Source organism: Bradyrhizobium sp. USDA 326 (genome assembly GCF_049739485.1).
GTDB lineage: Bacteria > Pseudomonadota > Alphaproteobacteria > Rhizobiales > Xanthobacteraceae > Bradyrhizobium.
Window position 1 is genome coordinate 5,585,584 of record NZ_JBMGQA010000001.1, and the last position, 113,345, is coordinate 5,698,928.

The 113,345-nt window shown below is 64.8% G+C and carries 106 protein-coding genes and 1 pseudogene (1 of these 107 running past the window's edge); 55 read left to right on the top strand and 52 right to left on the bottom strand.

The genetic code is table 11. From position 1 onward, the window contains the following. Positions 1-366 carry the 3' portion of a metallophosphoesterase family protein gene (locus ABIG06_RS26175; protein WP_124158471.1) on the top strand. The gene continues 105 nt to the left of window position 1, outside the view, so 366 of the gene's 471 nt are visible here — the last part of the coding sequence; its start codon lies off the left edge, out of view; it ends in the stop codon at positions 364-366. Positions 367-405: 39 nt separating this feature from the next. Here the strand turns inward: ABIG06_RS26175 and ABIG06_RS26180 are convergent, their stop codons facing one another. Beyond that, positions 406-588, bottom strand: coding sequence for a hypothetical protein (locus ABIG06_RS26180; RefSeq protein WP_124158472.1), 183 nt, complete (start codon positions 586-588; stop codon positions 406-408). Positions 589-1,435: 847 nt separating this feature from the next. Here ABIG06_RS26180 and ABIG06_RS26185 point away from each other — a divergent pair. The 5 genes from ABIG06_RS26185 to ABIG06_RS26205 all read left to right on the top strand — a co-directional run bounded on the left by ABIG06_RS26185 (position 1,436) and on the right by ABIG06_RS26205 (position 4,427). Further along, positions 1,436-2,062 carry a DUF2243 domain-containing protein gene (locus tag ABIG06_RS26185; protein WP_370139143.1) on the top strand — a complete coding sequence of 209 codons (627 nt, stop codon included), beginning with the start codon at positions 1,436-1,438 and terminating at the stop codon, positions 2,060-2,062. Next, on the top strand, positions 2,034-2,198 hold the full coding sequence (locus ABIG06_RS26190; protein ID WP_199751315.1) for a hypothetical protein: 165 nt from the start codon (positions 2,034-2,036) through the stop codon (positions 2,196-2,198). The genes ABIG06_RS26185 and ABIG06_RS26190 overlap by 29 nt, the downstream gene beginning before the upstream one ends. A 14-nt stretch (positions 2,199-2,212) precedes the next feature. Continuing rightward, the gene (locus ABIG06_RS26195; protein ID WP_370139144.1) at positions 2,213-2,998 is read left to right on the top strand and encodes a succinate dehydrogenase iron-sulfur subunit; all 786 of its coding nucleotides are present in this window, start codon (positions 2,213-2,215) and stop codon (positions 2,996-2,998) included. A gap of 80 nt (positions 2,999-3,078) precedes the next feature. Further along, positions 3,079-3,516 (top strand): NUDIX hydrolase, encoded by a 438-nt coding sequence (locus tag ABIG06_RS26200; protein ID WP_370139145.1) that lies wholly within the window; start codon positions 3,079-3,081, stop codon positions 3,514-3,516. A gap of 50 nt (positions 3,517-3,566) precedes the next feature. Further along, on the top strand, positions 3,567-4,427 hold the full coding sequence (locus ABIG06_RS26205) for an SIR2 family NAD-dependent protein deacylase (RefSeq protein WP_370139146.1): 861 nt from the start codon (positions 3,567-3,569) through the stop codon (positions 4,425-4,427). A gap of 41 nt (positions 4,428-4,468) precedes the next feature. On the opposite strand, the gene ABIG06_RS26210 is transcribed toward ABIG06_RS26205, so the two are convergent. From ABIG06_RS26210 to ABIG06_RS26225, 4 genes are all read right to left on the bottom strand, one after another. Continuing rightward, on the bottom strand, positions 4,469-5,446 hold the full coding sequence (locus tag ABIG06_RS26210) for a patatin-like phospholipase family protein (RefSeq protein ID WP_370139147.1): 978 nt from the start codon (positions 5,444-5,446) through the stop codon (positions 4,469-4,471). Positions 5,447-5,515: 69 nt separating this feature from the next. Then, on the bottom strand, positions 5,516-5,752 hold the full coding sequence (locus tag ABIG06_RS26215; RefSeq protein WP_370139148.1) for a DUF3551 domain-containing protein: 237 nt from the start codon (positions 5,750-5,752) through the stop codon (positions 5,516-5,518). A 201-nt stretch (positions 5,753-5,953) separates the two neighbouring features. Next, a complete protein-coding gene (gene glgX / locus ABIG06_RS26220; protein WP_124158479.1) occupies positions 5,954-8,191 on the bottom strand; it encodes a glycogen debranching protein GlgX in 2,238 nt (745 codons plus the stop codon). 20 nt (positions 8,192-8,211) lie between these two features. After that, positions 8,212-8,487, bottom strand: coding sequence for a DUF3606 domain-containing protein (locus ABIG06_RS26225; protein WP_124158480.1), 276 nt, complete (start codon positions 8,485-8,487; stop codon positions 8,212-8,214). A 184-nt stretch (positions 8,488-8,671) separates the two neighbouring features. Here ABIG06_RS26225 and treZ point away from each other — a divergent pair, with 184 nt between their 5' ends. Then, entirely contained in the window at positions 8,672-10,501 is a 1,830-nt protein-coding gene (gene treZ / locus ABIG06_RS26230; RefSeq protein ID WP_370139149.1) for a malto-oligosyltrehalose trehalohydrolase, read from the top strand. 27 nt (positions 10,502-10,528) lie between these two features. Here treZ and ABIG06_RS26235 read toward each other — a convergent pair whose 3' ends face one another. Both ABIG06_RS26235 and ABIG06_RS26240 read right to left on the bottom strand, forming a co-directional pair. Continuing rightward, positions 10,529-11,947 (bottom strand): cytosine permease, encoded by a 1,419-nt coding sequence (locus tag ABIG06_RS26235; protein WP_370139150.1) that lies wholly within the window; start codon positions 11,945-11,947, stop codon positions 10,529-10,531. 264 nt (positions 11,948-12,211) lie between these two features. Then, a complete protein-coding gene (locus tag ABIG06_RS26240; protein WP_370139151.1) occupies positions 12,212-12,706 on the bottom strand; it encodes a MarR family winged helix-turn-helix transcriptional regulator in 495 nt (164 codons plus the stop codon). 183 nt (positions 12,707-12,889) lie between these two features. Here ABIG06_RS26240 and ABIG06_RS26245 point away from each other — a divergent pair, with 183 nt between their 5' ends. The 10 genes from ABIG06_RS26245 to ABIG06_RS26290 all read left to right on the top strand — a co-directional run bounded on the left by ABIG06_RS26245 (position 12,890) and on the right by ABIG06_RS26290 (position 23,807). Continuing rightward, entirely contained in the window at positions 12,890-14,167 is a 1,278-nt protein-coding gene (locus ABIG06_RS26245) for an amidohydrolase/deacetylase family metallohydrolase (RefSeq protein WP_370139152.1), read from the top strand. Positions 14,168-14,172: 5 nt separating this feature from the next. Further along, positions 14,173-16,566, top strand: coding sequence for a xanthine dehydrogenase family protein molybdopterin-binding subunit (locus ABIG06_RS26250; protein ID WP_370139153.1), 2,394 nt, complete (start codon positions 14,173-14,175; stop codon positions 16,564-16,566). Further along, positions 16,563-17,399, top strand: coding sequence for an FAD binding domain-containing protein (locus tag ABIG06_RS26255; RefSeq protein WP_370139154.1), 837 nt, complete (start codon positions 16,563-16,565; stop codon positions 17,397-17,399). Before ABIG06_RS26250 ends, ABIG06_RS26255 begins: the two co-directional genes overlap by 4 nt. Further along, positions 17,396-18,583 carry a xanthine dehydrogenase family Fe-S subunit gene (locus ABIG06_RS26260; RefSeq protein WP_370139155.1) on the top strand — a complete coding sequence of 396 codons (1,188 nt, stop codon included), beginning with the start codon at positions 17,396-17,398 and terminating at the stop codon, positions 18,581-18,583. Before ABIG06_RS26255 ends, ABIG06_RS26260 begins: the two co-directional genes overlap by 4 nt. Before the next feature lie 74 nt (positions 18,584-18,657). Beyond that, positions 18,658-19,812, top strand: coding sequence for an ABC transporter substrate-binding protein (locus ABIG06_RS26265; protein WP_370139156.1), 1,155 nt, complete (start codon positions 18,658-18,660; stop codon positions 19,810-19,812). A gap of 281 nt (positions 19,813-20,093) precedes the next feature. Then, positions 20,094-20,966, top strand: a complete 873-nt coding sequence (locus ABIG06_RS26270; protein ID WP_370139157.1) for a branched-chain amino acid ABC transporter permease — start codon at positions 20,094-20,096, stop codon at positions 20,964-20,966. Further along, positions 20,963-22,003 carry a branched-chain amino acid ABC transporter permease gene (locus ABIG06_RS26275; protein ID WP_370139158.1) on the top strand — a complete coding sequence of 347 codons (1,041 nt, stop codon included), beginning with the start codon at positions 20,963-20,965 and terminating at the stop codon, positions 22,001-22,003. Before ABIG06_RS26270 ends, ABIG06_RS26275 begins: the two co-directional genes overlap by 4 nt. Continuing rightward, a complete protein-coding gene (locus ABIG06_RS26280; protein WP_370139159.1) occupies positions 22,003-22,785 on the top strand; it encodes an ABC transporter ATP-binding protein in 783 nt (260 codons plus the stop codon). Before ABIG06_RS26275 ends, ABIG06_RS26280 begins: the two co-directional genes overlap by 1 nt. After that, complete coding sequence (locus ABIG06_RS26285) at positions 22,778-23,482, top strand: ABC transporter ATP-binding protein (protein ID WP_370139160.1); 705 nt, start codon at positions 22,778-22,780, stop codon at positions 23,480-23,482. The genes ABIG06_RS26280 and ABIG06_RS26285 overlap by 8 nt, the downstream gene beginning before the upstream one ends. Then, positions 23,475-23,807, top strand: a complete 333-nt coding sequence (locus tag ABIG06_RS26290; protein ID WP_370139161.1) for a Rieske (2Fe-2S) protein — start codon at positions 23,475-23,477, stop codon at positions 23,805-23,807. Before ABIG06_RS26285 ends, ABIG06_RS26290 begins: the two co-directional genes overlap by 8 nt. A gap of 123 nt (positions 23,808-23,930) precedes the next feature. Here ABIG06_RS26290 and ABIG06_RS26295 read toward each other — a convergent pair whose 3' ends face one another. Continuing rightward, entirely contained in the window at positions 23,931-24,791 is an 861-nt protein-coding gene (locus tag ABIG06_RS26295) for an alpha/beta hydrolase (protein WP_370139162.1), read from the bottom strand. Positions 24,792-25,120: 329 nt separating this feature from the next. Between ABIG06_RS26295 and ABIG06_RS26300 the strand changes: the two genes are divergently transcribed. After that, positions 25,121-25,351 (top strand): hypothetical protein, encoded by a 231-nt coding sequence (locus tag ABIG06_RS26300; protein ID WP_424578414.1) that lies wholly within the window; start codon positions 25,121-25,123, stop codon positions 25,349-25,351. A 294-nt stretch (positions 25,352-25,645) separates the two neighbouring features. Here the strand turns inward: ABIG06_RS26300 and ABIG06_RS26305 are convergent, their stop codons facing one another. After that, on the bottom strand, positions 25,646-25,891 hold the full coding sequence (locus ABIG06_RS26305; protein ID WP_124158493.1) for a hypothetical protein: 246 nt from the start codon (positions 25,889-25,891) through the stop codon (positions 25,646-25,648). Between the two features lie 485 nt (positions 25,892-26,376). On the opposite strand from ABIG06_RS26305, the gene ABIG06_RS26310 reads away from it, so the two are divergent. From ABIG06_RS26310 to ABIG06_RS26335, 6 genes and pseudogenes are all read left to right on the top strand, one after another. Beyond that, positions 26,377-27,054 carry a response regulator transcription factor gene (locus tag ABIG06_RS26310; protein WP_124158495.1) on the top strand — a complete coding sequence of 226 codons (678 nt, stop codon included), beginning with the start codon at positions 26,377-26,379 and terminating at the stop codon, positions 27,052-27,054. A gap of 17 nt (positions 27,055-27,071) precedes the next feature. Next, entirely contained in the window at positions 27,072-28,496 is a 1,425-nt protein-coding gene (locus tag ABIG06_RS26315; protein WP_370139164.1) for a sensor histidine kinase, read from the top strand. A 147-nt stretch (positions 28,497-28,643) separates the two neighbouring features. Further along, positions 28,644-29,678, top strand: a complete 1,035-nt coding sequence (rpoH, locus tag ABIG06_RS26320; protein ID WP_370140908.1) for an RNA polymerase sigma factor RpoH — start codon at positions 28,644-28,646, stop codon at positions 29,676-29,678. A gap of 64 nt (positions 29,679-29,742) precedes the next feature. Beyond that, positions 29,743-32,926, top strand: a pseudogene (locus ABIG06_RS26325) (efflux RND transporter permease subunit). Beyond that, the gene (locus ABIG06_RS26330; protein ID WP_370139166.1) at positions 32,923-34,209 is read left to right on the top strand and encodes an efflux RND transporter periplasmic adaptor subunit; all 1,287 of its coding nucleotides are present in this window, start codon (positions 32,923-32,925) and stop codon (positions 34,207-34,209) included. Before ABIG06_RS26325 ends, ABIG06_RS26330 begins: the two are co-directional and overlap by 4 nt. Further along, complete coding sequence (locus ABIG06_RS26335; protein WP_370139167.1) at positions 34,206-34,916, top strand: hypothetical protein; 711 nt, start codon at positions 34,206-34,208, stop codon at positions 34,914-34,916. Before ABIG06_RS26330 ends, ABIG06_RS26335 begins: the two co-directional genes overlap by 4 nt. 321 nt (positions 34,917-35,237) lie before the next feature. Here the strand turns inward: ABIG06_RS26335 and ABIG06_RS26340 are convergent, their stop codons facing one another. Continuing rightward, positions 35,238-35,471, bottom strand: coding sequence for a hypothetical protein (locus tag ABIG06_RS26340; RefSeq protein WP_370139168.1), 234 nt, complete (start codon positions 35,469-35,471; stop codon positions 35,238-35,240). Between the two features lie 233 nt (positions 35,472-35,704). Continuing rightward, complete coding sequence (locus tag ABIG06_RS26345) at positions 35,705-35,947, bottom strand: hypothetical protein (RefSeq protein WP_370139169.1); 243 nt, start codon at positions 35,945-35,947, stop codon at positions 35,705-35,707. 423 nt (positions 35,948-36,370) lie between these two features. Here ABIG06_RS26345 and ABIG06_RS26350 point away from each other — a divergent pair, with 423 nt between their 5' ends. The 12 genes from ABIG06_RS26350 to cydB all read left to right on the top strand — a co-directional run bounded on the left by ABIG06_RS26350 (position 36,371) and on the right by cydB (position 47,353). Next, complete coding sequence (locus ABIG06_RS26350; protein ID WP_370139170.1) at positions 36,371-37,423, top strand: catalase family peroxidase; 1,053 nt, start codon at positions 36,371-36,373, stop codon at positions 37,421-37,423. Then, entirely contained in the window at positions 37,420-37,983 is a 564-nt protein-coding gene (locus ABIG06_RS26355; protein ID WP_370139171.1) for a cytochrome b, read from the top strand. The genes ABIG06_RS26350 and ABIG06_RS26355 overlap by 4 nt, the downstream gene beginning before the upstream one ends. A 110-nt stretch (positions 37,984-38,093) precedes the next feature. Further along, a complete protein-coding gene (locus ABIG06_RS26360) occupies positions 38,094-38,594 on the top strand; it encodes a Dps family protein (RefSeq protein ID WP_370140909.1) in 501 nt (166 codons plus the stop codon). Between the two features lie 32 nt (positions 38,595-38,626). Then, positions 38,627-39,253 carry a histidine kinase dimerization/phosphoacceptor domain -containing protein gene (locus ABIG06_RS26365; RefSeq protein ID WP_424578415.1) on the top strand — a complete coding sequence of 209 codons (627 nt, stop codon included), beginning with the start codon at positions 38,627-38,629 and terminating at the stop codon, positions 39,251-39,253. Positions 39,254-39,436: 183 nt separating this feature from the next. Beyond that, positions 39,437-39,835, top strand: coding sequence for an HdeD family acid-resistance protein (locus ABIG06_RS26370; RefSeq protein WP_370139173.1), 399 nt, complete (start codon positions 39,437-39,439; stop codon positions 39,833-39,835). After that, positions 39,832-40,668, top strand: coding sequence for a formate dehydrogenase accessory sulfurtransferase FdhD (fdhD, locus tag ABIG06_RS26375; RefSeq protein ID WP_370139174.1), 837 nt, complete (start codon positions 39,832-39,834; stop codon positions 40,666-40,668). Before ABIG06_RS26370 ends, fdhD begins: the two co-directional genes overlap by 4 nt. Before the next feature lie 22 nt (positions 40,669-40,690). Further along, on the top strand, positions 40,691-41,365 hold the full coding sequence (locus ABIG06_RS26380; RefSeq protein WP_370139175.1) for a YoaK family protein: 675 nt from the start codon (positions 40,691-40,693) through the stop codon (positions 41,363-41,365). Between the two features lie 143 nt (positions 41,366-41,508). Continuing rightward, positions 41,509-42,912: a class II fumarate hydratase gene (gene fumC / locus ABIG06_RS26385; protein WP_370139176.1), complete on the top strand. Its 1,404-nt coding sequence runs from the start codon at positions 41,509-41,511 to the stop codon at positions 42,910-42,912. Between the two features lie 45 nt (positions 42,913-42,957). Continuing rightward, a complete protein-coding gene (locus tag ABIG06_RS26390; protein ID WP_370139177.1) occupies positions 42,958-43,362 on the top strand; it encodes a hypothetical protein in 405 nt (134 codons plus the stop codon). A 51-nt stretch (positions 43,363-43,413) separates the two neighbouring features. After that, positions 43,414-44,952 (top strand): malate dehydrogenase (quinone), encoded by a 1,539-nt coding sequence (gene mqo / locus ABIG06_RS26395; protein ID WP_370139178.1) that lies wholly within the window; start codon positions 43,414-43,416, stop codon positions 44,950-44,952. Between the two features lie 14 nt (positions 44,953-44,966). Beyond that, the gene (locus ABIG06_RS26400) at positions 44,967-46,364 is read left to right on the top strand and encodes a cytochrome ubiquinol oxidase subunit I (protein WP_370139179.1); all 1,398 of its coding nucleotides are present in this window, start codon (positions 44,967-44,969) and stop codon (positions 46,362-46,364) included. A gap of 2 nt (positions 46,365-46,366) precedes the next feature. Next, on the top strand, positions 46,367-47,353 hold the full coding sequence (gene cydB / locus ABIG06_RS26405) for a cytochrome d ubiquinol oxidase subunit II (RefSeq protein WP_370139180.1): 987 nt from the start codon (positions 46,367-46,369) through the stop codon (positions 47,351-47,353). A gap of 100 nt (positions 47,354-47,453) precedes the next feature. Here cydB and ABIG06_RS26410 read toward each other — a convergent pair whose 3' ends face one another. Beyond that, complete coding sequence (locus tag ABIG06_RS26410; RefSeq protein ID WP_370139182.1) at positions 47,454-48,701, bottom strand: oxalate decarboxylase family bicupin; 1,248 nt, start codon at positions 48,699-48,701, stop codon at positions 47,454-47,456. A 250-nt stretch (positions 48,702-48,951) separates the two neighbouring features. On the opposite strand from ABIG06_RS26410, the gene ABIG06_RS26415 reads away from it, so the two are divergent. Further along, positions 48,952-51,243: an FdhF/YdeP family oxidoreductase gene (locus ABIG06_RS26415; RefSeq protein ID WP_370139183.1), complete on the top strand. Its 2,292-nt coding sequence runs from the start codon at positions 48,952-48,954 to the stop codon at positions 51,241-51,243. A gap of 11 nt (positions 51,244-51,254) precedes the next feature. Here the strand turns inward: ABIG06_RS26415 and ABIG06_RS26420 are convergent, their stop codons facing one another. Genes ABIG06_RS26420 through ABIG06_RS26440 form a run of 5 tightly spaced genes read right to left on the bottom strand, consistent with a single transcriptional unit; the run spans position 51,255 to position 58,048 of the window. Next, positions 51,255-52,736: a sensor histidine kinase gene (locus tag ABIG06_RS26420; protein WP_370139184.1), complete on the bottom strand. Its 1,482-nt coding sequence runs from the start codon at positions 52,734-52,736 to the stop codon at positions 51,255-51,257. Between the two features lie 57 nt (positions 52,737-52,793). Then, positions 52,794-53,252: a thioesterase family protein gene (locus ABIG06_RS26425; RefSeq protein ID WP_370139185.1), complete on the bottom strand. Its 459-nt coding sequence runs from the start codon at positions 53,250-53,252 to the stop codon at positions 52,794-52,796. Then, positions 53,239-56,382, bottom strand: coding sequence for an efflux RND transporter permease subunit (locus ABIG06_RS26430; RefSeq protein WP_424578416.1), 3,144 nt, complete (start codon positions 56,380-56,382; stop codon positions 53,239-53,241). Before ABIG06_RS26430 ends, ABIG06_RS26425 begins: the two co-directional genes overlap by 14 nt. Continuing rightward, on the bottom strand, positions 56,379-57,551 hold the full coding sequence (locus tag ABIG06_RS26435) for an efflux RND transporter periplasmic adaptor subunit (protein WP_370139187.1): 1,173 nt from the start codon (positions 57,549-57,551) through the stop codon (positions 56,379-56,381). Before ABIG06_RS26435 ends, ABIG06_RS26430 begins: the two co-directional genes overlap by 4 nt. Positions 57,552-57,571: 20 nt before the next feature. Then, the gene (locus tag ABIG06_RS26440; RefSeq protein WP_424578417.1) at positions 57,572-58,048 is read right to left on the bottom strand and encodes a hypothetical protein; all 477 of its coding nucleotides are present in this window, start codon (positions 58,046-58,048) and stop codon (positions 57,572-57,574) included. A gap of 781 nt (positions 58,049-58,829) precedes the next feature. Here ABIG06_RS26440 and ABIG06_RS26445 point away from each other — a divergent pair. The 9 genes from ABIG06_RS26445 (at position 58,830) to ABIG06_RS26485 (ending at position 66,831) form a co-directional block, all read left to right on the top strand. Next, the gene (locus ABIG06_RS26445; RefSeq protein WP_124158520.1) at positions 58,830-59,615 is read left to right on the top strand and encodes an alpha/beta hydrolase; all 786 of its coding nucleotides are present in this window, start codon (positions 58,830-58,832) and stop codon (positions 59,613-59,615) included. Positions 59,616-59,788: 173 nt separating this feature from the next. Continuing rightward, positions 59,789-61,435 (top strand): malonate decarboxylase subunit alpha, encoded by a 1,647-nt coding sequence (mdcA, locus tag ABIG06_RS26450; protein ID WP_124158521.1) that lies wholly within the window; start codon positions 59,789-59,791, stop codon positions 61,433-61,435. 9 nt (positions 61,436-61,444) lie between these two features. Beyond that, the gene (mdcC, locus tag ABIG06_RS26455; RefSeq protein WP_124158522.1) at positions 61,445-61,762 is read left to right on the top strand and encodes a malonate decarboxylase acyl carrier protein; all 318 of its coding nucleotides are present in this window, start codon (positions 61,445-61,447) and stop codon (positions 61,760-61,762) included. After that, positions 61,759-62,697, top strand: coding sequence for a biotin-independent malonate decarboxylase subunit beta (locus tag ABIG06_RS26460; protein ID WP_370139190.1), 939 nt, complete (start codon positions 61,759-61,761; stop codon positions 62,695-62,697). The genes mdcC and ABIG06_RS26460 overlap by 4 nt, the downstream gene beginning before the upstream one ends. Then, the gene (gene mdcE / locus ABIG06_RS26465) at positions 62,684-63,406 is read left to right on the top strand and encodes a biotin-independent malonate decarboxylase subunit gamma (RefSeq protein ID WP_124158523.1); all 723 of its coding nucleotides are present in this window, start codon (positions 62,684-62,686) and stop codon (positions 63,404-63,406) included. Before ABIG06_RS26460 ends, mdcE begins: the two co-directional genes overlap by 14 nt. Further along, the gene (mdcG, locus tag ABIG06_RS26470; RefSeq protein ID WP_370140910.1) at positions 63,381-64,061 is read left to right on the top strand and encodes a malonate decarboxylase holo-[acyl-carrier-protein] synthase; all 681 of its coding nucleotides are present in this window, start codon (positions 63,381-63,383) and stop codon (positions 64,059-64,061) included. Before mdcE ends, mdcG begins: the two co-directional genes overlap by 26 nt. Further along, positions 64,058-64,939: a triphosphoribosyl-dephospho-CoA synthase MdcB gene (gene mdcB / locus ABIG06_RS26475; protein WP_124158525.1), complete on the top strand. Its 882-nt coding sequence runs from the start codon at positions 64,058-64,060 to the stop codon at positions 64,937-64,939. The genes mdcG and mdcB overlap by 4 nt, the downstream gene beginning before the upstream one ends. Next, positions 64,936-65,886 (top strand): AEC family transporter, encoded by a 951-nt coding sequence (locus ABIG06_RS26480; RefSeq protein WP_370140911.1) that lies wholly within the window; start codon positions 64,936-64,938, stop codon positions 65,884-65,886. Before mdcB ends, ABIG06_RS26480 begins: the two co-directional genes overlap by 4 nt. A 9-nt stretch (positions 65,887-65,895) precedes the next feature. Beyond that, positions 65,896-66,831, top strand: coding sequence for an acyltransferase domain-containing protein (locus ABIG06_RS26485; RefSeq protein ID WP_370139191.1), 936 nt, complete (start codon positions 65,896-65,898; stop codon positions 66,829-66,831). Between the two features lie 348 nt (positions 66,832-67,179). Here the strand turns inward: ABIG06_RS26485 and ABIG06_RS26490 are convergent, their stop codons facing one another. From ABIG06_RS26490 to ABIG06_RS26515, 6 genes are all read right to left on the bottom strand, one after another. After that, on the bottom strand, positions 67,180-68,478 hold the full coding sequence (locus tag ABIG06_RS26490) for a biotin/lipoyl-binding protein (RefSeq protein ID WP_370139192.1): 1,299 nt from the start codon (positions 68,476-68,478) through the stop codon (positions 67,180-67,182). Positions 68,479-68,489: 11 nt separating this feature from the next. Beyond that, positions 68,490-68,693 carry a DUF1656 domain-containing protein gene (locus tag ABIG06_RS26495; RefSeq protein WP_370139193.1) on the bottom strand — a complete coding sequence of 68 codons (204 nt, stop codon included), beginning with the start codon at positions 68,691-68,693 and terminating at the stop codon, positions 68,490-68,492. After that, positions 68,690-70,558: an FUSC family protein gene (locus ABIG06_RS26500; RefSeq protein ID WP_370139194.1), complete on the bottom strand. Its 1,869-nt coding sequence runs from the start codon at positions 70,556-70,558 to the stop codon at positions 68,690-68,692. The genes ABIG06_RS26495 and ABIG06_RS26500 overlap by 4 nt, the downstream gene beginning before the upstream one ends. 174 nt (positions 70,559-70,732) lie before the next feature. Then, entirely contained in the window at positions 70,733-71,110 is a 378-nt protein-coding gene (locus ABIG06_RS26505) for a response regulator transcription factor (RefSeq protein WP_124158529.1), read from the bottom strand. 106 nt (positions 71,111-71,216) lie between these two features. Continuing rightward, positions 71,217-71,888, bottom strand: a complete 672-nt coding sequence (locus ABIG06_RS26510) for a response regulator transcription factor (protein WP_370139195.1) — start codon at positions 71,886-71,888, stop codon at positions 71,217-71,219. Then, on the bottom strand, positions 71,885-73,516 hold the full coding sequence (locus tag ABIG06_RS26515) for an ATP-binding protein (protein WP_370139196.1): 1,632 nt from the start codon (positions 73,514-73,516) through the stop codon (positions 71,885-71,887). Before ABIG06_RS26515 ends, ABIG06_RS26510 begins: the two co-directional genes overlap by 4 nt. Positions 73,517-74,217: 701 nt before the next feature. Here ABIG06_RS26515 and ABIG06_RS26520 point away from each other — a divergent pair. Next, positions 74,218-75,072, top strand: coding sequence for a helix-turn-helix domain-containing protein (locus ABIG06_RS26520; protein WP_370139197.1), 855 nt, complete (start codon positions 74,218-74,220; stop codon positions 75,070-75,072). Beyond that, positions 75,069-75,323, top strand: a complete 255-nt coding sequence (locus ABIG06_RS26525; protein WP_370139198.1) for a hypothetical protein — start codon at positions 75,069-75,071, stop codon at positions 75,321-75,323. Before ABIG06_RS26520 ends, ABIG06_RS26525 begins: the two co-directional genes overlap by 4 nt. A 128-nt stretch (positions 75,324-75,451) precedes the next feature. Here ABIG06_RS26525 and ABIG06_RS26530 read toward each other — a convergent pair whose 3' ends face one another. Continuing rightward, positions 75,452-76,819 carry an amidase gene (locus tag ABIG06_RS26530; RefSeq protein WP_370139199.1) on the bottom strand — a complete coding sequence of 456 codons (1,368 nt, stop codon included), beginning with the start codon at positions 76,817-76,819 and terminating at the stop codon, positions 75,452-75,454. Continuing rightward, positions 76,800-77,996, bottom strand: a complete 1,197-nt coding sequence (locus ABIG06_RS26535; protein WP_370139200.1) for an MFS transporter — start codon at positions 77,994-77,996, stop codon at positions 76,800-76,802. Before ABIG06_RS26535 ends, ABIG06_RS26530 begins: the two co-directional genes overlap by 20 nt. 26 nt (positions 77,997-78,022) lie before the next feature. Between ABIG06_RS26535 and ABIG06_RS26540 the strand changes: the two genes are divergently transcribed. Next, positions 78,023-78,358 carry a hydroxyisourate hydrolase gene (locus ABIG06_RS26540; RefSeq protein WP_370140912.1) on the top strand — a complete coding sequence of 112 codons (336 nt, stop codon included), beginning with the start codon at positions 78,023-78,025 and terminating at the stop codon, positions 78,356-78,358. Here the strand turns inward: ABIG06_RS26540 and ABIG06_RS26545 are convergent, their stop codons facing one another. From ABIG06_RS26545 to ABIG06_RS26560, 4 genes are read right to left on the bottom strand one after another with little or no spacing between them, the layout of a single operon-like run. Further along, a complete protein-coding gene (locus tag ABIG06_RS26545) occupies positions 78,359-79,174 on the bottom strand; it encodes an ABC transporter permease (protein ID WP_370139201.1) in 816 nt (271 codons plus the stop codon). It lies immediately after the preceding gene. Then, entirely contained in the window at positions 79,174-80,037 is an 864-nt protein-coding gene (locus ABIG06_RS26550) for an ABC transporter permease (protein WP_370139202.1), read from the bottom strand. The genes ABIG06_RS26545 and ABIG06_RS26550 overlap by 1 nt, the downstream gene beginning before the upstream one ends. 2 nt (positions 80,038-80,039) lie before the next feature. Continuing rightward, positions 80,040-81,086 carry an ABC transporter substrate-binding protein gene (locus ABIG06_RS26555; protein WP_370139203.1) on the bottom strand — a complete coding sequence of 349 codons (1,047 nt, stop codon included), beginning with the start codon at positions 81,084-81,086 and terminating at the stop codon, positions 80,040-80,042. Positions 81,087-81,116: 30 nt separating this feature from the next. Continuing rightward, a complete protein-coding gene (locus tag ABIG06_RS26560) occupies positions 81,117-82,211 on the bottom strand; it encodes an ABC transporter ATP-binding protein (RefSeq protein WP_370139204.1) in 1,095 nt (364 codons plus the stop codon). Between the two features lie 88 nt (positions 82,212-82,299). On the opposite strand from ABIG06_RS26560, the gene ABIG06_RS26565 reads away from it, so the two are divergent. Next, entirely contained in the window at positions 82,300-83,688 is a 1,389-nt protein-coding gene (locus tag ABIG06_RS26565; protein WP_370139205.1) for an amidase, read from the top strand. Here the strand turns inward: ABIG06_RS26565 and ABIG06_RS26570 are convergent, their stop codons facing one another. Together ABIG06_RS26570 and ABIG06_RS26575 are read right to left on the bottom strand one after the other, a co-directional pair. Then, positions 83,689-84,438 carry an aspartate/glutamate racemase family protein gene (locus ABIG06_RS26570; RefSeq protein ID WP_424578418.1) on the bottom strand — a complete coding sequence of 250 codons (750 nt, stop codon included), beginning with the start codon at positions 84,436-84,438 and terminating at the stop codon, positions 83,689-83,691. Between the two features lie 3 nt (positions 84,439-84,441). Further along, a complete protein-coding gene (locus ABIG06_RS26575; protein ID WP_370139206.1) occupies positions 84,442-85,167 on the bottom strand; it encodes a GntR family transcriptional regulator in 726 nt (241 codons plus the stop codon). Positions 85,168-85,348: 181 nt separating this feature from the next. On the opposite strand from ABIG06_RS26575, the gene ABIG06_RS26580 reads away from it, so the two are divergent. From ABIG06_RS26580 to hydA, 5 genes are read left to right on the top strand one after another with little or no spacing between them, the layout of a single operon-like run. Next, entirely contained in the window at positions 85,349-86,353 is a 1,005-nt protein-coding gene (locus tag ABIG06_RS26580; protein WP_370139207.1) for an ABC transporter substrate-binding protein, read from the top strand. After that, the gene (locus ABIG06_RS26585; protein WP_135170818.1) at positions 86,337-87,188 is read left to right on the top strand and encodes an ABC transporter permease; all 852 of its coding nucleotides are present in this window, start codon (positions 86,337-86,339) and stop codon (positions 87,186-87,188) included. Before ABIG06_RS26580 ends, ABIG06_RS26585 begins: the two co-directional genes overlap by 17 nt. Continuing rightward, positions 87,188-87,964: an ABC transporter ATP-binding protein gene (locus ABIG06_RS26590; protein ID WP_370139208.1), complete on the top strand. Its 777-nt coding sequence runs from the start codon at positions 87,188-87,190 to the stop codon at positions 87,962-87,964. Before ABIG06_RS26585 ends, ABIG06_RS26590 begins: the two co-directional genes overlap by 1 nt. A 9-nt stretch (positions 87,965-87,973) precedes the next feature. Beyond that, positions 87,974-88,705: a maleate cis-trans isomerase family protein gene (locus ABIG06_RS26595; RefSeq protein ID WP_370139209.1), complete on the top strand. Its 732-nt coding sequence runs from the start codon at positions 87,974-87,976 to the stop codon at positions 88,703-88,705. Next, positions 88,666-90,126: a dihydropyrimidinase gene (hydA, locus tag ABIG06_RS26600; RefSeq protein ID WP_370139210.1), complete on the top strand. Its 1,461-nt coding sequence runs from the start codon at positions 88,666-88,668 to the stop codon at positions 90,124-90,126. Before ABIG06_RS26595 ends, hydA begins: the two co-directional genes overlap by 40 nt. Before the next feature lie 11 nt (positions 90,127-90,137). Here hydA and ABIG06_RS26605 read toward each other — a convergent pair whose 3' ends face one another. From ABIG06_RS26605 to ABIG06_RS26705, 21 genes are all read right to left on the bottom strand, one after another. After that, the gene (locus ABIG06_RS26605) at positions 90,138-90,764 is read right to left on the bottom strand and encodes an FMN-dependent NADH-azoreductase (protein ID WP_370139211.1); all 627 of its coding nucleotides are present in this window, start codon (positions 90,762-90,764) and stop codon (positions 90,138-90,140) included. Positions 90,765-90,767: 3 nt separating this feature from the next. Beyond that, positions 90,768-92,342, bottom strand: a complete 1,575-nt coding sequence (locus ABIG06_RS26610; RefSeq protein WP_370139212.1) for an isochorismatase family protein — start codon at positions 92,340-92,342, stop codon at positions 90,768-90,770. A gap of 18 nt (positions 92,343-92,360) precedes the next feature. Next, positions 92,361-93,209 carry an MBL fold metallo-hydrolase gene (locus ABIG06_RS26615; RefSeq protein WP_370139213.1) on the bottom strand — a complete coding sequence of 283 codons (849 nt, stop codon included), beginning with the start codon at positions 93,207-93,209 and terminating at the stop codon, positions 92,361-92,363. 30 nt (positions 93,210-93,239) lie between these two features. Beyond that, a complete protein-coding gene (locus ABIG06_RS26620) occupies positions 93,240-94,124 on the bottom strand; it encodes an amidohydrolase family protein (RefSeq protein ID WP_370139214.1) in 885 nt (294 codons plus the stop codon). Continuing rightward, entirely contained in the window at positions 94,121-95,239 is a 1,119-nt protein-coding gene (locus ABIG06_RS26625; RefSeq protein WP_370139215.1) for a vWA domain-containing protein, read from the bottom strand. The genes ABIG06_RS26620 and ABIG06_RS26625 overlap by 4 nt, the downstream gene beginning before the upstream one ends. Next, the gene (locus ABIG06_RS26630) at positions 95,236-96,117 is read right to left on the bottom strand and encodes an AAA family ATPase (RefSeq protein WP_370139216.1); all 882 of its coding nucleotides are present in this window, start codon (positions 96,115-96,117) and stop codon (positions 95,236-95,238) included. Before ABIG06_RS26630 ends, ABIG06_RS26625 begins: the two co-directional genes overlap by 4 nt. A gap of 11 nt (positions 96,118-96,128) precedes the next feature. Beyond that, positions 96,129-97,151 carry a xanthine dehydrogenase family protein molybdopterin-binding subunit gene (locus tag ABIG06_RS26635; RefSeq protein WP_370139217.1) on the bottom strand — a complete coding sequence of 341 codons (1,023 nt, stop codon included), beginning with the start codon at positions 97,149-97,151 and terminating at the stop codon, positions 96,129-96,131. Further along, positions 97,152-98,744, bottom strand: coding sequence for a xanthine dehydrogenase family protein molybdopterin-binding subunit (locus tag ABIG06_RS26640; RefSeq protein ID WP_370139218.1), 1,593 nt, complete (start codon positions 98,742-98,744; stop codon positions 97,152-97,154). Between the two features lie 9 nt (positions 98,745-98,753). Continuing rightward, a complete protein-coding gene (locus tag ABIG06_RS26645) occupies positions 98,754-99,230 on the bottom strand; it encodes a (2Fe-2S)-binding protein (RefSeq protein WP_124158554.1) in 477 nt (158 codons plus the stop codon). A gap of 6 nt (positions 99,231-99,236) precedes the next feature. After that, positions 99,237-100,055 carry an FAD binding domain-containing protein gene (locus ABIG06_RS26650; protein ID WP_370139219.1) on the bottom strand — a complete coding sequence of 273 codons (819 nt, stop codon included), beginning with the start codon at positions 100,053-100,055 and terminating at the stop codon, positions 99,237-99,239. A 1-nt stretch (position 100,056) separates the two neighbouring features. Next, the gene (locus ABIG06_RS26655) at positions 100,057-100,500 is read right to left on the bottom strand and encodes an SRPBCC family protein (protein WP_124158556.1); all 444 of its coding nucleotides are present in this window, start codon (positions 100,498-100,500) and stop codon (positions 100,057-100,059) included. Between the two features lie 2 nt (positions 100,501-100,502). Further along, on the bottom strand, positions 100,503-100,940 hold the full coding sequence (locus ABIG06_RS26660; protein ID WP_061882131.1) for an SRPBCC family protein: 438 nt from the start codon (positions 100,938-100,940) through the stop codon (positions 100,503-100,505). Between the two features lie 10 nt (positions 100,941-100,950). After that, positions 100,951-103,869, bottom strand: a complete 2,919-nt coding sequence (locus ABIG06_RS26665; protein WP_370139220.1) for a flotillin family protein — start codon at positions 103,867-103,869, stop codon at positions 100,951-100,953. A gap of 27 nt (positions 103,870-103,896) precedes the next feature. Further along, the gene (locus ABIG06_RS26670; protein WP_124158558.1) at positions 103,897-104,730 is read right to left on the bottom strand and encodes a phosphoenolpyruvate hydrolase family protein; all 834 of its coding nucleotides are present in this window, start codon (positions 104,728-104,730) and stop codon (positions 103,897-103,899) included. A 3-nt stretch (positions 104,731-104,733) separates the two neighbouring features. Next, positions 104,734-106,947: an ABC transporter permease gene (locus tag ABIG06_RS26675; protein ID WP_370139221.1), complete on the bottom strand. Its 2,214-nt coding sequence runs from the start codon at positions 106,945-106,947 to the stop codon at positions 104,734-104,736. Beyond that, the gene (locus tag ABIG06_RS26680; protein WP_370139222.1) at positions 106,940-107,722 is read right to left on the bottom strand and encodes an ABC transporter ATP-binding protein; all 783 of its coding nucleotides are present in this window, start codon (positions 107,720-107,722) and stop codon (positions 106,940-106,942) included. Before ABIG06_RS26680 ends, ABIG06_RS26675 begins: the two co-directional genes overlap by 8 nt. Continuing rightward, positions 107,715-108,797 (bottom strand): branched-chain amino acid ABC transporter permease, encoded by a 1,083-nt coding sequence (locus ABIG06_RS26685; RefSeq protein ID WP_370139223.1) that lies wholly within the window; start codon positions 108,795-108,797, stop codon positions 107,715-107,717. The genes ABIG06_RS26680 and ABIG06_RS26685 overlap by 8 nt, the downstream gene beginning before the upstream one ends. A 1-nt stretch (position 108,798) precedes the next feature. Further along, positions 108,799-109,809 carry a branched-chain amino acid ABC transporter permease gene (locus tag ABIG06_RS26690; RefSeq protein ID WP_370139224.1) on the bottom strand — a complete coding sequence of 337 codons (1,011 nt, stop codon included), beginning with the start codon at positions 109,807-109,809 and terminating at the stop codon, positions 108,799-108,801. Positions 109,810-110,265: 456 nt separating this feature from the next. Then, a complete protein-coding gene (locus ABIG06_RS26695) occupies positions 110,266-111,093 on the bottom strand; it encodes a helix-turn-helix transcriptional regulator (protein WP_124158563.1) in 828 nt (275 codons plus the stop codon). A 126-nt stretch (positions 111,094-111,219) separates the two neighbouring features. Next, entirely contained in the window at positions 111,220-112,470 is a 1,251-nt protein-coding gene (locus ABIG06_RS26700) for an ABC transporter substrate-binding protein (RefSeq protein ID WP_124158564.1), read from the bottom strand. A 268-nt stretch (positions 112,471-112,738) separates the two neighbouring features. Then, a complete protein-coding gene (locus ABIG06_RS26705; protein ID WP_370139225.1) occupies positions 112,739-113,299 on the bottom strand; it encodes a hypothetical protein in 561 nt (186 codons plus the stop codon). Between the last annotated feature and the right edge of the window lie 46 nt (positions 113,300-113,345).

Here is a 113,345-nt window from a genome sequence, read left to right on the forward strand (position 1 = left end):
GGCGCCCAGGCTGTCATGGACGGACTTTGCCGGATCGCGCCGGTCACCGCGATCAGAGGAAACGTCGATCGCGGTGCTTGGGCTGAACGTTTTCCTGAAACTCGAACGCTGCGCCTTGCTGGCCGCGGCTTCTACGTCCTGCACGATTTAAAGGAACTGGCGGTCAATCCTGCGGAGCTCGGGGTTGACGTCGTGGTCTCCGGCCATTCCCACCGCGTGCGGATCGAGACCGCCGGAGGCGTGCTCTATTTGAATCCGGGAAGTGCGGGGAAGCGACGCTTCAAGCTGCCGATTACGCTGGTGACGCTCGAGCTCAATCCGGGCGGGCCGCTACGGCCCGTCATTCATCATCTCGACAGGGTTTGACGCGAGAGACACAGGCGCTGCCATAATTGTGGCTGCTGCCTAATGCGTATTTGATTTGTGCCAACGCTCCAGGTCCAGCGGCGGCCGTTTCGGATCGATCTGGTCCGCCTCGGGATTGCCTTGCCAGGGCTCATTCGTTTGCCGGTGAGTAGGCATGTCCGTCTGCTGGCGCGGATCGTCGAGTGGTGTCTCTCGAGGATCGTTCTCGGTGGCCTTTGGCATGTGTTTTCCTGGCGAGTTCGCACGATGATCTATGGCGGCGCTCGGCCTTCTGATCAACCCGGGCAGCGGCAGCTCGTTCCCCGTGGCCGTTGCATGGGCTCGCGCCGCGGCAATCGGCGCGGGAACGACCGCGGCGCCTGCTCATTTCTCATGTCGAAGACCGACAGAGGAGCGAGAAATGTCAAGAATGCCTTCCGTACCCGAAGAGCAGCGGAGCAATAAAGGACCTGGTTCGGATCCGGCGACAGAGGTGGAAGAACGAGTGCCGGGCCGCGAGAATTTCGACACCCAGGGACGTCACGGCAACATCAAGCAGAACACGACCAACCAGGGCTATCAGCAGGATCGATGATGCTTCGGCAGAACAGATGCGACAGGAGAGGGGCAATGCGCGTGCCGAACCTCGTGCTGGTTGTCATGCTGGCAAGTGTTTCCATCGGACCCGCATCGGGACACGGAGGCGGTGGAGCTTCGGGCGGCGGTGCCGGAGGAAGCACAGGTGCCGCTCCCGTCGGAGGCAGCGGCGGCCCTTCGTCGCTTCTTGGAACCAATGCGGCCGGAACCGCGCAATCCGGCGGTGGATCCGGCCCGCGGGGATCGATCACCGTGGGACGGCCCGGCAATCCGGCGGGGGGCACCAACATAGGACGTATTGACGGCACGGTCACCCCAGGTCCCTCCTTGCCGGGCGACGATCAGATCCGGTCAGAGAGTTCTCAGGATTCCGAGGCCGATCGAAAGATCAAGAGCATCTGCAAGGGATGCTAGCGGATGATCAGGACGCCGGCTCGTCCGGCGTCCAGTCGAGATCCTCGCGCCTCGACAGCATAATCCATGTTTAGTCCCGGTGAATTGGCGCGCCGACCGAAAGCTCGATCTGAGCGGGATGGATCACCACAGGAACGCCTGCGTGCGGGATGGCTTGTACTGGCGTCAGAAGTGCCGAGCCGCGCACGAGTTCGCCGAAATGCAAGACGGGCAAGACAAATTCCCGACGTCCACAGGCGTTATTCTCGGGCTTGGCCTGGGCGCCTTCTTCGACGGCATCGTCTTTCACCAGCTGCTGCAGTGGCATCATATGTTGAGCGGCTGGTATCCGCTCAACTCCATCGAGAACATCAGGCTCAACACGACCTGGGACGGCATCTTCCACAGCGCCGCCTACGTTCTCGTGCTCGCCGGGCTTTATCTGCTGTGGCAGCGGGCGCACAGGAGCGAGTTACGGTGGTCTCGCTGGCATTGTCTCGGTACGATCCTGATCGGATGGGGCATCTTCAATCTGCTCGAAGGCGTGGTCGATCACCAGATCCTCGGATTGCATCAGGTGAATGAGACGGTGCCTGACGCCCAGCGCATCTACTGGGATATCGGATTCCTGCTGTGGGGGGCTGCGATGATCGTCATGGGCGCGGCCATGGTGCGAGCGGGCGTGCGGGAGGGAGTGCATGCGCAAGGCAACCTACAGGCTCGTTAGAAGCACGCCGCCGGCTCTGGTCTATGTGGCCTTTGTGTTGCTGCTCGTGCTCGCGGTGGCGCCGGCGTTTCGCGTCGTCCTCTTCGGCCTCTCCCTGGATGATCTCCTGCAGTTGCGCTGCTTTGGGCCAGCTTGACGGAGGAGGCGATCATGGTCGAGTTCAGGCTGCCGAGAAACTCCCGCATCGAGCAGGGAACGGTCTGGCCAAAGCCGGCCGGCAAGGCCTTGCGCGAATTTCAGATCTATCGCTGGAATCCCGACGATGGCCGCAATCCCAGGCTCGACACCTACTTCGTCGATCAAACCGATTGCGGGCCGATGGTGCTGGACGGCCTGATCTGGATCAAGAACAACATCGACGCGACCCTGACGTTCAGGCGGTCCTGCCGGGAGGGCGTTTGCGGATCCTGCTCGATGAATATCGCCGGCCAGAACACCCTGGCCTGCACCAAATCCATGAACGAGGATGTTCCGGAAGGCGAGCCGCTCCGCGTGCTTCCCTTGCCGCATCAGCCGGTGGTGAAGGATCTGGTGCCGGACCTGACGAACTTCTATGCGCAACTTGCGCTCATCGAGCCATGGCTCCAGACCACATCGCCCACGCCGCAGAAGGAGTGGCGGCAAAGCCATGAGGATCGGGCAAAGCTTGACGGGCTCTATGAATGTATCCTCTGCGCCTGCTGCTCGACGTCGTGCCCGAGCTATTGGTGGAATTCCGAGCGTTTCCTGGGCCCGGCAGCTTTGATCCAGGCGGCACGCTGGATCAACGACGGCCGGGACGAAGCGACGGGCGAACGCCTCGACATGCTCGAGGATCCCTTCAGGATCTATCGCTGCCACACCATCCTGAATTGCGCGAAAGCTTGCCCCAAAGGTCTCAATCCCGGAGAAGCCATTTCAGCCCTGCGGCTCAAGATGGTCGAACGCAAGTTCTGATCGCGGTCGGGGTACCAATTCGCAGAAAAGGAACCATGGCTGCGGCGTTCGCTTATCAACCGCCAGTTTGGAGGCGTTTGATGGGAAAGAAACAGTTTGCCGCTTTGCCGTTTCGTCTGGACAAGTCCGAACTGCGGGTGATGCTGATCACGACCCGGCGCAAGCGCAGGTGGAGCGTCCCAAAGGGGTCGCCGATGCGCAACAAGGAGCCGCACCTGACGGCTGCGCTCGAGGCCTATGAGGAGGCGGGCCTGGTCGGCGTCGTGGCGACGCGCGCGGTGGGCAGCTTCAAGCATCGCAAGCGAAAGGGCGATCGCAAGCGGACCATGAACGTCGACGTCTTCCCCCTGAAGGTCAATGGGCGGGAGCGCTGGTGGCCCGAGAAGGGAGAGCGGGAGGCCATCTGGGTCTCGCCGAAGGCGGCGGCGCGTCTGGTGCACAAGGCGCAGCTCCGGCGCCTGATCGCCCGCTTCGCGGCGCGAACGGAGTGGAGCGTGTCATCGCCGCTGAGCGCGTGAGCGGTGGCCGTGCTTTAGGAACCCTCCGCCCGCGCAGTCATTCAAGCCGGATGGACCAACGAACGACAGGGCTGATAGCCGAGCAGCGACCGCCTCACGAAATCCTGGCAACGGCGATCGAGCGACGCCGCGCGATCCTGTTCGTCGGCGCCGGCGTCTCGGTGACCGTCGGCTTGCCGTCCTGGCAGTCTCTGATCGAGCATCTGTTGGACGACCTCGGTTTCGAACGCAATGTCATCGACGGAATGCACGGCGGCTATCAGATGCTCGCGGAGTATTACCGGCTCAAGCGCGGCGGAATCGGGCCGCTCCGCAGCTGGCTCGACCGCAACTGGCGTGTCGATCCCCAGAGGATCGCGAGCTCCGAGCTTCACCGGCTGATCGTCGAGCTGGATTTTCCGGTCATCTACACGACAAACTACGACCGCAATCTCGAAACCGCCTTCGATGTCCTGAAAAAGCGCTACGCGAAGATCAGCAACGCCAAGGAGATCGCGAGCGCTGGCGCTGATGTCACCCACATCATCAAATTCCATGGCGACTTCGACGATGATGCCTCGCTCGTTCTGACCGAGACCGATTTTCTCAATCGGCTCGCCTTCAATTCCCCGCTCGATATCCGGTTTCGTGCTGATGCGCTGGGAAGCACGCTGCTGTTCATCGGATACAGCATGTCCGATCCCAATATCCGGCTGCTGCTGCATCGCATTTGGCAGATCTGGGACGAGTCCGGGCACAGCCAGGATCGCCCGAAATCCTTCGTGTTCGTCGCACAGCCCAACCCGGTGCAGGAGGCTGTGCTCGCGAACTGGGGCATCACCACCATCGCTCCGCCCGACGGCATGGCCGCCGATGACGGTCTCACGCAGTTGCTGCGCGACATTCGCCAGCGCATCGACCGAAAGACCTGAGACCTAAAGGGGCTCGGCTCCACGTCCATTCGGAGACATCACTATGGCCGCCGCACGCTGCAGATCCCGTTTGGGATCGGGGCCAGGCTTGCGGAATATTGCATGTCCAGAAAGCCGGCCCGCCAGCGCTGCGCCATGGCTGTCTCCGACAGATCGAAGGATTTTTCAGGTCCGGCTTCCTCTCGGCCCGGGCGGTAGCTCAGGAGGTAGATCTCGTCGTCGTAGTCGAGGTCCTGAAGCTCGGCGCGGAGCTGACGCGCTTCCAGGGCGTAGCCAAGACGCTGGAAGGTCTGGTTGCCGAACGTCAGGTCGCTCTTGCGTTCGGCCGCGGACTCGAGCCCGTCAGGGACCTTGCCGTCGCGCGGAAAGAGTTCGATGACATAGAGGCGGAGCGGGCGCGCAGTCTCCAGAATCGGGTCGAATGGCGCATTCAGCGAGAACCCGCCATCGCCAAGCCACCGGCCGGCGATCTGCACCGGAGCGAATTCAGGGAGGAATCCGCAACTGGCCAGGATATGATCCATTTCGATCCGCTCAGACGACGAGTCGAACAGCACGGCGTCGCCGCTCTCGAGGTCGGTGGCGCAGATCGTGATGCGCGGATCGCCGCTGTTCAGACGTCCGAAATCGATCAACTGCTGAAGGCGTTCGCGAGTCGGACCGAGATCGTAGAGGCCTCCGAAGTGAGATGCCGGAATCGGGAGACGGGGATGGAAGAAGCCGGTATGACCAAGGAGGCGGGTATTGATCGAGCTCAGCCAGGCGAAGAGATGGCGGCCGGTGTCTGGTATCGCAGGCGCGCGATCTGCTCCATGCCAGTAGCTCCGTAGATTGCGTAGCCGATCGGCGCTCGGGCTCCCCGCGATCAGTGCCGCCGTGATGGCGCCTGCCGATGAACCGGTTATCCAATCGATCGGCGACCGAAGAGAGCTGAGCGCTTCGAACACACCGGCATGATACGCACCGAGGCCGAGACCACCGGAGAAGACGACGGCGGTGAGCGGGAGCTCGGCTGCCATTGCGCCGCTCGGCTCAGCGCTGCGATCAGGCAAAACCGCCTCCGCTTGCCAGCCTGGAAGTCAGGCTGATCACCGGTATCCCCTGTAACGGCGCGCATAGGCGTAGCGGGGATTGATGCCGCAATAGGCGTTCGTTCCCGATGCGCTTGCCATGCACTGAGCGTAACTGGCGAACTGGCAGTTGCCTGGATAGCCCCAGATCCGGCCCTGCAGACAGTAGCGATCTTGCGCCATCGCGGCAGTCGAGGCGGCGAAGCTGCCCATGATCGCGAGAGCGGCGGTCGCCGTGAGCAATCGATATTTCATCCTGGATCTCCAATTTCGACATTGAACGCGGCTCGTGATACGGTGTTCCAAGGGCGCGCACAGCGCGCATGCTCGCCATTTGAGGCGAGCAGTTAACCTGTCTGAAGCCGCTCGGTGCGGATCGCGGCCGGGGCGACGGCCGGCGACGTCCGCGGATTTGCCCATCTGCCAGCAATGTATGTCGTCTGCACGGTGATTGCTCTAGCCTGGCAAAGGTGTATCGGCAACGTCCAGTAGTGCGCCGAGCCCCTGACGGAGGCGTCGCGTCGCGATGCTGTCGTTCGCCAGGCCGAACACCACGAGCGAGCGCGCCGTCACTGCGTAGGCGTGCCCGAACTCGAACTCGGCCATGGGCGCGTCGGGCCGATTGGTGTCGATCAAGCCCAGCCAGCTGCGCCCGTCGGTGACCTCCGGCAGGGTGAAGTTCACGACGTCATGATGCGCGTTGTAGACCAGCAGCATAGTCGCATCCGAGCCACGCCGCTTGATCCCGGTCTCCTGCGCGCGGCCATCGAGCAGCATCCCGAAGCATTTGGCATTGCCATCCTCCCATTGCTCGGTCGTCATCTCCTCGCCCAACGGCGACAGCCAGGTCACGTCCTTGACGTCGAGCTCCTCGTTGTGCGAGCCGACCAGGAAGCGGCTGCGGTAGAGGATGGGAAACGCCTTGCGGGTCGCAACCAGCTTGCGCGTGAACTCGCGCAGGCTGCGGCCGTTCGCGGTGATGCCCATCCAGTCGAGCCATGTGGTCTCGTTGTCCTGGGCGTAGGCGTTGTTGTTGCCGTTCTGGGTGTGTCCGAACTCGTCGCCGGCGAGCAGCATCGGCGTGCCGTGGGAGAGCAGCATCGTCGCCAGCATATTTCGCTTCTGGCGCTCGCGCAGGGCAATGATTTCCGGATCGTCGGTCGGTCCTTCGGCGCCGCAGTTCCAGGAATGGTTGGTGCTGTGACCGTCGCGATTGTCCTCGCCATTGGCCTCGTTGTGCTTGTCGTTGTACGAGACGAGATCGTTCAGATTGAATCCGTCATGGGCCGTGACAAAGTTGACGCTGGCCCACGGCCGGCGTCCGCGCTTGTTGAAGAGGTCGCCGGATCCCGATACGCGCTTGGCAAAGTCGGCCAGCGTGCCCGGATCGCCTTTCCAGAAGGCGCGCACCGTGTCCCTGAACTTGTCGTTCCACTCGGCCCAACCAGGCGGAAACTGGCCGACCTGGTAGCCACCGGGCCCGATGTCCCAGGGTTCTGCGATCAGCTTGACGCTGGAGAGCACGGGATCCTGGCGGCATGCATCGAGGAAGCCGCCGCCTTCATCGAAGCCATACGGTTCGCGCGCCAGGATGGTGGCGAGGTCGAAACGGAAGCCGTCGACCCGCATTTCGGTCGCCCAGTAACGCAAGGAATCGGCGACGAGTTGCAGCACGCGCTGATGCGAAAGATTGACGGTGTTTCCCGTGCCGGTGTCGTTGATGTAGTAGCGCTTCTTGTCCGGCAGCAGGCGGTAGTAGCTGGCATTGTCGATGCCTTTGAACGAAAGGGTCGGGCCGAGCTCGTTGCCTTCCGCGGTGTGATTGTAGACGACGTCGAGAATGATCTCGATGCCATGGGCGTGAAACTGATTGACCATGGCCTTGAACTCGTTCGCGGACGGCGTCTTGAGGTAACGCGGATCGGACGCGAAGAAGGCGATGGAGTTGTAGCCCCAGTAGTTGCGCAGGCCTTTCTCGACCAGATAGCTATCGTCGACGAAGGCATGGATCGGCAGTAGCTCGGCGCTGGTGATGCCGAGCGAGCGCAAGTAAGCCGGGACTTCAGAATGTGCCAGGCCGGAGAACGTGCCGCGGTCGGCTTCCGGCACCAGCGGATGCAATTGGGTAAAACCCTTGACGTGCATCTCGTAGACGATCGTCCGCTCCCACGGCACTTCCGGCTTGCGCGATGCGCCCCAGGTGAAGGCGGGATCGATCACGCGGCACTTCTGCATCAACGGCGCGCTGTCGCGTTCGTCGTAGGAGAGATCCTTGTCGGCATGGTCGAGCCGGTAGCCGAACAACTCCGGTCCCCAGCGAAGCTGGCCGACCAGCTGCCTGGCGTAGGGATCGAGCACGAGCTTGTTGGGATTGAAGCGGTGGCCGGCGTCGGGCTCGTAAGGGCCGTGGACGCGATAGCCGTAGACGGTCCCGGGGCGGGCGGAGGGCAGATAGCCGTGCCAGACCTCGTCGGTATATTCGGGAAGCTCGATGCGCTCGAGCTCGGTTTCGCCGGTATCGTCGAACAGGCAGAGTTCGACCTTGGTGGCATGGGCCGAGAACAGCGCGAAGTTGACGCCGAGCCCATCCCAGGTGGCGCCCAGCGGGAATGGTCTGCCCTCGGTGATCCGGGTGCGGCGCAGGCTCGAGGCCGCCCGCGTCAGGGCGTCGTCTGAATGTACCGGTTGGTCCATCTTTGCCCCCGAACAGTCCGTCAGGATGCCGGCGCCGTCGCCGCGACCTCGGTCGTGGCTTGCTCACCGGCCGAAGCGATCACGGCGGTGGACGCCACGTCCGCCGGCTTGGACGGCGCGTTGGCTCTCTGCAGAGCTGCCTCCTTGCTGATCGCCGGAATCGAGTTGCCGATCCGCGCGACGATCGCGGTCAGCTTCGCGTCCGTCAGCCCGAGGCGCTTCTTGAGCAGGCGCACCTGGGCGCGGTCGGTCAGGTCGAGCTTGTTACGGATGGTCTGCGGCTTCGGGCGGCGCATGGCGACAGCTCCTGTCTAGGACGGTAACCGTCGCGCCGCTGATTCCGTTCCCCCCGCGTGCTGCAAATGTCCGGTCGACGCGGTCGAGGAACGAACGCGCTCGGCTCCGCTTTGTGGTCCGGACCGGCGCAAGCCATCTTGAAGCATGCCGACGCGCCGGGCATGCGGGCGAAAGGGGACGGGTTTGACGCACAGACTGGGAACGGCCGAGCAAGGTCGGCGCCATGGTCCCCAGATCGTCGATCATGGGGTCTCGTTCAACCTGTGGGCGCCGACGGCCCGATCGGTCGAACTGCTCGAGCTCGGCCAGCGGCCCCGCGGGATGCCGCGCGATGACGATGGCTGGTATCAGCTGCTGAGCCCAACCGCGCGCGCCGGCACGCGCTATCAGTTCAGGATCGACGACAACCTCGTCGTTCCCGATCCCGCCTCGTTCTTCCAGCCGGACGACGTCGGCGCGCCCAGCGAGGTGATCGATACCGCCGCACTGAGGGACCCGGTTCTCTATCCGGGCCGTCCCTGGGCGGAGGCCGTCATCTACGAGCTGCATGTCGGCACCTTCAGCGAGGAGGGCACCTATGCCGGCGTCGAGAAGAGGCTGCCTTATCTGCGCGATCTCGGCATCACCGCCATCGAGCTGATGCCGCTCAACGACGTTCCCGGCCGGCACAATTGGGGCTATGACGGCGTGCTCCTGAACGCGCCGAATGCCCGCTACGGCCGGCCGAACGATCTCAAGCGGCTGCTGCGGGCCGCGCATGCCCTCGACATCATGGTCTATCTCGATGTCGTCTATAACCATTTCGGCCCGCAGCTGAACTATCTGCACGTCTATGCCGAGAACTTCTTCACCGCGCGCCACACCACTGGCTGGGGGCCCGCCGTCAACCTCGAAGGCCACGACGGCGCGTTCGTGCGAAAGTTCCTGATCGAGAACGCTCTGATGTGGCTGCGCGACTATGGGTTCGACGGACTGCGGCTCGACGCGGTCCACGCGCTGAAGGACGATTCCGAGCGGCATATCCTGATCGAGCTTGCCGAGACCGTGCGCAGTCAGCTGGTGGGCCGGCATGTCCATCTGATGCTGGAGAACGAGGCCAATCAGGCGCACCTGCTCGCGCGTTCGCAGGGACGGGCAAGGTACTACGACGCGCAATGGGGCGACGATTTTCACAACGCGCTCCACGTCCTGCTCACGGGCGAGGACGAAGGCTATTACCGGGCCTTCGCAGACAAGCCGCTCGAACATCTCGCGCGATCCCTGACCGAGGGCTTTGCCTATCAGGGCGAAGTCTTTCCGCTGCACCAGGCGCCGCGCGGCGAGCCAAGTGCTCATCTGCCGCCCGAAGCGACCATCTTTTTTGCCCAGAACCACGACCAGGTCGGCAACCGTGCCTTCGGGGAGCGGCTTTCCGGATTGATCGGTCCGGACAAGCTGCAGCTCTCCCTGGCACTGGTTCTGCTGAGTCCGCATGTTCCAATGCTGTTCATGGGTGAGGAAGCCGCGGCCGACACGCCCTTCCTGTTCTTTGCGGACTGGACGGGTGAAGCGGCCGAACTGACACGGGACGGCCGTCGCAGGGAGTTTTCGCACTTCAAGGCTTTCGCAACCCCCGAAACGCGCGCCGCGATCCCGGACCCGTGCGACGAAGGAACCTTCCTGGCCTCCAGGCTGGACTGGACGAGCATCGACCAATCAGCCGCTGGCGCGAGGTTTCGAGCGCTGACAGCGCGGTTGTTGACGATACGGCGTGAGAAGATCGTGCCGCTGATCAAACGTGGCTTCGTTTCGGCGCAGCGACAATTGCTCGGCGCGGACCCCCGCATAGGCGGCGTGGATGTGCGCTGGCAGACCGAGCTGGGCGACGTTCTGCAGATCGTCGTGAACTTCGCCGGCCACGAACTCCCGATGCCGTCACTGGTCGACGGTGAAAGCCTGTGGCGATTGCATCCCCATGCCGCCGGAGCCCTTGCGCCCGGCGACATGATCGTGAGGCTTGGCCAGAAGGGCTGATCGCAGGACGCGATCCGTGCCCTGCCGCTACCTGCCGGCACTGCTCGCGACGACCGGTGACGGTGAGGTCGCGAATCTACCGAGCCCGAGATAGACGAGGCCCGCAACGCCGATCCCGAACAGCCAGCTGAGATCGGCACCGCCGAGCAGATTGATCGAGATCGGTCCCTGCAAGGCGCTGACGAGACCGTCCTGCACCAGCCATCCGGCAACGAGGCCGGCGAAGAACGCGATCATGCCGGCCCAGTTGATGTCGCCATAGGCGCTGGTCTCCGGCGAGCGGTAGAGCTCGGCCACCGCGATCGTGCCCTTGCGCTTGATGAAGAAGTCGGCGAGCACCACGCCGGCCCACGGGCTCATCCACAACAGCAGGCTGATCATCCAATGATCGAACGCCTTCGCGAACGACGGCGCGAAGATGAAGTAGAGGGTAACCAGATAGCCGGCGACGCCGACGATGATGGTGAGCCAGAAGCGCGAGAGTTTCAGCCCCGCGCTCAGCGCCGCCAGTGTGGCCGAATAGACGTTGAGGATGTTGGTGGCGATCGGGCCGTGAAGCACCATCAAAAGGACAAGGATGCTGACGGGACCGCCGAACACCGCGCTGACCATCTTGGCGGGGTCCGTGTCCAGCGTCGTCGAGGCAATGGTCGCGCCGAGAATGCCGAGCCACACCGTCGGCACGAACATGCCGACATAGCTGTACCAGAACACGGCTTTCGACGGCGTGGAGCGCGGCACGAAGCGCGAATAGTCGGAGGCCCAGGTGACCCAGGAAATTCCCCAGCCGACGCCGATTGCGGTCATCAGCATCGTCAGCATCGCAAGATGCGCGCCGGGCGGCAGCGAAGTGGTCAGGCTCCAGTTGACGACGCCGGGCCGCGTCCAGGCCAGCACGCTCATCAGCACCATGATGGCGATGGTCGGCGGCACCGTGTATTTCTCGAAGGTGCGGATCGCATAGAAGCCGTAGACGCCGATCAGCACCTGCACCGCCATCACCAGCGTGATGACGATCATCTCGATCAGCCATGTGTCGGGAATACCGAACTGGCCGAGGATGCCCATCGAGACCTTGACCGGAAAATAGGTGTTCACGCCGATCCAGCCCAGCGTCATCAGGAACATCAGGATGCTCGGCAGGTAGGCGCCGCGGACGCCGAAGGCGGACCGGCTCAGCACCATCTGGTTGACGCCGGTCTTGTGTCCCATCACCGTGAAGGTCGCGAAGATCGCGCAGCCGACGATGTTGCCGAGCACGATGACCGCGATCGTCTCCATCAAGCCGAGCTTGAGAATGATGCCGAGCGCGCCGAGCGCCCAGTTCACCGGCGCGATGTTGGCGCCGGCCCAGATCCACATCTGCTGCGGCCCGGAGGAGTCCCGGTCTGCGTCGGGAATTGGCTCGATGCTGTGAATATCAGCGCGAAGTTCGGAATCCGTCATGACATCCCCCAATACGAAGCACGCTTCGCATCATCGCAGCATAAATCGTGCCATGGAATGCGGAGCGGCCGGGCAGGCGAGCGCCGACGCCGGAGGTCACGCGCGTCGCGCCGGATGCGACTGCGTTTTCAAGCGCTGGCCGATCTTGCGCGTGAGTGCGCTTCGGCATGTCCGCCGCGCCGTGAGAGGCGGGCGATGTTGCTCGGCCGGGCAGCGGTACGATGATAAATTGAGCAGCCCAACCCAAAAGCGCAGCAGATGCTCCTAGTCGAATAGGGCAGCGGCGCTGTCGCGACTGGGATTGCCGGCCACGATGCGCTGCATCATCTCGATGAAAAGCGCCTGTTCCCGCTGGCTCAAATCGCCGAGCGTCGCGCGATGCGCCCGCCGTGCCGCGCCCTCGATCTTGACCAGCAGCGCGGCGCCGGCGGGTGTCAGTCGGCACAACCGGGCCCGACGATCGTCCTTGTTCACCGCGCGCTCGACCATGTTTCGGACGGCGAGCCGCTTCAAGGCGCCGGTCGTCGTGGTGCGATCGAGCGCGATATCGGCCGCCAAAGTGGTCTGATCGGCGGTTTCACGCACCGCCAGCGCCGAAAGCAGGCTGTATTGCAGCGGCGTGACCTCGAATTCGCCGCAGGCTTCCTGAAACAGCGCGACGTGAATCTGGTGCAGCCGGCGGATCAGATAGCCGGGCCGTTCCGACAAGGGCCAGGGGCGGTGCCTCGTCCCGCCGCGACGTGTCTTCGCCTGCCGCAATGCACATTCCCCCAAGCCGAAACCCTGCCGCGCTTAGCTCGATTCGAGTGCGCCTGCCACATCGCGATCATGGCACGATGCTTGCTTTTGTCAAAATACGAAGCATGCTTCGTAATGTCAAAATACGAAGCATGCTTCGTAATTCGGGCGAAGCCGTCGCCCGTAAGAAGAGGAGAGCGCACCATGTCCGTCACTGCCAGCTTCGACCTTCTGCTGCGAGGCGGTCGCGTGATCTGTCCGGCCTCCGGCGTCGATGGCATCAGGGATGTCGCGATCCGCAACGGCAAGATTGCAGCGGTGGCGTCCGACATTCTGCCGACCAGCGCCAGGGAGGTCGTCGACGTCGGCGGCAAGCTGGTGCTGCCCGGGCTGATCGACACCCACGCCCATGTCTACCAATATGTCTCCGGCCGCTTCGGCATGAACCCCGACATGGTCGGCGTGCAGTCGGGGGTGACGACGCTTGTCGACCAGGGCGGTCCGTCCTGCATGACGCTGCCGGGCTTTCGCCATTTTATTGCAGAGCCCGCGGCCTCACGCGTCTATGCCTTCCTGTCCGCCTATCTCGTCGGCGGCCTCGAGGGGCATTTCTATCCGCAGCTCTACAGCCCCGACGGCGTCGACATCGACGCGACCGTCAAGGCGGCGACGGCCAATCTCGACATCGTGCGCGGCATCAAGGCTCACGCCGAGATCGGCGGCTTCGCGCGCTGGGGCATTCGCGTCATCGAGATGGCGGCGGAGATCGGCAAGCGCGCCGATCTGCCGGTCTATGTGCATTTCGGCCAGCTCTGGGGTCTGCCCGAGAGCGGCGCCAATGGCGAGGATGCCGACACCATCCTCGCCCGCGTCATTCCGCTCTTGCGCGAGGGCGACATTCTCGCCCATCCCTTCACGCGCCATCCCGGCGGTTTCGTCAATCGCGAAGGTGAGGTGCACCCGGTGATTCAGGCCGCGCTCGACCGCGGCCTGAAGGTCGACGTCGGTCACGGCAGCCACTTCTCCTATCGGCTCGCTAAGAAGGCGATCGCCGCCGGCATCATTCCGACCACGCTCGGCGCCGACATCCATGGCTACAACACCCACGTGCCCGCGCCGGCCGGGACTCCCGACCAGCATGAGGACGAGGAGAACCATCCCTTCGCGGGCCAGGCCAAGTTCAGCCTGGTCCAGGCGATGAGCTCGATGATGGCGCTCGGCCTGACACTGGAGCAGGTGGTGCCGATGGTCACCTCCAATCCCGCCAAAATGCTCGGCCGTAGCGCCGAGATCGGCGCGCTCAAGGCCGGCATGGACGCAGACGTCTCCGTGCTCTCGGAGCGGAGCGGCCGCTTTGTCCTCAAGGACAATGAGAAGAACGAGGTGATCGCCGAGCGCCTGCTGCAGCCGGCCTTCTGCCTGCGCGCCGGCACGCGCTTCGATGCGGTCGCGCCGATCCTGCCGCAAGCTGTCGCGGCATAAGGGCGGTGAAGGAGAACGCCGGCGTGCGCAACGAGCGAGAATTTCCTTCTGGCAAGTCCGGGCAGGGCGTGGGCGCACGACTGCCTCGGAAGGAGGACGATCGCCTGATGCGCGGCCGCGGACAGTATGTCGGCGACATCAGGCTCGCGGGCCTTCAGGATGTCGCCTTCGTGCGCAGCCCGCTGGCGCATGCACGCATCCGCGGGATTCATGTGCCTGAACGCTATCGCGGCAGCGTGTTCACGGCGGCGGACCTCGCCGGCATCAAGCCGATCCGCGCGGTGTCGGGGCTTCCCGGCTTCAAGATTTCCGAGCAGCCGGTGCTCGCCACCGGCAAGGTGCGGCAGGTCGGCGAGCTCGTCGCAATGTGCCTTGCGCCGACACGCGCCGAAGCGGAGGACATTGCGGCCTCCGTGACGTTGGATCTGGAAGAGCTGCCCGCGGTCACCGACATGCTGAAGGCGCGCGAGCCCGGCTCGGCGCTGGTGCACGAGCATTGGGGCGACAATGTCTTCCTCGAAACCAATTACGAGGTCGACATCTCCGGCGCGCTCGATGCGCCGATCAAGGTGACGCGCGAGATCTCGACCGCGCGGCAATGCATGTCGCCGCTCGAAGGCCGCGGCGTCGTCGCGACGTTCGATCCGAGACTCGACCAGCTGACGCTGCATTCGGCGGCGCAGATGCCGCACATCACGCGCAGCGGTCTTGCCGAGTGCCTCGGCATGGAGGAGGGCCAGATCCGCGTCATCTCGCCCGATGTCGGCGGCGGTTTCGGCCACAAGGGCATTCTGCTGCCCGAAGAGGTCTGTCTGTCCTGGCTGACGATGCGCTGCCGACATCCGGTGCGCTGGCTCGAGGATCGCCGCGAGCATCTGGTCGCCAGCTCCAATTGCCGCGAGCATCATTACAAGATCACCGTCTATGCCGATCGCGACGGCACGCTGCGCGGCATCGATTGCGAGGCGACGGTGGATTCCGGCGCCTATTCGTCCTATCCGTTCTCCGCCTGCCTCGAAGCCGCGCAGGTCGCCAGCATCCTGCCGGGTCCCTACAAGATGCCGGCCTATCGCTGCCGCACCTTCTCGGTCGCCACCAACAAATGTCCGATCCTGCCCTATCGCGGCGTGGCGCGCACCGGCGTCTGCTTCGCGCTGGAATTGATGCTCGATCTCGTGGCGGCGGAGGCCGGGCTCGAGCCCGGCGAGGTCCGGCTGCGCAATCTGGTGCGGCCGGAGCAGATGCCGTTCGACAACATCACCAGGAAGCATTTCGACAGCGGCGACTATCCGGAAGCGATGCGCCGCGCGCTGGCACAGATCGATATCGATGCTATTCGCGGCCGCCAGCGCAAGGGAGAGGCCGACGGCCGCCGCATCGGCGTCGGCGTCTCCATCTATTGCGAGCAGGCCGCGCACGGCACGTCCGTCTATTCCGGCTGGGGCATTCCGATGGTGCCGGGCCACGAGCAGGCCTCTGCGCGGCTGACGCCGGACGGCGGCCTCGAACTCCGCGTCGGCGTGCATTCGCACGGGCAGGGCATGGAGACGACGCTCGCCCAGGTCGCGCACGAGATCCTCGGCGTGGATGTCGCGAAGATCCGCATCATCCTCGGCGACACCGCGATGACGCCCTATTCGACCGGCACCTGGGGCTCGCGCTCGATGGTGATGGCGGGCGGTGCGGTCGCGACCGCCTGCCGCGAGCTCGGCGAACGCGCCCTGCGCATCGGTGCCAAGCTGTTGCAGCACGATCCGGCTTCGGTGGTGTTGCAGAATGGCGAGGTGCGCGGTGTCAACGGCAGCGTCAGCCTGAAGGCGATCGCCCACACCTGGTACCGCCGCCCGCAGGATCTGCCCGCCGATGTCGATCCCGGTGGGCTGGAAGTGACACAGGGCTACAAGCCGGTGCGCGACAGCGGCACCTTCAGCTACGCCGCTCATGCGGCGGTGGTCGCGGTCGATCCTGATCTCGGCGAGCTCGAGATCCTCGACTATGTCATCGTCGAGGACGGCGGCGTGCTGATCAACCCGCTCGTCGTCGACGGCCAGATCTATGGCGGCCTGGCGCAGGGCATCGGCACCGCGCTCTACGAGGAGATGCCGTTCGATGCCTCCGGCCAGCCGCTGGCGACGACGCTTGCCGACTATCTGTTGCCCGGGCCGACCGAAGTTCCCACCGCGCGCCTCGACCACATGGAGACGCCATCCCCTTATACGCAGTTCGGCGTCAAGGGCATCGGCGAGGGCGGGGCGATTGCGCCGCCGGCCGCGATCGCCAATGCCATCAACGACGCATTGCGCCCGCTCGGCGTCGAGCTGATGCAGTCGCCGATCACGCCCCATCGGATCGTCGCGGCCGTGCTGGCCGCCCGCGCGGCCGAAAGGAGTGCGGCATGAAGCCCGCTCCCTTCGCCTATGAACGCCCACGCGATCTCACGGCAGCACTCTCGATGCTGGCAGCCGGCAGCGGCTCGGCAAAAATCATTGCCGGCGGCCAGTCGCTCGGACCGATGCTCAATCTGCGGCTGGTGCAGCCGGAGCTGATCGTGGATATTTCCGGCCTTGCCGAGCTCAAGCGTGCCGAGATTTCCGGTGGCGAACTCGTGCTCGGTGCCCTGGTCACCCATGCCGATATCGAAGACGGGCGCACGGCCGACGTGACCCGCGGCGCCATGCGCGGCGTGGCGGCCAACATCGCCTATCGCGCCGTGCGCAACCGCGGCACGATCGGTGGCTCGCTCAGCCATGCCGATCCCGCAGCGGACTGGATTTCGGCACTTGCCGCCTTGGGTGCGCGGGTGACGTTGCGCAGCCTGGCCGGTGCGCGCACGATGTCCGTCGAGGCGTTCGTGCTGGGTGCCCTGGAATCTGCGCTGCACACGGGCGAGATCGTCGAGGCGGTGCACGTGCCGGCGCGATCGGCCACGGCGCATTGGGGTTATGCGAAGAGCTGCCGCAAGACCGGCGAGTTCGCCCATGCCATCGGTGCGGTCCTGATCGATCCCGCCGCGGCTTCGGCGCGCATCGTGATCGGCGCGATCGACACGACTCCCCTGGTCATCACCGACGCGGTGGAGCTGTTCGGCGGCCGCATCACCGCCGACTACAAGCAGCGTTTCGATGCCCGGATCGCCGACGCGCTCCTGGCCAAGGCCGGCATCGATGATGCCGCGCAGCGCCATATCCATGTGAGCGTGCTGAGGCGCGCCGTCCAGGAGGCCGCGGCATGAGCACGATCGCGCTCCACGTCAATCGCCGCGCGGTGGAGGTGCCCGCCGAGCCGCGCACCAGCCTTGCCGATTTCGTTCGCGACAAGCTCGATCTGACCGGCACACATCTCGGCTGTGAGCACGGCGTCTGTGGCGCCTGCACCGTGCTGCTCGACGGTGTGCCGGCGCGCTCCTGCATCATCTATGCGGCGGCCTGCGAGGGCGCCGACGTCACCACGATCGAGGGGCTCGACGAGGACGAGGTCACTTCCGAGCTGCGCGCCGCCTTCACCCGCGAGCATGCGCTGCAATGCGGCTATTGCACGCCCGGCATGCTGGTCTCCGCGCGCGATCTGGTGCTGCGTCTTCCCGACGCCGACGAGCGCAGCATTCGCGTCGGCATGAGCGGCAATCTCTGCCGCTGCACCGGCTATGTCGGAATCGTGCGCGCGGTGCAGTCCGTGATCGAGGCAAGGCGCGCGCGCAGCATCGCGCCGCTGGCAGGTGCCGGCCGGACCGGTCTCGGCCCCGTCGGGTCGGGACGCGCCGCGCCCGGTCGCAGCGAGTCGCGACCTGCGCAACAAGCGCTGGCTGCGGCTTCAGAGAACATCGCGGCCTGCAGCATCCCCGACTTCACCCCGGCGACCGTGCTCGACCAGCGCTTCACGCTGCCGTATCCGCCGGCGAAGGTATTTGCGATGTTCGACGATATCTCGGTCATCGCCGCTTGCCTCCCGGGCGTATCGCTGCGCTCGCCGCCGACGCCGGAGCGCGTGCAGGGGGCGATCCGCGTCAAGCTCGGTCCGGTCGCTGCAGCCTTCGAGGGCGTCGCGCGCGTCGAGCGCGATCCCGCCTCGCTTTCCGGCCGCATCGTCGGCATCGGCACCGATCCGCGCAGCCGCTCGGCGACGCAAGGCGAGATCCGTTACCGTCTGCTTCCGCTGGACGGCGGCGCGGCGACGGCCGTCGAATTGTCGATCGGCTACACGCTCACGGGAATGCTGGCCCAAATCGGCCGTCCCGGCCTGGTGCGGGATCTCGCCCGGCGCCTGGTCGCGGACTTCACCGCCAACCTCGATCGCCACATGTCCGGCGTGCCGTCAGGGCCGGGGACGTCGGCGGAGCTGAGCTTCTGGTCGATTGCGTCGGACGTTTTGCGCGCACGGATCGCCCGCATCTTTGGCCGCCGGAGCGGGGCGGGTTGACGGTGTGCTCGCACACCGGAAGTGACGAAGCCTGGATTGCGTAGACATCAACAGCGTTGGATTGGAGAGACAACATGACAAGAGCACTCGGACTGGTTCCTGCCATCGCACTGGCGACGGCCTTGTTGGGCGGCGCCGCGGCGGCGCAGACCATCAAGATCGGCGTCAACGAGCCGCTCACCGGCGCGTTCGCGGCCTCCGGCACTTATGTCGTGAACGGCGCCAAGATCGCCGCCGACGAGATCAACGCCAAGGGCGGCATCCTCGGCAAGAAGATCGAGCTGGTGATAGAGGACAACAAGAGCAACCCGACCGAAGCTGCCGCCGTCGCCGAAAAGCTCATCACCAGCGACAAGGTGCCGGTGCTGATGGGCGCCTGGGGCTCGAGCCTGACGCTCGCGGTGATGCCGAAGCTGATGGAGTACGAGACCCCGATGGTGGTCGAGACCTCGTCCTCGGGCAAGATCACGACGACGGGAAACCCCTTCATCTTCCGCATCTCGCCGCCCTCGGCGGTTGAAGCTGCGGCGTTCAAGGGCATCGTCGACAAGCTCGCGCTGAAGAAGGTCGATTTCCTCGTCATCAACAACGATTGGGGCCGCGGCACCGCCGAGGACTTCAGCAAGATGATGAAGGACAAGGGCATCACCATCGGCCTGGTCGAGACCATGGACCAGGGTGCTCAGGACATGAGCGCCCAGCTTTCCAAGATCAAGAGCTCCGATTCCGAGACGGTCATCGTCACCACCGCGGTCGATCAGTTGACGCTGATCTTCAAGCAGGCGGCTGCGCTGGGCCTGAAGAAGCGCATCATCACCACAGGCGGCTCGCAGAATCCGGACCAGATCATCGCCCAGGCGGGAGCTGCCGCCAACGGCACCATGCATCTGACGACTTTCCTGCCCTGGTTCCCGGACAAGACGCCGAATCCGGAAGCGACCAATTACTTCATCACGGAGTGGAAGAAGCGCGGCTTCGACTTCGCCGGCTGCACCGAGAGCTTCCGTGGCTATGATGGCATCCGCACCGCGGCGGCCGCGATCGAGAAGGCCGGCAAGGCCGAGCCTGCCGCGATCAAGGCCGCGCTTTGGGAGATCAACATCAAGGGGCTGAACGGCGACATCGTGTTCCGCAAGTCCGGCCCTGAAGGCAAGGAGAGCGGGCAGAGCCAGCCGAACGTCTATCTCATCGAGATCAGCGACGGCAAGGTCGGGATGAAGACGCTTTAAACGGCGAGGAGGTTGGGTTCGATGCAGCAACGAAGGAGGTGCGCTCCCTCGCCCGCTTGCGGGAGAGGGTTGGGGAGAGGGTGTCTCCGCAACGGGACAATCCCCAAGAGGAGAAAGCCCTCACCCGCGCCTTCGGCGCGACCTCTCCCGCAAGCGGGAGAGGTTGCACCGAGCCTGTGGCAATCGATCCAACGTAAAGCCGTTCCGCTTTAGCATCAGTCAATCCCGGGCGAGGGCGGCACGTAGCGGCCCTCGCCGTCATCCAACATTCAGGACCGGCCTTGAGCGAATTTCTCCAGCATCTGATCAACATGCTCGTGCTCGGCGGCACCTATGCGCTGCTGGGCATCGGGCTGACCTTGATCTTCGGCATCATGAATGTGGTGAACTTCACGCATGGTGTGCTCTACACGTTCGGGGCCTACATCATGTTCATCGTGGTGCAGCAGCTCGGGCTGAACTTCTTTCTCGCGCTGCCCGTGGCCGTGCTGGCCGGATGGCTGGTCGGGGCGGTCATCGAGCTGACATTGCTGCGACCGCTGCGCGGCTCAGACATCGACACCACGATGCTGGTCATGATCGGCGCCTGGATTGCGATGCAGTCGGGGACGCTGTGGATCTGGGGCGGCGTCGCCAAATCGGTGGCAACGCCGTTTCCGGAGGCGCCGCTCGTGCTCGGTCCGTTGTCGGTGTCCTGGCTGCGGCTGTTCGTTCTCGCTGCCGCGGCACTGTTGATCCTGGTGACGTATCTGCTCATCAACAAGACCAGCCTCGGCCGCGCGATGCGGGCGACGTTCCAGGACCACGACACGGCTTCGCTGATGGGCGTCAATGTCGACATGATCTACACCTCGACCTTCGCGATCGGCTCCAGCCTGGCCGCCGCCGCGGGCGCGCTGCTCGGGCCGGTCTACGTGATCTTCCCGCAGATGGGCGATCTCGCCGCGGTGAAGGCCTTCGCGATCGTCATCCTCGGGGGCCTCGGCAACATCACGGGCGCCGTGATCGGCGGTTTCATCCTGGCGCTCGCCGAAGAGCTCGGTGCCGGTTACGTCTCATCGGGCTACCGCGATGCCATGGGCTTCCTGATCATCATCGCGGTGCTGATCTTCCGGCCGACCGGCCTGTTCGCGCGCGCGGAGCGCGTCGGATGAAGGCGATCATCATCATTCTCGCCGTCGCGGCGCTCGCCTCGGTCCCGCTCTGGCTGCGCGATCCCTATCTCCTGAATGCGCTGATCACGACCGGGATCTTCGTCATCGGCGCGATGAGCCTCAACCTTCTGCTCGGCTTCACCGGCCAGCTCAGCCTCGGTCACATCGCCTTCTTCGGCATCGGCGCCTATGTCAGCGCGCTGACCTCGCTCGGCTTCGACGTCGGCCTGCCCGGAGGCTTTCGGCTGGTTCATACGCCCTGGCCGCCGATCATAGGCTTCGTGCTGGCGATCCTGATTGCAGGATTGTGCGGCTATTTCGTCGGCCTGTTGTCGTTCCGGGTCCGCGGCGCCTATTTCGTCATCGTGACGATCTCCTTTGCCGAGGTGGTCCGGCTGGTCGCGCTGAACTGGGTCGAACTGACACAGGGCCCGCTGGCGCTGACCAATATCCCGTCCATCGCGTTGCCGTTGCCCGGCTTTGGCGAACTGACGCTGCGCACGAAATTCCACAACTACTATCTTGTCCTGGTCGTCGCGCTCATCGCCTATCTCCTGATCGCGCGGCTCGTTCATTCCCATTTCGGCCGCTCCATGCGTGGCCTGATGGAGAACGAGACCCTGGCCGTCTCCGTCGGCATCGACGTGACCAGGACGCTGACGATTGCCGCGGTGATCTCGGCCGCGATCGCCGGCGCGGCGGGCAGCCTCTATGCCCACTACATCCGGATCATCGACCCCGAAGTGTTCGCCTTCATCAACACCGTCACCATGGTGATCATGGTCATTACCGGCGGCAAAGGCTCCCTGGCCGGGCCTGTCGTCGGCGGACTCATCTTCGGGCTGCTGCCGGTCGCGCTCCGTCCGGTGATGGCGCCGGAAGCACAATGGATCGCCTATGGCGGCGTGCTGATCGCCATCCTGTTCGTGCTGCCGCGCGGCATCGTGCCGTCGCTCGCACTGCGTTTGGCTGGGCGGCGGCGCCGGTCGCCGGCGCCGGCGGCTCTCACGGAGACCGCTGCCAAGGAGCCGGCGTGATGACGGCGCGCAGCATTGCCATGACCATCGATCAGGTCGCCGTCCGCTTCGGGGGGCTGGTTGCGATATCCGACATGAGTTTCACCGTCGGCGAGGGCGAGATCGTCAGCCTGATCGGGCCGAACGGCGCCGGCAAGACCACCGCCTTCAACGTCATGACCGGCTTCCTGACGCCGAGCGCGGGCCGCGTGACCTATCGCAGCACTGCGCTCGCCGGTTTGAAGCCGCATCAGATCGCCGATCTCGGTCTGATCCGCACCTTCCAGCGCACCAGCGTCTTCCCCAACGACAGCGTCCACGACAATCTCCTGATCGGCCTGCACCGCCAGGGCCGGGTCCGGCTGCTCGATGCCATCCTCGGCCTGCCGGGCGCGCGCGCCTCGGAGCACAGGCTGCGGCAGCGGGTGGGCGAGCTGCTGGAATGGGTTGGGCTCGAACGTCGCGCGCACGATGCCGCGGGCTCACTGTCCTACGGCGAGCAGCGTCTCGTCGGTGTCGCGCTGGCGCTCGCGGCGGAACCGTCGATGCTGCTGCTCGACGAGCCGGTGTCCGGCATGAACGCCTCGGAAACCCACCGCTTCGTCGAGCTGATCCGCAGCATCCGCGACCGCGGCATCACGATCCTCCTGGTCGAGCATGACATGCCGATGGTGATGACCGTCTCGGATCGCATCGTTGTGCTCAATTACGGCCGCATCATCGCGGAAGGGACACCAGACGTGATCCGCAACGATCCGGCGGTGATCGAGGCCTATCTCGGACATGGAGCGGGACGTGCTTGAGATCCGCGAGATGGTTTGTGGTTATGGCGGCGTCACCGCGCTGCGCGGCATCTCGCTGGAGGTGAAGGCCGGCCAGCTGGTCGCGCTGATCGGTGCCAACGGCGCCGGCAAGAGCACGACGTTGCGTGCCATCTCCGGCCTGGTGCCGCCACGGTCGGGCCAGATGCGGTTCGAGGGCATCGAAATCACCGGGGCGAGGCCGCCGCGCGTGCTGGCGAGCGGAATCGCGCATTGTCCGGAAGGGCGACGCGTGTTTCCGCACATGAGTGTCGAGGAGAATCTCGACATGGGAGCCTACCTCCGTCGTGGTTCGGGTGAGATTGCGGCCGACCGCGACCGCATCTACGCGGAATTTCCGCGGCTCGCCGAGCGGCGCCGGCAGGCGGCAGGGACGCTGTCCGGTGGCGAGCAGCAGATGCTTGCGATCGGGCGCGCGCTGATGTCGCGACCGCGGCTGATCATGTTCGACGAACCATCGCTCGGGCTCGCGCCCAACATCGTCGAGCAGACCTTTGCGATCATCCGCGGCATCCGCGATGCCGGCACCACGGTGCTGCTGGTCGAGCAGAACGCCTTCGCCGCGCTCGAGATGTGCGATCACGCCTATCTGCTCGAGAACGGTCGTATCGTGCTGTCGGGCGCCGGTACCGAGCTGATCGCGAACGAGCATGTGCGCAAGGCCTATCTCGGTGGATGACGAGGCCGGGTGGATTGCCGTCTGCGATCTCGACCGGCTGAAGCTGGAGGCGATCGTCCGCGTCGCCGGGCACGACCTGCTCGTGATCTGGAACGAGGGCCATGTCGTCGCCTGCGAACGTGCGTGCCCGCACGAACAGGCCGATCTTGCTCTCGGGCGGGTGACGGCAGGGCGGCTTCATTGCCCGCGCCATGCGGCATCTTTCGGTTTGCGCGATGGGGCAATCACCGCGGGATGGCCGAGCCCGCCGCTGCGGCTTTATCCGGTGCGGATCACGGGCGAGCGAATCTGGATAGAGATGCAGGAGCGGCAGCCGGGGCGATGATGACACTATGCCCCTGTTTTGCCCGACGAGTCAAAGCGGTCACGACGGTGTCGATTGGCCTTCGAAAAATTTGCCTTTGAGAACAACGGGGTCTCTACTGTGCATGGGGTTGTTTTCGCAGCTTTAATCCAGCAGTCGCCGAGCGGCGCCGACGAGAACGCCGTCCGGCCGGCGCAGCGCCTCGAGAATGGTGAAATGGTCGGCGTCTTCGACCGGGATGACCTTGCCCGGCGCTCCGGCCGCCGCGCGCTTCTCGTGGAAATCGATTGAATCGTTCACGAGGGCCGGCAGCTCGTTGCTTCCATAGGCGATGTCGAGCCGCTTCTGCGTCACGGGCAGGCGAAGCGGCGACAGTGTGGCGATTTCCTGATCCGTCAGCTTCAGCGCTTTGTTCAGCCCGGTATCGCGGATCGGTGCGAGATCATAGACGCCAGAGATCGCCAGCCCCGCCTGGACGCGCGGATGATCGAGCGCCATCGCGACGAGATGGGCGCCGGCGGACCAGCCCGACAGCACGACCGGCCCGGCGATGCCATGGGACGCGCCATGCGCGGCGAGCCAGTCGAGTGCGCGCGGGATTTCGCCGACGATGTCGGTCAGGGACACCTCAGGCGCCAGCGAATAGCCGGGTATGGCAACCGACCAGCCATGCGCCGCGACGCCTTCGACCAGCATGGCGAACAGCTCTCGCGAATTGCGCTGCCAATAGCCGCCGTGCAAGAATACCAGGCAAGGCGCATCCGGCCTGGCGGCGGGGTAGAGGTCGATCTTGTTGTTGGCTCGCTCGCCATAGGGCAGGTCGAGGTGGGATTTCAGCGTGCCCCGCAGCCGGCCGGAGGCTTCGTTGCGCTCGGCGATCAGGGCCGCGCTGTTCTTGACGGCCGCGTTGTTGTCGTAGGCGGCATCGCGTTCTGCCTGGGACAGCTCGGGCCACCTGCCGCGGGGATCGGCCGACCGAATTGTCGAATGAGCGTTCTCAGCCAAGAGACTCTCCATTGCGCCTGCGCCCCGGGTGGTGCGCTCGTCCAACTTGGATCGGCGATTCCGTGCCTGGATGCAATACGGCTTGCCTCACTCGATGCATCCAGCGTGCCAGCATCCTCCCGAGATGACGCACAGGCGCAATCCGCTGGTGTTGGATCGATCCGGACCGCGTGGGCGCATGATCCGGATCGATCGGCGCCGTGCGCGCGGACCTAGCTGCAACTCAGCGGCAACGGTTGGCCCGGATGCAGCTCGTACCAATCATAGCAACCCGGATAGGCGCCGTAGAATCCATATCCGGACCGGAAGCGGTCAAAGCGGTGAAATGCGTGCTGCCGCAGGCCGCGGGTTACGACATGATCGCCGAAGCCGAGGTGCTCGCCGCCGAGCCGGGTTCCGCCGCCGAATCCGCCGGCATGTCCCATGCCGCCGAAATGCGCGCCGCCACCGAAGCCCATGTGGCCGCCGCCAAAGCCCATATGTCCGCCACCGAAGCCACCGCCGCCGTGGCCACCTCCACCGCCGCCATGTGCCTCGGCCGTTCCGACCGCCAGCGCTGAGGCAAGCGCCGCTGTCGCCATGATCATCAATGCTCGTTTCATGAGGAACTCCTTTCGTGTTCGAATTCCCGGCGGCCGATGCCGTCGCTTCAGCCTCGTGCCGTCAGCAAGTCCCGTCTCGAAAGGAAGATGGGAAGGTCGCGCGGCAATCCCACTGAATTCGATTTCAGGAGCGGGGCGCTGCGCATCGGCGAGGTGATCCGCCGACGCCGAGCGGGGACGGGCTCAGTGTCAGGCCCGTCCCCATCGCTGAGCGGCGGCGGCCGAGCGAGCCGCCCGGCCGCGACGTCGGGATCAGAAGCTGCCGGTGCCCGGCTCACAGGGAACGTTGTTGCCAGTCCACGGCGCCGTCGCGAACGCGCCGACACGCGGCGCTGGAACGCAGGCGCGGCCGACCTGATAGACCGAGCCGTACGATGCAACCGGATCGGCTTGCATGGCGGATGGGCGGACGTCGGTATGGCGCTCCCGCGCCATGGCGGGTCCGCCGAGCATGGCGACTGCGATTAGTCCGGTCGACAAGAGCTTGAGAGTGGTCATTTGGCTTCTCCTTTGATGACAGCTGGCAGTCCAAGCCGGCCTGCGAAGGAGGTGCGGACGAGCGCGCGTCGACAAAACGCACGAAATGCTCACCCGCGTTCAATGGGCCGTGATCCCGGCCTTGCCGGCAAGCACGATCGTGCAAACTGGCAACGTTTTCGATCTTGGCGCGTAACAGCAGCCTCGCTGAGGACATATCTGCTGGGACGTCCTGCTGCATGGAGATGAGAGATGATCATCGCGACAGCACATTCGATCGCCTTCGCGCCGGCGCCCGCCGTGGCCGCGCTTCCAGGCTCCCTGACATGCAATTTAATGGAGCTTCATTCCCCGCAGAATTACTTCTCTTGCCAGAGCGCGGTGCGTCGCATGCCGGTCCTGCCTCGCATGTTCGGCCCGGGTGGGCATTGAACATGTCGTCGCGGATCACCGAGCCCATGCTTCGCCGCCGGCCGCGAGGCCTCGCAGGACGTGGGACCAGCACAATGACGCGGATACTCCTGATCGAGGATGACGCCGAGACCGCCGACGCGATCGTCGCCGAACTCACCGAGCGCGGGTTCGAGGTGCGATGGGCGCCTGACGGAATAGGCGGTCTCGATCGGGCGCGAGAATCCTCTCCCGATGCCCTGATCGTCGATCGCATGCTGCCCGGAATGGACGGGTTGACCGTCATCGAGGCCCTGCGCAAGGACCAGGTCAGGACGCCCGTTCTGGTGCTGAGTGCGCTCGGCGCGGTCGACGACAGGGTGCGTGGATTGCGCGTCGGAGGAGACGACTATCTCACCAAGCCGTTCGCGCTGATCGAGCTCGTCGCGCGAGTGGAGGCATTGCTGCGGCGTCCGATCGACAGCCGCGAGACCACGTTGCGCGCCGGGCCGCTGGAACTCGACCTGATCGAGCGGACCGTGCGGCGTGGCGAGCGCGAGATCGATCTGCTGCCACGCGAATTCCGTCTGCTCGAATACATGATGCGCCGGAGCGATCAGCTGCTCACACGCGCGATGCTGCTCGAGGAGGTCTGGAACTACAAATTCGTCCCGGCAACCACCAATCTCATCGATGTGCACATGGGCCGCCTTCGTCACAAGGTCGACGGCCCCGGCGAGACGCCGCTCATCCACAACGTTCGCGGCTCCGGCTTCGTGCTGCGCGTTCGCTAAACCGGTCCGGCGGATCGATGCGCCAGATTCAGTTCATTCGCTCCAACACGTTCCTCTGGGCCGCGGCAATGGCGGCCACGCTGGCGTTGTTCGTCGTCGGGCTATTCGCCTTCATCTACTGGAAGATCGACGACTACCTGATCGTGCGATCCGACCGCATGATTGCAACGCAGCTCAACTTCATGGCCGAGCTGCCGCCCGGCCGCCTCATCGACGCGATCTCCGATCATCTCAAGCAGGATTCCAGGGGCGTGCAATATGCCGGGTTGTTTGATGCCGCAGGGACTCTGCTTGCCGGCAACATCGGGCGATTGCCATCACGGCTCGATCTCGGTGGGCCGGTCCAGAGCGTGCGGCTCGCACGGGACGGGCCCTCGGCGGCTCGCGATGCCGTTGTCAAGGCCGCGGGCAGGCGGCTGGGCAACGGTCATATCCTGGTGATTGGGAGGAACGTCGACGAGACGCGCGAGATATCGAACGTCGTCGGGCAGGCGCTGCTGCTCGGTCTGCTGCCGGCATTCTGCCTCTGCCTGCTGGCCGGGGCCTGGCTGAGCGTCCGCGCACAGAGGCGCGTGGAGCAGGTGAACCAGAGGGTTCAGCGCATCGTGGCCGGCGATCTCCGCGAACGGCTCCCGCAGACCAACGTCGACGATCCGTTCGCGCGGCTGGCCAGGATCGTCAACGGCATGCTCGATGAAATGGAGACCACGATCAACGCGCTGGCCGGCGTGGGCAACGATATTGCTCACGATCTCAGGACGCCGCTCACGCGAGCCCGCCTGGCGCTGGAGCGCGGCCGCTCGCACGCGGCCACTCTGGAGGACCTTCAGGTCATCGTGGACAAGGCAATGGCCGGAATCGACCAATCGCTCGCAATCATTACCGCGCTGCTGCGCCTGGCCGAAATCGAAAGCAGCAGCCGGACGGCCGGTTTCGGCGACGTCGCGCTCGACGAGATTCTGCGGCAGGTGTGCGATGTCTACGAACCCATCGCCGAAGACAAGGAAATCGAAATTGACGTCGAGATCGACCGCAAGGTGCAGGTGCGGGGTGATCGGGACCTGTTGTTCGAGGCGGTTGCCAATCTCGTGGACAATGCCGTCAAGTTCACCCCTGCGGGCGGAAGAGTGACGCTCGCGCTGGTGTCGGACGAGAGGACCGCGCTCGTGCGCGTGATCGATACCGGGCCCGGCATCGGCGAGGGGGAGCGCGAGGCGGTGCTGCGCCGGTTCTATCGCTCCGACAAGATGCGCAACACGCCGGGAGTGGGGCTGGGCCTGAGTCTCGTCGCAGCCATCGTCAAGCTGCATGGCTTCTGCCTGACCATTTGCCCGGCACCCGGCGGACGGGTGGAGATCCTCGCCTCGACGGGCGCGACATCACGCGAAGCCGCGACGTCCGCACCGGCTCGCTCGCTTCACGCGAGCCTCGCGCCGATGTGACCACAGATGCCATGTGCGACACGTGCGAAGCGGAAAGAGCAGCGAGATATCTGAAAGCGAATTCAGGCTTGTTAAGTGCAGTTTACTGGCGCCGCCAGTGGGAGGCTTCTTACGTTCCGCTTGCGGGTTCGAATGTGGGAGCAGGACATGCCAACGCGACACGCGGGTTTAAGCAATATCGAGACGGCCGAGCCGGGCAGGCGTACGGCGGCCGCTGGGTTCAATGCGTATTCGTCAGTCATCGGTCGATACGACCTGCTCGAACGCGAGCAGGAGCAGCAGCTTGCGCGTCGCTGGCAGGAGACGAGAGACGGCGATGCCGCGAACGCGCTCATCACGAGCCATCTCCGGCTCGCCGCCAAGGTCGCGCGGACCTACAAGGGATACGGCCTTCCATTCGCAGATCTCATGGCCGAGGCCAATCTCGGGCTGGTGATTGCCGCGTCCCGGTTCGAGCCCGACCGAAACTCGCGATTTTCTACCTATGCGACGTGGTGGATCAAGGCCGCCATCCACGAATACATCCTGCGCTCCTGGTCGCTGGTCAAGATCGGAACAACGGCTGCTCAAAAGAAGCTGTTCTTCCGGCTTCGTGGCGAGATGAGAAGGGTCGGCCAGGGCGGGATGGCGCGGCTTACCCCCGATGTCGCCGAGGCGATCGCCACCAAGCTCGAAGTTTCGGCGCGCGAGGTGATGGAGATGGATTGCCGCCTGCACGGTGACTTGTCGCTGAATGCGCGGGTCGGCGGCGACGAACAAGGTACCGAGTGGGAGGCCTTGCTTGTGGACGAAGCGAGCGACGCCGAGACCATCCTTGCCGATCAGGATCAGATGGAACATCGGACCGGTGCCTTGCGCATTGCGCTGAATGGCCTGACGGCGCGCGAGCGGCGCGTGCTGGAGGCAAGGCGGCTGGCGGAGCATCCCCCGACACTCGATCAACTCGCCCGCGAGCTTTCGATCTCCAGCGAACGCGTCCGGCAGATCGAGATTCGTGCCTTTGCAAAGGTCAGGCGTGCAGCCATCCGTGCCACCGAGGAGCCCGCGGCCGCCCGCGGACAGGAACGGCGCGTGGCGCCGTCTCAGTCGTCCCCCAATTGTTCCGGCAGTGTCGCCAGCGCGAGGCGTTCGCCTCGACGCGAGCGATCGAGAGGTCGCCATGCTGAACTCGTTTTCATTTGAACGGTCAAGCATCGTGGTCATCTGAACTGAGATCTCCCGCAACCTGCTGCAGGTAGTCGTCGCCATGGGAATTGTCCGCTTTGCGCTCCGGTTTCCGCACACATTCTATGTGCTCGCGGCGCTGATCCTGTTTCTGGGCGGCATCTCTGTCTGGTCGATGCCGACGGACATCTTTCCCGAGATTCGCATCCCCGTCGTCACGGTCATCTGGAGCTATACCGCGTCTCTCGACCCCGGAGATGGAGCAGCGCGTCTCCACGTACAGCCAGTATTCGATCAGCGCCAATGTCAGCGGCATCAAGAACATCGAAGCGCAGACGCTCAATGGCTTGTCGGTTCAAAAGATATACTTCCAGCCAGACGTCAATCTGGATCTCGCGATCTCGCAGATCGTATCGGCAACGAACGCCATCCGCGCCCTGATGCCGCCCGGCATTCAGCCGCCCGTCATCGTGCAGTTCAATGCATCGAGCGTGCCGGTACTGCAGCTCAGCCTCGAGTCCAACAAATTGAACGAGCAGCAGCTTTACGATTTTGGCATTTACCGGATCCGGCAGCAACTGGCTCCCGTTCCAGGGGTGACGCTGCCGACACCTGCGGGTGGCAAGTATCGCCAGATCATGGTCGACATCGACCCGAACAAGCTGTTGTCGCGCGGATTGACGCCGCTCGACATCGTCAATGCGGTGAATACCCAGAACCTGACGCTGCCGACCGGAACGGCGAAGATCGGCGATACCCAGTACACTGTGCGAACCAACGCGACGCCGGCCTCGATCAAGGATCTCAACATGATCCCGGTCAAGTTCGCGAATGGCGCGACGATCCTGCTGAAGGATGTCGCTCAGGTTCGGGACGGATCGCAGGTCCAGCAGAATATCGTGCGCGAGGACGGTCACCGTTCGGTTCTGCTGAGCGTGATCAAGAACGGTAACGCCTCGACGCTTGCCGTCGTCAACGGGGTCAAGCAGGCCCTGAAATCGATCCGGGCATCGGCGCCAGCCGGGCTGAAGATCACCGAATTGTTCGACCAATCGGTCTTCGTTACCCACTCCGTCGATGGTGTGCTGCGCGAAGGCGCGATCGCGGCAGGTCTCACGGCGTTGATGATCCTGGTATTTCTGGGATCGTGGCGGTCGACGCTCGTGGTCCTGATCTCCATCCCGCTCGCGATGCTGTCTTCGCTGATCGTCCTGCATTTCCTTGGCGAGACCCTCAACACGATGACGCTGGGTGGGCTGGCGCTTGCGGTGGGCATCCTGGTCGACGATTCGACGGTGACGATCGAGAACACGCATCGGCTCTGGACCGAGGAGGGGATGCCACTGTCGCAAGCGACGCTGCATGGCGCGGCCGAAATCGCGGTACCGACGCTCGTCTCCACGCTCGCCATCAGTTGCGTCTTCACCTCTGTCGTATTCCTCGAAGGACCGGCCAAATACCTCTTCACGCCGCTCGGCCTTGCGGTGGTGTTTGCCATGCTGGCGTCGTACGCGCTGTCGCGGACTCTCACGCCGATCACGATCGGTCTGCTGTTGAAGGGCGAGCGGCGTCATGGTGAGGGCCAGCGTTCGTCCGGGATGTTTTCGCGCGCGTCCGCCGCGTTCGAGCGCGGCTTCGAGCGCCTGCGCGACGGCTATTCCGAATTTCTGAGGACCCTGCTCCGGAGTCGCAGCATCGTGCCGATCGCTGCCGTGCTCGTGCTGGCGCTCGGGGCCGTCATGTTCGTCTATGTGGGCAGGGACTTCTATCCCCTGATCGACGGCGGTCAGATCCAGCTCCACGTCCGTGCGCCCGCGGGGACCCGGATCGAGCGCACCGAGGCCATCTTCCAGGCGGTCGAGGACAAGATCCGCGAAGTCATTCCAGACCGGGATCGTGGGCTGATCGTAGACAATATCGGTCTGCCGGCGCGTCCCTACAATCTGGCCTTCACCGACGGTTCGACGATAGGAGTGAACGACGGCACGATCCTCGTATCGCTCAAGGACGGCCACAGGCCGACCGCAGATTACGTCAGGAAGCTGCGCCAGGCCTTGCCGGCGGCATTCCCCGAGGACGTCTTCTATTTCCAGGCGGCGGATATCGTCACCCAGATCCTGAATTTCGGCCTGCCGGCGCAAATCGACGTCCGCACCGTCGGTTACGGCGCCAACAACCTGTCCGTGGCGAAGGAGCTGCAAAAGAGCCTGGCTGCCATTCCGGGAGTCGTCGACGCGCATCTTCAACAGGAGGTCGACGCTCCCGCATTCTACGCCGACATCGACCGCACAAGGGCCGCACAGCTGGGGCTCAATGCCAGCACGGTGGCAACCAACATCAATGTCAGCCTCAGCTCGTCCGCCCAGGTCTCGCCGAATTTCTGGACCGATCCGACGTCGGGCATTCCCTATTATCTTGCCGTTCAGACGCCGGAGTACCGGGCCAACTCGCTCAACGCGCTGGGGAACACGCCGGTGTCGGCCTCGCCGGCCGCAAGCGGGCAGACGGTGCCCGGCCTGCTCAGCAATGTCGCGACTTTCAAGCGAGGGACCGTGCCCACCAATTTGAACCAAGCGAACGTTCAGCCGGTGTTTGACGTCTATGCGAGCGTGCAGGGGCGCGATCTCGGCAGCGTCTCGGCCGACATCGACAAGGTCACGTCGACGTTTCAAAAGCAGCTCCAGCCGGGAAATTCGATTGAGGTTCTGGGGCAGATCCAGAGCATGCGTCAATCGTTCCGCGATCTCGGGATCGGGCTGCTGTTTGCCGCCATCCTGGTCTATCTGCTGATGGTCGTGAATTACCAGAACTTCGGCGACCCCTTTGTCGTCATCATGGCGCTGCCCGCGACTTTATGCGGTATCGTGACGATGCTGTTCATCACGGGGACGACCCTGAACGTGCCTTCGCTGATGGGTGCGATCATGGCCGTCGGCGTCGCCTCGGCTAACTCCATCCTGCTGGTGACCTTCGCGCGTGACGCGCAATTGAACGGGCACACCGCGTTCGAGGCCGCGCTGAGCGCGGGTCGTACGCGAATCCGCCCCGTGCTGATGACGGCTGCCGCGATGATCGTGGGCATGATCCCGATGGCGATCGGAGGCCCGGGCGAGGAGCAGAACGCGGCGCTCGCCCGTTCCGTCATCGGGGGGCTGCTGTTCGCAACGCCGACGACATTGCTGATCGTGCCCTATCTCTTCGCCTGGCTACGCAAGCGCAACGACGGCAAGCCTCACCACGGCGTGTTCGAGGAGTCACCGGAATGAGCGATGTTCGCGTGCGGACCAACAGCCACGACGTGAGTGATCGGCCCGATGCGGAAAGCGGCCGCATCGTGGAGCTGCCAGGCAAGGACGCACGACCGCGCCGCCGGTACGGCGGCGTATGGCTTGGCGGCGCCATGTTCCTGCTCCTTGTCGGCGGTCTCGGCGTGGGCGGCTGGCGGCATTATCAGGCCGCACGCGATCTGGCTGTATCGTCAGAGCAGATCAGGACCGCCGTTCCGGAGGTTCGGGTGGCGACGGTCCGCGCCAGCGCCGAGTTCGCGAAGGTCACCCTTCCGGCGACGACGACGGCATTCGAGGCGGCGAACATCTTCGCACGGGCCAGCGGCTACATCGAGAAGCGCTACGTCGACATCGGCGATCACGTGAAGAAGGGCGATCTCCTTGCGGAGATCACCGCGCCGGAACTCGACCAGCAGATCGCGCAGGCGCAGGCGACGCTCGCGCAGAACCAGGCGGCGTTACAGCAGGCGCAGGCGAGTCGTGAGCTTGCCGACGTCACCAATGCGCGGGACAGCAATCTGGTCAAGCAGGGCTGGTTGACAGCTCAGCAAGGCGACAACGACCGTCTCACCCTGCGCGCCCAGCAGGCGGCCGTGAGCGTCGCCCAGTCAAACATCACGGCGCAAGAGGCGCAGATTCGTGTCCTTCAGCAGGAGAAGGCCTACCAGCGCGTGGTGGCACCGTTCGACGGTGTGATCACGCAACGCAACGTGGACAATGGCAGCCTCGTCCAGGCCGGATCGACCTTCATGTTCACGCTGATGCATTCAAACGTGATTCGAACGCAAGTCTTCGTGCCGCAGGACGAGGCCTTCGGCTTCGCGCCGGGCGTCGAGGCCGAAATCCACGTTCCCGAAATCCCGGATCGGGTATTTCCAGGGAAGGTCACGCGCATCGCGACTGCGTTGCAGCCGGGAAGCCGCACGCTGCTGACCGAGATCGACGTACCCAATCCCGACGGCGCCTTGAGCCCCGGCATCTACTGCACGGTCCAACTGTCGATCCCGCGCAAGACGCCGTCGATGTCCATTCCGGCCGATGCGCTGGTCTTCGACCAGAACGGCCTGCATGTCGCAGTCGTGCGCAACGGCACCGTTCACTTGCAGAAGGTCTCGATCGCACGAGATTTCGGCACGTCGGTCGAAGTACGCGAGGGTGTGCGGCCCGGCGACCAGGTCGTGCTCAATCCGGCGGTCAATCTGGCGGAGGGCACCCACGTCTCCATTCGCAAGGATGAGGTGAGCCAGGGGGGGCAGACATGATCCGCATTCTTTGCGCGGCGTTCGCCGCCGTGGTGCTCGGCTGCTCTGCGGGCAAAGCCCAGGTCGCAACAACCGGCAGCACGGCGATGAGCCTGTCGACCGTACCGGGCGCGATCGTCACCTCACCGCTCAATAGCCCGGGTCCGTTCTCCGCGACGACCGTGCAAGGTGCACCCGATACCACGCTGGCACCCGTTCCGCTCGCCTCGGATCCGACGACGCCAGGTACGGTCGTCGTCTGTGCGCCACCATCGACGTCTCCGATGTCGGCGACGTCGATGCCGACAATGCCGACCACATCGAGCACGGGATCGCCGACGGCGGGGAATGTCGTCCCAATCGTACCGGTCATGGGACAGAACGGGAGCTCTATCGGGACAATTTCCGTGGCCGCGCCGTCAGGTACCGGAGTGACGGTGGCGTGCAGCTCAACGCCAGGCGGGGCGGTGGCGAGCGCTGCGAGTTTGCCGCTCTCGATCCCGCAAGTGCAGGCCGGGCCGCCGCCGGGTACGATCCCGGTCGCGATCAGCGGCGACGTCGGAACGGGCATTGATCCAAATGCTGTCGTCGCGCCCAGCCCCAACACCTCAACCTGCGCGGAAAGCATGACGATGAATCTGGCATCTCCTGCGACAGTGCTACCGGCCAACGCGTCAGGTGCGGCGCCGACGCCCGGAGTCTCGCCAATCTTGCCGCCGGGGTGCTGAAGGGGCAGCCGTGCAGCGCCAATCGCCTCATCGCCATGTCGCGACCATCGCGAAGGATGGATGCGTCACTCGAAACGGTCGTCGCCGCTCTACCGGGCGGCGGTAAACGTTCCCGATGTCGGTACAGCCATTGCCCGTGCAGCGCCGGTGACAGAGCGGTCGAAACGAGAGTTGTCGATCAAATTGGAGGAATGGCAGCATGAGGAGCTGCCATTCCTCTTTTCTGCGTAAGCCAAAAAGGCCCCGAGGCGCGTAACGACCCGCTTCAGTTCAGGACGTACAATTGCGGTCTGCCGAAGCAGCGTTGTCCGGCCGGTGCGCTCAATAGCCGGACTTGGGCTCGCAGGGCGGGCGACGCCACGGGGCAGATGCATAGGCGCCGACGTCCGGAGCCCGCGTGCAACCGCGCTTGGAGGTAACCGGAACACGTTGAGCCGACGCGTAGGCATCGACATTCGTCCGCCCCGCGTTCGTATTGCCTTCACGCGCCATCGCCGGGGAAGCAACCATGGCCGCAGCGATCAACCCGGCCGAGAACAGCTTCAATGTAGTCATCGTACATCTCCTTTGACAAAGCGACGCCGGGAACGCCTCGGCTCGCACGTCAGACATGTGCATACGCGCGCCGGATCGGCAGTATCAATTGAACGATCATTTTCGTCGTTGCACGAAAGGATGCATGTACTTCCACGCCGCGGGTACGCCGCATCGCGCGGTCGTACTCCGTTCGAGGCGTGAACGATGGTCATCTGAATCTGGTAGTTGTACTTGATTGCTGGTTCGGCTGGTCATCGGCGCCAGTGGTGGTTGCGAACCTGAACCGCGCCAAACACGGGAACCGCGCCACCGGGGCGCTCGAGGCCCATACGTCCTGCCGGGGTCAACGCGCCACCATTCAGCACGTCGCGGTCGGGATACATCGAGGCAAAGGTTGCGGGCTCCTGGTCGGCGAAGGACCAGGCGGCGGAGGCCGACGACACTGTCGCAGCTGAGATCAGCACCGAGGCGATCAGGATCTTGAATGCATTCATAGCGAGTCTCCTTGCTTTATCGTGCGGAGAGTCGCTTGGCGAGGCTCGCTGCTCGGCTGACGGCGTTTCCAGAATTATAGTCTGTGCCGAGATATATAAGCCGCTTTGTTCGCAAAGCCCGTGATTGTGCATCACTGTTGCGAGAAGACGATGGCGTTTCGCCAGGTACCTGCCGGCGAGGATTGCACGCCACCGCGCGGCGACCCGACGTCGGGAGGGTGATGCCGGGAAGGCCCAGAGCCGCTTCACGTGCGATATCGGTGGCGATCTTATCGGACAGGCGGCCCGCCGTGCCTTCACGAAATTGACGGTGCGTTTGGGAAGATCGGAATGGCGACGGTCCGCTAAGTTCGCTTCCTGTGATTGAGCGGAGAGCTGCGCGCTTTAGAGCGCCGGGCGGCCGCCGCGTTGCGAGAGGACTAGATGAATCAGCCAGGTAGAGTCGAGCGTTCGAGCCTTGGATGGCTCGTTCTGATTGCCGCCGTGGTCGGCGGCAGCGCCGCCGCCTTTGCGTATACCGCCGGGTGGCTCACGCCGGGGCGTCTTACGCCGGATCGCATGATTGCAGCGTTGACGCCTCCGAGCGGCTCGCCGCTGGGGCACCGGCGCAATCATGCCAAGGGAATCTGCTTCACCGGAATGTTCGAAGCGAACGGAAATGGTGTCGAGCTGTCCCGCGCGAAGGTGTTCGTGCAGGGCCGCTATCCGGTTCTGGGCCGTTTCAACCTCGGTACGGCCGATCCGAACGCGGTGGATGCGACCGTGCGCGTCCGCGGCATGGGACTCCAGATATCGGCGGCGGACGGAGAGGAGTGGCGAATGGCGATGATCAACCCGCCATTCTTTGCGGTGTCCACGCCCGAGGCGTTTCACGGCCTGCTGGTTGCAGCCGGTAAGAAGGATCCGGAGGCGATGAAGACGTTCATCAGCGCGAACCCGGAGTTCGCCGCTTTCGCAGCCTGGGCCAAGACGGCGCCCTGGACCGGAAGCTACGCTGAGGAGGCGTACAACAGTCTCAACAGCTTCGTCTACACGAACGCGAAGGGCGATGAGCACGCCGTGCGGTGGTCGCTGGTGCCCACGGCAGAGCCTGTTTCCATCGCCCAGGCGGAGCTTGAGAAACGTGGCCCGGATTTTCTCGAGCAGGAGATCACGACCCGGGTGAAGTCCGCGCCGCAACGATGGACCATGGTCACGACTGTGGCCGAGCCGGGCGATTCGACGGCTGATCCCAGCAGGGCCTGGCCGCAGAACCGGCGCAAGGTGCAGGTCGGAACGCTGGTCGTGCAGCGAATTGAACCCGAGCGGGATGGGCCGTGCCGCGACATCAACTTCGATCCGACCGTGCTGCCGCAGGGAGTCCAGGTGTCGGACGATCCCTTCCCGGCGGCGCGCTCGTCCGTCTACCGCAAATCCTACGATCTTCGCGCAGCCGAAGCCAGCGACTATCCGAGAACCGAGGTTGCCAAGCCATGACCAATGTCCCGCAACGCTTCGCCCCGATCCAGCGGCTGCTGCACTGGCTGATGGCGATCTGCATCATCGCCATGCTCTTCATCGGTATAGGCATGGTGTCCACCGTGGCTCAAAAATACCTCCCGCTCATCCTGATCCACAAGACGCTTGGCGTCGCACTCCTCGTGCTCGTCCTGGTCAGGCTGGCGCTGCGGCTTCATTTCGGCGCACCGCCATTGCCGGCCGACCTTCCGGCGACGATGAAGCTGGGAGCGCGATTGTCGCATCTGCTGCTCTATGGCTTCATGATCGTCATGCCCTTGCTTGGTCTCGGCATGCTCTGGGCTGCAGCCTACCCGGTTGTCCTGTATAGCGGGATTCGGATTCCGGCGTTGCTGCCGCAGAGCGACTTTGCACACACGCTGCTTTGGGATGCCCACGTCTATCTAGGCCTCGCGTTCTTCGCCCTTGTGCTGCTGCATCTGGCGGCGGCGCTGTTCCACGCCCTGGTCCGTCGCGATGGCGTGTTCGCGACGATCTCGCCTCTGCCGGAGCGGCAGCGGATGAAGCCTACCGAATGAGTCTCGGCGCGCCTGTGAACGTGCAATCCGGGAACGATGCTTCGGCACGGAAAGACCCGCTGCCCGCCCTCGAGCTAGAAACCATCCACTTTCCAACAAGGATACCAACCATGACCAAAGCAGACCTGCAAAGCCCGACGGATCTGGGAGCCAATGCGAACCGGGACATTCCGGCCGCGCTCCGAGCATTGCTGGCCGACGTCTTCGCGCTGTACCTGAAGACGAAGAATTTCCATTGGCACGTATCTGGCAGTCACTTCCGTGACTACCATCTCCTGCTCGACGAGCAGGGCGAACAGATCTTCGCCATGACCGACGATATCGCAGAGCGCGCGCGCAAGATCGGCGGCACCACGCTGCGATCGATCGGTCACATCGCCCGCGAGCAGCGCATTCTCGACAACGATGCGGATTATGTCGATCCGCAGGATATGCTGGCCGAGCTGCGCAGCGACAATCAGCAGCTGACACGGGAAATGCGCCGGGTCCACGAGCTCTGCGACGAATATGGCGATGTGGCCACCGCAAGCCTGCTGGAAAACTGGATCGACGAGACGGAGCGGCGGATCTGGTTTCTGTACGAGACCGGGCGGAGCGGTCCGAATTCGTAAGGCAAGCCGTTCGGCCGGGAGGCGGGTGAAGGATGAGCAGTCTCTCGGAGCTCTTGCCGGATAGCGGCGCGAACGCGGAGCGCATGTTGCTTCGTCAGCTCGCCCATCAAATCGAGGACGAGCTCGTGTCCGTGATCGAGTTGCTGTCGGAGGCTGCCGGTCGCTGCGACTGCACGGAGGCGAGAGCGATGCTCGTTTCCGTGCAGGATCGACTGGAGAGCCATGTGTGCCTCCACCACGCATTGCAGATGCCCCAGTTCGCTACGACCATCGATCTGGCATCCTACCTCCAGCAATTGCGCAGGTCCATCAGCCGCTCACGGCTCGAGTATGAAGGCATCGCGCTTTTGCTGCTGCTCCAGCCGCTCAACATGAGCTCCGAGCGTTGCTGGTTGCTGGGCATGGTCGTCTTCGAATTGATCACCGCCTCGGCACGCCACATCTCTCTCAAGGGGACCGGCACCATCCGGCTCGAAGTCTGGGGAACGGCAAATTCGGTCACGTGCTGCATCATCGACAATGGGACAACCGACCAAGGCCGGCCCCGACTCAGCCGTTCCATGGTCGATATGCTCGTTGCGCGTCTGAATGGAACGATGGATGTTCGCTTCGGACCCGACGGAGCCAGAACCGTCGTCGAGATCCCGCGTGGGGCCTAGCGTGCTCCCGACGCGCGACGACGTGAGACGTCCCCTTCCTGCCACGAAAGCTCATGGCGCCAACGCTCCGCATCGTGCAGATCAACAATTTCGTCGTTTTCGGGAAAGATGGCACGTGGGCTCGCCTGTACGTTTGCGCCTATTCATGACCGGGAGGGCGGTCAGACGTGCAAGGGTCAAGCCATGACGGATATGTCGAACTCGAAGGCGTCGCTTGGAAGAACCATCCATGCGACCGGCGGAAAATGGAGCTGGTTCGTTGCGCTGGGTGAATTGGTCCTCGGTGGCATTGCGTCCGCAAATCTGATGGCTGTCAGTCTCGTCTCCATGCTGGTCATTGGCGTCACCATGGTTGTCGCGCGCATCTTCCAGATTGTGCATGCCGTCTCGGTGCGCGCAATGCGGGGATTTCTGGTCTGGCTGCTCGCCGGCGTTGTTTACGGCGCGGCCGGGATCTTCATCCTCGATGATCCGGTCCTGGCCTCGTTCACGTTGTCTCTTGCGGTGTGTGCCTTCCTCGTTGTCGCCGGGGTGGTGCGGATCTGGGTGGGTTTCTACATGCCGGCGCGGTGTGAGCCATGATGACGGGTTCGACTTTCACACGGCACTCGGAGATCGCCTGGCGCGGCGGTCAGACGCGGTCGACCTCGCGGTTGATTGCCGAGGAGACCGCCATCGCGCTCACCTATGACGGCTCGACCCATGCCGTGATGATGGGAACGCCCGCTGATCTCGAGGATTTCGGCATCGGCTTCAGCCTCACCGAAGCCATCGTCCGACGAAGAAGCGAAATCAGGAGCATCGATCTGATCCCGAACGAGCTGGGCGTCGAGGTGCGGATGTGGCTCGATGGCGACTGCGCGGCGTCGTTGGCCGCCCGCCGCCGCGCCATCAGCGGCCCGGTTGGGTGTGGGCTGTGCGGCATCGAGAGCCTTGAACAGGCGCGACGTGCGCCCTCGCGGGTGAAAGATCATAACATCGTCTTTCGCGCACGGGATTTGCTGAACGCAATGCAGGCACTGTCTCCGCTCCAGACCTTGAATCAGCACACGCGATCCGTTCACGCGGCGGCGTTCTGGACGCCTCGCACCGGAATCGGCCCGGTCAGGGAGGACGTCGGACGCCACAATGCTCTCGACAAGCTCGCGGGTGCGCTCTTCCGCGACGGCAGTTCGGCCTGCGAGGGCGCCGTGCTCCTGACGAGCCGCGTCTCGGTCGAGATGGTGCAGAAAGCGGCGATGATGGGCGTGCCGGTCGTCGTGGCCGTCTCCGCTCCGACTGCGCTCGCCATCCAGACCGCGAAGGAAGCGGGCATCACGCTTGTGGCGATTGCCCGCGACGACGGATACGGAGTGTTCACGCACCCGCGACGCGTTCTGCTGCCTGACGAGGCTGCGCCGCGCGCGGAGGGCTGACCTTGGGCCGATCAGCATGGTGATGCAAGCCGCATCTCCGGACGCCTCGGCCGAGCTGCGCGCCGTCGCTTATGCTCCGGAACGATCGCTCCTCGTTGCGGCTTTGCTAACGTTCTCGGGCGGCTTTCTCGATGCCTTCACCTGGCTCTCGCTCGGTGGTGTGTTCGCGAGCTCGCAGACCGGGAACGTCGTTTTCCTTGGCATTGATGCGCTGTCCGGGCAATGGCAGCAAGCGGCGCACCATCTGTTGCCGATCGTCGGCTTTGTTCTCGGCGCCTGGGTGGCGATCCGCATCCAGGCGCCGTTGCGCTGTCTCATTGGACATATCGTCTGCCTCGCGGCAGCGATGTTATTGTTGCATCGGATCCCTGATCCGATCGCCATCTTCGGAATCTCCTTCGGTATCGCGCTGCAGTCGGCCAGCTTCAGGCGGGTCGAGCACTGGAGCTATCTCTCCGTCACCGTGACGGGCAACATGTTGCGCGCAATCGATCAATTCGTGTCGGCGTCCGATCGCGATGCCTTGCGTGGCGGCGCGGCCATGCTCGTACTCTGCCTGATATTCCTTTGCGGCGCGGCCACCGGCGGCTATGCGACGACGCGGCTCGGGGCGGCCAGTCTTGCGGTGCCGACAGCATTGTCGGCCTGCGCTCTGGTGCTATGCTTGCGGAGCCGATCCGGCCGCAGTCCCGGCTGAGCGGTTCCTTCCCGGTGTACCCTTATGCCATGCCACATCGGCAAAGGGGCGTTCGTTCGCGAAAGCGGGCTTGCCGGGCGCAACGTATCATCTACACGGACCGGGATGGTAATTTCCGAGATCAACCGCCACGAGAACCAGGTATGAACGACCTCCGCAAAGAGACAGACAGCCTCGGTGAAGTGTCCGTTCCCGCGGACAAGCTCTGGGGCGCGCAGACGCAACGTTCGCTCGAACATTTCAGCATCGGCAAGGACCTCATGCCGCGCGAGATGATCCAGTCCTATGCGATACTGAAGAGAGCGGCTGCGACCACGAACTGCGCCGGTGGCCGCCTCGATGGCAGGCTTCACGATCTGATCGTCCAGGTCTGCGACGAGATTCTGGCCGGCCAGCACCGCGACATGTTTCCGCTCCACGTCTGGATGACCGGCAGCGGAACGCAGTTCAACATGAACGTAAACGAGGTGATCTCCAATCGGTGCTGTCAGCTCGCGGGAACGCCGCTCGGCAGCAAGCATCCGGTTCATCCGAATGATCACGTCAACATGTCGCAGTCGTCGAACGACAGCTTCCCGTCGGCCATGTACATCGCGGCGGCGACTAGCGTGACCCAGCGACTCGTGCCGGCAGTCAAGGCGCTGCACGACGCGATCGCCGATAAATCGGACAAGTGGGACGACGTCGTCAAGATCGGCCGCACCCACATGCAGGATGCGACCCCGCTGACACTTGGGCAGGAGTGGTCTGGTTACGCCGGCATGCTCGCGGACGATCTGACCCGCATCGATGATGCACTCAAGGGCGTCTTCCGGCTCGCGCTCGGCGGCACGGCGGTCGGCACCGGGATCAACGCGGCGCCCGATTTCGCGGAGGCCATCGCGGCGGAGATCGCGCGGCTGACCGGCCTGCCGTTCGTCAGCGCCCCCAACAAATTCGCCGTGCAGGGCGCGCACGATGCGCTGGTACAGCTGTCCGGCACGCTGCGGACGCTGGCCGGCTCGCTCTACAAGATCGCGAACGACATCCGGCTGATGTCCTGCGGACCGCGCGCGGGCTTTGCCGAATTGCTGATCCCCGAGAACGAGCCAGGTTCGTCGATCATGCCGGGCAAGGTCAACCCGACCCAGGCAGAAGCGTTGACGATGATCGCCGTGCAGGTGATGGCGAACGATGTCGCCGTCGGTTTTGGCGGAGCCGGCGGCTACCTCGAAATGAATGTCTACAAGCCATTGATCATCCACAACATCGCGCAGTCCGTCACGATCCTTGCCGATGGTTGCACGAACTTCCGCACTTTTCTGGTCGAAGGCACGGAGCCGAACCGCAAGAAGATCGAGGAGTATGTCGAGAGATCTTTGATGCTGGTGACAGCGCTGGCGCCGGTGATCGGCTACGACAAGGCGTCGCATATCGCGCATTACGCGATGGAGAACGATCTCACGCTGAAATCGGCGGCGTTGAAGCTCGGCTTCGTGAGCGAGCCGGAATTCGACCGCATCGTGGATCCCGCCAAGATGGTCAGACCCTATGTTGCCGAGCCATGATGCCGCATGCAATCGGCGCAAAGGCCGGCTGAAAGGAGAGAAGCAATGATCCGCTGTGTACGTCTATGGACCGGGCCGGACAACAACTCGCATTTCGAGGAGGGCTTCATCGAGCTGGAGCCCGGCGAGCGCGGCGACTTCCTGACCGGTAAGATCGATGCCGTCAGTGTCTCCTTCCAGGAGACGGAAGCGGGTGGCGCGTTCGCCTGGCACACGGCGCCGATCCGGCAACTCGTGATCACGTTGAGTGGAACGCTCGATTTTCAGACACGTGACGGACATCACTTCCTCATTCATCCCGGCAATGTCCTGCTGGCTGAGGACACCGCAGGCTCGGGGCATAGCTGGAAGCTGACGGACGATTCGTCCTGGCGCCGCACCTACGTAGTGCTGCGGCCGGGAGCCGAAGTGCCGTTCCGTGCCAAGGCGCGGCAGCCGGCGCGGGCCTGATCGGCCATCCAGAGCACAACATCGACCTCCAACTGAACGAAGAGGGATGCCATGCAGGGAAATTCCGACCACCACGCCGACGTCGTCCTCATTGGCGCAGGCATCATGAGCGCGACCCTTGGTGTTCTTCTCAAGGAGCTGGAGCCCTCGCTCTCGATCCAGATACTCGAGGTCCTGGAGGATTGCGCGCTCGAAAGCTCGGACGCATGGAACAATGCGGGCACCGGGCATGCGGCCAATTGCGAGATGAACTACACGCCGGAGCAGCCTGACGGCAGCGTCGATATCTCGAAGGCGCTCCAGGTCAATGTCGAGTTCGACCTGTCGCGGCAGTTCTGGTCCTATCTCGTCGGGCGCGGTGCGATCGCCGATCCCAGATCCTTCATTCATCCCGTCCCACACATGAGCTTCGTGCACGGGGTCGACAACGTCGCCTTCCTCAGGAAGCGGTTCGAGGCGATGGCCGCTCATCACTGCTATGTGGGCATGGAATATAGTGAAGATCCGTCGAAGATCGCCGAGTGGACGCCGCTGGTGATGGAGGGGCGCACCGGCGGCGATCCTGTGGCGGCAACGCGCATTATCACAGGGACCGACGTCGATTACGGGTCACTGACCCATCTTCTGGTCCGTCATCTCGTCAGCCATCCGGGCTGCGCCGTGCACTACAAGAGCTGCGTCACCGATCTCGTTCGCGAGCAGGATGGTCGCTGGCGAATCGAGGTGCGCGACACCGACAGTGGCGAGACGCGATCGGTGCGCGCGAAGTTCGTCTTTATCGGCGCCGGCGGCGGCGCCTTGCCGTTGCTCGAGAAGTCCGGAATTCCGGAGGGGCGCGGCTATGGCGGTTTCCCGGTCAGCGGGATCTGGCTGCGCTGTGACGATCCGGAGATCAACCGGCGTCACCATGCCAAGGTCTACGGCAAGGCGGCCGTCGGCTCACCCCCGATGTCGGTGCCGCATCTCGACACCCGCGTGATCGGCGGTCAGCGCTCGTTGCTGTTCGGTCCCTATGCCGGCTTCTCGAGCAAGTTCCTCAAGCACGGCTCGCTGCTCGACCTCTTCGAGTCGGTCCGTCCCGCGAACGTCAAGCCGCTGCTTTCGGTGGCGCGCGACAATTTCGATCTGACCGAGTACTTGGTCGGGCAGGTGCTGCAATCCGAGAGCCACCGTCTGGCGGCGCTCGACGAATATTTTCCGAAGGCAGACCCGAAGGACTGGAGGTTGCAGGTGGCCGGCCAGCGCGTCCAGATCATCAAGCCCGACGTCACGCGCGGCGGGCTGCTCGAATTCGGCACCGAGCTCGTCGGCGCGGACGATCATTCGCTGGTCGCCTTGCTCGGCGCCTCGCCGGGCGCCTCCACGGCAGCCTTCATCGCCATCAGCGTGCTGGAGAAATGCTTCGCGGGCGAGCTGACGGCAAGCGCCTGGCTGCCGAAGCTGAGGGAGATCATCCCGTCTTATGGCGTGTCACTGATCGAGGACGCGGATTTCTGCCGCCAGATTCGTGCCGCGACTGCGGAGGTGCTCAGAATCGACAACATCCCGCCGCCGGCCGCGCCCGCGCCGGCGAGCGCTGTACGGGCATGAGCGGAGGCTTGCCAATGGATCCGACGGCGCTTCTCCTGTCCCGGCTGCAGTTTGCTTTCACCATCTCGTTCCACATCATTTTCCCGGCGTTCACGATCGGGCTTGCGGCCTGGCTCACCGTGCTCGAAGCCATGCATCAGTACACTGGCAGGCAGGTGTACCGGACGCTATTCGAGTTCTGGCTCAAGATCTTCGGCCTCGCCTTCGGCATGGGCGTCGTATCGGGCGTTGTCATGGCGTTCCAGTTCGGAACGAACTGGAGCGTGCTCTCGAAGATGTCTGGGCCGATCCAGGGCCCGCTGCTGGCCTACGAGACGTTCACCGCCTTCATGCTGGAGGCGGGTTTCTTCGGTATCCTCATCTTTGGACGGCCTCGGGTGCCGCCCTGGTTCTATCTGTTCTCGACCGCGATGGTCGCGCTCGGAACCACGCTGTCGGCGTTCTGGATCATGGTCAACAACAGCTGGATGCAGGTGCCGACCGGCTATGTCCTGCAAAACGGCCAGTTCGTGCCTGACGATTGGGCGCAGATCATCTTCAACCGTGTGGTCTGGGTTAGGTTTCCGCACATGCTGCTCGCCTCTTATCTGACGGGCGCGTTCTGCGTGGCGGCGACCGGCGCGTGGTACGTGCTGCGGCGGACCTACCGGCCCGAGGCGCATGTGATGCTGCGCATGGGCCTCGCGCTCGCGGCCGTATTGCTTCCAGTCCAGCTGTTCATCGGGCATCTCGTCGGCGACTACGTTCACGATTACCAGCCGGCCAAGTTCGCCGCGATCGAAGCGCGCTGGCATGACGAGCAGCCGGCCTCGGAGGTGCTGATCGCGATCCCGGATTCGAGCACCGAGTCGAACAGATATGCCATTTCGATTCCGGTGCTCGGCAGCATCATCGCAAGCATGAGCCTGAGCTCGAAGGAGGTCGGCCTGAGCAGTTTCGGGCCGCAGGACCGCCCGCCGGTGGCAATCCCGTTCTTCGCCTTCCGCATCATGGTCGGCTGCGGCTTCGCGATGTTGGGGCTTGCCTGGCTCGGGACCTGGCTCGGGCTCAAGCATCGACTCGAGCGCAGCCGGCTCTTGCTGTGGGGCATCTTCCTCAGCTTTCCATTGCCGTGGATCGCGATCCTCACCGGCTGGTACACCGCGGAGGTCGGCCGCCAGCCATGGACGGTCTATGGCGTGCTCCGCACGGCGGACGCCGTAACGCCGTTCCTGACCGCGTCGGCCGCGACGGCTTCGCTGATCCTCTTCGTCGCGATCTACGCCTTCATCTTCTCGTTCGGAACCTATTACATCTATCGGCTGTTGCGCGCCGGCCCGTCAGGATTCGGCGGCAAGCCGCTGCACGTTCCCGTGCCCAATCGGCCGATGTCGCTCGCCGACAAGTCGGCAATCGTCGAGGCGGGAGAATAGCCATGGTAACGTTCTGGGTTGCGCTTCTCGCCATCAGCATCCTGATCTATCTCCTTCTGGACGGCTTCGACCTCGGGGTCGGAATGCTGTTCAGCCTCGCAGGCGGCGAGGCGAAGCGGGAGGTGATGCTGCGCACGATCGCTCCGGTCTGGGATGGCAACGAAACCTGGCTGGTCGTCGCCGGCGTGATCATGTGGGGCGCGTTTCCGCTGGCATACGCCACGGTGATGTCAGCTTTCTATATCCCGGTCATCGTGATGCTGCTCGGATTGATCCTGCGCGGCGTAGCGTTCGAGTTTCGCGGCAAGGCGCGCCGCTCGCGCTGGATTTGGGATGTCAGCTTCGTCGCGGGCTCGTTTGCCGCCAGCTTCATGCAGGGCGCGATGGTGGGCGCTCTCGTCGAAGGACTTCAATTCTCCAACGGCCAATACGTCGGCGGGACGTTCCGCTGGCTCACCGTCTTTTCTAGCCTGTGCGGGATTGGACTCTGCTTCGGATACTCGCTGCTCGGCGCCTGCTGGCTGGTGAGGAAGTGCGATGGTCCCGTTCAGGACGCCGCTCGGCGCCAGATCCCGCCGTTGGCGATCGGCGTCCTGATGTTCCTGATCGTCGTCTTCGCCTATGCGCTTGCCGAACATCTTCCGATCCTGCAGCGCTGGATCGACCGGCCCTATCTGTTCCTGTTTCCGCTCGTTGGTGCCGGTGCCGCTGCAGTGCTCGCCACGAGTGTCCTGCGCCACGACGATTACTGGCCATTCCACATGGTCGCGCTGATCTTCGCGGCGGCGTTCGGCACGCTCGCCCTGTCTTTCTGGCCCTATATGATCCCGTTCGTCGTGACGATCGACGAGGCTGCGGCGCCTCATGCAAGTCTGGCGTTCCTGTTCTGGGGCGCCGGTCTGTTCGTCTTTCCGCTGATGCTGCTCTATATCGTGGTCGGCTATCGTGTCTTTCGAGGCAAGTCTGCCCCGGCGGTCGATCACTACTGACGGCGGCGCGGCTCGAATTTGCCGCGAGTTACAGCGGATAACAAGAAAGGCGCCGTTTCCGGCGCCTTTCTCGTTGAGGACTTGCGTTGAACGGCTTCCTTCAGGACTTCGGCATGACGCCAGGACTGTTGTCCGGCCATCGTGCGATCAGCTTCTCGTCGATGTTGAAATGCTGGGCGACGAGCTTGGGCGGCGTGTGCGTCAGCCAATTGGAGAGCGAGACCTCCTCGTAGCGCGGCGCACGGAACACGCCGACGAACTGCAGCTCGGTGTCGCCGACATTCTCGACATAATGGCCGAGATTGCGCCGGACATAGCCAATGCCGCCGGCCGAGAACTCCGTCGTCAACGCGTTCGGACCCGTGTCGAACACCGTCATCCGCGCCTTGCCCTTGATGTAGTACTGCCACTCGTCGGCGTTCGGATGCCAGTGCATTTCGCGGACCGCTCCCGGTGGCATCGTCACCAGGGCCGCGGCGACGGTGGTGGCCACCTTGAAGTTGCTGCTGTCGGCAACGCGGATGCTGCCGGCCGAGCTCTCCTTGACGGGGGTCGAGCTGCCGAGCGAATGGATGAAGGGGTAGGGCGGCGCCTCCGCATGCTTGGCGATTGCGGCGCGATCGGCGGCGAGATCGCCAGGCACCGTCCCCTGGAAGATCCAGAGATTGTGCAGTGGGATTTTCGCGAAGGCCTCGGCCGGGACGCCGAAGTTCTTCGCCAGGACCTCGGGCGGGGTATGCGCGAGCCAATCCGTCACCAGCAGCGTGTTGAACTCATTGGCATGGCCGTCATCGAAGCAGATCACGAATTCGCAGCCGTCGGGGCCCAGTCCCTGCAGCGAATGCGGCGCGCCTGATGGGAAATACCAGAGGTCGCCGGCTTTGACGTCGGCGACATAGGGGCGTCCCTGGGTGTCGAGCACCGTGATGCGGCAGGTACCGTAGGTCATGATTGCCCATTCGGCGGCCTGATGCCAATGCAGCTCGCGGATGCCGCCGGCGGACAGCCGCATGTTGACGCCGGATATCTCCTTGGAGATGGCGAAATCCGCAACGGTGACCTGACGGGCCCAGCCGCCATTCTGGATGCGCTTCGGCGCATTATTGAAGGAGGCCCAATCCATCGGCAGCCCGCCGACATCGGTCGCGGGCGGGCTCTGCACCGATGGGAATTGCCTGGCCAGCGCGGGATTCTGCGGACCGGGATCGGTCAGGCTTCCCGGACTCGTGGCGTTTACGGCACCTTGCGGTGGCTCGTCCGGATTGCCGAAGCTTGCGGCCTGCGCACCTGTGCTGACCATGGCGGCGCCTGCCGCGGACATGGCCAGCAAATCACGTCGTGAAAACATGTTGGGTCGCTCCTGAAAATATGTCGAAAGCCCTCTGTCACGACGGGGCTTCAACCGCTCAACATAATTTCCGCGTGCCGTTTCAGCTTCCGGGAACGGCGCTCTTTTTGCCGGATTGCACTGGCCGCTGCGACCAGCCGTCCGGGTTCGAGCGTGTGCAATTGAGAAATTCGGCTTCATTTTGAAAAGACGGCTCTGCCCGCGCGATCCTTAACTGGCCGAAAGAAGCGCAAGATCGAGAGAGATCGAGATGACCACGAAATCGGTTCGTCCCTACCGTGAACCAGCCGGCGGCTGGGGCGCACTCAAGGCCCTCAGCGAGGCGCTTCTGGTCCAGCGTGTGCCGCTAAAGGGCGCGGCTACGCTGAGCAGGATGAATCAGCCGCAGGGCTTTGATTGTCCCGGCTGCGCATGGCCCGATCCGAAGCACACCTCGTCGTTCGAATTCTGTGAGAACGGCGGCAAGGCGGTCGCCTGGGAGGCCACCACCAAGCGCTGCACGCCTGAATTCTTCGCCGCGCATACGGTCACCGAGCTCGCAAGCTGGAATGATTACGATCTCGAGATGGTCGGGCGGCTCACCCATCCGATGGCCTATGATGCCGCATCCGACCGCTATCTTCCGGTGGAATGGAGCGATGCGTTCGACATGATCGGACGTGAGCTAAAGGCGCTGCCGGATCCGAACATGGCGGAGTTCTACACCTCGGGGCGGACCTCGAACGAGGCGGCCTTCCTCTATCAGCTCTTCGTGCGCGAATACGGCACCAACAATTTCCCCGACTGCTCGAACATGTGCCACGAGGCGACCAGCGTCGGCCTGCCGTACTCGCTCGGGGTCGGCAAAGGCACCGTGCTGCTGGAGGATTTCGACAAGGCCGATTGCATCTTCATTTTCGGCCAGAATCCGGGCACCAACAGCCCTCGCATGATGACCAGCCTGCGCAATGCGGCGCGTCGGGGCGCATCGATCATCTCGTTCAATCCGTTCCGCGAACGTGCGCTGGAGCGATTCCAGGCGCCGCAGAGCCCGGTCGAGATGATCACGCTGAGCTCGACGACGATCAGCTCGAAGCTCTTCCAGGTGCGGGTCGGCGGCGACGTCGCTGTCCTCAAAGGGATCATGAAGATCCTGGTCGAGGCGGACGAGGCCGCCCGCGCCGCCGAGCAACGGGAGATCCTGGACTGGGATTTCATTCGCGGTCATACCGTCGGTGTTGAAGCGCTGATCGACGACCTCAAGCGTACGCAATGGCCCGACATCGAACGTCAGTCCGGCCTGACGCGCGAGGACATGGAATACGCCGCCGGCGCCTATATGAAGGCAGAGCGCGCCATCATCGTCTACGGCATGGGCATCACCCAGCACTGGCGCGGCGCGCACAACGTGCAGCAGATCGCCAATCTCGCGCTGCTGCGCGGCAATGTCGGGCGCGAAGGCGCCGGCGTCTGCCCGGTTCGAGGTCATTCCAACGTGCAGGGCGATCGCACCGTCGGGATCACCGAGGTTCCCAAGCCAGACTTTCTCGAGCGCCTGGAGCAACGCTTCGGCTTCAAGCCGCCGTCCGCGCCGGGACATAACGTCGTGACCGCGCTGGAGGCCATGATCCGCGGCGAGGTAAAAGCCTTCTTCGCGATGGGCGGCAATTTTGCCGCGGCCATTCCGGATTGGCAGGCGACCCAGGCGGCACTCGGCAAGCTCGATCTCACCGTCCACGTCTCGACCAAGCTCAACCGCAGCCACCTGATCCATGGCCGCGCCGCCCTGATCCTGCCATGCCTCGGACGCACCGAGATCGATATCCAGACGTCAGGGCCGCAGTCGATCACGGTGGAGGACTCGATGTCGATGGTGCATGCATCCGGCGGCCGCAACAAGCCTGCGTCGGAGCACCTGCGCAGCGAGGTCGCGATCATTGCCGGCGTCGCCAAGGCGACGCTGGGCGAGCGCACAGTGGTCGATTGGGACGGATTCGTTGCGGATTACGACCGAATCCGCGATGCGATCGAGGCGGTGTTCCCGATTTTCCAGGGTTACAATGCCCGTATTCGCGTCCCGGGCGGCTTCCACCTCACCTCGACGGCGCGCGAGCGGATATGGGCGACGCCGTCGGGCAAGGCGAGCTTCCTGGTGTTTCCGGGGTGCGGGGAAGACCCGCAGAGCGATGCCGATTTCCTCTGGCTCACCACCATACGCAGCCACGACCAGTACAACACCACGCTCTACTCGATGTCCGACCGCTATCGCGGCGTGTTCGGCCAGCGCGACGTGGTCTTCCTCAACGAGTATGAGCTGAAGAAGCGGGGACTGGTCGACGGCGACCGCGTCGACCTGATCACCGTATCGACCGATGGAGCCGAGCGGATCGTACGCAACTTCCGCGTGGTGGCCTATTCGTTCCCGACCGGCTGCTGCGCCGCATACTATCCGGAGACCAATCCGCTGGTCCCGCTCTATGCCCGCGATCCCCTCAGCATCACGCCGTCATACAAGGGCGTTCCGATCCGCCTTGTGCGCTCGGCTGCGGCCCAGAGCCAGTGACGGGCGCGCGGTCACACATCGCAGCACGGCGCGTCTGCCCGGACGGAGACCGGCAGCGTGAACCAGAAACGGGCTCCGCCGTGCGCGCCATTGCCTTCCGCGCCGATCCGGCCTCCATGCGCTTCGACGATCGACCGGCAGATGGGCAGTCCCATGCCCATTCCGGTCTCCTTGGTCGTAAAGAAGCTGTCGAAGAGCCGATCGACATATTCGGCAGCAATACCAGGTCCGTTGTCCTCAACGGAGCAGCACAGTGTCGACGGGTCTGGCGTGACCGTGCTGATAACGATCCGGCGATCGTCGTATCCGGCCTGCGTCATCGCCTGCATCGCGTTGATGGCCAGATTGACGATCACCTGCTGGAGCTGCGTGCGATCACCGAGGACCTGCGGCGCGCCCGGGGCGGGCCGGTGCACGATCGTCACCATGCGGGATTCGAGTTCATGGCGGAGGAAGAGAAGCGCTTCGCGAATGATTTCGTCGAATGACAGGGATGCCCATTCCGGGGGCCTCCGGGAAGCTATTCCGCGAACGCGCGCCACGATGTTCGCCGCCCGCTGCGCATCTACGATGATGTGTTCGATGGTCTTGCGGATCTCGACGATATCGGGAGTGGGCCTATTCAGCCATCGCAGCCCGGCGGCGCCATTGGTGGCGATGGCTGCGAGAGGCTGATTGACTTCGTGTGCGATCGATGCGGTGAGCTCGCCCAGCATCGAGACCCGTGCGGCATGTGCGAACTCGGCCTGTACCTGCTGGAGCTTCTGCTGGGCGCGAAGACGCTGTGAGATGTCGATCGTGCCGACCAGGCTTATTTCGAGATCATTGATAGGGCCGACGCGCGCGGTCGTGAAGAGAACGTCGACGACTCGACCGTCCCACGTGACCATCTTGGTCTCTTCTTCGAAATTCGTCTCGCCGCGGTAGCGGGACTCCATCGCCCGGCGGAACGTATCGGGCCGTTCCCTCCAGGTGTCCGCCATGGAACGTCCTACAAAGCTTTCGACGCCTCCGCCGAACATCTGGATGGCTCGTTCGTTGGCCTCCTGAAACGTGAGCGCATCCATGCAGGTGCGAAGGAATTCGGGATGGCCGTCGAAATAGGCGCCGAGGTCCTTGACGCCCTCGGCACGCAGCTTTCGGAACAGTGCGACGAGTCTGCTGGCGTCGAGCTGCCGGAATGCGATCGGCATGCGGCTGAACAGCTGGCGGTAGCGCTGCTCGCTCCGCTCCAGCTCGGCGTTGGTCTTCTTCAGGGCCGTGATATCCATGATCGCGCCGACGAGGGTCAGCGAAGCGGCTAGAAAAGCACCGAAAGCGATCGCCGTGAAATTGTCTCCAAGCAGTGAACAGGCAAAGGACAGCAGCGTCAGAACAAGGCTACCCCAAGCCCACAGCAGAATCCGATCCTGTATTGTCCGGATCGGCAGCAAACGCCGCCACCATCGCTGGGGCTGTACGGGGGGTGAGCCATCCAGGCGTTCGAGCATCATGCGGAAGGTCTAGCGCGCCGCGGACGGGAGGTCTTTTGCGTTTTCGCAGGCGTCTTGTCAAAACGCACGAAACTGCGACCGGGCTTGCTGGATGCGATCCTGGGTCACCTCGGCGGTTGGCCTCGTGACGCCGAATCGCTGCTCGAACTCGGCGACATTGACGACGCCACGGCGGTGGGGGCCATCGCCGATCTTGCGGTCGCCCTCCCAGGCCTCGACCTCGAACAGGACGCTTCTGGCGTCGATCGCGACGACCCGTGCCGTCGCCCGCACCGTGCGGCCGACCGGCGTCGCGGCCAGATGGCGGATATCGACCATCATCCCGACGCTGACATGACCTGCGGGAAGGAACGGCTGAACCGCCGATCCGGCAGCCATTTCCATGTGCAGGATCATCATCGGTGTGCCGTAGACTTCAGGCATGCCCGGCACCACATGGCCGACTGTCATCTCGGGCGTGACGGTCACCAGTTTTTCGGCGATCATGCCGGTCGTCACATTCTCAAGCGGATTCATGGCTCAATTCCGTCTCTGCCTCGGTCGCGGATGGGGTGGATGTCTTGGCTGCTCGCGGCTTGCGTCCGGTGAGCCAGTTGCCGAGCCGGTCGAGATAGAGATAGACGACGGGCGTGGTGTAGAGCGTCAGGATTTGTGACAGCATCAGACCGCCGACGATCGTGTAGCCGAGCGGCTGGCGCAGCTCCGCGCCGGTGCCGGAGCCGATCATCAGCGGCACGCCGCCGAGCAGTGCCGCCATCGTCGTCATCAGTATAGGGCGGAAGCGCAGCGTGCATGCCTGGTAGATCGCCTCTTCAGGGCTGAGCCCGTGCTGGCGCTCCACCTCGAGCGCGAAATCGACCAGCATGATGCCGTTCTTCTTGACGATGCCGATCAGCAGGATGATGCCGATGATGGCGATGACGCTGAGATCCATGTGGACCGCGAGCAGCAGCAATAGCGCGCCGATGCCGGCCGAAGGCAGCGTCGACAGGATCGTGATCGGATGGATCAGGCTCTCATAGAGAACGCCGAGGATGATGTAGATCACGATCAGCGCCGCGCCGATCAACAGCGGCGTGCCCGACAGGGAGGACTGGAACGCCTGGGCGTTGCCCTGGAACGAGGTCGATAGCGAGGTGGGCTTTCCGGTGTCCTTCTCGATATTCTGGATCGCCGTCACCGCATCGCCCAGCGCGACGCCTGGCTTCAGGTTGAACGAGATCGTCACCGACGGAAACAGGCTCTGGTGATTGATCAGGATCGGCGCGGGCTTGATGACGGCGTGAACCAACGTGCTGAGCGGGACCTGCTGGCCGGTGGCCGAGTTCAGGTAGATGTCCTTGAGTGCTTCGGGCCCGTACTGGAAGCGCGGATCGACCTCCATCACGACATGGTACTGGTTCAGCGAGGTGAACATGGTGGAGACGATGCGCTGGCCGAAGGCGTCGTCGAGCGCATTGTCGATCGTCGTGGGCAGGATGCCGAAGCTGGAGGCGACCTCGCGATTGACGGTGACCTCCAGCCGTGGGCCGGCGTTGGCCTGGTCGCTGGCGACGTCGCTGATGAGATCGAGCGCGCGCAGCTTCTCCAGGAAGATCGCCGACCAGTGGGTAAGCTCGTTGGAATCGGCATCCGTCAGGGTGTACTGATATTGCGTCTTCGAAAGGCGTGCGCCGATGGTGATGTCCTGCGCCGCCTGCATGTAGAGCGTGATGCCCTGGATATGGGCGAGCCGCGGGCGCAGCCGATCGATGATCTGGTCGGCGCTTGCCTTGCGTTCCGGCTTCGGCTTCAGCACGATGAAGATGCGCCCCTGGTTGAGCGTCGCCGTTGGACCTCCCGGCCCGATATAGCTCGCCACCGACTGGATCGCCGGATCCTTCGACAGGATTTCGACGATCGCCCGCTGGCGTTCGGACATCGCGGGGAAGGAGATGTCCTGGGCGGCCTCGGTGATGCCCACGATCTGCCCGGTGTCCTGTTGCGGAAAGAATCCCTTCGGGATGATCACATAGAGGTAGCCGGTCAACGCGATGGTCGAGAGCATGACCAGTAACGTTGCGAAGCGATGCCGCAGCACCACGCGCAAGCCCCGCGCGTAGAGTGCAAGCAGGGCATCGAAAGCGCGCTCGAACAGCAGGTAGATCCGGCCGTGCTTCCTTCGTGTATCATCCTTCAGCAGGCGCGCACACATCATCGGCGTCAGGGTGAGCGAGATCACCAGCGACAGCAGCAGCGAGGCGGTGATGGTGACGGCGAATTCCTGGAACAGCTTGCCGACATAGCCGCCCATCAGGAACAGCGGGATGAACACCGCAATCAGCGACAAGGTGATGGAGACAATCGTGAAGCCGATCTCGGCGGAACCCTTGAGTGCCGCCTCCATCGGGGTCATGCCCTGCTCGAGATGACGGACGATGTTCTCGATGACCACCACGGCGTCGTCGACCACGAAGCCGACTGCGATCGACAAGGCCATCAGCGAGAGGTTGTCGAGGCTGTAGCCGAGCACGTAGAGGACCGCGAACGTCCCGACCAATGCCAGGGGAACGGTGACCGCGGGGATGACGGTGGCCCAGAAATTCCGCAAGAACAGGAATATGACCATCACCACCAGGGCGACCGTCAGCAATAGCGTGAACTGAACGTCGGAAACCGCGGCGCGAATGGTGGCGGTGCGATCGGCGGCAATCGTCACCTTGATCGCCGGCGGAACGGAAGCCTGCAGCTGCGGCAGCAGCTTCTTGATCCAGTCGACGGTCTCGATCACATTGGCGCCGGGAACGCGCTGGACTGCGAGGATGATCGCGGGCTCCTTGCCGTACCAGCCGGCCAGAAGATCGTTTTCGGGTGCATCGATCGCCGTGCCGATGTCGCGGATCCGCAGCGGCGAGCCGTTGCGATACGCGATGATGAGGTCTTCGTAGGCGGAGGGCTTCAGCAGCTGATCGTTTGTGTTCAGCGTATAGGTGACGCGCGGGCTGTTGAGCGTGCCCTTCGGCAGGTCGACATTGGCGCCGGCGATGACGTTGCGGACGTCTTCGAGGCCGATGCCCCGGGCGGCGAGCGCCTGCGGATTGACGCGAACACGGATCGCGGGTTTCTGCTGACCGCCGATGCCGACGAGGCCGACACCGGGCACCTGCGAAATCTTCGGCAGCAGGATATTTTCGGCGTAGGCGTCCACCGTGGTCAGCGGCAGCGAGTCCGACGTCAGCGCGATCAGCATGATCGGCGTCTCCGCCGGATTCACCTTCCTGATCGTCGGCGGGTAGGGGATGTTCGGCGGCAGGAAGGGGCTCGCGGCGTTGATCGCGGCCAACACGTCCACCGCCGCGCTGTCCACCGTCCGCGACAGCTCAAATTGCACAGTAAGCTGAGCCACGCCGAGCGCACTGGACGAGGTGAGCTGGGTGATGCCCGGGATCTGGCTAAGCTGCTGCTCGAGCGGCGTGGCGAGCGACGAAGCGATGGTGCCGGGATCGGCGCCGGGCAACTGCGCCGAGATCTGGATCGTCGGGTAATTGACGTTCGGCAGCGCGCCGACCGGCAGCAGCGGATAGGCCGCAAGGCCGCATAGCAGCAGGCCGGCCATCAGCAGCGCGGTTGCAATCGGCCGCAGAATGAAAGGCGCGGAGAGATTCATGGGATCGCGTCCTGCACGGCGCTCTGCAGGTCGGCTTCCTGCGCGGCCTTGCCATGCAGCTGGCGGACGCGGCTGCCTTCCGTCAACCGATACTGACCGTCGACCACGACGACGTCACCTGACTTCAGACCCTGGTCGATCAGGGCCTGGCCATCGCTGATCTGCGCGACGTGAACGGGGCGTAAGGCGGCCGTCTGGTCCTTGGTTACGACGTAGACATAGCTGCCGTTCGGTCCCTGCTGCACGGCCGAGCCCGCGACAGTGAGCGCGTCCTTCTGGATCTCGAGCAACAGGCGCGCGTTCACCAGCTGGCCCGGCCACAGCCGGTGCTCACGATTGGGGAACACCGCCTTGAGCTGGACCGTGCCGGTCGTTCCTGCGATCTCGTTGTTGACCAGCAGCAGCGTGCCCTCGTCGAGCTTCATCTTGTTGTCCTGGCTGTAGGCAATAACCTTCAGTGATCCCTTTGCAGCGTGCTCCTGGATTACGGGCAGGTCGGTCTGCGGCAGGGTGAACAGCAGCGAGATCGGTTCGATCTGGGTGACGACGACGAGGCCATTGGGGTCGGTCGGATGGATCACGTTGCCGACATCGATCTGGCGGACGCCCGTAATGCCGGGAATGGCCGACGTCAGGCGCGTGTAGCTGAGCTGGACGTTGGCCTGATCGATCTGCGCCTGGTCGGCCTTGACAGCGGCCTTGAGCTGCGCCACCTGCGCCGTCTGCGTCTCGATCAATTGCGGGGTCGCGTAGCCCTTGTCGCCGAGCTGATTGTAGCGTGAGAGATTGGCCTCGGCGTTCACGAGCTGCGCCTGATCCCTGTCGCGGTTGGCCGTCAGCTGCTCGATCTGTGCCTCGTAGGGACGCGGATCAATCTGCGCGAGCAGGTCGCCGGCCTTGACGGTCTGCCCCTCGGTGAAGGCGATCTTGACGATCTGCCCCTGAATCTGACTGCGCACGACGTCGGTGTTGTACGCGATCACGGTGCCGATGCCGCGCAGGTAAATCGGAACGTCCTTGCCGGTGACGGTGGCTGCGACGACCGGCACGGCAGCGGGCACCGGCGCGGCCGCCACGGCCGGCCTGTGGTCGGTGCCGTAGAACCAGAGGCCTGCGCCTATCAGGATCGCGGCCAGAGCAACCAGTGCAATGGTGAGGTTCCGTTTCACGGTGATGGTCCTTCTCGATCTCAGGGATTGCCGGAACCGCTGACTGAAGTCGTGCTGCCCATGGAGGCAGGATCGGGCACCGGCAGGGACGGACTGATTCCGGCGCCGCCGAGCTCGGTGGATCCGAGCGGAATCCCGACGCGTCCGACCGTCGATGTCGAGGGAGGCAAGGCGGATTGGGTTGTCGTACCGTCGGGGCAGCCGAGTGACGGGATTCCGGAGAGTCCGCCGCCGTCAAACAAGGCCCCCGACGATCCGGTATTCCCTGGTTGGGAGCAGTTCGTCATTGCTTGCGAAGGATTGATCGGGGATACGCCGGGCGTGGCGATTTCGGTTGAGCCCAGCGGAATGCCTTCAGGCCGCGTGGCGCCCAGGTTGAGCGGCGAGGTTGCAGACATGCCGACAGGGGGCAACGTCGTCGGCAGCGTCATCTGCGCATTCGCCGCGGCCGGGATCAGCCATATCAGGCAAGTTGCGAGCGCCACACCCAGATGCATCGATGCAAATCGGCGGCATCTGAACCTGTTCGATGAGAGCTGTTCTCGCATGGGCTGCTCCGGGTTCTTTCATTTGTGCGGAACGATAGGGAGCGGCTGGCGTGCCGGTATTCCCTGAATGCACGTCCCGCTGTCTGGCCGCACGATCGAAAGCCATCCGCCCCGGGGATCATTGGGGCCCCTTCCGAAGCAGTCGCTTTGCCTCGGACAGCTCCCGGCGGCACGTCGCGATGTCGCTGGAACGGTTCGCGGCGCGTGCGCGGTCGAGGGCATCGAGCGCGAGTCGAAGGTGCACTCCGCTCGCGCCTGCCGCCTGCGCCACCGATCGCGGCGTCGGCTGATGACTGCGCAGTGCGTCAAGGCTCTCAGGGCTCCAGCCATGTGCGCCGGCATTCTTCTCAATCGCGGCGTCCGCCTGTGCCTGGACATGCCCGATCGAATCCTCGCAGGACGCAGCACGAGCCGGGGATGCCGCCTGCAGGAGGATTATAGTGGCGGCTGAAATCCGGATGAGTGAATTCGATGTCATTGTCGATCATCTCGTGTGATAGCGAACGTGGTCTCGACTGACAGGACCGATACGCGCCGTCTTTCGCTTGCGAACGTCGGCTGCTTTGCATGCGCACGAGATCGTGCCATCAGAGAAACCGGAGCGTAAGCTGGATCAGAGCTGCGGCCGATAATTCCCGGCGTGCGAAGTGGGAAGGGTCGTTGTTTGCTGAAATACGCAGGCAAGCGGCCAACTTATTGTCGCATCGTTCCAACCCGGAGTGATCTCGACATGAAACACCTCAACGCAGGTCTCGCCTTTGCTGCAGCCCTTTCCCTGTTCGCGAGCATCGCCCCGGCGCGTGCGGAACCCGTCAAGAACATCGTCCTGGTCCACGGCGCCTGGGTCGATGCATCAGGCTGGAAGCCGGTCTACGAAATCCTGAGCAAGGAAGGCTTCCGCGTGACCATGGTGCAGGAGCCGGAAACGTCGTTCGCCGACGACGTCACGGCAGCGAAGCGGATTATCGATCTCCAGGATGGCCCGATACTCCTCGTCGGCCACAGCTATGGCGGCTCGATCATCACCGAGGCCGGCGTCCATCCCAAAGTAGCCGGCCTCGTCTACGTCGCCGCGCACGCCCCAGACGTCGGCGAGGATGAATCGGCGCTCGGCAAGAAGACGCCGAGCGTGCTTGGAAAGACCGAAGGCGTCATCAAGGTCACGCCGGACAAGTTCACCTATCTCGATCCTGTGCAATTCCCGAAACTGTTTGCGCCCGATCTGCCGCGTGAGCGCGCCGAGTTCGTGGCACGCTCTCAGGTCCTGGCCGCGGTACAGGTGTTCAGCACCCCACTGACGGCGGCTGCGTGGAAGACCAAGCCGAGCTGGGGCATCGTTGCTGGCGACGACCAGATCATCAATCCCGATCTGGAGCGCTGGTATTACGAGCGTGCCAAGAGCCACACCACGGTGATCCCGGGCGCGAGCCACTCGGTCTACGAGTCACATCCCAAGGAAGTGGCCGCTGTCATCGCGCGCGCAGCGCGCAGCATCGATCAACCGGTCACCCGCTGACGCCGCATTTTGCCGGTCCTAACGCACGGCCGGTGAACAGAGGGTCGGCGGGAGAGGCAGCACTCCCGCCGGCCTGACTGTCCCATCCGGAATGTTCCATCAACCTGATCGAGACGATCAGCACCATTAGCGGACCGGACCGTGACGGTGAGACGCGCCCAGGAGCAAAGGCCATGACGAGCTGGCAGAACAACCGCGCTAGGCGTGATGCTCGCATCGCTGCAGGAGCCGTGCTTGCCCGCGGCAAAGTCGTAGAAGCAGGCAATGCCACGCGCTTGCTCGAGGCTGTGATTCGGCCGGGCGATCGGATCTGCCTGGAAGGCGACAACCAGAAGCAGGCCGATCTGCTCAGTCGTGCGCTGCTCGCGGTCGATCTCTCCAGGGTCAACGATCTGCACATGGTGCAGTCGGGCGTCGTTCTCCCAGAACATCTGGATCTGTTCGACCGCGGCATCGCGAAGCGGCTGGACTATGCCTATTCCGGGCCGCAATCGGCCCGCATCGCGCGCATGCTGTTCGGCGGCAAGATCGAGCTGGGCGCAGTCCACACCTATCTCGAACTATTCGCACGCTACTTCATCGACTTGACGCCGCACGTCGCGCTGATCGCTGCCGTCAGCGCCGACCATGACGGAAATCTCTACACCGGTCCGAACACCGAGGACACGCCGACCGTGGTGGAGGCAACGGCCTTCAAGGACGGCATCGTGATCGCACAGGTCAACGAGATCGTCGAGCATGTTCCGCGGGTCGACATCCCGGCGGATCGCGTCCACTTCGTCGTCAAGTCCGACAAGCCGTTCTTCGTCGAGCCGCTGTTTACGCGCGATCCGGCCGCGATCACCGAGGGACAGATCCTGACCGCGATGCTTGCGATCAAGGGTATCTATGCGCCCTATGGCGTGCAGCGGCTCAATCACGGCATCGGCTTCAGTACGGCCGCGATCGAGCTCCTGCTGCCGACCTTCGGCGAGCGGCTCGGTCTCAAAGGCAAGATCGCAACCCATTTTGCTCTTAACCCGCATCCCGCACTCATTCCCGCGATCGAATCCGGCTGGGTCCGGCAGATCCACTCGTTCGGCTCGGAGGTCGGCATGGACGACTACATCCGCGCCCGATCCGACGTCTACTTCACTGGCTCCGACGGCTCGCTGCGCTCCAACCGCGCCTTTTGCCAGACCGCCGGGCTCTATGCCTGCGACATGTTCATCGGCTCCACCTTGCAAATCGATCTGCAGGGAAATTCGTCGACCGTCACCACCTCCCGCATCGCCGGGTTCGGCGGTGCACCGAACATGGGGGCGGATGCGCGCGGCCGGCGTCATCCGAGTGAGCCCTGGCTGAAGGCCGGGGCGGAGTCCGATCCCGACGGCTCTCCCCTGATGCGCCGCGGCCGCAAGCTGGTCGTTCAGATCGGCGAGACGTTCGGAGACAAGAATGTACCGCTGTTCGTCGAGAAGCTCGATGCCATCGAGCTCGCGGAGAAGCTCGAGCTCGAGCTCGCGCCGATCATGATCTATGGCGACGACGTCACGCACATCGTCACCGAGGAGGGCGTAGCCAATCTCCTATTGTGCCGTACCGCGCAGGAGCGTGAGCAGGCCATCCGGGGCGTTGCCGGCTACACCGATGTCGGCCGTCGGCGGGATCACGGCATGGTCGCGCACTTGCGCGAACGCGGGGTGATCCGCCGCCCGGAGGATATCGGCATCAATCCGCTCGATGCGGATCGCAGCCTGCTCGCAGCGCGCTCGATCAAGGACCTCGTGCGCTGGTCTGGCGGACTCTACACGCCGCCGTCGAAATTCAGGAACTGGTGAGGACGGATCATGGAAGATCTTAGGTTTGAGCACAGCGTTCGCACCAGGGCCGGCGGCACCAGGCAGAGCGCGATCGTCGGCGTTGTCGCCTCGGGGAATCTGGAGGTGCTGGTGGAACGCGTCCTGCCGGATGCGGAATGCGCCATCGAGATCAGGACCGCGGCGGTCGGCTTCGGCGAGGTCTGGACCGCCGTAATCGGCGATTTCGTCGACCGCTATTCGCCCGGCGGGCTGAGATTCTCGATCAACGACGGCGGCGCGCGCCCCGATACGGTCTCACTTCGGTTGGCGCAGGCGGTGCGATCGATCACGGAGAACGGCCAATGACGGCACCATTCAAGGACATCACACTGACCGAGCGCGCCTGCAGCACCAGCTTCTACGAATCTTCGGCCCGCACGCGGTTGGAGTTGCTGCTCGACGCCGGCAGCTTCGTCGAGTTCATCGGTCCGGAGCAGCGCGAGGTCAGCCCGCATCTGAAGGTTTTTGATCTGCCCGAGCAGTTCGACGACGGCATCGTCGTCGGGCATGGCCGCCTGGATGGCTCGCCGGTGTTCGTCGCCGCACAGGAGGGACGTTTCATGGGCGGCGCCTTCGGCGAGGTGCATGGCGCCAAGCTGACCGGGTTGCTCCGCGCGGCGCGCCAGATCGCATCGATCCCCGTCCTGATCCTGTTCGACACCGGCGGCGTCCGGCTGCAGGAAGCCAATGCCGGCGAGCTCGCCATTGCCGAGATCATGCGGGCGGTGATGGAGGCGCGCAGCGCCGGCGTGAAGGTGGTTGGCCTGATCGGCGGCCGGTCCGGATGCTACGGCGGAGGTGGGTTGATCGCAGGCTGCTGCTCGGCGCTCGCCGTGTCTGAACCCGGGCGCATTGCGGTGTCCGGCCCCGAGGTCATCGAGACCAATCGCGGCGTCGAGGAGTTCGACTCCCGCGACCGCGCGCTGGTCTGGCGCACCATGGGCGGTAAGCATCGCCGACTGCTCGGCGCCGCCGACGTCTTTGCCGATGACAACGTGCAGGATTTCCGCGAGGCCGCGCTGGAGCTGCTGGGTCTGATCGGACCTTTCGGCCTCGACAGCTTGAAGGCAGAGCAGGAGCGGCTTGCCGACCGGCTAAGCCGCTACGGTGCCTGCCTGGATGCCGTCGACATATGGGCGGCGGAAGGCATCGCGCATGCTGAAACGGTTCCGGAGCTGCCGTCCGATCAGTTCATTACGCTCGCCGAAAGGATCGGGAGGACCAACCGTGACGCTCGATGACATTCTCGCCTCGCTCTTCCCCAAGGGCCACGAGATCAGGAACGACAAAGGCGTCCTGCTCGGCTCGGCGACGCTGCGACGCGGCGACAAAATGCTCGTCCTCGGTGTCGCGGATCGAACCGCACTGGGCGTTGACGAGGCGATCAGATTGTCCGGCCATGTCCTGGAGTCGATCGGCCTGGCCTCTGGCCCGATCCTGGTGCTCGTCGACAGCGACAGCCAGCGCATGAGCAAGCGCGACGAATTGCTCGGGCTGAACGAATTCCTCGCGCATCTGGCGAAAGTGTTGATCCACGCGGACATCAACGGCCGCCCGACCATCGGCCTGCTCTACGGTCACTCGGCGGCGGGCGCTCTGCTTGCGACGGGACTTGCAACCCGCGTGCTGGTTGGATTGCCCGGCGCACACCCCGCAGTGATGGACCTGCCGTCGATGGCGAAGGTTACCAAGCTGTCGATGGAAGCGCTCGAGGAGAAGGCGAAGTCCACACCGGTGTTCGCGCCGGGGCTGTCCAATCTCGTGCAGATGGGCGCGGTTCACACGACGTGGAGCAATGACTCCTCGCTCGCCGATCAGCTGGAGGCGCTGCTGGCCGACATGCCGGCCGCGCGAGACCAACGGGATGCGCTTGGTAAGGCGCGTGGTGGCCGGCTGAAGGCCGCTGACATTGCGGAGCGTGTTCGTGACCTGGCCCTGCAAGCACGGTGAGCCTTCACCGGGTCGTCATGACCTCGTCTTCGTCAGCCCGGCGGGGTGGCGCGCGATGCTGGAAGCGCGCGGCGATCTCGCAACCGATGCGTTGGTCGCACGTTGGTCCAAAATGGGCTGGCCGGCGATCAGGCGGCGCGCTCTGCCAGGCGAGGACGCCGGTCTTGCTCTGGGCCTGCCCTTGCCGCCTTCGGCCGGTAAGAAGCGGATCTCCCTCCTGGCTGATATCCACCACGTCGTCTCGGTCGCGAGGCCGCCGTCGCTGCGGCAAGCGCGGGCCTACGCGCCGCGGAATTGGTGGCCCACGCTCGATCGGCTCAACCGCTTGGAGCTTCGTCACTCGGTGGATGCGCGCGTCTTTGGCAGCCTGGCCTGGCAATCGTTAACCGAGCTCGACTATGTGACGGACCGATCGGACCTCGATGTGCTGTTCGAGTTTCGCCATGAAACCGACATTAATCGCTTCGTCGCCGATGTGGCTGCGATCGAGATCGAAGCACCGATGCGGCTCGATGGTGAACTGATGCGCGCCGATGGTGCTGCCGTGAACTGGCGTGAGCTCTACGGCGGCGCGCGCGAGCTTCTGGTGAAGAGCATCGAGAGCGTGATCCTGCTCGACAGGAATCGATTCGTTTCGGGAGCGAGGGGATCATGATCACCGCGGCTGTACGAGGTTTCGAAAGGTCGGTTCAGCATCGGGCGCGCATCGGGCCCGATGTTTCCGCGATCGGCGCCATCGCTGCCCGCTGCCTCGTCGAGGAGCTGGAAACATGGCCGAAGCCGGGACTCGTAAGTCATATCGACAATGGCAGTCACGTTGATATGGATGCCGGCACGTTCCGTCGCAGCGCCGCGGCCATCAAGCCCCATCTTCAGCGCCTGGCCGATGCGGGCGCGAGTGGTTGCGGCATGGGGCGGCTGCGGATCATCGGCCTTGAGGCCGAGCGTGCGATGTTTGCAGCGACCTCAGGCGTCAACACGCATCGCGGCGCGATCTTCGGACTCGGCCTGCTGTGTGCGGCGGCCGGTGCGAGGGCCGGCGGGTTGGTCGATGCTGAGCTTTCGCTTGGTGAGGTCGTGAGGCGCCTGTGGGGCGAGAGCATCATCGACGGTCCGGTGCTGTTGCACAGCCACGGCAGCGCGGCCCGGCGCCGCTTTCGCGCCGGTGGTGCGTGTACCGAGGCCGCGAAGGGATTTCCCAGCGTCTATCGGATCGGATTGCCGGCGCTGCGCAGAGCGACGCGTGCCGTGCCGGAAGATAAGGAATCGGCCCGGGTCGAGGCATGCTTTGCCCTGATCGCCTTTGTGGAGGACACCAACCTCCTGCATCGCGGTGGGCTCGACGGCCTTCGCTTTGCGCATGATGCGGCGCGTCGCTTCATCGACGTTGGCGGCGTCAGCGCGCCTGGCTGGCGTAAGCGGGCGCAGTCGATCCATGACAGCTTCGTCGCCCGTCGTCTCAGCCCTGGTGGATCGGCCGATCTGCTTGCAATGACGCTCTTTGTCGATGCTCATGAAAGCCCATGCCGATGATGTCCAATGCAATCCTGATGGCGCTCGTGCCGGTTTTCTTCGTTCTGCTGCTGGGATACGCCGCCGGCAAACTTCACGTCGTCGACAATCTTCATGTCGACGCTCTCAACGCGCTGGTAATGGATTTTGCGCTGCCCGCCTCGCTGTTCGCCGCGACCGCGTCAGCGTCGCGCCGTGATATGGTCGACCAGGCCTCGCTCTTCCTGGTGCTCGGCGTCACGATGCTGCTGCTCTATCTTGCCTGGTATTTCGCCGCCCGTCGGCTCTCCAAGCTCTCCCAGTCCGAGGCATCCTTGCAGGCGCTGACGATTGGCTTCCCAAATCTCGCCGGGGTGGGTCTTCCGATCATGACCTCAGTCGTGGGTCCAACCGGCACCGTGCCGGTTGCCGTTGCATTGGCGGCGGGCTCGATCCTCATCAGCCCATTGACCCTGATCGTCGCGGAAATGGGTGCCGCCAAGGCTCGTGGCGAAGAGATGGCGGCGCGGCAGATCTTGACGGCAGTCCGCCGTGCGATCACCAAGCCGGTGGTGCTCGCGCCCGCGCTCGGCATCGTGTTCTCATTGTCGGATGTGAGCCTCGACGCGCTGGCTCATGCGAGCCTCGCCCTGATCGGAAGCTCGGCTGCCGGCGTCGCCCTGTTCCTCACCGGAGCCATTTTGTCGGCGCAATCGTTTCGGCTGGATTGGAAGATCAGCGCTGCAACGGTGGCCTCGGACATCGTCCGCCCGTTGTTGGCTGTTGCGGTCATTCTCGTCCTTCCGATCTCGCAGGATGCAGCTAAGACGGCCATTCTGCTCGCGGCCGCTCCGTCGGGCTTCTTCGGGATCCTGTTCGCGGCCAACTACCGGCTGGATTCCGCAAGGGTGGGGTCCATGGTTATCGCCAGCACCGCATTCAGCGTCCCGACGCTGGCGATTGTGATTGCGCTGCTCTTTCCGCACTAGGGCGCGATCATGACATTGGCAATTCTTTGTTCGGGGCAGGGCAGGCAGCATCGCGACATGTTCGCCCTCACGGGCCATGCACCGGAGGCCGCGCCCCTGTTTGCGCATGCGGCGGCATTGCTCGGTGGCAGGGATCCACGCGATTTCGTTCGCGACGAAGCCGACGAGGCTCTGCACCGCAACCGTGCCGGCCAGATTCTCTGCACCTTGCATCCGCTCGCTGCGGCGTGTGTGCTCGCAGATGTCATTCCGCATGGGGTCATCATGGCCGGCTATAGTGTCGGCGAAGTCGCGGCTTGGGGTGTCGGCGGCTTGTTCGATGCGACCGCAACGCTCAATCTGGTGGCGCGCCGCGCGGAGGCCATGGATGCGGCCACGCGCGCCGGTGACGGACTGATCTTCGTCCGCGGTCCTTCCCGGGACGAGGTCGATCGCCTTTGCGAGCGTCACGGCACTTCGGTGGCCATCGTCAATCCAGGCGATGCCTTTGTCATTGGCGGCGGTCGTGAGGCGCTAAGCGGGCTTGCCCGAGACGCGCGGGCTATGCATGCAAGGATCGTCGCGTTGCCGGTCGAGGTCGCCTCCCACACCCAACGCCTCTCCGCGGCGTCTGCCGTGTTTCGTGAGATCCTGCGCGAGGCATCGGTGATATTCCCGCCGAGGAGTGGTGCGCGCATTCTGAGCGGAATCGATGCCGCTCCGGTCGTCGCGCGCGAGACGGGTCTCGACAAACTTGCAGCGCAGATCTCGCAGACCGTGCAATGGGCCGATTGCCTGCAAGCCTGCGTCGAAGCGGGCGCGACGGGGTTTCTCGAGCTCGGGCCGGGACATGCGCTGAGCGGCATGGTTGCGGACATCGCGCCCGGACTTCCGGCGCACGCGCTGGATGACTTCAGGAGCGTTGAGGGTGTCCGCACCTGGCTCACGCGTCAGATCAACCACTAGCTAGCGCCGGCAAAGTCCCGATCGGGACAGTGCCCTCGATCGGGACTTGTGCTGTCAAAAAAAGGGGCCGTCCCTTGGGGGAGGACGGCCCCTAGAACGCTCGTACGCCTAGGGAGGAAGGAGGCTCGAGCCGTGACTTGGGGGTCTCAGTCACTCAACATGCACACCATCGCCGATCCCGCAGCGAGAGTATTTCATGAACCCCCGCCGTTTCTCATTTCGCATGATTCACGACGGGCCCGTGCGCAGCACGCGAGATGGGGCTCTTGCGTTCCGACGTCAGCCCGGCGCCCGAGAATATGCCGGCGCTCGACGCGTTCCGGGTGGCTCTGTGCCAGCGCGCGCGTGTCAGTGCAGGCGTGGCGAGGCATCGATGCCGGGGGTCAGGCCGGGCGCGATCGTCTCTGCCGGAGGAACCGCGGGCTCGCGCATATAGGGAAGTACTTCCACTTCGGGGCGCTGCTGCGATGTCGTCTGCAGGCAGTCCGGGCGAGGCGGGCGGCCTGCGCCGAACAGATCGGAGAGGGGATCGACGAAGTTCGCGCGGAACCGGTCGAGCCAGGCTTGGCCTTCGCCCGCGGCGGGCTGCCGGATCGTCACTGTCGCTGTCATGCCGGAGACGAGCGGCACATCGGGAGGCACAGTGTTGATGGCGAGGCGTACCGGTACGCGCTGCGCGAGCCGCACCCAGGTGTAGATCGGGTCCACGGCGGGCAGGCCCTGTGTGCCAGCGGCGGCGTTCGACACGCTGATCCCGCGCGTCACGGTCTTCACATGTCCCAGTATCGGCTTAGGATAGCCGATCAGTTGTGCTTCGGCGCGGTCGCCAATGCAAACCCGCGCCATCTTGGTTTCCTCGAAGTAGCCGTCGATCCAGAAACTGTTGGAATCGATCACGGAAACGTTGCTGACGCCGGTGACGGCATAGTCTCCCGCGCGCAACAAGAGGTTGGTGACGTAGCCATCGACGGGACTGACCACGCTCGTGCGCTTCAGGTTCAGCTCCGCCTGCGCGAGCTGGTGCGCCGCAGCCTCGTAGGCAGCTTTCGCCTGCGCCGCGCTGCCTGCATAGATTTGCTGTTCTTCGGGCGTCGTTGCAAGATCGGACAGGTGCTGCCGACGATCGAACTCGGCCTGCTTCACCACGAGGTCCGCCGCCCGCTGGTCGACCAGAGACTTGCCGATCCGGACGGCCACCTCGAAGTCGAACGGATCGATCACGTATAGAACGTCGCCCTTGTGGACGAACTGGTTGTCGGCGACCCGAAGCTCCACGATCTTGCCCGCTACTTGCGGCGCCACGTTGGCGACCTGGACGCGGACGGTGCCGTTCCGCGTCCAGGGCGCAGTGACGTAGTGCTGCCAGGTTGAAGCCGCTATGAGAATTGCGACCAGCGCGATGCCGAGAGTCGCAAGGTGCTTGCCGGCACGGCGCATGAAACGGCCGACCGATTCGCGCAGTGGCCTCGCGGCGGGCGTCGCCGATACCGAAGGTCTGACGCTGTCCGGTGCGCGATCACTGGTGTCACGCGCCACGGTCTCCGGCGCGTTTGTACCGTTCACGGCGTCTGTGGTGGCATCGACTGGTGCTTTGGCTGTTGGTTCGCCACGAAGGGGAGCGGCGTCCCGACGCAGGGTAGCTTCCATGGCACTTCTCCCTAGAAGAACAGCGTGAGCGTGCCGAACATCGCGACGTAGAGGCAAAGTTCGGCCAGCGACGGGTTGCTGAAGACTTTCGCGAAGCCGATCAATCGCAGCAGCGGGCGAAGCATCAGGAACGCTGCCAGCGCGATTGCGGCATAGGAGACGATGGGGGCAATGAGCACGCCACCGACGACGAGCTCCCGATAAGTGTTCGTCATGACTGTTTGCCTTGGCTGGTGGCGGTTGGAGACTGCGATGGTGCAAGTACGGTGCTTGCCGTAACCAGCACGGCGATAGCCGAATTGGCGGACAGGTTGTTTCGCGATGCCAGTTGGCGTATCGCCTCGGCAGCAGCGAGGATCGCGGCACCGTCGCGGTGCGCGAGGGCCTCTCGCGCGTCCTGCACCACTCGGGCGAGTGGATCCTGTGTCAGCCGCTGCAGTTCGGTGCAGCAGCGCCGCAAGCTCTCAGCCTGGTCGAAACAGCGCATCGCGTTGGCCGCGATCTGACCATTGAGAGCCGAGGCGGCGTTTGCGGTTAGGATCTGTTCGATCCGCGCTGCGTCGCGAAATGCTGCTTCCTCTGGCGCGAGATCTCGAGCTCGCCAGCGGTCGAGGTCGCGCAGCTCGCCCCCAGCCTCTCGCAGCAGCAGACGAACTCGCTGCTCGCCCGACAATGGAGGCAGCTGCAACTGCGCGGCGAACACGAGCACCGCCGACAGGCAGGCGAAGAAGCTCGTCACCAGGAACACCTCGGGGTCGTAGCTCTGCGGATTGGTCGGTGCGAGGACGGCGATCGCGAACACCAGGATGAGGCGGCCGAGGGACGACAGCATCGGGTTCGGCAACGAGATCAGCAGCGCGAGACCGATGACGACAGGCGCAAGGCCGATCGCCAGCAATTGAAATTCGGATACACCGTTGAAAACGAGGTATTTCAGGATGCCCGCCAGCGCGCAGGCGATCGGCATCGCCGTCAGCGTCACCATCGCGAAGCTGCGTGGCGCAGGCGTCGTGGAGCCGAGGCCGATGATCGCCGCCACGAGCGTGAGGCAGAGCTCGGTGGAGGGCCAGCCTGTCAGCACGAAGAAAAGCGCGATCAGCGTAAACGAGATCGTGGCTCGTGCGGCGATTTCCGCCGCGATGCGGCGCGAGCGATAGAGCGGCGCGCGCCATGCATGATACGGCCGCTTCCCTTCATGCAGTGCACCGAGGCTGCTACGCACCTGCGCGTTCTTTCGGCTGATCTCGGCCCGGAGCCAGGATCGGGCAGTCGCTATTAGCTCAGCTGCGTGTGGCGACGCAGTGGAGGTGGCGGGAACCGCCGCGAGCATGCGGCCGAGAGAAAATGCGCTGACGAGGTCGACCAACGCGGTACGCGCGGCCGCGGATCTGGCCGTTCCGATGCTCGATTCGGTCGCAAGGCTGGCGATCTCCGGACGCACCGCCGCGATGTCGTGCAGCAGGATCGCCGCAGTCGCTGCGGAGGCATGCTCGATACCTTGCTCGAGGTCCGTGACCCGGCGGTGAAGCGCCTCGATGCGGCCTGCCAGCACCGGATGATAGTCCGGCGCGGCCAGCACATCGTTGACCAGCGCCACCGCAAGGACGCCGATGCCTATGGCGGCACCGCGCGCGATGCCGGTCGGAAACACCCGAAGCGGCGTGTCAATCTGCTGGATGGCGATCAGGGCGACGGTGATGCAGCAGAGCGCCGCCGCATAGGCACGATTGCCGTCCAGCATGGTGGCGAAATAGACGCAGAGCCCGACCCAGATGCCGAGCACGGCGAGCAGAAGGCCGTCGGTCTGAGAAAACGCGCCGGCGATCGCAATCGATGCCGCGACCCCGATCGCCGTCGCGAGTAGCCGGTAGCCGGCCTTTTCCATGCCCTGACCGCGTGTCGGTAAGGCCAGGATCGCCACGGTCAAGGCCGCCGACGACGGGGATTCGAGCTCGAGCCAGAAGCTCGCATAGAGTGCGAGCATCATCGCCAGCCATACCCGCAGCGCGAAGGCCCAGGAACTCGCCGGGAAGCCGGCGAAGACCAGCGCAGACGGCGCGGCAGCCCTGGTGGTGTTCACGGGAATCCTGCCCCTTCCGTTCTCGGCAGAGCATGCCGCCCGGCCGAAGCCCACAAAGTCGAGGCCGACTATGAGATTTGCAGGGCCTGCCGGTATTTCCGGTCCATCAACCCAGTTGCCGGAATGCACGTCTGGTTGGGGAGGAGGGCCTTGCGCGAGGGACGAATAGAGGGATTACGGCGCGTGGCCAGCCAGCGCCTCTTCGAGGCAGCGGATGATCTCATCGCCGCTGGAGGGCTTGCCGAGATAGCAATGCGCGCCCGCGGCCATCACACGCTGGCGCACGGATTCGCTTGGAAATGCGGTCATGAAGATGATCGGGAAGCGGCGGCCGGCCGCAATCAATTGGGCCTGCAACTCATCGCCCGTGATGACCGGCATCTGCACGTCGGTGATCATGCATGCCGGATCGTCTCCCGGCGCATTCCGCAGGAAGTCCAGGCCGGACTCGTAGGCATCGGCCTCGTAGCCGAGCGAACGCACCAGGCTCGCAAGCGAAGCGCGAACCCCTTCATCGTCCTCCACAATCGCAATCACAGGAGTCTTGGCCATTTGCGCACAATCCTGACCGCGGTGTTCCGCAAGGCAAGGAGGATATCTCCCGTTGCGCGGCCCATGGCGCCTTATGCACCCTGAGGCCGGACCGCCGAAATTATACTCAGGTTTGGTCCGTAGTCCTGCGGGTTTGGGAAACTCCGAGCGCCTCGGCCTTGCGAACGAGGTCGGCCAGTGACCTAACCCCCATCTTGCGCATGACGTTCCCTCGGTGGATTTTAACCGTGATCTCGCTGAGTCCGATCAGGGCTGCCACCTGCTTGTTCATCAGGCCGGCGGTGACATGGCCCATCACCTCACGCTCGCGCGCCGTCAGGGTTTCGTACTGGGCGCGGATGTCCTCCTTAGCCGCGGCTTCGGCACGGTGCTGCGCATCGCGCTCAAGCGCCGCGGTCACGGCATCTAGCATGTCCTGGTCGCGGAACGGCTTGGAAAGGAAGTCGACGGCGCCGGCCTTCATGGCACGTACCGACATCGGAATGTCCCCGTGGCCGCTCATGAAGATGATTGGATAGCTGATGCCCTGCCGGACGAACTGGCTCTGCAGATCGAGCCCGCTCACACCGGGAAGGCGGACGTCCAGCACGATGCAGCCGGGACCGTCGGGCAGCGAGCCGGCAAGCAATTCGGCGGGCGAGCCGAACAGGCGCGTCTGGAGGCCGACGGATCGGAACAGGCTGTCGAGCGAGGCGCGGATCGCTGCGTCGTCGTCGACGACAATGACGATTGCGTTGGAAGGCTGGGCCGGCGGCTGCGCCTGGTCTGGTCGTGTCATGGCAAGGCGTGCTCTTGGCTAAATGGCAATGTCAGGTGGAATGTCGTTCCCGCTCCCAGGGTGCTCGCCACCGACAATCGGCCGCCGTGAGCTTCCACCGTGGTTCGGCAGATCGCAAGCCCCATGCCCATTCCGCCATCCTTCGTCGTGAAGAACGGATCAAACAGGCGCGGCAGATCCTCCGGCTGGATGCCTGGGCCGCTATCCTGTACCGTAATCGTGAGGGTTTCGCTGTCCTCGCTGCCGGCGCGCAGCGTGATCGTGCGGGAACTGGGCTGGCCTGCCATGGCCTGGCCGGCGTTGATCAGAAGATTGACCAGAACCTGTTGCAGCTGGACCCGATCGCCGCGGATCGGTGGCAGGCTGGGCTGCGATTCGATGGTGAGGGTGACCTTGTCCTTGGCGAGTTCGCGCGCGACCAGTGCAGTCGCCTCCTCGATGATCTCGCCGATTTGTAGCATATCCCGCTGGGGCAGGGCCTTCTTCAGGAAGGTGCGGATGCGGGTCACGATCTCGCTGGCGCGGCGCCCCTGAGCGACGACATGGCCGATCGACGTCGTGACCTCCTTGAGGTCGGGTACGTCGCGCCGCAGCCACCGCAAGCCCGCTTCGCCGCTGGTGACGATCGCCGCGAGCGGCTGGTTCACCTCATGCGCAATCGACGCGCTGAGCTCGCCGAGGGTTGCAACGCGCGCGGCATGAGCGAGCTCGGCTTGCGCCGCGAGCAGCGCATCCTGCGCCTGCCGGCGCTCGGTAATGTCGACGACGAAGACGAGCACGTTATGATCTTCGTCGGATTGAGGCGGAAAGGTGATCGTGAACAGCACGGGAACCTTGCGTCCGTCGAGGCGCACGAGCTCGGTTTCCCCTTCGTGGAACCGCTCTCCTTCCGCGAAGGCCGCCAGCGCGTCGAGGAAACTACGATCGTTCTCGCCCAGCAGCTTGTCCACGTTCTGGATGAAGGCCGCAGAGCTGCTTGCCCCCGCCATCTTCTGCAGGGCAGGATTGACGTCGGTGATTTTGGCAAGTCCGCGGGCATAACGGACGAAATCGGGATGTCGCGCCAGATAATCGCGCAGGTCCGCGCCACGGGGAGGTAGCGAATCCAGCGCGGTCCGCAGTCCGCTCCAGTCTTCCTCGACGACGCCGATCCGGCTTGCGTCGAACATTCGGCGGTAACGCTGCTCGCTCTGCACGAGTGCGCTGTGCGCCGCGACCTGGTCCGTGACGTCGGTGTGCGTTTCGAGCACTCCGACGGGTTTGCCGAGAAGGTCGTGTTGCAGGGCCCAGCGGGCATCGACTGCGAGGGTGGCGCCGGCCTTCGTGCGCTGCTCAACCCTGCCTTCCCATCGCCCCGTGTCGAGCAGGGTGGCCTCGATGACTTCCCTCCGGTCGGAATAGCTGGTTCGCAGAAGCTTGTCGGCGAGCTGCCCAAGCGCCTCGTCGGCCGACCAGCCATAAGTCTGTTCCGCGGCCCTGTTCCAGAAATTGATCACGCCCGCGCGATCGCGGACGAAAATCATGTCATGCGAGAGGTTGAGCAGACGCGCCTGCGCCGCCAGGCGATTGGTTGCGGCATGATTCTGGAGCGCGAGCAGCGTGGTGATGGCGATGGCCGCGAGGCTCACCAGGGCACGAAGGGCCGGCGAGCCGATGGGCTCGTGATCATGCGACAATAGATACGCCGTGATCGTCAGGGCGGCACAGCCGATCGCGGCGACGACGATGTCGTTGCGCCGGTTCGTCCTCGCTGCAAGCAGGATCGCAACGACGTAGAGAACCGCGACCGCGCCCTCGAGCGGCGTCAGCACGTCGACCATGAAGACCGCAAGGGCGAGGACGGCGGACCAGAACCGCAAACCGGCGCGGCTCATGGATGAACCAGTGGGCCGATCAAAGTTCGTCATCGTCGCAGGCGGGGCTTCTTCTCATTGCAGCCGCGTTGATGCCGCGATTTGATCGCGCCCACAATATCCCGTCTGCTGATTTTCGTGCTCTCTTGGAAGACCTCGTGGATAGCCGATCCGGCGTGGGCGCCGGCACGGAGATTCCCCAGCGGAACGAGGCTTATTGGTGATTTTGCCGGTCGCGGGCGCGTCAACTTACCGCAGGCGGGCGGAGCTGCAGGCCTCGGGTAGATGCAGGCGAAGTGTTCCGCTCGCCCTCTCGCCCAGGATCATACTTACGTATGACGCGGTTAACCCGAGACCTTATCCATGCACCCGCGCGTAGAATGGAGCGCGCGGATCGCCGAACTACTCTGCTCCCATCGCATTCGGACAAGCCGGCCAGGCGTTGCCAATGCGAAACGGGACAAGGAGGTTCGACGATGTCGCTGCAGATATCACACTCGCAAATTGCCAAGGATCATGTCGCCGCCGCAATCGACGTCTCGCCCATCGACGGCCAGCGGCTGCGGCCATCGAGACGTTCGCTACGCTCCGGCGAGGAGGCAGTGATGCTCTCCCTCGTGCATCTGGATGTTGCGCTGGCCATCGAGCCGCCTGCTTCGGACGTGCGAGGATCTGCCAATGACGGGCCGAGCTTCAGGGTGTCCGCGAAACGTCTTGCGCACGCGTCCGCAGAGTCCGATCGGGAGACGGGTGCGGAGGAGGGCGCGGACCCGGTGATGAGGCGCCTCTCGGATGCACTCGCGGCCACCAAAGCCATGCACAATCCCCATTCCGCCATTCTCGTCGACGCATTGCGCTTGGCCATTCTGACCCGCAAGGCCAGCGGGGGGACGACGGTCGGACGAGGCCAGTCCGAGTCGGCCGAGAGTGACCGCGAACGGCACGCCTGCCGGGCGGTGCGGTCGCTGCAAAAATGGCGCCTCAAGCGCGTCATGCAATACATCGACGACAATCTGGAGGCGAAGGTCACCTTGCAGCATCTGGCCGCTGTTGCCGGCCTGAGCCGGATGCACTTCGCCGCGCAGTTCCGGGCGGCCGTCGGCATGCGGCCGCACGAGTATTTGCTGAAGCGGCGGATCGAGCGAGCCCAGGAATTGCTGCAGCGAGCTGACGTCTCGCTCGTCGACATCGCCTTGACCGTCGGGTTTCAGACGCAGGCTCATTTCACGACAGTGTTCAAGCGCTTCGCCGGCAATACGCCATATCAATGGAGGAGTGCTCATCTTGCGCAATTCCTGCCGCTGCCGCGCCCAGAAGCGAGGGCGTCATGAACGGCATCGGTATGCAGGCCCTGTCGCTGCCGCTGCTCGGCATTGAGTCGGCGCTGGTGTACCATGAGCTCATGGGATTGTTCGAGATCGCGCGTGTCCTTGGTGCCTCCTATCGCTTTGCGTCCTCGGGATCCGGGTTAGGCGCTCTTTACGGTCGCTTCACTCTGAACTTCTGCAGGACTATTGTCGGAGGCATCGCACACTATGCATTGGTGGACCGGTCGATCGAGGCAGCGGTCCCGCAGGCTTGAAACAGAAGGCATTGGACTGAGACGAGCGGTTCCGCAGTCGGCTCGACCGGCCAACTATGGCCGAGCGATCCGAGATGCGCATGGCGAGCAGGTGTTCGATGTCGATGTGCGCTCAGTGACGGCAGGATTTACACTCGCAGGATGGCCTCAATCTGTTGCGCTGCTCCGAGCAGCGAGCGGTCTTGTCCGCGCGCGGCGATGATCTGAAGGCCGAATGGAAGCCCGCACCGATTCGTTCCGCACGGAATCGAAATCGCCGGCAGGTGGGCATGATTGATAAAGGGCGTGAACACCGCGTGGGCACGCGGGCTTACGACTTTTCCACCGATCATGTCCGGGCCGAGTTGCGTCAGCGGCCACGCGACGCACGGGACGGTCGGCGCCAGCAGCAGGTCAACTTCGGCGAAGAAAGCCGCGAAGGCATTGGCGATCGCGGCGCTCGCGAGCAGCGCTCCGGCAACCTCCGCACCCGACCAGGTGAGACCTCGCTCGATCTGCCTGACGATGTCGGGATCGAGAATAGTTGGATCCTTGCGGAAGGAATCGCCATAGAGCGCCGCGAGACCCGCATGCTGAAGCGGCATGATAGCGTCTTCCGTGGCGCCTTCCGGCCAGACGGGGTCGTGCTGCGTGATGTGCAAACCTGCCGCGGAAAGGCGGTCGATAGCGGCGGCGAGCCCATTCGCGACGACGTCGTCGATCGCGACATCGAGGCCGAGGCGCGGCGAGAACGCGATGCGCTGGCCGCCGATGTCTTCGGCCCGTTGCGAACCGACGGCGGAATCCGAATCGCGCGGATCGGCGCCGACCATGGCCTCGAACGCCAGTGCGATATCCGCCGCATCAGCTGCGATCGGCGCGATGACGGAGAGGCCGAAGAAGGGCTCCGCGAAACCTGGTCCATAGGGGATTGCGCCATAGGACGGCTTGAAGCCGGCGACTCCGACATGGGCTGGCGGCCTGCGGCTTGAGCCACCTGCATCGGTGCCGATCGCGAGCGGCACGAGGCCGGCCGCAACCGCGGCCGCCGGTCCCCCCGACGAGCCACCTGGTGTCAGCGTGGGATTGAGGGGATGCCGCGTTGGCCCATACAGCGGCGTGGTGGTGACGCCCTTGCAGGCGAACTCGGATGTTGCGCCGATGCCGACGACGACTGCTCCGGCCTTGCGCAGGCGCTCGATCGCGATGGCATCGTGCGGCGCCATGAAATCGCAGAACAGGCGCGAGCCCTGAGTCACACGCCAGCCGCCGACCCAGATGTTGTCCTTCACGATGACGGGGACGCCGGCGAGCGGCATTGTCTCGCCGGCACGCAGGCGATCATCGACTGCCGCAGCGTCGGCCAGCGTGCGTGCAGGATCGATCGTGACGACCGCGTTCAACGCCTTGGCGGCCACAATGCGCGCGAGCGCAGCCTTTGCGGTTTCGACGGAGCTCGTTCGCCCGGCAGCGACATCGGCCGCGATCTCGCGGGCACTATGCGCTGGCATGGTCATGGCCTCCCCAAATCAGCGCCACTGTGCCGCAGAGAGCCAGGCAGGCCAAGGCAAAGAAGGCTGTGCCGAGGCCGGCCACACCATCCGGGATCGACACCAGCGCGGGCGCCGCCAGCAGGCCGGCATAGGACGCGGTCAATACCGCGCCGGTGGTCTCGCCGATCCGGTCCTGCGGCGCGAGGCGTGCGATCTCGGCGATGAAGACGCCGTTCCAGCCCGAGGCCGTCAGCCCGAACAACGCCGCAATTGCGAACTGACCGGTACGGCCGAGTGAGGTGCCTTCGAGGCCCAGTAGCGCGGCGCAGAAGGTCATACCGAAGCCGATGACGATGAGCACCATACGCGAAGCATTGAGACGCATCGCCACGAAGCCCCAGCCGAGCCGGCCGACCAGCCCGCCGGCCTGCGCGCAGGCTAGCGCCATGCCGGCCTCGACGTGGCTAAGGCCAAGCTCGCGGGTGCCGAGCATGACGAAGACCGTGTTGAGCGACACCTGCATCGCGCTGAACGGCATCGAGGCCAGCGCCAGCATCGCAATCCGCCGGTCCGCAATCACCAGCGCCACCCGCTCGCGGAGATCGAGCTTTGGCGGCGGGGCGACCTTGCCGGCATAGGCCGGCCGCAATCGTTCGAACAGCGCGATTGCCAGCAGCGCCAAGGCGGCAACGGCCGCATAGCACCAGGCCGGTGCGAACGCGATGGCGATCGCGGGCAGGGCCAGCGAGCCGCAGATCGCGCCGATCTGGTTACCGGTCTGGCGCACCGAGAACACGAAGGCGCGGCGCTCGGCGGTCACGAGCCGCGCCAGCAGCGCGGCGCTCGCCGGCGTTTCGGGCCCCATGGCGAGGCCAATGCAGAGACCCGCGGCCAGCAGGGCGGCGGTCGATCCGAGCGCGGCCAGCGCCATGCCGACCACAATGGCCGCCGCGCACAGGCTCGCGATCCGCAGCGAGCCGACCCTCGCGATCAAGCCGCCGCCCCAGAACGATGCGGGGATGCCGACGGCGAATACGGCGCAGGAGAACATCGAGAGCTGCCAGACCTCGATATGGGCGCGCGGCGCGACCACGCCAGGCGCGAACAAGGCAAGCGCAACGAGGGCCTGCAGCGAGGTCATCGCGCCAAGGGCCGGCAACAATGCGGGTGCTGGTCGAACGGCCGCGTTTCCGTCTACCATGGCGGCTTGCTCATGGGAGGAACAACGTGGCAGGCGGCATTTCCATTCACGCGGTCGATGTGGCGAGCGGGCGGCCGGCACAGGGGCTGCGCGTCGAGATCTGGCGGATCGATCCGGACTCCGCGCGCATCGCCGACGGGCGGCTCGGCGTCAACGGCGTGCTCGATCATGCCGTTGTGCAAGGTGCCGGTGTAACGGAAGGCGCGTACGAGGTGCTGTTTCATCTCGGCGAGTTCTTTGGCGAGCGCGACGGCTTTCTCACGGTGACGCCGTTCCGCTTCCGCATCAAGGATGTTGACGAGCATTTTCATCTGCCGCTGAAATTCACGCGCTGGGGCTACTCGCTGTTTCGCGGTGCCTGATCAGTTCGTCAGCCGCCGCGACAGGCCGGTCACACGCTCCATGACCGCGACTAGCGCGACGGTGGCGATGATCAGCACGCCGGAGAGCGCGGCGATCGTAACGTCGAGCTTGCCTTCGAGATCCTGCCACATCCGGATCGGCAGCATGTCGGTCGCGGCATCGCGCAGGAACAGCGACACCGGCACGTTGTCGAAGGACGACATGAAGGCGATGAAGGCGCCCGCGATGATGCCGGGCCGGATCAGCGGCAGCACGATGCGGCGGAACGTGTAGAGACGGCTTGCCCCCAGCACGGCTGAGCTTTCGAGCAGGGTCGGCTCGAGCTGGGCGAGGGCCGCGACCGTGTTGCGCACGACATAGGGGACGCAGACCACGGTATGTCCGATCACCAGCGTCAGCGGTGACACCGGTAGGCCGACCAGCGAGAACAGCATTAGGGCAGCAAGACCGAAGGCGAGCGCCGGCAAGACCAGCGGCGACATGAAGAGGGAATCGAGCAGACGTGTCGACAGCGTCCGCGACCGCGAAATCGCGAGCGCTGCCGCAACCCCGAGCACGACCGATAGGCCCGTCGCCCACAGCGCCACGATCAGGCTGTTCTTGGCCGCAAAATGCAGTTGCCAGGCATTCCAAAGCTCGACATACCAACGCAGCGAATAGCCGGGCGGCGGAAAGCGCAGCGAGAAGCCGCTGGTGAAGGAGACGATCAGGACCACGAGCGACGGTGCGATGATGATGATCAGCGCGATCAGCGCGATCACGGTCATGACCAGCTCGAAGCTCAGGGCCTCCAGGGTGCGCCTGCGGCCGCTCATCACGCCCCTCCATAGCCGCGCGACAGGCGGCCGAGCGTGGTGAAGACGGAGACGACCGCGAGCACGGCGAGCAGGAAGATGATGGAGATCGCCGCCGCAAACGGCCAGTTCTGGAGCGTGGAAGCTTGCTGATACAGATACATCGGCATGAACAGCATCTGCCCGCCGCCGACAAGCGACTGGGTGATGAAGGCCGTGATCGCGGCGGCATAGGTCAGCGTGCAGCCGGCGATCACGCCAGGCAGCGACAACGGCAGTACGATCCTGAAAAAGGTGCGCCAGCTTCCGGCGCCGAGCGAGCAGGAAGCATCGTCGAGATTGGAATCGATGCGGCCGAGAGCCGTGATCAGCGGTAGGGTCATCAAGGGCATCTGCACCTGTGCCAGAGCGATCACGACGCCAACCCGTGTGTAAAGCAGCTTCAACGGCGTATCGATGATCCCGAGCGATTGCAGTGTCGCATTGATGATGCCTTGACGCCCCAGGATGACGATCCAGGCGAAGGTGCGGACCACGACGCTGGTCAGAAGCGGCAGCAGCACGATCAGGATGATGATGGTCTGAAGCTTTGGTCCGACTCGTTGATAGAGCCACGCGATGGGAAAGCCGAGCACGAGACAGACGGCGGTTACCTCGGCGCCCAGCAGCAGCGTCGAGCCGAGCACGCCCAGGCTGAATGGATCGGTGAGGAAGTGCAGGTACTGGCCGAGCCTCCAATGGAGCCCGGCCGTGTCGTTGTGCAGCGAGAGCCAGAACAGTTGCAGCAGCGGGGTAACGAAGAAGAAGAGGAAGAACAGTGCCAGCGGCGCTGCCAATCCCATCCCGTAGGACGTCACATCTCGTGATGCCGGCGCTGCACCCATTGTTAGATCTTGATCTCGCGGTTGAAGCGCTCGATCCAGGCCGAGCGCTGCTCGTTGATCTTCTTCCAGTCCTGGAACACGAACTTCTTCTTCAGCTCCGCGGTGTCCTTGGCCAGCACGCGCGCAATCTCGCCGCCCATCGTGACCTTGGAATTGGTAGGCACGATCAGATAGGGCGGGTTCATCAGCGTGGTCTGCACCTCGGGCGTCAGCGCGGCCTCGATCAGCTTGAAGGCGAGCTCGCGGTTGGGCGAGTTCTTGACGATGTGGATCGTGGTCTTGAAGGCGATGGCGCCTTCCTTCGGCGCCACGAACTCGACCGGCACGCCGCGCGCTTTCAGGATCTGGATGGCGTTGAAATTGCCTGGCGAGATATCGATCTGGCCCTGCTGGAACAGGGTCGCGAGCGCGCCAGGATTGGCCGCGACCGCGGCGAGATTGGGCTTGAGCTCTTCCAAAGCCTTGAAGCCGGGATCGACATTGGCTTCGGAGCCGCCGCGCATCTTGGCAATCTCGACCAACCATCCGGTGCCGAGTGTCGAGTTGAGGTTGGTGATGCCGACGCGGCCCTTGAACTCGGGCTTCCAGAGATCGGCCCACGACGTCGGCGGCGTCTTGACTGCTTCCGGATTGTAGGTGAGGCCGACGACCTGGAAGAACGGCGCAGGGCCCATCGGCTCCTGCGCCTCGGCGATCAGGTCCTTGTAGTAGGCGCTTTTCTCGACGGGATAGGGCTCGACCAGGTCCTGGCCGATGGCGACGAGAGCAGGACCTGGATCATGCAGCATAACGTCGATCGGCGGATTGGCCTTGGCGGCGTTGACCTTCGCGATCTGGTCGACCGAGAGCATCGGGTCGAGCACGATCGCAGCGTCCGCGTTCGCCTTGCGAAAGGCCGGCACCAGCACCGTCTTGTGGGCTTCCTCCCAACTTCCGGTGAAGGTCGCAAACACCAGTGGGCGGGCCTGGGCGAAGCTCAGTCCGGGAAACGCTTTCACGGCGCCGAGTGTGAGGGCGGTGGTCAGCAGGCTTCGGCGGTTGAGGATCATGTCGAACTCCATTTGGACTATGTCTGCATTTCAAAGCGTTGCGGGAAAGGCGTTGGCAAGCGACGGCGCGAGCGGTGCGAGACGCACCGCGGCACCGTTCTCTAGCGCGCGCGTCTCGCCGATGCGCGCCTGGGAGACCTTGACGCCGGAGCCGTCGGCAGTGGTGACTTCGTGCACGACAGTGGCTCCCAGCGGCAGCGACATGCCGACGACGCCGGCAAAGCCGGTCTCGTCGCCGACGAATTGCAGATGCTCGGGACGGATACAGACGGTGACGCGGCCACCTTCGCTGAGCGCCCCGCCGACGGGCCGCGCGATGATCTCCGTGCCGGCGTCGAGGCGTATCTTGGCGGCGGTACGGTCCGCCGAGACCACCACGCCGGGCATGCGGTTGGTCGAACCGACGAAGGTGTTGACGAACAAGGTCTGGGGCCGGTCGTAGACGTCGGACGGTGTGCCGAACTGTTCGAGATTGCCGTGGCTCAGCACGGCGACCCGGTCGGCCATCGACAGCGCCTCTTCTTGATCGTGAGTGACGATGAGCGTGGTGATGCCGGAAACACGTTGCAGCCGCTTGACCTCGATCTGCATGTCGAGCCGCAGATTCTTGTCGAGCGCGGCAAAGGGCTCGTCGAGGAGCAGGATCGACGGCTTGATCGCGAGCGCTCGGGCGAGCGCGACGCGCTGCTGCTGGCCGCCGGAGAGCTGCCGCGGCAGCCGCTCGGCCATTGCAGGCAGCTGCACCAGCTCCAGCAGGCGCTGTGCCTCGCGCTGGCGTGTCGCCTTGTCGATGCCGCGGGCGGCAAGGCCGTAGGCGACGTTCTCGCTAATGTTGAGATGGGGAAACAGCGCGTAGTTCTGGAACACGATGCCGACGGCGCGCTTGTTGGGCGGCAGCGCATCGACGATGCCGTCGCCGATGATGATCCTCCCTTGCGTCTGCGCGATGAAGCCCGCGATGATGCGCAGGAGCGTTGTCTTGCCGCAGCCGGACGGACCGAGCAGGGCGATGATCTCGCCGCCCTTGATGTCGAGATTGATGTCCTCGACCGCGAGTGAGCCGCTCGGATAGCGGTGTGTGACCGCGTCGACGACGAGCGAACGCCCGCTTGGCGCATCAGCCATGGTGTTGCCTCCCGTTGCCCCAGAGGAGTAAGCAAGTCTCGTGCCCGCGCCTGTCGCTTTTCGGCGCGGGTTTTGGCATGGTGGTCCGATGAAGACTGATCGATCGGTTTGCGACCTCACAACCACGGAGCTTGCCGGCGCGATTGCGAGGCGCGAACTGTCCTCGCGTGAGGCCGTTGAAGCGCATCTTGCGCGGATTGCGAGTCTCGACAGTCAGTTGGCGGCGTTCGTGACGGTCGATGTGGACGGTGCTCGCCGTGCCGCGCAGATTTGCGATGCGGCATCGGAGCCGCTCGGTCCGCTGCACGGTGTGCCTCTCGGGATCAAAGACCTCACCGACACCCGCGGGCTTAAGACGACTTATGGATCGATGCTGTTTCGCGATCACCTCCCGGGTGAGGACGATCTGGCGGTCGCGAGGCTGCGCCGCGCCGGTGCGATCATTCTGGGCAAGACCAACACGCCGGAGTTCGGCTTCGGCGCGGTCTGCACCAACCGATTGTGCGGGCCGACGCGCAATCCCTACGATTCCGCACTGACCTCCGGCGGATCGTCCGGCGGCTCTGCCGTCGCGGTCGCGGCCGGCATGGTGCCGCTGGCGCATGGCACCGATCTCGGCGGCTCGGTGCGCACGCCCGCAAGCTTCTGCGACGTCGCCTCGATCCGGCCGACGCCCGGCCGCATTCCGTCGCCGCGCCGGCCGCTCGGCTGGGACATGCTCGCCACCCACGGTTTCCTGGCCCGCGATGTCGATGACCTCGCTCTCGCGCTGTCCGTATGCGAGGGAAGCGACGTGCGCGACCCCGTATCGATCGGTCTCGGCAGCGACGATTGGTCGAACGCGGGACGTCCGAGGATCGCCGTAACACCCGATTTCGGTGTTGCACCGGTCGCACGCGACGTTCGCGCGCGCTTCACCACCGCATGTGAGGCGCTGGCCAGGATTGCCGACGTCGTGCCGTCCTCGCCCGATTGTATCGGCGCGGTCGAAACCTTCCGCACGCTGCGCACCGCGCATATCGCCAACAGCTATGGCGAGTTGCTGAGGACCCGGCGTGCGGAGCTCACTCCGACGGTGATCTGGAACATCGAGGCCGGCACGAAACTGTCTGCGCAGGACTACCTCAATGCAGAACGGCGTCGCACCGCCATCTACCGCAGCTTTCGCGAGCTGTTCACCCGTATCGATTTCCTGATTGCGCCGGCCGCATCCGTCTTCCCCTGGCCGAACGAGATCAGCGATGTCACCGCAATTGACGGGGCGGCATTGGAGACGCCGATCGACTATCTCGCGGTCACTTTCATCGTGTCCCTGGTCGGCTTTCCGGTCCTGACCATGCCAGTACGACGAGAAGCGAGCGATCTGCCCTTCGGCATCCAGATCGTCGCGCCCCGGGGATGCGAATCCCGCTTGTTTGCCTTCGGCCGTGTTCCCGAGAACGAATTGGGCTTTTCGCATCGTCGGCCGCCTCTCTGATCAGCTGTCGCGATGCTCGATCCGGGCGGCGAGCGCAGCGGCGAGACCGAGGGTCGGTTTGGCGGCGGGCCGGCGGAACGTTCCCGCTGCTGCCTTGCGCAGGTGCAAGGCAACCAGCGCTTCGGCCTGCTTCACAGCGGCGACGACCTGATCGACCACGGGAACGGGAATCCGGTCGGCGACGCGCTCGGCGAGGCCGGAGAGCGGGGCGCCCGCAAAAATCAGCACATCGGCCTCATCCTCGACGATGGCGCGCTGGGCGAGATCAACCAGCACGTCCTCCTTCTCGGTGCCGACCCCCGAGATCGCCTGAAAAGGCGTATCGAGCATGCGGATGCCGGCGCAGCGCTCCCAAAGTCCATGGGCGCGGACGCACTCCTCGTACCAGGGACCAAGCGCCTGGGCGAAGGTGACGATGGCGAAGCGGCGCCCGGCCATGCAGGCAGTCAGCATGGCCGCTTCCGCCATGCCGACCACGGGAATGTCGAAGGTCTCGCGCGCGGCGAACAGGCCGGGATCGCCGAAGGCGGCGATGATCGCGGCATCGACCGTCCTGTGGTGCTCGGCCAGCATCTCCAGCGCAATGGCCCCGCCGATCTGCGCCTCGGTGCGTGTCGCGATATAGGGTACGCCGCGGGTCGCTGTGCAGGGGATCAGCTCCGTCCCGGGCGAGACCGCGCGCTGCCCGACACCCATCATCAGGTGCGTGACCTCGGCACTGGTGTTCGGGTTGAGTAACAGCAGCTTCATGGTTCAGGCCGCCGTCCGCTTGGTTTGGGAGGCGGCGAGGACCTCGAGCAGGGCCGTGCCGGTGCGCGCGACATGCGCGCCGAGCAGGCGGCCGGCCACTTCGCCGTCGCGCGCTTCGAGGGCGGCCAGGATATCGGCGTGCTCCTCGACGGAATTGCTCCAGCGGCGATCGGCGCCGAGGGCGAGATATCGCGCGCGCTCGGCCCGGGAGATCAGCGTTTCGTGGGCTTCCCGCAGTGGCGTGTTGCGGGCCATGCGGACGATGGTGTTGTGGATCTCGCCGTTGATGGCGAAATAGTCGTCCAGCTTGCCGCTGCGGTGATGACCCTCCATGCGGGCCTGAAGCGTGCGCAGGCGGGCGAGGTCGCGCTCCGTCGCGCGCTCCGCAGCGAGCTCGGCGGCGAGCCGCTCGATACCGGCGAGCGCCTCGAACAATTCCGAGATGTCGTCCGCCGCGATATCGGCAATGCGCGGGCTGCGGTTGGGGCGAAGCTCGATCAAGCCCTCCGCGGCAAGTACTTTCATGGCCTCACGCAAGGGGGTGCGCGACACGCCGAGCTCCTTCGACAGCCAAGTCTCCTGGGTCTGCGAACCCGGCGGCAGTTCGCCGCGAATGATCATCGTCCGCATCCGCGCCGCGGCACGCTCGTGCAGGCCCATCCGCTTGAGTTTGGGCGACTTTCGTCCCTTCGGCGCTTCCGGTTTTGGCTCCACGCATGCCTCGCTCATCACGTTGATCTTAGCCGTTTCCGGCTCCTTTGCTTGCCCAAATTATCGACGTATCTCGCTGAAAACAATGTCATAGCGCGCAAATTGTATGCAGCATGCAGAAAGTGGATTGCGTTGCGGCGAAGCGCGGCGGATGATCGTGCGAACGCGCGAATATCGCGCCTTCGAAGCGGAGTAAGCGATGCGGACGAGTTTGCGACTGGGCCTGGTGGCAATGGCGGCAATGCTGGGCGGAAGCGATCTCGCCTCGGCGCAGACGGCGAAGATCAAGCTCGGCTACGCCAAATGCGCGCACTGCCTGCCGATGTCGCTGATCCCAGGCATGGCCAAAGGCGTCGAGGTCGAGGCCACCGGCTTCAACTCGGGGAATGACGTTCTCACCGCCTTGATATCGAAGAGTATCGACGTCGCGCAGGTCACATATCTCCATTACATCACCGCGCTCGACAAAGGCTTTGATGTCGTCGCCGTGTCCGGACAGATCAATGGCGGCTCGGAATGCCTGTCCTCCGTGAAGCTGAGCCTGCCGCCCGAGGACTGGGCCACGTTCAAGGCGACCGTTGCGAAGGCGAAGAGCGACGGCCAGCCGCTGAAGGTTGCGGCCTCCCGCGGCAACGCGCAGGACATCCACATGCGCGGGGCGTTCCTCAAGCAGGGCGTTGATCCCAACAAGGACGTTCAGTTCATCAACATTCCCAATCCCTCCGATCATCTCGCAGCACTCCAGCGCGGCGAGGTCGACATGATCTGTTCGGTCGAGCCGTTTGCATCGCAGATCCGGCTCGCCGGTGCCGGCAAGCACTTCATGTTGCCGTATGAACAGGCCGCAGGCAATTTGACCAATTTGATCGTCACCCGCTCCGACGTGATCGCGGGCCAGCGCGCCGGCGTCCAGGGCGTTGTCAGCGCCGTGGTCGAACTCGACAACAAGCTGATCGCCGACAAGGCGCCGTGGGTCGACGTCATCAACAAGCTCACCGGTCTCGACAAGACGGTCGCGACGGAGGCGCTGAAAAATGCCTCGCCCGATCCTGCGATCCATCGTTCGCAGACGCTGGCGATCGCGGCGATGATGCGCGACCTCAAATACATCTCGAAAGACGTCTCCGCAGAAGCGCAGAAGAACATGGACTATTCGTTCCTGGAGCAGGCTACGGGAAAATCCAAGAATGACCTCGGTTACTGACGTCTCGCCCGCAAGGCCGGCGTTTCGGCTGACGCGAGCGTTCCAGGGACTCGAACGCCTCGTCGTCCCCGCGCTGCTGATCGCGGGCTGGGAGGCGTTTGCCCGCAGTGGCATGCTTCCGCCCGCGCTGCTGCCAGCGCCGAGTGCGGTGCTGCATGCGCTCGGCGACTGGGTGTTCGGCTTCGACGAGACCACGCAGACCTACTCCGGCCATTGGCTGCGCGATGCGCTCGCCAGCGCTCTTCGCGTCTTTGGCGGCTTTGCATTGGCAAGCCTGCTCGGTATCCTTGCCGGGGTCGCGATCGGCTGGTCCCGGCTGTTCGAGAAGACGCTGGAGCCGACACTGCAGATGTTGCGCCCGATCCCGCCGGTGTCCTGGATTCCCCTCGCGATCATCTGGTTCGGGATCGCCGACAAACCGGCCATCTTCCTTGTCTTCCTCGGCGCATTCTTTCCGGTGCTGATGAACAGCATCCATGGCGTCAAGACTGTGGACCACAATCTCGTGCGGGCCGGCGCGATGATGGGCGCGAACGGACGGCAGATGCTGACAGACATCGTGCTGCCGGCGGCGCTGCCCTCGATCTTCGCTGGTCTGCGCATTGCGGTCGGATCGGCCTGGATGCTGACGGTCACGGCCGAGATGGTCGCGGTGAAGAGCGGCCTCGGCTACGTGCTCTGGGATTCCTACTACTTCCTGCGCTACGACATCGTGCTCGCGGCGATGATATCAATCGGGCTGCTCGGCTATCTCTCCGACCTCGGCCTCAAGGCGATCATGGCGCGCACGCTACGTTGGCAGCAGACAACCACCGTTCAGGGCAGGGCGGGCTGATGGCGGCAATCGAGCTTCGCAACATCGTCAAGGTATTCTCCGACAAGCGGCGCGGCCGCGACCTGCTGACGCTCGACAACATCAACCTCGACATTGAGGCCAATGATTTCGTCTGCCTGCTCGGCCCGTCGGGCTGCGGCAAGTCGACCCTCCTCAACATCATCGCCGGCTTCGAGCAGGCGACCTCCGGCCGCACGCTGGTGGATGGCAAGCAAGTAGAGCGGCCCGGTTCGGACCGCGGCGTGGTGTTCCAGCAGCCGACCCTGATGCCGTGGCTGACGGCCATCGACAACATCGCCTTCCATCTCAAGCTCAAGGGCGTCGCCAAATCCGAGCGGCACCACCGTGCCATGGAGTTCATCGATCTCGTCGGCCTGCGCGGTTTCGAGCATCATCATCCCGCCGAAATGTCGGGCGGCATGAATCAGCGCGTCGGCATCGCCCGCGCACTGTTGATGAACCCGAGCGTGATCCTGATGGACGAGCCGTTCGCGGCGCTGGACGCCCAGACCAAGCTCGAAATGCAGGAGGAGCTGGTCGCGATTTGGCAGAAGCGCCGCTGCACCATCGTGTTCGTCACCCACAGTGTCGACGAGGCGCTGGTGCTCGGCAACAAGATCGTAGTGATGACCAGGCGGCCGGGCCGGATCCGCGAGGCTGTCAACTTCGACCTGCCGCGCCCGCGCGACATCACCAGCCCGGAGTTCAACGACGCCAAGCGCCACATCCTGGCTTTGATCCGGGAGGAGTCGACGCGGCTTGCGCAGGCGTCGTAAGGTATCGCCATGCGCAAACGCCTCGGCATGATCACTCCGTCCTCCAACTCGGTGCTGGAACCCGTCACCAGCGCCATGCTGGCCGACGCTCCTGGCGTCACTGCGCATTTCTCGCGCTTCCGCGTCACGGAGATTGCCCTCGACGCCGCCGCACTGAACCAGTTCGATGCATCGATGATGCTTCCGGCAGCGGATTTGCTGGCGGATGCCAAGGTTGACGCCATCGCCTGGAACGGCACTTCCGCGAGCTGGCTCGGGATCAACCGCGACAGAAGCCTGTGTGAGGCAATCACGGCGCGCACGGGTGTCCCGGCGACAACGTCCACGCTCGCCTGCATCGACGCCGTCCGTGCGCTCGGCGCCAAACGTGTCGGACTGGTCTCGCCCTATACCGATGACGTGCAGCGACGGATCGCCGGTGTCTGGGCTGGGGAGGGTATCGTTCCGCACGCGGAGCGGCATCTCGGCCTGCGCGACAATTTCTCCTTCGGCGAGGTTGAGCCGGCGACGATCGCCGACATGATCCGCTCGGTCGTGGCTGACGGTGCCGATGCCGTCGTCATCCTCTGCACCAATCTCGACGGAGCCGGGCTGGCCCTCTCGCTCGAACGTGAATTGAACATCGCCGTGCTGGATTCGGTGGCGGTCACGTTGTGGCGGATCCTCGGCCTCGCCGGCGGTGACAACACGGTCCTTGAGCGATGGGGCCGGATCTTCCAGACAGTGCCGGTCATCAACTGACGGAGAGTCATGTGACGCAGCTTGATCTCGCCATTCGCGGCGGCACCATCGTGACGGCCAGCGACGAATTCCGCGCCGATATCGGCATTCGCGACGGCCGTATCGTCAGCATTGCCGACAGCATCGAGGGCGCGGCACGAGAGATCGATGCGACGGGATTGCTTGCGCTGCCGGGCGGCATCGACAGCCACGTCCACATCTCCCAACCGTCGGGCCCCGACGTGGTGATGGCCGACGACTTTGCCTCTGCGACGCGCGCGGCGGCGGCCGGTGGCAACACCATGGTGCTGCCCTTCGCGCTGCAGGAGAAAGGCACCTCGCTGCGCAGCTGTGTCGAGAACTATCGCAAGCTCGCCGAAGGTGAGTGCTACATCGACACGGCCTTCCATCTCATCATCTCCGATCCGACTGCCGTGGTGCTCGGGCAGGAGCTGCCGGCGCTGGTCAAGGACGGCTACACCTCGTTCAAGGTGTTCATGACCTATGACGACCTCGTGCTCAGCGACAAGCAGCTGCTCGAAGTGTTCGACGTCGCGCGCCGCGAGGAGGCGCTGGTCATGGTCCATTGCGAGGGCTACGACGCCATCCGTTTCCTGACGAGCAAGCTGGAGCGCGAAGGTCATATCGCGCCGTACTATCACGGCACCTCACGGCCGCAGGCGGTCGAGCGCGAGGCGACGCACCGTGCCATCAGCCATGCCGAGGTGATCGGCGTTCCCATCATGATCGTGCACGTCTCCGGACGCGAGGCGATGGAGCAGGTACGCTGGGCCCAGCAGCGCGGCTTGCCGGTGCATGCGGAAACCTGCCCGCAATACATCACGTTGACGGCCGAAGACATGAAGGGCCTGAATATGGACATATCAGGCGCGAAATATGTCTGCTCGCCGCCGCCGCGCGACGTCGAGAGCCAGGAGGCGATCTGGGAGGGCATCACGTCGAGCGTGTTCCAGACCTTCTCGTCCGATCACTGCCCGTTCCGCTACGACGATCCCAGGGGCAAGCTGACGCCGAGCGCCCGCACCTCGTTCCGCTGGGTGCCGAACGGCATCCCCGGCGTGGAGACGCGGCTGCCGATCCTGTTCTCCGAGGGCGTCTCGAAGGGGCGCATCACGTTGCAAAAGTTCGTCGAGCTGACGGCGACCAATCACGCCCGCATCTACGGCCTTTATCCGCGCAAGGGCTCGATCGGCGTCGGTTTCGATGCCGATATCGTTCTCTGGGATCCCAAGTTGAAGAAGCCGATCCGGCAAGCGGATCTGCATCACGGCTCGGACTATACGCCCTGGGAAGGTTTCGAGGTCACGGGATGGCCGGTGACGACGATCGCGAGGGGAGAGGTGGTCTGCAGCCACGGCCGGATCGTCGGCGTTAAGGGTGCAGGCCAGGTGCTGAGCCGGGGCAAGTCGAGCCTGATCTGATCCAACGCGCCTCAAAAGGTCGCGGCCATTGCAGCGAGCCGTAGATAGGCCCTTTCGCGGGCAGCATCGATCGGCGCTTGCGGTCCGGTGGTTGGACCGATCGGCACGAAACGGACATCGCTGATTCCGATGAAGCGCAGGATTTCACGCAAGTAGGGCGTTGCCATGTCGGTGCGGCCGCTGTTCATGCCGGTGGCAAAATCGCTGCCGCTGGCGATGATGACCAGCGTCGGCCGATCGGCCAGCAGCGGGAGATATCCCTCTGAGGGATCGAACCTGAAGGTGAGCCCGGGCTGGACGATGATGTCGAACCACTGCTTGAGCTTGTAGGGAAGGCCGAAGTTCCACATCGGGGTCGAGATCAGCACCCGGTCGGCGAGCGAGAAGCGCAGTGCCATTCGCTCGGCCTCCGCGAAGCTCTGACGTTGCGCCTCGGTGAAGGCCTGAGCCTTCATGCGTGCGTATTTGGCTTCGACGATGGGGCCTGCAAATTCCGGCATCCGCTCACGCCAGAGGTCCACGACATCGACGTCCCAATCCGGTCGAGCCTGACGGAAGTTGTCGAGGAAAACGCGCGCGCCGGCTGTCGACTCGGACTCGGCGCGTGGCGAGCAGGACAGGTGCAGGAGCTTTGCCACCGCTCATCCCAGCGCTCTGATCACGGTGTCGGCCCTGGTCACCACCGCGACGTTTTGCATTGCAAAGTTGATCGAGGCATTGTGCCAGTCGGCATTCATGGTCGAGCAGCAATCCTCCGGCACGATCATGTAATAGCCCTTGTCGGCACCGGTGCGCGCGGTGTGCTCGACCGACATGTTGGTCCACGCGCCGGTATTGATGATCATGTCGCGGCCGGTGGCCTTCAGGATCGTTTCCAGCCGCGTGCCTTCCCAGGCGCTCATCCGCATCTTCTCGACGACGAAGTCGCCGGGCCGTGGCTCGAGACCGGAGACGGGCGCCGCGCCCCAGCTTCCACGCACCATCGCCTTGCTGTCGACGAGCCCCTCGAACAAGGGCGCATTCAGCGTAACGCCCGGCGCGCCGGGCTCGACGACGAACCAGACGTGGATGACGGCGACGCCGCGCGCGCGTGCGGCTTCCGCCAGGCGCCGCACATTCTCCACGACATGCTGTTGCTTGGCATGACCCGGCGCGCCCGACTCGGCGAAAGCGCCTCCGTCCATGATAACGTCGTTCTGGAGATCCTGGATGATCATGGCGCAGCGCTGCGGATCGAGCCGCATCTCGCCCTCGGCGAGAATGGGCGCGGCCGGCGCGGAGCTCGACGTTACGCCGTAGCCAGCGCGCCGGCCGCTCATATATGGCTCCTGCCGCGGACCGACCTTGGTCGGGATCGCATAGACCGAATGCGTCGCGGTCAGATAGAGCGTGCGGAAATCCGGCCCGCCCCAGGCGAGGTTGGCGACCAGCTCCGGCACGCGCAGCTTGCCCAGCAGTTCGCCACGCGGCGAATAGACCCAGACGCCGCCGGGGGCGGTGACCCAGACATTGCCGTGCTGATCGCACTTCATGCCGTCGGGCAGGCCCGCCTCGAGCTCGGACTTGATGCCGCTCGCAAACACCCGCGCATTGGCCAGCGAACCGTCTGCGTTGACGTCGAAGACGCGGATCAGAGCCTGCACGGTGTCGTTGACATAGAGCAGCCTCTCGTCCGGCGAGAAGCACAAGCCGTTGGGCTGATCGAAGAGGTGACGGTCTACCAAGAGCTTCGGCTCGCCGCCGGGCACCACGCGATAGACGCCTTGAAAGCCGAGCTGGCGCGGCCGCTCGACACCATAAACCGGCATGCGGCCATACCAGGGATCGGAGAAATAGATCGCGCCGGACGAATGCACGCAGACGTCGTTGGGGCTGTTGAGCTCCTGGCCGCCGACATGCGAGGCGAGCACCTCGCGCCGTCCGTCGGAGCGTTCGCGCACCAGAGACGAGGTCGCGTGCTCGCAGACAATCAAATTGAGTTCGGCGTCATAGGTCATCCCGTTGCATTTGTTCGCGGGGCGCTTGACCTCGACGACGCCGCGCCGCGCATCCCAGCGCCGCCGCACGTCGGCCGGCATGTCCGAGAACAGCAGATAGTGATCGACCGGATGCCAGATCGGCCCCTCCGTGAAGTCGAAGCCGGTGCCGACCTGTGCCACCGGCGCATAGGGGTCGATCAGGGTCTCGAACTCGCTTCGCAACGTCACATACGTCATAGGCCAAACCTCGACACATCAAGCCGGGAACCAGCTGCGCTCGGGCAGCGATTGCACGATTGGGCCGGGGACTTGATCGTGCAGACGCCCCACGACATTGCCGCCTTCGATCTTGGCGGGACGGTCGTGGACCGGGAGCAGATAGCGCGAGCTGCTCAGCAGCTTCTTAATCGCCGCCTTTTCCGCGCGCTTGCTGGTGCCGTGGTTGCCGGTGGTGCGCGGCTCCCAATCGTGGATTTCATGGAAAGGCGTGACGATCTGGTCGTTGAAGTCGTAGATCACGTCGCCGCAGATGGTGGCGATGCCGTCGGCGGTCTCGACGATGATGTTCATCGAGCCCTCGGTATGCGCGTTGGCGGCGTCGCAATAGACGCCGGGCATCAGCTCGATCGGTCCGGTGATTTCGAGATCCAGGAAGCGCAGCGCACTCTTGGTGTGCAGGCGGTCGATCAGGTGCTTGATGTCGGGCGCCGGGTATTGCGGATGCATCAGGCCGGAGACGGAATATTCGAGCTCCTTGCGGTTGAGGACTACAGTCGTGTTCATCGGAAACAGATCGTCCTTGCCGGCGTGGTCGATGTGCAGATGGGTGTGGCAGACGAAGCGGACGTCGCCCATGCGCACGCCGTGGCGCGCGAGCTGGTTCTCGATCATGTTCTCGTGGTACTGGAGCCCCCGCATGCCCAGGGTCTCCATGATCTGGTTGGAGCGATAGCCGGTGTCGACCACGACCGGATATTTTCCGCCGAGGATCAAAAAGCCGAGGGTGAGGACGCGGCGGGTGCGGCCGCAGTCGCGGCCGAGCACCAGGAAGCTCGATTCAAGCTCGATATCGCCGTAGTCCAGGATCTTGATCTCCAGCGCCATTCGGTTTCCTCCTGTCTCGATTCTTGTCCGTCAAAGCCGGTAGACGCGCGCCGCAGTGGCGCTGAAGATCGCGGTTTGTTGCGCGGAACTCAGCGACGCCGCAGCCGCGCGGAACGCGTCGATCAGCTCGCGATAGCTGGTCCACAATTTCTCGATCGGGAAATTCGAGCCGAACAGGCAGCGCTCGGCGCCGAAGATCGCGACGGTGTCGGTGAGCACGGCGGCGATGTGCGCGGGATCGTTGCGATGGATGAACGTGCCGAGCCCGGACAGCTTGGAGACCACGTTCGGGCAGGCCGCGAGCCGGGCCATCCCGGCGCGCCAGGCCGCGCGCCCCGCCGGCGACGGGTCTTCGAGCATGCCGGCGTGCTGGAGGATGAACGTTACGCCGGGACAGGAGTCAGCGAGCTGCGCAGCATCCGGCATCTGCGGCGTGAAGACCTGCAGGTCGAAGCTCCAGCCGTAATCGGAAAGACGCGCGACGTTGCGACGGATCACGGGATCGGCGCAGAGATCCGGACGCGCTGCGAAGCGATAGAGCGGGTTCTCGTGCCAATGCAGCTGCATGCGCACGCCGCGCAGCAACGGATAGCGCTTGAGGCGGTCGAGCTGTGGGCGGACGTTGTCGGCCGCGAAATTGGCGTAGGCGACGATGGCGTGCGGCCAGCCGTGTTCGTCGGCCGTGCGCTGGAGCCAGGCTGCCTCCTCCTCGAAATGCTCAGGCGCCCAGTTGGTCTGCACATAGACGGAACGGGTGACGCCGCTGTCCTTGAGATCGTCGAGATACTCCTGGATCGGATAGTCGCGCCGGATCGGCTCGTACGGTCCGAAGATGCGGGGCTGCATGGGGCCGGTCAGCCAGGGCAGATCGGCCTGCCGCCAGATGTGATGATGGCCGTCGACAATATTGTTCACGCAGCTCTCCTTCCCAGTGCCAGGACGTGGGCGACGATCGAGGCGCTCGACCCGCCGTCCACGAGATCGTCGACGAAGCGTTCGATCGCGACCAGTGCTTCGGTCTGTGGACGGAAGTCGGGGCCCGTCGCGAGCGGCGTCAGCCAGCTCAGGCGCCACGCCCGCCGCGATAGCTTCGCGACGGCGTCGCGAAGGGCGTCCGGCTCGCCGCGCTCGAGCCCGTCTGATACGATGACTAGGGCGGCGCCGCGGGCGTAGCCGCCGAAGCGTGGGACCGCAAGGAACGCTTGCAGCGCGTCGCCGATCCGGGTGCCGCCGTCCCAGTCGCTGACCAGATGGGCCGCGGCGCTCAGCGCCTGCTCGCGCCGCTTCAGCCGCAGCGCGCGCGTGACACGGGTCAGCCGCGTGCCGAAGGTGAAGACCTCGACATTGGGCGCGGCCTGCACCAGCGCATGTGCAAGCTTCATGTTCTCCTCGGTGCGGCTTTTCATCGAGCCGGAGACGTCGATCAGCAGCAAGACCTTGCGCGGCCGTTGCCGCCGCTTCATGTGGCCGAGGCGCAGGATCTCGCCGTCGCTACGGACGCTGTCGCGCAACGTGCGGCGGAGGTCGGCGAAGGGGCCGCGGCGCGCCCGCATGCGGCGGTGCCTGCGCCGCCGCGGCAGGCGCCGCGGCGCCTCGCGTGCCAGGCGTCGAAGGGCATCGGTTGTGGAGAGCTGCGCGAAGCGGCGCTCGACCAGCGCCTCGGTGCGCGATGCGGTCAGGCCGGACTCGTTGGCCTCATCGGAGAGCAGGGGCTCCTCCTCGCCGCGGCCTTCCTCCTGGAGCGGGACGGTCTCGTCGTCCTCGCCGTCTTCGGCGTGCGCGATCGCCTCGCTGCCGCGGAAATGAAGGTCGAACAGCCGATCGAAGGTGGCGCGGCGCTCGGGCGGCGGGGCAAGGGTGGCGAGCGCAGATTGCTTGATGTCCTCGAGCATGCGTGGCCCCAGCAAGGCGATCGCGGTAAGGAATGCGGTCGTCTGCTCCGGCGCCACGGCGAAGCCGTTGGCGCGCAGCAGCGCGACGAAGGAAACGAAGATGCGAACAGCGCGCGGGAGCTGCAGCTCGGTGCTCATGAGGTGGCCTCCGCCAGCATGGCATCGAGCCGGGGCGCGATGAAGTGCAGATCCTCTTCGTCCTTCAGCGCCACGCCGATCGAACGTTTGAAGGCATCAGGCCAGCGGGCGCCGCCCTTGTTGAGGAGGGTCGCGGCCTCCGCCCAGTCGACGGCTTCGGCGATGCCGGGCGCCTTGCTCAGCGGTTCGCGCCGCAATTTCTCGACGGCCGCGACGACGGCGTGGGCCGTGGCTTCGGCGACGCTGGATGCGCGCATCATGATAATGCGCGCCTCCCGCTCGGCGCTGGGATAGTCGATCCAGTGATAGACGCAGCGACGACGCAAGGCTTCGTGCAGATCGCGGGTCCGGTTCGAGGTGAGCACGACGACCGGCCGCTCGGCGGCGCGGACCGTTCCGCGCTCGGGAATGGAGATCTGGAAATCGGAGAGGAATTCGAGCAGGAAGGCCTCGAACTCCTGGTCGGCGCGGTCGATTTCGTCGATCAGCAGCACGGTGAAATCGGGCGCGCGCAGCGCGGCCAGCATCGGCCGCTCGATCAGGAACGACTCGCCATAGATGTCGATGCTCTCATCGCCGGCCTGACGGATCGCCAGCATCTGGCGCGGATAGTTCCACTCGTAGAGCGCGGCAGACGCGTCGATGCCCTCATAGCATTGCAGGCGGATCAGGCGACGGCCGAGCACGGCGGCTATTGCCTTTGCCGCCTCCGTCTTGCCGACGCCGGGCGCGCCTTCCAGCAGCAGCGGCTTGCCGAGGGCGAGGCTGAGATAGGCGGCGGTCGCAAGGCCCTCGTCGGCGAGGTAATAGGCTGCCCGAAGCGCCTTCTCCAGCGCCTCGGGACTGTCGATGCCGACGATGTTGCTGCGAACCGCCACGGGTATATCCTCTAGCGCCGCGCCTGCGGCCGCGCGCCGCCCTGGGCCTTGATCGCGCGCAGCACCTTTTCCGGCGTGATCGGCAGGTCGTCGATGCGCACGCCGACGGCGTTGAAGATCGCGTTCGCTACCGCCGGCAGCACCGGGTTGGCGCACATCTCGCCGGGGCCTTTTCCTCCGAACGGACCGTCAGGGGCGGGACGCTCCAGCACGGCGATATCGTGGGGGCAGATGTCGCCGGGACCGGGCATCAGATATTCGACGAAATCGCGCGGGCCGTGGACGGGATCGGGATAGTATGGCTCCGGCGTCTCGTAGAGCGCGTGGCTGACGCCCATCCAGGCGCCGCCGACGAGCTGCTGCTCGACCAGTCGTGGATTGAGCGCGCGGCCGAGCTCGTAGGCGGAGTCCATTCGGACCATCGCGACCTCGCCGGTCTCGTCATCGACCTCGACCTCGGCGACGAGGCAGGCATGGGCATAGCAGGTTGCCGGCGACATCTCGCCGGTCTCAGGATTGACGTCCGACAGCGGCACCAGGAAGATGCCGCGGCCGGAGATGGTTTTGCCTTGCTTGAACTGCGCGGCGATGGCGACGTCCTTGGTCGAGATCGAACGGTGCGGCGCGCCCTTGACGTGGATGTTGCCGCGCCCGTCGGTCTCGAGATCGGCGGCGTTGACCTCGAGCTCCTCGGCGGCCGCCTCCATCATCACGCCGCGCGCCTCTCGTGCGGCCGCCATCACGGCGTTGCCGACGCGGTGGGTGCCGCGGGAGGCGAACGAGCCCATACAATGCGGGCCGGTGTCGGAGTCCGCCGTGTCGACATAGACGTCCTCGACGGGAACGCCGAGCGTTTCGGCGCAGATCTGCCGCGTCACCGACTTCATGCCCTGGCCGAGATCGATCGACGACAGCGCCACGGTGAACTTGCCGCTGGGGTTGGAATGCACCAGCGCCTGGCTCGGATCGCCGCCGAGATTCATGCCGATGGGATAATTGATCGACGCCGTGCCGCGTCCGCGATGCCGGGTCATCTAGCGCCTCCTGGTGCCGAACACGGATGAGAAACGGGTCGCGCCATGCGATGGCGCGGCCGGGCGCGGCGGGGGAGGTGGCGGCGCCGGCGGCGGTGGCTCGCGCGGCGGCTCCCGCGTTGCGGTCATCGGCGCGCGATCATAGCTCGTGCGCTGCTGCGCAGGCGCGGCCGGCCGCGCCCGGGACTCCGTCGGTGTCGGCGGGATGACGGCGCGGCTGCCGCCGCCGTCCTTGCGCGAGGATGCGCGCCTGAACTCGTCGCGGATCGGCCATTTGGCCTTCTCGGCCGCAACCTGCACGCACTCGATCAGCGCCGTGTTCTTGGCCTCGCGCCGGTGCGCCTTCATGTCGCCGTCGCGATAGGCGTTGAGAATCCGGAACTCCATCGGGTCCATGCCGACGAGGTTTGCCAGCTTGTCCATCTGGCATTCGATGGCGAAGTCCATCGCGGTGACGCCGAAGCCGCGCATGGCGGTCGCCGGCGTCCGGTTGGTGAAGACGCAATAGACGTCGCCATAGACGTTCGGGATGGTGTAGGGGCCCGGCAGGTGCGCGGCGCATTTTACGGCGGCATAGCTGGAGAGCCGCGTATAGGCGCCGCTGTCGAAATAGGCGCGGATCTTGCGCGCGACGATGCGGCCGTCGCGCATGACGCCGTCCTTGATGTAGATGCGCTCGGCGCCACGCGGCGGGCCGTATTGCATCTCCTCCTCGCGCCCGAATACGTAGCGGACGGGACGTCCGGTCAGCATCGCGCCGAGGATCGCAAGCGGCTCGGTCAGCGTATCCACCTTGCCGCCAAAGCCGCCGCCGACCGTGCCGCCGATGAAGTGGAAGGTGTTGGAGGGCACGTCCAGGATTTTGGCGCAGGTGTCGACGGAGAAGAACAGCGCCTGCGTCGAGGTGTAGACGACGTAGCGGCCGTTGGTGTCGGGCGCGGCGATAGCGCCGTTGGTCTCTGTCGGCGCATGCTCGATCGGCGACATCTGGTAGCGCTGCTCGAGCACGTGGTCGGCGGTTGCGAGCGCGGCATCAGCGTCGCCAAAGCGCAGGCGCTGGTGATCGTAAACGTCGTGATAGATGAAGGCGTTCTTCGGATAGGTCTCGTTGACGACTGGCGCACCTGGCTTCAGCGCATCCTCGACATCGAACACGGTCGGCAGCGGCTCGTAGTCGATCCTGACCTTCGCGATCGCCTCGAACGCCTCGCGTTCGCTGTCGGCGACGATGGCGAGGATCGGCTCACCCTTGTAGCGGACCTTGTCGACGGCGAGTGACGGCTCGTCGTCCTTGCCGAAGTTGATCAGGCTGAGCAGCGTGTTGAGGTTGCGCGGCACGTCCGCGCCGCGGATGATCCGGCGGACGCCGGCCGAGCGCTCGGCCTCGGTGGTATCGATGCGGCGCAGCCTTGCATGGGCCTGGGTCGAACGAACGACCTTCAGATGCAGCATGCCTTGGAGCTTGTGATCGCCAAAATAGCTGGACGTGCCCGTGATGTGGCCGAGCATGTCCTGCCGCTGCGTGCCCTTGCCGATTTCCTTCAGGTTATCGTCACGTTCGTCGGCGAAGATGTCCTTGCGCAGTTCCAGCATGGTCTGACCTCAGGCGCTGGCCCGGCCGCCTGCGGCGGCGAGGATGGCATTGATGATCGGCTCGTAGCCGGTGCAACGGCAGATGTTGCCGGAGATCGCCTCGATGACGTCGGCCCGGCTCGGGGCGGAATTGCGGTCGAGCAGCGCCTTCGCGGCCATCAGCATGCCCGGCGTGCAATAGCCGCATTGGGCGGCGAAATTTTCGGCGAAGGCGCGTTGCAGCGGATGCAGGTTCGGGCCCTGCTTCATGCCGTCGAGCGTCTCGACCGAGCGGCCCGCGACGGTCTCGGCGAGCGTCAGGCAGGAGAGGTGAAGCTCGCCGTCGATCAGCACGCTGCACGTGCCGCAGCCCCCCTGGCCGCAGCCGAACTTCGGAGTCATATCGCCGATCAGCTCGCGCAGGGCGACGAGCAAATTGGTGCCGCCGTCGACGAAGATCGCGACGTCGCGGCCGTTGTGGCGAAATTGCAAGGGGATTTTTGTCATGGCCAGTTATTCCTGTTCCGCTAGCAGGCGCCGCAAATACACGCCGACGATCTCGCGGCGATACCAGGCGCTGCCGAGCGCGTTGTCGGATGGCGATGTTCCTTCCGTAGCGGCGGAGGCCGCGGCAGCGATGGTCGCCGCGTCCAGCGAGCGTCCCTCCAGCGTGCGCTCGGCCGCTCGGGCGCGGATCGGGGTCGGCGCCATCGAGCCCAGCGCAATTCGCGCACCCGCGATCCGCCCGCCGCTGACCGGCAGATGCGCGGCGAGCGTGATCACCGAGCCGCCCTTCGGCTTGATGCGCGCGATCTTGCGATATCGGAAAGCCTCGCTGCTGGCCGGCCGCGTACAGGACACCGACAGCACCAAAGTTCCGGCCTGGCGCTCGCGCCCCTGCAAGAATTCCTCGATCGGAATATCGCGCGAGCCGAAGCCGCCTTGCACCGCAATAGTGGCATCCAGCGCCAGCAGTGCCACGGTGAAATCGCCGTAAGGGTTCGTCGCGAACAGATTGCCGCCGACCGTGCCCATGTTGCGGACGGCGGGACCGCCGATCGAGCGGGCGGGAGCGTGCAGAAAGGCGAGGTCGCGTTCGGCGAGAACGCGCGCGAAAGTGACACCGGCGCCCAGCGTCACCCGTGGACCCGACACATCGATCCGTGTCAGCGCCTGGTCCCGCGCGCGGACGATCGTCGAGATCGAGACGTCGCCTTCGTTCAGAGCCCGCATCACCAGCGTGCCGCCGCCGAGATAGCGCGCAGCGCGGTCCGAGGCCAGCGCTCCGGCTGCCTCGCTCGCATTCGCAAAGGTCTTTACTGTTACGGCCATGCTATGCGGCCTCCTTCAGATGTCGGCGGATCGCCTCGAATCCTGCCTGATAGATGTCTTCGGCGACCATATGGGTGATGCGGTCTTTGTCCTCGGGCCTGGTGGTGAATCGCGACTCCCAATGCCAGAAAGTGCGGTCGCCGTCGGTGACCGGGAGCAAACGGACATGGGCGACATAGTTGAACATCGGGATCGGCGTATCGAGCAGGCAATAGCTGAAGGTCTGCTCGAGGTCGGACAGCGCCAGCAGCTGCTCACGCAGCTCCGAGCCGTCCTTGAGCTTGAAACGTCTGACGCAGCCGATCTTGTCGGCGGATTGCGCGCGTTCGATCGAGGAGGTCGCAACCGCCGGGTGCCAGCGGTCGTGCCCGTTGAAATCGCGCAGCACGTCCCACACCGCGTCGGTCGGTGCGTCCAGGATCGTGCTCTTGACGATATGCGGCACGGCTAACCTCCGAACACACGCTTCAGCGCGTCGAAGCCGCCCTGGAACACACCGCCGCCGATGTTGCTGACGAGCTCGGTCTCCCGTTCCGGCGCGCAGTCGAATTCCGCGGTCCATTCCACAAAGGTCTGGTCGCCGTCGGTGACGGGCGTCAGGCGCAGGGTGGCGACGTAGTTCTCGACGCCCATCGGCGATTCCAGGATCGAGTAGGTGCAGAACATGTCGTAGTCGGAGAGGCCGAGCAGCTTCTCGCGGATGCGGTCGCCGTTGCGCAGGCGGAAATCCCTGACACAGCCGATCTTGTCCGAGGGCTCACCGCCCTCGATCCGGCTTTCGGCGATGGCCGGATGCCAGTTCGGCAGGCCATTGAAATCACGCACTCGCGCCCAGACGCGGTCGTTGCGGGCGTTGACGACGGTGGAGACGTAGACGCGGGCCATCGCTCAAACCTCAGCTCTTCTTCCGCGGCCCGCGCTCGACCGGCGGCTCGCCGCCCTCGCTCGCAGGCGGAGCGGCCGCCGGCTTCTCACCGCCACCGCCAGCACCTCCGCCGCTCTTGCGTGCGGCATCCTTGATGCCCTGCATGTCGCGGGCCTCGCGGATCAGCCCCGGCATCTTTGCCAGGCTGCCGCCCTCGACGCCGATGTCCGACAGGATGGAATCGATCAGCGGCGCCTGGACGCGGTAGCGTAGCGCCGAGTCGATCACCTCGTCGGTGGCGCTGCGGCCGCCGTTGCCGTTGCCGTGACCGTTGCCGTTGAGGCCGTCGACCTGGAGGATGCGGATGCCCTCGATCTTCTCCATCGGCTTGACGCTCTCGCGCACGATGCCCTCGATACGGTCGAGCAGCTTTCTGCGGAACAGCGAGTAGCGCGCCTGGTCGGTCAGCACGTTCTCGGCCTCGTTCAGCATGCGCTGCGCTTCGGCTTCGACCGCGGCGCGCACGCGCTCGGCTTCGGCGGCGATGCGGGTCTCCTCCGCCTGCTTCTCCGCCAGCAGGACCTCCACTGTCTTGCGCCGCCTGGCGATCTCGCTCTCGCGGGCGGTGACGACGCGCTCGGCCGCCTCGGTCGCGCGCATCCGGGCTTCCTCGGCAGAGGCCTTGGCTGCGGACTCTTCCAGGGATTTGGTGTGGATGGCGATAGCCTTCTCCATCAGCACCGTCTCGACGTCCTTCTCGCGGTTGACTTCGAGCTTGCGCAGCTCGCGTTCACGTCCGATGCGAGCCTCGTCAAGGCCGCGATCGGACGCGATGCGGGCGCGCTCGACCTCCTCGCGGGAGGCGATCTCGGCTTCCTGGAGCGACTGGACGCGGGCGACCTCCAGCTGCTCGATCGCGCGCCGCCGCTCGATCCGGGCAGCTTCCAGCGCCTGCTCGCGCGAGACGTCGGTGGTCTCGACCTCCTTGCGGGCGACGATCTCGGCCTGCTTGACCTGCCGGTCGGCATCGATCCGTTCGGAGCGCTTGGTGGAGAGGGCGATGACACGATCCTCGTCCGCGATCTCGATCGCCTTCTTCTGCTCGATGTTGAGCACCTCGCGCTTCTTGGAGGAGTTGATGCGCTCGGCTTCGAGTGCCAGATCGACGGTGATGCGCTGGCGCTCGATGGCATCGCGCCGCTTCAGCTCGGCGGCTTCGAGGACACCGGTCCGCTCGATTTCGAGCGCGCGGGTTTCGCGTTCGGCCTGGATGCGCTCGGCCGCAACTGCCTTCTCCTGGGCGATGCGCGCCGCCTCGATCGCCTCGCGGGAAGCGATGTCGGCTTCCTCGACGGCGCGGTTGCGGGCGATCTCCAGCGAGCGCACGCGCTCCTCCTGGGCGATGCGCGAGGCTTCCGTGGTCTCGCGCGCGGCGATGCCGGCGACATCAAGGGCCTGATTGCGCTCGATCTCCAGCTGCCGCGTGTTCTGCTCGGCGGCGATGCGCTCGGCGGCGAGCGTCCGCTCCCGCGCAATGCGGGCGGCCTCGACCGCGCGCTGCGCCTCGATCTCGGCCTCCTGGATGGTCCGGACCTGCTGGATCTCAAGCGCGCGCGTGCGTTCATCCGAGGAGATGCGCTCGACATTGACGGTCATGGTCTGGGCGATGCGGGCCTTCTCGGTCGCCTGGCGCGCGGCGATCTCGGCCTCGTCGACGGCACGCGTGCGCTCGATCTCGCGGCGCCTTGTCTCTTCCTCGTTGGCGATACGAGCGTCGGTGACGACCCGGTCCTGCTGGATACGGGCCTTCTCGATGGCCTCGCGTGCGGCGATCTCGGCTTCCTCGACGGTGCGCATCCGCTCGATCTCGCGCTGGCGAACCTCGCTTTCCGACGTGATGCGGGTGGTGTCGATAGAGCGCTGGTTGGCGATCCGGGTCTTCTCGATCTCCTCGCGGGCCAGCAGCTCCTTTTCCTCGATGGTGCGGGTCCGCTCGATCTCCCTCTGGCGGGTCTCGCGCTCCGAGGCGATGCGGGCTTCCGCAATCGCCTGGTCATTGGCGATGCGGGCGCGCTCGATGGCCTCGCGGGCCGAGATCTGGGCTTGTTCGGCCTCGGTCTCGCGCAGGGCCCGTTCGCGGGCGACTTCGGTGCGCTGGAGCGCGCGGCGCATCTCGATGTCGCGCTCCTGCTCCAGGCGCGCGGTCTCGCTCTCCCGCTCGATCTCCAGCGCCTGCCGCTCGGCCTCCAGATTGCGGGCGCGGATCTTGATCATCGAGTCCTGCTCGATGTCGTTGCGCAGCTTCCGCTTGGCCTCGATGTCCTGCATCAGCTGGGTCAGGCCTTCGGCGTCGAACCGGTTCGAGGGATTGAAAAATTCCAGATCGGTCTGATCGAGATCGGTGATGGCGACGGATTCCAGCTCGAGGCCATTCTGGGCGAGGGCCTCGGCGGCATTCGTCTTGACCCGCGCGACATAATCGCCGCGCTGTTCGTGCATTTCTTCCATGGTCATCTCGGAGGCGACCGAGCGGATCGCGGAGATGAACTTGCCGGCCAGCAGCGCATGGAGTTGCCCCGGCTCCATGGTGCGACGTCCGAGCGTTGCCGCGGCGATCGAGACGGCCTCGCGGGTCGGTTGCACCCGGACGTAGAAGTCCGCCTCGATGTCGACGCGCATGCGGTCGCGGGTGATCACGGCATCCTGCTTCGAACGCACGATGCCCATCGGCAGCACGTTCATGTTGACGGGCGTATAATCGTGGATGAACGGCAGCACGAAGGCGCCGCCATTGATCACCACGCGTTCGCCGAGAAAGCCGGTGCGGACGAACGATGTCTCCTTGGAGGAGCGGTGGTAGAGCCAGTTCACGATATAGACGCCAACCACGATCACGATGATCGCGACGATCAGCCAGAGGATCAATTCACCGACCAACATCCCTGACATCTTTCCCTCCCTCGAACCTCTCAGGCGTTATCGCGCGCCGATCGCCTTGAATTGCCGCACCTGTTCCGTCAGCGCCCGCTCCACCGGCAGCCGCTCCATCGAGGATGCCCCGTAGAAGCCGTGGCAATGACGGGTGTTCTTCATGATGAAATCGGCGTCGGCGGGATCGGCGATCGGGCCGCCATGCGCCAGCACCAGGATGTCCGGATTGACGCTGAGCGCGGCGGTGGCCCAGGTGTCGATCCGTGCAGGGCAGTCCTTGAGCTTCGGCGCGGTCTGCGCACCGATCGTGCCGCCGGTGGTCAGGCCCATGTGGCAGACGATGATGTCGGCTCCGGCGATCGCCATCGCAGCGGCTTCCTTCTCGCTGAACACGTAGGGCGTGGTCAGCATGTCCTTGTCGTGCGCCTTGGCGATCATGTCGATCTCGAGCGCATAGGACATGCCGGTCTCTTCGAGATTGGCGCGGAAGGTACCGTCGATCAGGCCGACGGTCGGAAAGTTCTGGACGCCTGCGAAGCCAAGTGCCTTCAGCTGGTCGAGAAAGACGTCCATGTCGCGGAAGGGATCGGTGCCGTTGACGCCCGCCAGCACCGGGGTTTGGTCGACCACGGGGAGCACTTCGTTTGCCATTTCCAGCACGATGGCGTTGGCATCGCCATATGCCATCAGGCCCGCGAGCGAGCCACGGCCGGCCATGCGGTAGCGGCCGGAATTATAGATGACGATGAGGTCGACGCCGCCGGCTTCCTCGCATTTGGCTGAGAGCCCGGTGCCGGCCCCGCCGCCGACGATCGGCTCGCCGCGCCTTGCCATGTCGCGAAACCTCTTCAGCAGCGCCGCGCGTTCAAACCTGGCCATCGGTCACCTCGCGAGTCTCCGCCGCACCCCGGTGCGCCCGAACAGGGTTCGGAACGCACTGACGATGACGGCGGCGAAATCGGGATCGTTGATGTTCTTAGGGATGCGAATGAGTTGGCGGTTGCCGGTCTGCCGCACGGTCCGCTCCAGCGTACGGAACAGCGCGGCGTCGGCATCCGGATCCCAGAACGGCTGGCCTCGTGCGTCGAGAGCGGAGACGCCGCCCTCCGGCAGGAAGAAACGCACCGGGCCATCCATCTGGTTCAGCCGCTCGCCGATCCAGCGGCCCATGCGCTCGTTCTCTTCCAGAGTCGTCCGCATCAACGTCACCTGCGGATTGTGGACGTGGAACTTGCGGCCCCGGTAGCGCTCAGGAATGGTCTCGGGCGCGCCGAAATTGACCATATCGAGCGCGCCGACCGAGCCGACATAGGGCAGGCGGCTGCGGATGATCGCGCCAAGGCGGTCCTCGGTCGCAGGAAACACACCGCCCATCATGAGGTCGCAGATCTCGGTCGTGGTGAGGTCGATGACCCCCGCGAGCTGGCCGGATTCGACGAGCTTCTCCATGGAGCGGCCGCCGACACCGGTGGCGTGGAATACCAGGCATTCGAAATCATCGCGCAGCTCGGCCGCGATCTTCTGCACGGCCGGCGTGGTGACGCCGAACATGGTGATGCCGACGGAAGGCAGCCCGGCGCCGGCGGCTCGCTCCTTGGTCTCGCGGTCTTCGAGCCGCGCCTTGACCATGCCGGCAAGCGCACTGGCGCCGTTGGCCAGCACCGCGCGCGAGATCGAGTTCAGCCCCTGCACGTCGGTGACCGAGTGCATCATCGTGATGTCGGCCGGTCCGACATAGGGGCCGACATCGCCGGACGCGACGGAGGAGATGATCAGCTTGGGCACGCCGATGGGTAGCGCGCGCATGCCTGGGGCAACCAGCGACGCCGCGCCCGAGCCGCCGGCCGAGATCACGCCGCCCACATTGCCCTGGCGCCGCAGCCAATTGGCAAACGCATCCGCCATCGCGGTCACGGCGGCACCACGGTCGGTGCCGAACACGGCGGATCCGCCGCGGCCGTGGTTCAGGGCGATCTCCTGCGCCGAGACGTCGCAGGATGAATGCTTGCCGCTGGTCGAGACGTCGACCAGCCGCGTGCGCAGGCCGCTTTCAGCGATGATGTCGCGAATGAAGCGCAGCTCCTGGCCCTTGGTGTCGAGCGTGCCGACCACCAGAACCACTGGCGGACCGGAGGCCTGCGCCGCCGCCGGCTCGCGCTTGCGCCGCGACGCCTCGTCGAGCCGCGCAACCTGAGTCGAGAGGGTTCGCGCCGCCGCCTCGATGCGGGCGATCGGCACCGGCTGCGACCATCGCGTCGGCAGCGTCGGGTTGGAGACGTAGATGCGCACCGGCCCGTCGCGCCGTGGCGCCGGCGTCGGTTTCGCTTCGACGCCGGATGCGGAGGTGTCAATCTCCGGTTCGAGCTCCGCATGAAGCCCGACGCCGAGCAGGCGCTGCTGGAGCTCGCGGTCCGCGGCTAGGCGCGCGGAGTCGATGATGCGGTTGATGCGCCCGTTGACCATGATCGCGACGTTGCGCGAGATCGCGGTGGCGACGCCGATGTTCTGCTCGATCACGAGCACGGACATGTCGCCGTCTTCGCCCAGCCGCAGCAGCATCTCCTCGACCTGCGCGACGATGACGGGCGCGAGGCCTTCGGTCGGCTCGTCCATGATGAGCAAATGCGGATTGGTGAGCAGCGCGCGCGAGATCGCCAGCATCTGCTGTTCGCCGCCGGAGAGCTGGCCGCCACCGTGATCCCGACGCTCGGCGAGTCGAGGAAAGGTGTCGTAGATGCGCTCGACGGTCCAGGCGCCCGAACGCAGCCCGCCGGCGAGCCGCAAATGCTCGTCGACGCTGAGCGAGCGCCAGAGGCGGCGGCCCTGCGGCACATAGCCGACGCCGAGCCGCGCGATCTGGGCCGGCGGCCGCCGGGTGATGTCCTCGCCGCGGACCCGGATCGAGCCGCCGCTGACGCCGACCAGCCCCATGATCGCCTTACACAGCGTGGTCTTGCCCATGCCGTTGCGCCCGACGAGGGAGAACACGCCGCTCTCGAGCGTGAGGTCGACACCCTGTAGCGCGTGCGAGTGGCCATAGTAGACATCGAGGCCGCGGACCTCGAGCGCGGCGCTGGAGCGGCGGGCCTCACTCATGGCCGCCTCCGAGATAGAGCTCCTGCACTTCAGGGTCGGACTGGATCTCCTGCGGCAGGCCCTCCTTGAAGACGCGGCCGTTGTGCATCATCGTGACGCTCTCGACGACGCGCAGCGCCACGTCCATGTCGTGCTCGATGATGATGTAGCCGATATGCGCCGGCAGCGACGTCAGGATCTCGATCAGCTCGGCGCGTTCGGTCGGCGACAGTCCGGCGGCCGGCTCGTCGAACAGGACGAAGCGCGGCGCGCCGGCGAGCGCCAGCGCGATCTCGAGCTGGCGCTGCTGGCCGTGGGCGAGCTCGGCGACGCGCTGATCCCTGACGGCGGAGAGATGCACGGCCTGCACCAGATTGTCGGCCGCATGCATCAGCGCATCGTTCTGTCCCGGACGCAGGAACGAGAAGCGCCCGCGCGAGACGCCGCGGCAGGCGAGATAGACGTTGTCCTGTACGGTGAGGCCCGGGAACAGCGCCGAGATCTGGTAGGTCCGGCGCAGCCCGCGCCGGATGCGCTCATAGGGCGGGAAATGCGTGACGTCCTCGCCGAAGAAGCGGATGGTGCCGGAGGATGGCGGGAAGTCGCCGGTGATGCAATTGAACAGCGTGGTCTTGCCGGCACCGTTGGAGCCGAGCACGGCGCGCCGCTCACCGGGCCGCACGGTGATGGTGACGTCGGTCAGCGCCACCAGCGCGCCGAACATGCGCGTCACGCCGCGCAGCTCCAGCGCCGCGCCGGCGCCGACGGCAGAGAGGCGCCGGGCGACGCTATCCATGGCTGCGCCCTCCGCTGGAACGGTCGGCGCCGCGGCGCTGCCGCTGCCGCCAGCGCTGCCACAGGCCGATCACGCCGTCCGATGACCAGAACACGATGGCGAGGAAGCCGAGCCCGATCAAGAGGCGGAAGCGGTTGCCGTCGAGCCCGAGCCGGACCAAGAAGTCGAGCGCAAAGGTGCGCAGCAGCACGAAGATCAGCGCGCCGATGAAGGGGCCGATCGGGCGCGTGATGCCGCCGACGACGGCGATGATCAGCACGTCGATGCAGGCCCCGACGCTTACCGAGCCCGGCGAGATCTGGCGGTAGTTCCAGACCTGGAGCACGCCGGCCAGCGCGGCGACGAAGGAGGCGAAGGCGTAAGCCGCGACGCGGTGCGCATTGACGTTGAAGCCGAGCGCCGCCATGCGCCTGGGATTGTCACGCACGCCCTGGAGCGCCAGGCCGAAGGGCGCGCGCGAGAGGTAGTCGACGGCGAAATAGCAGAGCGCGGCAACCGCGAGCACGATGTAGTAGAAGGGGATGTCGGCGCGCCAGTTCACGCCCCAGAATTGCGGCGTGGCCACGGTGTTGATGCCGGTATGGCCGTTGAAGATCGCCCAGTTCTGGTTGGTGAAATAATAGAAGGCAGCGCCGATCGCAAGCGTGATCATGATGGTGTAGATGCCCTCGGTGCGCACCGCGAGCGCGCCCCCAAGCGTGCCGAAGGCGGTCGCCAGCGCCAGCGCCATCGGCACCGCGAGCCACCACGGCCAGCCCAGGCTGATATTGGCGTTGCCGCTGACGCCGAGCACCGCGACCATGTAGGCCGAGAAGCCCGCGATGGTGAGCTGCATCAGGCTGACCATGCCGCCGTACCCGGCGAGGAACATCAGGCTCAGTGCGATAGTGCCGAGGATCAAGGTGGAGGCGAAGATCTCGATCAGGAAGAAGCCGCTGGCGATCAGCGGCATGATCAGCAGGATGACCGCGACGATCCAGGTGGCAGGATGGTTGACCTCCGGCCATGTCCGTGCCGGTCGCTGCGCCGAGGTGACGGGGCGAACGGCGAGGCGGGCATCGTGCGCGAGCGACATCTCAGCGCCTCGCCAACAGGCCCTGCGGCCGGATCGCCAGCACCAGCACCATGATCAGGAAGGTCACGACGATGGCGTAGGTCGGGATGTAGACCGAGCCGAGCTGCTCGGCGAGGCCGATGATCAGCGCGCCGAGCGCCGCGCCAGGGATCGAGCCCATGCCGCCCACGATCACGACGACGAGGGACGCCAGCAGGAAGCGGATGTCCTCGCCCGGCGACAAGGACTGGAAGGTGCCGCCGACGACGCCGGCGATGCCCGCAAGGCCCGCGCCGAATGCGAACACGCCTACGAAGACCAGCTGGATCCGCACGCCGGTCGCGGCGAGGATATCGCGGTCGTCGACGCCGGCGCGGATGATCATGCCGATCCGGGTGCGGTTGAGCGCGAGCCACATCGCGACGCCGATGATCACGGACGCCGCGAAGATCACGAGCCGCACCATGGGATATCTGAGATAGACCGGCTCGCCCGAGGACTTGATCGCCGTGACCAGCGGCAGCTCGACGGGGCCGATCAGCCAGTTCGGCGTCTGGATCTGGTAGAAGTCGCCGCCGCAGGCCCACAGCATCAGATCGGCAAACACGATCGACAGCCCGATCGTCACCATGGTCTGCCTGAGATCCTGTCCCTCCATCCGGCGGAACACGATGACCTGGAGCAGCACGCCGACCATGGCGGTGAGGATGAAGGCGACGATGAAGCTGAGCACCCAGGAGCCGGTCGCCGAGCTGATGGCGTAGCCGATATAGCCGCCGAACAGATAGAGCGAGCCGTGCGCGAGGTTGACGTTGCGCATCAGGCCGAAGATCAGCGTGAAGCCGCTGGCGACGAGGAAGTAAAGTCCTCCGAGCGTGATGCCGTTGAAGACGGCGTTGAGGAAGACGCGCTTGCGGCCGATCGCCTCTTCGAGACCCGGCGGCCAAACCGCGAAGATCAGCCAGAGCGCGACGGCAATGGCGATGATCACGATCAACGCCCAGGCCGGATGGCGTTCGACGAAGCGGCTCATGCTCGCGCCTCGTCTCGCTTGCGGCGGGGGCATCGCACATCGGAAGCGGATTTTCCGCAGCCCATCCTTCGAGACGCCCGCTTTGGCGGGCTCCTCAGGATGAGGGCAGGGTGTGCGGCGGCAATTTCAGCGGTGCTGATACTGATTAGCCTCATCCTGAGGAGACCGCGGAGCGGTCGTCTCGAAGGACGAGGCGCTTGCTCAGGCCGTTCCAAGAGATCGCGTGCGATTGCGCACGCGCGCGCAGAGAGAGGTCGCGCCAAAGGCGCGGGTTCAGCCCAACCCTCTCCCTGCAAGCGGGGCGAGGGGGCATGCAAGCCGTTGCCGGCTGCTGCTGGCCCTGCCATGGACGCACGTCCTCCCTGGACTCGCGATCCTCTTTCGGGATCGCATTGTCCGCATCCTAGCCGGGCGGCGAGGGCGACATTTGATCGTGAGTATCTTTTCGTGGCGCGATCAGGCGCGCAAGATCTTGGCTGCGCGGCGATAATCGGTCGGGGCCATCCCGACATTGGCGGCGAAGAAGCGGGTGAAACCGCTTTGCGAGGAGAAGCCGAGATCGAAGCCGATATCGGCGATCGGCGTCTCGCTGGCGACCAACGCCTCGAGCGCCTGTTCCATGATCAGCGTGTTGAGATAGAGGTTCGGCGTAACCCCGGTCTGGACGCGGAATAGCCGGTAAAAGTGCGGCCGCGACAGGCCGGATTCCCGCGCGATCGCGTCGAGCTCGATCTCGGCGCCGGGGCTCTCCGACATCATCTTGATGCATTTGCGCACGCGGAAATCGGTGACGGAGCCACTTGCGCGTGGATCGCGGGCGATCTCGGCCTGCTGCCAGCTTTCGTCGTAGCAGATGTCGATCAGCCGTCGCAGCTCGGAATCCAGACTCGAGAGCGATGGTGCGCCGCAAACGAGCGCGGCGGTCCGCCTGATATGCTTGTCGAGCGCCGGCGTCCGCTTGAAATGCGTGCGGCCGAACCGCATCCGTTCGTTACCGGAGGCGTCCGGCGCAAACCATTCGGCGTTGACGTAGAGCACGAAGAAGATCGCGCCTCCGTCGAGATCGGTGGGCAGGAAATTGTGCGGCTCCCAGGGATTGACCGCGACGACGGAGGTGTCGCTCAGGTCGTAATGCCCGTCGGACACGTCGATGCACGCCGGCATGCCGCCGACATGGAAGATCAAATGACCTTCACGATGGGCGTGGATATTGAAAGGGCGGTTCAACTGATAAACCGTCGCCCGACCGAACCGGCCGTGGAAGACGGCGAGCGCACGGCTCATGCCTTCCCCTCCCGAATGTTCTTGTCTTTTCGGTCAGCGTTCAACAACGCCGCCGAGATTGCAAGAGCGGAGAGCGACCGCGTCAGCAAGTCGCTCCCCGGGTTGCGTGTCGTCAGCCGTGATGCGTCAGTATTTCTTACATTCCGGGACGGTGCGGCTCGGCAAACCGATCTTGGAGAACACGGCCGGATCGTAGCCCAGCGTCTGGTTGACGTTCGGGATCACCTTCACGACCTTGCTGAACAGCGCGCCCTTGCCGTCGTCGACGACCTCGGTGACGAAGTTGGTCCCGATCGCCTGGCGGTTGGAGTCGAGCTTGATCTTGCCATTCGGCGCATCAATCTCGATTTTCGCCAGGGCATCCTTGAACTTCGCCTGGTTGTTGGAGAGATCGCCATTGACCTGGCGCAGCGCGAGGATCAGCGCCATGGTCGAGCCGTAATAGTTGGTGGCCAGCAGCGAAGGGCTCGGGAAGCGCTTGTTGGGCGGGAAGGCGTCCTGATAGGCCTTCACGAATTTCTGCCAACCCGGATCCTCCCAGGTGTCGGCCTGGCCGCTCGCCGCGATGGTGCCGATCAGGGCGTTCTTGGCGTTGCCTTTGGATGACAGGATGGTCTGGTCGATCATGATCGAACCGCCCATCAGATGCGCCTTGCCGCCGGCCTGCTGATACTGGTTGAGGAAGTTGACGGCGTCGGCGCCGCCGAGGCCGAGATAGATGGCATCGACGTCGTCGGGCAGCGCGGCGATCACCGAGGCGAAATCCTTGGTGCCGAGCGGCACCCATTGCCGGTTGGTGACCTGCCCGCCGGCGCCGCAGAACTCGAGCACGAGGCCGAACACCTGGGTGTAGATGAAGGAATAGTCTTCGCCGACGGTTGCGATCTTGCGATATTTCTTTTCCTCATAAGCGTATTTGCCGAGGCCCACCTGCCATTGCGCGCCGTCCATGTTGTAGCGGAAGAAGTTCGGGGCAGGGTCGACATAGGTCGTTTCCTGCGCGCCGGAGGCCGCGTTGATGAAGGTCAGCTCGGGATGGGTCTTTGCGAAATTCTTCACCGCAATACCCTCGTCGCCGGAGAGCGGCGACAGCAGGATCTGCACCTTGTCCTGCTCGATCAGCTTGCGCACGGCGCGCACGGCCGAGTCCGGTGTCGCGTCGGTCGAGGCGACGATGAATTCGAGCTCCTTGTCGCCGACCTTTTTGCCCAGCACGTTTAGCGCGGTCTGGTGGCCGCGCATGCCGTCTTCCCCGAGCACCGTATAAGTGCCCTCGAGGGTTGCGGTTACGCCCACCTTGATCTTCTCCTGGGCGATCGCCGCGCCCGAAAGAAACAGGCTGCTCAACGCGAGCAGTCCCATGCTGCATTTCGACATGTGCTCCTCCCCTGTGTCGTCGCTTTGTTGCCGCGCCGAACCGCGCGACGCCCGCGGCTCTCGAAGGCCGCGGCTTTAGAGGGAAGCTAGCCGAAGTCGAATGCGGTGCACGTATTGGTGCCCCGTTCGGCTTGACTGGCAGTCTCATTTTTGAATGTTGCGGCGCGAGTGATTTCGCAGTGCAGCAGGGCGCGCGCCGCAAAAAAATGTCCCAAGTGGAAGTCTGCCTCGTGCTCTCCCTGAATCAGATCAGCGAGGAGCGCGCTAGCTATAATCTTCCCGCGAGAAACTGGTTGATCGCGTCGAGCGCCTGCAGACGGTTCTTCTCCAGCAGAACCATGTGCATGCCTTCGCCGATCCCCACCCATCGCCGGTATGGCGCATGTCTCAGCGAGAGGAAGAAGTCCTGCCCCAGGTGATGGGACATCCTGATCCCATTCCGCATGGACCAGGAGCACAGGGACGCGAATGTCGCCGGCATTATACAGCTTCTTGCCGGCAGGCTCGATCGTGCCGCTTCCGGCGCAGCCGAAAGCCAGCGCTTCCGGAAGTCCAGCACCGGAACCTTACAATAGCCGCCGAGGCACCCGCCTGCATCGATCGGAGCCGGACCCTGCAGCAACCAGAGTGGCGTGACCAGCGCGAGCTTGACAACCTTGTCGTTGTTGTCCGCCGTGTAAGCACCGGCCACCGAGCTGCCCCAAGACATAGCAACCAGATTGAGCCGCCTGTTGCGTTGCTTTAGGATGTGCTCGACGGCGCTGGCGAGGCAACGCACGGCAACCTCGGTGCGCACAAGCGGTTTAGACTGCTCCGGCGGCACGTCCATCTCGGGCGGACGGTCGATTGGCCGTAGCCGCGCACGTCGGGCGCAA

Bases quoted from the DNA above. Each gene is read 5' to 3' on its own strand.
- ABIG06_RS26705 (WP_370139225.1), bottom strand. From the start codon at position 113,299: ATGGACGTGCCGCCGGAGCAGTCTAAACCGCTTGTGCGCACCGAGGTT.
- ABIG06_RS26490 (WP_370139192.1), bottom strand. From the start codon at position 68,478: ATGGAAGCTACCCTGCGTCGGGACGCCGCTCCCCTTCGTGGCGAACCA.
- hydA (WP_370139210.1), top strand. From the start codon at position 88,666: ATGGGGCCGGATCTTCCAGACAGTGCCGGTCATCAACTGACGGAGAGT.
- ABIG06_RS26665 (WP_370139220.1), bottom strand. From the start codon at position 103,869: ATGTCAGGGATGTTGGTCGGTGAATTGATCCTCTGGCTGATCGTCGCG.
- ABIG06_RS26670 (WP_124158558.1), bottom strand. From the start codon at position 104,730: ATGGCCAGGTTTGAACGCGCGGCGCTGCTGAAGAGGTTTCGCGACATG.
- ABIG06_RS26580 (WP_370139207.1), top strand. From the start codon at position 85,349: ATGCGGACGAGTTTGCGACTGGGCCTGGTGGCAATGGCGGCAATGCTG.
- ABIG06_RS26575 (WP_370139206.1), bottom strand. From the start codon at position 85,167: ATGAGCGAGGCATGCGTGGAGCCAAAACCGGAAGCGCCGAAGGGACGA.
- ABIG06_RS26305 (WP_124158493.1), bottom strand. From the start codon at position 25,891: ATGACCACTCTCAAGCTCTTGTCGACCGGACTAATCGCAGTCGCCATG.
- ABIG06_RS26425 (WP_370139185.1), bottom strand. From the start codon at position 53,252: ATGAATCCGCTTGAGAATGTGACGACCGGCATGATCGCCGAAAAACTG.
- ABIG06_RS26350 (WP_370139170.1), top strand. From the start codon at position 36,371: ATGAATCAGCCAGGTAGAGTCGAGCGTTCGAGCCTTGGATGGCTCGTT.
- ABIG06_RS26430 (WP_424578416.1), bottom strand. From the start codon at position 56,382: ATGAATCTCTCCGCGCCTTTCATTCTGCGGCCGATTGCAACCGCGCTG.
- ABIG06_RS26520 (WP_370139197.1), top strand. From the start codon at position 74,218: ATGTCGCTGCAGATATCACACTCGCAAATTGCCAAGGATCATGTCGCC.
- ABIG06_RS26585 (WP_135170818.1), top strand. From the start codon at position 86,337: ATGACCTCGGTTACTGACGTCTCGCCCGCAAGGCCGGCGTTTCGGCTG.
- ABIG06_RS26650 (WP_370139219.1), bottom strand. From the start codon at position 100,055: ATGGCCGTAACAGTAAAGACCTTTGCGAATGCGAGCGAGGCAGCCGGA.
- ABIG06_RS26440 (WP_424578417.1), bottom strand. From the start codon at position 58,048: ATGCATCTGGGTGTGGCGCTCGCAACTTGCCTGATATGGCTGATCCCG.
- ABIG06_RS26400 (WP_370139179.1), top strand. From the start codon at position 44,967: ATGGATCCGACGGCGCTTCTCCTGTCCCGGCTGCAGTTTGCTTTCACC.
- ABIG06_RS26345 (WP_370139169.1), bottom strand. From the start codon at position 35,947: ATGAATGCATTCAAGATCCTGATCGCCTCGGTGCTGATCTCAGCTGCG.
- ABIG06_RS26560 (WP_370139204.1), bottom strand. From the start codon at position 82,211: ATGGCTGATGCGCCAAGCGGGCGTTCGCTCGTCGTCGACGCGGTCACA.
- mqo (WP_370139178.1), top strand. From the start codon at position 43,414: ATGCAGGGAAATTCCGACCACCACGCCGACGTCGTCCTCATTGGCGCA.
- ABIG06_RS26225 (WP_124158480.1), bottom strand. From the start codon at position 8,487: ATGCGCCGCCCGAAGCCGCAGACCATCCGTAACAAGCTCGACCTGACC.
- ABIG06_RS26245 (WP_370139152.1), top strand. From the start codon at position 12,890: ATGTCCGTCACTGCCAGCTTCGACCTTCTGCTGCGAGGCGGTCGCGTG.
- ABIG06_RS26690 (WP_370139224.1), bottom strand. From the start codon at position 109,809: ATGAGCCGCTTCGTCGAACGCCATCCGGCCTGGGCGTTGATCGTGATC.
- ABIG06_RS26255 (WP_370139154.1), top strand. From the start codon at position 16,563: ATGAAGCCCGCTCCCTTCGCCTATGAACGCCCACGCGATCTCACGGCA.
- ABIG06_RS26645 (WP_124158554.1), bottom strand. From the start codon at position 99,230: ATGACAAAAATCCCCTTGCAATTTCGCCACAACGGCCGCGACGTCGCG.
- ABIG06_RS26545 (WP_370139201.1), bottom strand. From the start codon at position 79,174: ATGAGCGGCCGCAGGCGCACCCTGGAGGCCCTGAGCTTCGAGCTGGTC.
- ABIG06_RS26625 (WP_370139215.1), bottom strand. From the start codon at position 95,239: ATGAGCACCGAGCTGCAGCTCCCGCGCGCTGTTCGCATCTTCGTTTCC.
- ABIG06_RS26505 (WP_124158529.1), bottom strand. From the start codon at position 71,110: ATGGCCAAGACTCCTGTGATTGCGATTGTGGAGGACGATGAAGGGGTT.
- cydB (WP_370139180.1), top strand. From the start codon at position 46,367: ATGGTAACGTTCTGGGTTGCGCTTCTCGCCATCAGCATCCTGATCTAT.
- ABIG06_RS26555 (WP_370139203.1), bottom strand. From the start codon at position 81,086: ATGATCCTCAACCGCCGAAGCCTGCTGACCACCGCCCTCACACTCGGC.
- ABIG06_RS26420 (WP_370139184.1), bottom strand. From the start codon at position 52,736: ATGATGCTCGAACGCCTGGATGGCTCACCCCCCGTACAGCCCCAGCGA.
- ABIG06_RS26660 (WP_061882131.1), bottom strand. From the start codon at position 100,940: ATGGCCCGCGTCTACGTCTCCACCGTCGTCAACGCCCGCAACGACCGC.
- ABIG06_RS26340 (WP_370139168.1), bottom strand. From the start codon at position 35,471: ATGACTACATTGAAGCTGTTCTCGGCCGGGTTGATCGCTGCGGCCATG.
- ABIG06_RS26235 (WP_370139150.1), bottom strand. From the start codon at position 11,947: ATGACGGATTCCGAACTTCGCGCTGATATTCACAGCATCGAGCCAATT.
- fumC (WP_370139176.1), top strand. From the start codon at position 41,509: ATGAACGACCTCCGCAAAGAGACAGACAGCCTCGGTGAAGTGTCCGTT.
- ABIG06_RS26335 (WP_370139167.1), top strand. From the start codon at position 34,206: ATGATCCGCATTCTTTGCGCGGCGTTCGCCGCCGTGGTGCTCGGCTGC.
- ABIG06_RS26210 (WP_370139147.1), bottom strand. From the start codon at position 5,446: ATGGCAGCCGAGCTCCCGCTCACCGCCGTCGTCTTCTCCGGTGGTCTC.
- ABIG06_RS26265 (WP_370139156.1), top strand. From the start codon at position 18,658: ATGACAAGAGCACTCGGACTGGTTCCTGCCATCGCACTGGCGACGGCC.
- ABIG06_RS26525 (WP_370139198.1), top strand. From the start codon at position 75,069: ATGAACGGCATCGGTATGCAGGCCCTGTCGCTGCCGCTGCTCGGCATT.
- ABIG06_RS26565 (WP_370139205.1), top strand. From the start codon at position 82,300: ATGAAGACTGATCGATCGGTTTGCGACCTCACAACCACGGAGCTTGCC.
- ABIG06_RS26310 (WP_124158495.1), top strand. From the start codon at position 26,377: ATGACGCGGATACTCCTGATCGAGGATGACGCCGAGACCGCCGACGCG.
- ABIG06_RS26550 (WP_370139202.1), bottom strand. From the start codon at position 80,037: ATGGGTGCAGCGCCGGCATCACGAGATGTGACGTCCTACGGGATGGGA.
- ABIG06_RS26415 (WP_370139183.1), top strand. From the start codon at position 48,952: ATGACCACGAAATCGGTTCGTCCCTACCGTGAACCAGCCGGCGGCTGG.
- ABIG06_RS26360 (WP_370140909.1), top strand. From the start codon at position 38,094: ATGACCAAAGCAGACCTGCAAAGCCCGACGGATCTGGGAGCCAATGCG.
- ABIG06_RS26635 (WP_370139217.1), bottom strand. From the start codon at position 97,151: ATGACCCGGCATCGCGGACGCGGCACGGCGTCGATCAATTATCCCATC.
- ABIG06_RS26495 (WP_370139193.1), bottom strand. From the start codon at position 68,693: ATGACGAACACTTATCGGGAGCTCGTCGTCGGTGGCGTGCTCATTGCC.
- ABIG06_RS26205 (WP_370139146.1), top strand. From the start codon at position 3,567: ATGGACCAACGAACGACAGGGCTGATAGCCGAGCAGCGACCGCCTCAC.
- ABIG06_RS26610 (WP_370139212.1), bottom strand. From the start codon at position 92,342: ATGACGTATGTGACGTTGCGAAGCGAGTTCGAGACCCTGATCGACCCC.
- ABIG06_RS26595 (WP_370139209.1), top strand. From the start codon at position 87,974: ATGCGCAAACGCCTCGGCATGATCACTCCGTCCTCCAACTCGGTGCTG.
- glgX (WP_124158479.1), bottom strand. From the start codon at position 8,191: ATGGACCAACCGGTACATTCAGACGACGCCCTGACGCGGGCGGCCTCG.
- fdhD (WP_370139174.1), top strand. From the start codon at position 39,832: ATGATGACGGGTTCGACTTTCACACGGCACTCGGAGATCGCCTGGCGC.
- ABIG06_RS26380 (WP_370139175.1), top strand. From the start codon at position 40,691: ATGCAAGCCGCATCTCCGGACGCCTCGGCCGAGCTGCGCGCCGTCGCT.
- ABIG06_RS26640 (WP_370139218.1), bottom strand. From the start codon at position 98,744: ATGCTGGAACTGCGCAAGGACATCTTCGCCGACGAACGTGACGATAAC.
- mdcB (WP_124158525.1), top strand. From the start codon at position 64,058: ATGATCACCGCGGCTGTACGAGGTTTCGAAAGGTCGGTTCAGCATCGG.
- ABIG06_RS26260 (WP_370139155.1), top strand. From the start codon at position 17,396: ATGAGCACGATCGCGCTCCACGTCAATCGCCGCGCGGTGGAGGTGCCC.
- ABIG06_RS26510 (WP_370139195.1), bottom strand. From the start codon at position 71,888: ATGACACGACCAGACCAGGCGCAGCCGCCGGCCCAGCCTTCCAACGCA.
- ABIG06_RS26330 (WP_370139166.1), top strand. From the start codon at position 32,923: ATGAGCGATGTTCGCGTGCGGACCAACAGCCACGACGTGAGTGATCGG.
- ABIG06_RS26535 (WP_370139200.1), bottom strand. From the start codon at position 77,996: ATGGTAGACGGAAACGCGGCCGTTCGACCAGCACCCGCATTGTTGCCG.
- ABIG06_RS26180 (WP_124158472.1), bottom strand. From the start codon at position 588: ATGCCAAAGGCCACCGAGAACGATCCTCGAGAGACACCACTCGACGAT.
- ABIG06_RS26280 (WP_370139159.1), top strand. From the start codon at position 22,003: ATGACGGCGCGCAGCATTGCCATGACCATCGATCAGGTCGCCGTCCGC.
- ABIG06_RS26275 (WP_370139158.1), top strand. From the start codon at position 20,963: ATGAAGGCGATCATCATCATTCTCGCCGTCGCGGCGCTCGCCTCGGTC.
- ABIG06_RS26200 (WP_370139145.1), top strand. From the start codon at position 3,079: ATGGGAAAGAAACAGTTTGCCGCTTTGCCGTTTCGTCTGGACAAGTCC.
- ABIG06_RS26480 (WP_370140911.1), top strand. From the start codon at position 64,936: ATGATGTCCAATGCAATCCTGATGGCGCTCGTGCCGGTTTTCTTCGTT.
- ABIG06_RS26390 (WP_370139177.1), top strand. From the start codon at position 42,958: ATGATCCGCTGTGTACGTCTATGGACCGGGCCGGACAACAACTCGCAT.
- mdcC (WP_124158522.1), top strand. From the start codon at position 61,445: ATGGAAGATCTTAGGTTTGAGCACAGCGTTCGCACCAGGGCCGGCGGC.
- ABIG06_RS26370 (WP_370139173.1), top strand. From the start codon at position 39,437: ATGACGGATATGTCGAACTCGAAGGCGTCGCTTGGAAGAACCATCCAT.
- ABIG06_RS26675 (WP_370139221.1), bottom strand. From the start codon at position 106,947: ATGAGTGAGGCCCGCCGCTCCAGCGCCGCGCTCGAGGTCCGCGGCCTC.
- mdcA (WP_124158521.1), top strand. From the start codon at position 59,789: ATGACGAGCTGGCAGAACAACCGCGCTAGGCGTGATGCTCGCATCGCT.
- ABIG06_RS26445 (WP_124158520.1), top strand. From the start codon at position 58,830: ATGAAACACCTCAACGCAGGTCTCGCCTTTGCTGCAGCCCTTTCCCTG.
- rpoH (WP_370140908.1), top strand. From the start codon at position 28,644: ATGCCAACGCGACACGCGGGTTTAAGCAATATCGAGACGGCCGAGCCG.
- ABIG06_RS26195 (WP_370139144.1), top strand. From the start codon at position 2,213: ATGGTCGAGTTCAGGCTGCCGAGAAACTCCCGCATCGAGCAGGGAACG.
- ABIG06_RS26355 (WP_370139171.1), top strand. From the start codon at position 37,420: ATGACCAATGTCCCGCAACGCTTCGCCCCGATCCAGCGGCTGCTGCAC.
- ABIG06_RS26615 (WP_370139213.1), bottom strand. From the start codon at position 93,209: ATGGCGCTGGAGATCAAGATCCTGGACTACGGCGATATCGAGCTTGAA.
- ABIG06_RS26315 (WP_370139164.1), top strand. From the start codon at position 27,072: ATGCGCCAGATTCAGTTCATTCGCTCCAACACGTTCCTCTGGGCCGCG.
- ABIG06_RS26695 (WP_124158563.1), bottom strand. From the start codon at position 111,093: ATGAGCCGTGCGCTCGCCGTCTTCCACGGCCGGTTCGGTCGGGCGACG.
- ABIG06_RS26365 (WP_424578415.1), top strand. From the start codon at position 38,627: ATGAGCAGTCTCTCGGAGCTCTTGCCGGATAGCGGCGCGAACGCGGAG.
- ABIG06_RS26590 (WP_370139208.1), top strand. From the start codon at position 87,188: ATGGCGGCAATCGAGCTTCGCAACATCGTCAAGGTATTCTCCGACAAG.
- ABIG06_RS26570 (WP_424578418.1), bottom strand. From the start codon at position 84,438: ATGAAGCTGCTGTTACTCAACCCGAACACCAGTGCCGAGGTCACGCAC.
- ABIG06_RS26530 (WP_370139199.1), bottom strand. From the start codon at position 76,819: ATGACCATGCCAGCGCATAGTGCCCGCGAGATCGCGGCCGATGTCGCT.
- ABIG06_RS26685 (WP_370139223.1), bottom strand. From the start codon at position 108,797: ATGTCGCTCGCGCACGATGCCCGCCTCGCCGTTCGCCCCGTCACCTCG.
- ABIG06_RS26215 (WP_370139148.1), bottom strand. From the start codon at position 5,752: ATGAAATATCGATTGCTCACGGCGACCGCCGCTCTCGCGATCATGGGC.
- ABIG06_RS26485 (WP_370139191.1), top strand. From the start codon at position 65,896: ATGACATTGGCAATTCTTTGTTCGGGGCAGGGCAGGCAGCATCGCGAC.
- ABIG06_RS26190 (WP_199751315.1), top strand. From the start codon at position 2,034: ATGCGCAAGGCAACCTACAGGCTCGTTAGAAGCACGCCGCCGGCTCTG.
- ABIG06_RS26460 (WP_370139190.1), top strand. From the start codon at position 61,759: ATGACGGCACCATTCAAGGACATCACACTGACCGAGCGCGCCTGCAGC.
- ABIG06_RS26410 (WP_370139182.1), bottom strand. From the start codon at position 48,701: ATGTTTTCACGACGTGATTTGCTGGCCATGTCCGCGGCAGGCGCCGCC.
- ABIG06_RS26700 (WP_124158564.1), bottom strand. From the start codon at position 112,470: ATGTCGAAATGCAGCATGGGACTGCTCGCGTTGAGCAGCCTGTTTCTT.
- ABIG06_RS26680 (WP_370139222.1), bottom strand. From the start codon at position 107,722: ATGGATAGCGTCGCCCGGCGCCTCTCTGCCGTCGGCGCCGGCGCGGCG.